The sequence below is a fragment of the Psychrobacter proteolyticus genome (assembly GCF_039762275.1).
GTDB classification, from domain to species: Bacteria; Pseudomonadota; Gammaproteobacteria; order Pseudomonadales; family Moraxellaceae; genus Psychrobacter; species Psychrobacter proteolyticus_C.
Genome location: NZ_JBDLOB010000004.1, coordinates 57,672 through 173,014, shown reverse-complemented (window position 1 = coordinate 173,014; position 115,343 = coordinate 57,672). Strand labels below are relative to the sequence as shown.

At 42.4% G+C, this 115,343-nt stretch carries 98 protein-coding genes and 1 pseudogene (1 of these 99 only partly in view); 51 read left to right on the top strand and 48 right to left on the bottom strand.

Going from position 1 to position 115,343, the window contains the following annotated elements:
- The first annotated feature begins 159 nt into the window (after window positions 1-159).
- From guaB to pdxH, 3 genes are all read left to right on the top strand, one after another.
- Window positions 160-1,632, top strand: coding sequence for an IMP dehydrogenase (gene guaB, locus ABFV72_RS08520; RefSeq protein WP_057760534.1), 1,473 nt, complete (start codon window positions 160-162; stop codon window positions 1,630-1,632).
- A gap of 212 nt (window positions 1,633-1,844) precedes the next feature.
- Complete coding sequence (gene glmM, locus ABFV72_RS08515; protein ID WP_347163167.1) at window positions 1,845-3,212, top strand: phosphoglucosamine mutase; 1,368 nt, start codon at window positions 1,845-1,847, stop codon at window positions 3,210-3,212.
- Between the two features lie 49 nt (window positions 3,213-3,261).
- On the top strand, window positions 3,262-3,933 hold the full coding sequence (gene pdxH / locus ABFV72_RS08510; RefSeq protein WP_347163253.1) for a pyridoxamine 5'-phosphate oxidase: 672 nt from the start codon (window positions 3,262-3,264) through the stop codon (window positions 3,931-3,933).
- Between the two features lie 142 nt (window positions 3,934-4,075).
- Here the strand turns inward: pdxH and ABFV72_RS08505 are convergent, their stop codons facing one another.
- The 7 genes from ABFV72_RS08505 to ABFV72_RS08475 all read right to left on the bottom strand — a co-directional run bounded on the left by ABFV72_RS08505 (window position 4,076) and on the right by ABFV72_RS08475 (window position 12,490).
- A complete protein-coding gene (locus tag ABFV72_RS08505) occupies window positions 4,076-5,338 on the bottom strand; it encodes an HlyD family secretion protein (protein WP_347163166.1) in 1,263 nt (420 codons plus the stop codon).
- 85 nt (window positions 5,339-5,423) lie between these two features.
- The gene (locus tag ABFV72_RS08500) at window positions 5,424-7,112 is read right to left on the bottom strand and encodes an MFS transporter (protein ID WP_347163165.1); all 1,689 of its coding nucleotides are present in this window, start codon (window positions 7,110-7,112) and stop codon (window positions 5,424-5,426) included.
- A gap of 402 nt (window positions 7,113-7,514) precedes the next feature.
- Window positions 7,515-8,144, bottom strand: a complete 630-nt coding sequence (locus ABFV72_RS08495) for a glutathione S-transferase family protein (RefSeq protein ID WP_160021176.1) — start codon at window positions 8,142-8,144, stop codon at window positions 7,515-7,517.
- Window positions 8,145-8,174: 30 nt separating this feature from the next.
- The gene (locus tag ABFV72_RS08490; RefSeq protein ID WP_160021175.1) at window positions 8,175-8,852 is read right to left on the bottom strand and encodes a type 1 glutamine amidotransferase domain-containing protein; all 678 of its coding nucleotides are present in this window, start codon (window positions 8,850-8,852) and stop codon (window positions 8,175-8,177) included.
- A 239-nt stretch (window positions 8,853-9,091) separates the two neighbouring features.
- Window positions 9,092-10,141 carry an NADP-dependent oxidoreductase gene (locus ABFV72_RS08485; RefSeq protein WP_347163164.1) on the bottom strand — a complete coding sequence of 350 codons (1,050 nt, stop codon included), beginning with the start codon at window positions 10,139-10,141 and terminating at the stop codon, window positions 9,092-9,094.
- A 167-nt stretch (window positions 10,142-10,308) separates the two neighbouring features.
- Window positions 10,309-11,520 (bottom strand): iron-containing alcohol dehydrogenase, encoded by a 1,212-nt coding sequence (locus tag ABFV72_RS08480; RefSeq protein WP_101205076.1) that lies wholly within the window; start codon window positions 11,518-11,520, stop codon window positions 10,309-10,311.
- A gap of 370 nt (window positions 11,521-11,890) precedes the next feature.
- On the bottom strand, window positions 11,891-12,490 hold the full coding sequence (locus ABFV72_RS08475; protein WP_057760518.1) for a TetR/AcrR family transcriptional regulator: 600 nt from the start codon (window positions 12,488-12,490) through the stop codon (window positions 11,891-11,893).
- A gap of 533 nt (window positions 12,491-13,023) precedes the next feature.
- Here ABFV72_RS08475 and ABFV72_RS08470 point away from each other — a divergent pair.
- Window positions 13,024-14,502, top strand: coding sequence for an aldehyde dehydrogenase family protein (locus ABFV72_RS08470; protein WP_347163163.1), 1,479 nt, complete (start codon window positions 13,024-13,026; stop codon window positions 14,500-14,502).
- A 111-nt stretch (window positions 14,503-14,613) separates the two neighbouring features.
- On the opposite strand, the gene ABFV72_RS08465 is transcribed toward ABFV72_RS08470, so the two are convergent.
- Window positions 14,614-14,862 carry a hypothetical protein gene (locus tag ABFV72_RS08465; protein WP_057760515.1) on the bottom strand — a complete coding sequence of 83 codons (249 nt, stop codon included), beginning with the start codon at window positions 14,860-14,862 and terminating at the stop codon, window positions 14,614-14,616.
- Window positions 14,863-15,075: 213 nt separating this feature from the next.
- Between ABFV72_RS08465 and ABFV72_RS08460 the strand changes: the two genes are divergently transcribed.
- The 3 genes from ABFV72_RS08460 to ABFV72_RS08450 all read left to right on the top strand — a co-directional run bounded on the left by ABFV72_RS08460 (window position 15,076) and on the right by ABFV72_RS08450 (window position 17,667).
- On the top strand, window positions 15,076-16,458 hold the full coding sequence (locus ABFV72_RS08460) for a DASH family cryptochrome (protein ID WP_347163162.1): 1,383 nt from the start codon (window positions 15,076-15,078) through the stop codon (window positions 16,456-16,458).
- 69 nt (window positions 16,459-16,527) lie between these two features.
- The gene (locus ABFV72_RS08455; RefSeq protein ID WP_347163161.1) at window positions 16,528-16,965 is read left to right on the top strand and encodes a DUF3429 domain-containing protein; all 438 of its coding nucleotides are present in this window, start codon (window positions 16,528-16,530) and stop codon (window positions 16,963-16,965) included.
- Between the two features lie 186 nt (window positions 16,966-17,151).
- Window positions 17,152-17,667: an Rrf2 family transcriptional regulator gene (locus ABFV72_RS08450; RefSeq protein ID WP_347163160.1), complete on the top strand. Its 516-nt coding sequence runs from the start codon at window positions 17,152-17,154 to the stop codon at window positions 17,665-17,667.
- Window positions 17,668-17,792: 125 nt separating this feature from the next.
- Here the strand turns inward: ABFV72_RS08450 and ABFV72_RS08445 are convergent, their stop codons facing one another.
- From ABFV72_RS08445 to ABFV72_RS08435, 3 genes are all read right to left on the bottom strand, one after another.
- Window positions 17,793-18,539, bottom strand: a complete 747-nt coding sequence (locus ABFV72_RS08445) for a hypothetical protein (protein ID WP_347163159.1) — start codon at window positions 18,537-18,539, stop codon at window positions 17,793-17,795.
- Window positions 18,540-18,659: 120 nt separating this feature from the next.
- The gene (locus ABFV72_RS08440; protein WP_347163158.1) at window positions 18,660-19,406 is read right to left on the bottom strand and encodes a hypothetical protein; all 747 of its coding nucleotides are present in this window, start codon (window positions 19,404-19,406) and stop codon (window positions 18,660-18,662) included.
- A 309-nt stretch (window positions 19,407-19,715) separates the two neighbouring features.
- Complete coding sequence (locus ABFV72_RS08435; RefSeq protein ID WP_347163157.1) at window positions 19,716-20,648, bottom strand: dienelactone hydrolase family protein; 933 nt, start codon at window positions 20,646-20,648, stop codon at window positions 19,716-19,718.
- Window positions 20,649-21,184: 536 nt separating this feature from the next.
- Between ABFV72_RS08435 and ABFV72_RS08430 the strand changes: the two genes are divergently transcribed.
- The 8 genes from ABFV72_RS08430 (at window position 21,185) to mmsB (ending at window position 33,076) form a co-directional block, all read left to right on the top strand.
- Window positions 21,185-22,375 (top strand): MFS transporter, encoded by a 1,191-nt coding sequence (locus tag ABFV72_RS08430; protein WP_201568044.1) that lies wholly within the window; start codon window positions 21,185-21,187, stop codon window positions 22,373-22,375.
- Window positions 22,376-22,590: 215 nt separating this feature from the next.
- On the top strand, window positions 22,591-24,261 hold the full coding sequence (locus tag ABFV72_RS08425; protein WP_347163156.1) for a fatty acid--CoA ligase: 1,671 nt from the start codon (window positions 22,591-22,593) through the stop codon (window positions 24,259-24,261).
- Between the two features lie 313 nt (window positions 24,262-24,574).
- Window positions 24,575-26,596: a propionate--CoA ligase gene (locus ABFV72_RS08420; RefSeq protein WP_347163155.1), complete on the top strand. Its 2,022-nt coding sequence runs from the start codon at window positions 24,575-24,577 to the stop codon at window positions 26,594-26,596.
- A 343-nt stretch (window positions 26,597-26,939) separates the two neighbouring features.
- Window positions 26,940-28,424 carry a CoA-acylating methylmalonate-semialdehyde dehydrogenase gene (locus ABFV72_RS08415; protein WP_347163154.1) on the top strand — a complete coding sequence of 495 codons (1,485 nt, stop codon included), beginning with the start codon at window positions 26,940-26,942 and terminating at the stop codon, window positions 28,422-28,424.
- Window positions 28,425-28,643: 219 nt separating this feature from the next.
- Window positions 28,644-29,804: an acyl-CoA dehydrogenase family protein gene (locus ABFV72_RS08410; protein WP_347163153.1), complete on the top strand. Its 1,161-nt coding sequence runs from the start codon at window positions 28,644-28,646 to the stop codon at window positions 29,802-29,804.
- Between the two features lie 32 nt (window positions 29,805-29,836).
- Window positions 29,837-30,619: an enoyl-CoA hydratase gene (locus ABFV72_RS08405; protein WP_347163152.1), complete on the top strand. Its 783-nt coding sequence runs from the start codon at window positions 29,837-29,839 to the stop codon at window positions 30,617-30,619.
- A gap of 55 nt (window positions 30,620-30,674) precedes the next feature.
- Window positions 30,675-31,958, top strand: a complete 1,284-nt coding sequence (locus tag ABFV72_RS08400; RefSeq protein WP_347163151.1) for an enoyl-CoA hydratase/isomerase family protein — start codon at window positions 30,675-30,677, stop codon at window positions 31,956-31,958.
- Window positions 31,959-32,158: 200 nt separating this feature from the next.
- Window positions 32,159-33,076: a 3-hydroxyisobutyrate dehydrogenase gene (gene mmsB / locus ABFV72_RS08395; protein WP_347163150.1), complete on the top strand. Its 918-nt coding sequence runs from the start codon at window positions 32,159-32,161 to the stop codon at window positions 33,074-33,076.
- A 206-nt stretch (window positions 33,077-33,282) separates the two neighbouring features.
- Here mmsB and ABFV72_RS08390 read toward each other — a convergent pair whose 3' ends face one another.
- Window positions 33,283-34,041 carry an IclR family transcriptional regulator gene (locus tag ABFV72_RS08390; protein WP_347163149.1) on the bottom strand — a complete coding sequence of 253 codons (759 nt, stop codon included), beginning with the start codon at window positions 34,039-34,041 and terminating at the stop codon, window positions 33,283-33,285.
- Between the two features lie 593 nt (window positions 34,042-34,634).
- Here ABFV72_RS08390 and ABFV72_RS08385 point away from each other — a divergent pair.
- On the top strand, window positions 34,635-35,513 hold the full coding sequence (locus ABFV72_RS08385) for a hypothetical protein (protein ID WP_347163148.1): 879 nt from the start codon (window positions 34,635-34,637) through the stop codon (window positions 35,511-35,513).
- 136 nt (window positions 35,514-35,649) lie between these two features.
- Here ABFV72_RS08385 and ABFV72_RS08380 read toward each other — a convergent pair whose 3' ends face one another.
- The 3 genes from ABFV72_RS08380 to ABFV72_RS08370 all read right to left on the bottom strand — a co-directional run bounded on the left by ABFV72_RS08380 (window position 35,650) and on the right by ABFV72_RS08370 (window position 37,950).
- Window positions 35,650-36,465, bottom strand: a complete 816-nt coding sequence (locus tag ABFV72_RS08380) for a 4'-phosphopantetheinyl transferase family protein (protein WP_347163147.1) — start codon at window positions 36,463-36,465, stop codon at window positions 35,650-35,652.
- Between the two features lie 216 nt (window positions 36,466-36,681).
- Window positions 36,682-37,200: a peptidoglycan-associated lipoprotein Pal gene (gene pal / locus ABFV72_RS08375; RefSeq protein WP_057760480.1), complete on the bottom strand. Its 519-nt coding sequence runs from the start codon at window positions 37,198-37,200 to the stop codon at window positions 36,682-36,684.
- Window positions 37,201-37,341: 141 nt separating this feature from the next.
- Window positions 37,342-37,950: a DUF6231 family protein gene (locus ABFV72_RS08370; protein ID WP_347163146.1), complete on the bottom strand. Its 609-nt coding sequence runs from the start codon at window positions 37,948-37,950 to the stop codon at window positions 37,342-37,344.
- A 462-nt stretch (window positions 37,951-38,412) separates the two neighbouring features.
- Here ABFV72_RS08370 and pepN point away from each other — a divergent pair, with 462 nt between their 5' ends.
- Entirely contained in the window at window positions 38,413-41,013 is a 2,601-nt protein-coding gene (gene pepN / locus ABFV72_RS08365) for an aminopeptidase N (protein ID WP_347163250.1), read from the top strand.
- Window positions 41,014-41,191: 178 nt separating this feature from the next.
- Here the strand turns inward: pepN and ABFV72_RS08360 are convergent, their stop codons facing one another.
- On the bottom strand, window positions 41,192-42,274 hold the full coding sequence (locus ABFV72_RS08360; RefSeq protein ID WP_102078467.1) for a 3-deoxy-7-phosphoheptulonate synthase: 1,083 nt from the start codon (window positions 42,272-42,274) through the stop codon (window positions 41,192-41,194).
- Between the two features lie 429 nt (window positions 42,275-42,703).
- On the opposite strand from ABFV72_RS08360, the gene lpxB reads away from it, so the two are divergent.
- From lpxB to ABFV72_RS08345, 3 genes are all read left to right on the top strand, one after another.
- Entirely contained in the window at window positions 42,704-44,020 is a 1,317-nt protein-coding gene (gene lpxB, locus ABFV72_RS08355; RefSeq protein ID WP_347163145.1) for a lipid-A-disaccharide synthase, read from the top strand.
- A 22-nt stretch (window positions 44,021-44,042) separates the two neighbouring features.
- Window positions 44,043-44,921: a ribonuclease HII gene (locus tag ABFV72_RS08350; RefSeq protein WP_347163144.1), complete on the top strand. Its 879-nt coding sequence runs from the start codon at window positions 44,043-44,045 to the stop codon at window positions 44,919-44,921.
- Window positions 44,922-45,242: 321 nt separating this feature from the next.
- A complete protein-coding gene (locus tag ABFV72_RS08345) occupies window positions 45,243-46,496 on the top strand; it encodes a CAP domain-containing protein (protein WP_347163143.1) in 1,254 nt (417 codons plus the stop codon).
- Between the two features lie 135 nt (window positions 46,497-46,631).
- On the opposite strand, the gene ABFV72_RS08340 is transcribed toward ABFV72_RS08345, so the two are convergent.
- The gene (locus tag ABFV72_RS08340) at window positions 46,632-47,297 is read right to left on the bottom strand and encodes a DUF924 family protein (protein WP_347163142.1); all 666 of its coding nucleotides are present in this window, start codon (window positions 47,295-47,297) and stop codon (window positions 46,632-46,634) included.
- A gap of 99 nt (window positions 47,298-47,396) precedes the next feature.
- On the opposite strand from ABFV72_RS08340, the gene ABFV72_RS08335 reads away from it, so the two are divergent.
- From ABFV72_RS08335 to ABFV72_RS08325, 3 genes are all read left to right on the top strand, one after another.
- Window positions 47,397-48,638 carry a carboxynorspermidine decarboxylase gene (locus ABFV72_RS08335; RefSeq protein ID WP_347163141.1) on the top strand — a complete coding sequence of 414 codons (1,242 nt, stop codon included), beginning with the start codon at window positions 47,397-47,399 and terminating at the stop codon, window positions 48,636-48,638.
- 297 nt (window positions 48,639-48,935) lie between these two features.
- Window positions 48,936-50,210, top strand: coding sequence for a saccharopine dehydrogenase family protein (locus ABFV72_RS08330; RefSeq protein ID WP_102091503.1), 1,275 nt, complete (start codon window positions 48,936-48,938; stop codon window positions 50,208-50,210).
- A 353-nt stretch (window positions 50,211-50,563) separates the two neighbouring features.
- A complete protein-coding gene (locus tag ABFV72_RS08325) occupies window positions 50,564-51,358 on the top strand; it encodes a hypothetical protein (protein ID WP_347163140.1) in 795 nt (264 codons plus the stop codon).
- A gap of 119 nt (window positions 51,359-51,477) precedes the next feature.
- Here ABFV72_RS08325 and htpX read toward each other — a convergent pair whose 3' ends face one another.
- Entirely contained in the window at window positions 51,478-52,392 is a 915-nt protein-coding gene (gene htpX / locus ABFV72_RS08320; protein ID WP_347163139.1) for a protease HtpX, read from the bottom strand.
- Window positions 52,393-52,613: 221 nt separating this feature from the next.
- Here htpX and ABFV72_RS08315 point away from each other — a divergent pair, with 221 nt between their 5' ends.
- Window positions 52,614-52,946, top strand: a complete 333-nt coding sequence (locus ABFV72_RS08315) for a YnfA family protein (RefSeq protein ID WP_347163138.1) — start codon at window positions 52,614-52,616, stop codon at window positions 52,944-52,946.
- Between the two features lie 108 nt (window positions 52,947-53,054).
- Here ABFV72_RS08315 and ABFV72_RS08310 read toward each other — a convergent pair whose 3' ends face one another.
- The gene (locus ABFV72_RS08310) at window positions 53,055-53,177 is read right to left on the bottom strand and encodes a hypothetical protein (RefSeq protein WP_021815223.1); all 123 of its coding nucleotides are present in this window, start codon (window positions 53,175-53,177) and stop codon (window positions 53,055-53,057) included.
- A 393-nt stretch (window positions 53,178-53,570) separates the two neighbouring features.
- Between ABFV72_RS08310 and ABFV72_RS08305 the strand changes: the two genes are divergently transcribed.
- The 11 genes from ABFV72_RS08305 (at window position 53,571) to radA (ending at window position 64,428) form a co-directional block, all read left to right on the top strand.
- Window positions 53,571-54,191 carry a 6-pyruvoyl trahydropterin synthase family protein gene (locus ABFV72_RS08305; protein WP_347163137.1) on the top strand — a complete coding sequence of 207 codons (621 nt, stop codon included), beginning with the start codon at window positions 53,571-53,573 and terminating at the stop codon, window positions 54,189-54,191.
- Complete coding sequence (gene tsaE / locus ABFV72_RS08300) at window positions 54,191-54,721, top strand: tRNA (adenosine(37)-N6)-threonylcarbamoyltransferase complex ATPase subunit type 1 TsaE (RefSeq protein ID WP_347163136.1); 531 nt, start codon at window positions 54,191-54,193, stop codon at window positions 54,719-54,721. The genes ABFV72_RS08305 and tsaE overlap by 1 nt, the downstream gene beginning before the upstream one ends.
- Window positions 54,722-54,774: 53 nt before the next feature.
- Window positions 54,775-56,571 carry a DNA mismatch repair endonuclease MutL gene (gene mutL, locus ABFV72_RS08295; protein WP_347163135.1) on the top strand — a complete coding sequence of 599 codons (1,797 nt, stop codon included), beginning with the start codon at window positions 54,775-54,777 and terminating at the stop codon, window positions 56,569-56,571.
- Window positions 56,572-56,653: 82 nt separating this feature from the next.
- Window positions 56,654-57,820: a tRNA (adenosine(37)-N6)-dimethylallyltransferase MiaA gene (miaA, locus tag ABFV72_RS08290; RefSeq protein ID WP_347163134.1), complete on the top strand. Its 1,167-nt coding sequence runs from the start codon at window positions 56,654-56,656 to the stop codon at window positions 57,818-57,820.
- 327 nt (window positions 57,821-58,147) lie between these two features.
- Window positions 58,148-58,675 (top strand): RNA chaperone Hfq, encoded by a 528-nt coding sequence (hfq, locus tag ABFV72_RS08285; protein ID WP_160022674.1) that lies wholly within the window; start codon window positions 58,148-58,150, stop codon window positions 58,673-58,675.
- Window positions 58,676-58,894: 219 nt separating this feature from the next.
- Window positions 58,895-59,887, top strand: coding sequence for a KpsF/GutQ family sugar-phosphate isomerase (locus ABFV72_RS08280; protein WP_102094538.1), 993 nt, complete (start codon window positions 58,895-58,897; stop codon window positions 59,885-59,887).
- 77 nt (window positions 59,888-59,964) lie between these two features.
- On the top strand, window positions 59,965-60,531 hold the full coding sequence (locus tag ABFV72_RS08275; protein WP_191113695.1) for a KdsC family phosphatase: 567 nt from the start codon (window positions 59,965-59,967) through the stop codon (window positions 60,529-60,531).
- Complete coding sequence (gene lptC, locus ABFV72_RS08270; RefSeq protein WP_347163133.1) at window positions 60,528-61,112, top strand: LPS export ABC transporter periplasmic protein LptC; 585 nt, start codon at window positions 60,528-60,530, stop codon at window positions 61,110-61,112. Before ABFV72_RS08275 ends, lptC begins: the two co-directional genes overlap by 4 nt.
- Window positions 61,113-61,270: 158 nt before the next feature.
- Window positions 61,271-61,759, top strand: a complete 489-nt coding sequence (gene lptA / locus ABFV72_RS08265) for a lipopolysaccharide transport periplasmic protein LptA (protein ID WP_179799007.1) — start codon at window positions 61,271-61,273, stop codon at window positions 61,757-61,759.
- Window positions 61,760-61,902: 143 nt separating this feature from the next.
- Entirely contained in the window at window positions 61,903-62,613 is a 711-nt protein-coding gene (gene lptB, locus ABFV72_RS08260; protein ID WP_379544987.1) for an LPS export ABC transporter ATP-binding protein, read from the top strand.
- A gap of 378 nt (window positions 62,614-62,991) precedes the next feature.
- Window positions 62,992-64,428, top strand: coding sequence for a DNA repair protein RadA (radA, locus tag ABFV72_RS08255; protein WP_102094543.1), 1,437 nt, complete (start codon window positions 62,992-62,994; stop codon window positions 64,426-64,428).
- Window positions 64,429-64,589: 161 nt separating this feature from the next.
- Here radA and ABFV72_RS13100 read toward each other — a convergent pair.
- Together ABFV72_RS13100 and rodA are read right to left on the bottom strand one after the other, a co-directional pair.
- Window positions 64,590-64,931: pseudogene (locus tag ABFV72_RS13100) on the bottom strand (septal ring lytic transglycosylase RlpA family protein); the annotation flags it as partial.
- Between the two features lie 1,106 nt (window positions 64,932-66,037).
- Window positions 66,038-67,180: a rod shape-determining protein RodA gene (rodA, locus tag ABFV72_RS08245; RefSeq protein WP_057760433.1), complete on the bottom strand. Its 1,143-nt coding sequence runs from the start codon at window positions 67,178-67,180 to the stop codon at window positions 66,038-66,040.
- A gap of 284 nt (window positions 67,181-67,464) precedes the next feature.
- On the opposite strand from rodA, the gene ABFV72_RS08240 reads away from it, so the two are divergent.
- Window positions 67,465-68,412: a D-Ala-D-Ala carboxypeptidase family metallohydrolase gene (locus tag ABFV72_RS08240; protein ID WP_347163132.1), complete on the top strand. Its 948-nt coding sequence runs from the start codon at window positions 67,465-67,467 to the stop codon at window positions 68,410-68,412.
- Window positions 68,413-68,680: 268 nt separating this feature from the next.
- Complete coding sequence (locus tag ABFV72_RS08235) at window positions 68,681-69,256, top strand: hypothetical protein (RefSeq protein ID WP_347163131.1); 576 nt, start codon at window positions 68,681-68,683, stop codon at window positions 69,254-69,256.
- A gap of 150 nt (window positions 69,257-69,406) precedes the next feature.
- On the opposite strand, the gene ABFV72_RS08230 is transcribed toward ABFV72_RS08235, so the two are convergent.
- The 3 genes from ABFV72_RS08230 to ABFV72_RS08220 form a co-directional block, all read right to left on the bottom strand.
- A complete protein-coding gene (locus tag ABFV72_RS08230) occupies window positions 69,407-70,984 on the bottom strand; it encodes a M16 family metallopeptidase (RefSeq protein WP_347163130.1) in 1,578 nt (525 codons plus the stop codon).
- A 67-nt stretch (window positions 70,985-71,051) separates the two neighbouring features.
- A complete protein-coding gene (locus tag ABFV72_RS08225) occupies window positions 71,052-72,548 on the bottom strand; it encodes a M16 family metallopeptidase (RefSeq protein WP_347163129.1) in 1,497 nt (498 codons plus the stop codon).
- Window positions 72,549-72,613: 65 nt separating this feature from the next.
- Window positions 72,614-72,760: a hypothetical protein gene (locus tag ABFV72_RS08220; RefSeq protein WP_191113690.1), complete on the bottom strand. Its 147-nt coding sequence runs from the start codon at window positions 72,758-72,760 to the stop codon at window positions 72,614-72,616.
- Between the two features lie 762 nt (window positions 72,761-73,522).
- Here ABFV72_RS08220 and ftsY point away from each other — a divergent pair.
- Both ftsY and ABFV72_RS08210 read left to right on the top strand, forming a co-directional pair.
- Window positions 73,523-74,434, top strand: a complete 912-nt coding sequence (ftsY, locus tag ABFV72_RS08215; protein ID WP_431192092.1) for a signal recognition particle-docking protein FtsY — start codon at window positions 73,523-73,525, stop codon at window positions 74,432-74,434.
- Between the two features lie 54 nt (window positions 74,435-74,488).
- Entirely contained in the window at window positions 74,489-75,055 is a 567-nt protein-coding gene (locus ABFV72_RS08210; protein ID WP_347163128.1) for a methylated-DNA--[protein]-cysteine S-methyltransferase, read from the top strand.
- A gap of 80 nt (window positions 75,056-75,135) precedes the next feature.
- Here ABFV72_RS08210 and ABFV72_RS08205 read toward each other — a convergent pair whose 3' ends face one another.
- Entirely contained in the window at window positions 75,136-75,885 is a 750-nt protein-coding gene (locus tag ABFV72_RS08205; protein WP_102091781.1) for a YebC/PmpR family DNA-binding transcriptional regulator, read from the bottom strand.
- A 317-nt stretch (window positions 75,886-76,202) separates the two neighbouring features.
- Between ABFV72_RS08205 and ABFV72_RS08200 the strand changes: the two genes are divergently transcribed.
- A complete protein-coding gene (locus tag ABFV72_RS08200; RefSeq protein ID WP_057760421.1) occupies window positions 76,203-77,033 on the top strand; it encodes an ion transporter in 831 nt (276 codons plus the stop codon).
- A gap of 33 nt (window positions 77,034-77,066) precedes the next feature.
- Here the strand turns inward: ABFV72_RS08200 and ABFV72_RS08195 are convergent, their stop codons facing one another.
- Window positions 77,067-78,368, bottom strand: coding sequence for an ABC1 kinase family protein (locus tag ABFV72_RS08195; protein ID WP_347163127.1), 1,302 nt, complete (start codon window positions 78,366-78,368; stop codon window positions 77,067-77,069).
- A gap of 123 nt (window positions 78,369-78,491) precedes the next feature.
- On the bottom strand, window positions 78,492-79,028 hold the full coding sequence (gene aroQ / locus ABFV72_RS08190; protein WP_347163126.1) for a type II 3-dehydroquinate dehydratase: 537 nt from the start codon (window positions 79,026-79,028) through the stop codon (window positions 78,492-78,494).
- Window positions 79,029-79,473: 445 nt separating this feature from the next.
- Here aroQ and ABFV72_RS08185 point away from each other — a divergent pair, with 445 nt between their 5' ends.
- Both ABFV72_RS08185 and ABFV72_RS08180 read left to right on the top strand, forming a co-directional pair.
- Entirely contained in the window at window positions 79,474-79,689 is a 216-nt protein-coding gene (locus tag ABFV72_RS08185; protein ID WP_057760416.1) for a cold-shock protein, read from the top strand.
- Window positions 79,690-79,979: 290 nt separating this feature from the next.
- Window positions 79,980-81,134 (top strand): DEAD/DEAH box helicase, encoded by a 1,155-nt coding sequence (locus ABFV72_RS08180; protein ID WP_102091784.1) that lies wholly within the window; start codon window positions 79,980-79,982, stop codon window positions 81,132-81,134.
- Between the two features lie 106 nt (window positions 81,135-81,240).
- On the opposite strand, the gene ABFV72_RS08175 is transcribed toward ABFV72_RS08180, so the two are convergent.
- The 7 genes from ABFV72_RS08175 to ABFV72_RS08145 form a co-directional block, all read right to left on the bottom strand.
- Window positions 81,241-82,140 (bottom strand): sulfite exporter TauE/SafE family protein, encoded by a 900-nt coding sequence (locus tag ABFV72_RS08175; protein ID WP_347163125.1) that lies wholly within the window; start codon window positions 82,138-82,140, stop codon window positions 81,241-81,243.
- 98 nt (window positions 82,141-82,238) lie between these two features.
- Window positions 82,239-82,499 (bottom strand): cbb3-type cytochrome oxidase assembly protein CcoS, encoded by a 261-nt coding sequence (gene ccoS, locus ABFV72_RS08170; protein WP_347163124.1) that lies wholly within the window; start codon window positions 82,497-82,499, stop codon window positions 82,239-82,241.
- Window positions 82,500-82,614: 115 nt separating this feature from the next.
- On the bottom strand, window positions 82,615-83,343 hold the full coding sequence (locus ABFV72_RS08165) for a YdcF family protein (RefSeq protein WP_347163123.1): 729 nt from the start codon (window positions 83,341-83,343) through the stop codon (window positions 82,615-82,617).
- A gap of 49 nt (window positions 83,344-83,392) precedes the next feature.
- Entirely contained in the window at window positions 83,393-84,433 is a 1,041-nt protein-coding gene (murB, locus tag ABFV72_RS08160) for a UDP-N-acetylmuramate dehydrogenase (protein WP_347163247.1), read from the bottom strand.
- A gap of 315 nt (window positions 84,434-84,748) precedes the next feature.
- The gene (locus ABFV72_RS08155; RefSeq protein WP_201549084.1) at window positions 84,749-85,246 is read right to left on the bottom strand and encodes a low molecular weight protein-tyrosine-phosphatase; all 498 of its coding nucleotides are present in this window, start codon (window positions 85,244-85,246) and stop codon (window positions 84,749-84,751) included.
- A gap of 206 nt (window positions 85,247-85,452) precedes the next feature.
- The gene (locus tag ABFV72_RS08150; RefSeq protein WP_057760405.1) at window positions 85,453-85,881 is read right to left on the bottom strand and encodes an RNA-binding S4 domain-containing protein; all 429 of its coding nucleotides are present in this window, start codon (window positions 85,879-85,881) and stop codon (window positions 85,453-85,455) included.
- Between the two features lie 97 nt (window positions 85,882-85,978).
- On the bottom strand, window positions 85,979-86,182 hold the full coding sequence (locus tag ABFV72_RS08145) for an excalibur calcium-binding domain-containing protein (RefSeq protein ID WP_347163246.1): 204 nt from the start codon (window positions 86,180-86,182) through the stop codon (window positions 85,979-85,981).
- Between ABFV72_RS08145 and ABFV72_RS08140 the strand changes: the two genes are divergently transcribed.
- The gene (locus ABFV72_RS08140; RefSeq protein WP_347163257.1) at window positions 86,133-86,282 is read left to right on the top strand and encodes a hypothetical protein; all 150 of its coding nucleotides are present in this window, start codon (window positions 86,133-86,135) and stop codon (window positions 86,280-86,282) included. The genes ABFV72_RS08145 and ABFV72_RS08140 overlap by 50 nt on opposite strands.
- Window positions 86,283-86,470: 188 nt before the next feature.
- On the opposite strand, the gene ilvA is transcribed toward ABFV72_RS08140, so the two are convergent.
- Entirely contained in the window at window positions 86,471-88,024 is a 1,554-nt protein-coding gene (gene ilvA / locus ABFV72_RS08135) for a threonine ammonia-lyase, biosynthetic (RefSeq protein ID WP_347163122.1), read from the bottom strand.
- 306 nt (window positions 88,025-88,330) lie between these two features.
- On the opposite strand from ilvA, the gene rpiA reads away from it, so the two are divergent.
- Window positions 88,331-88,990: a ribose-5-phosphate isomerase RpiA gene (rpiA, locus tag ABFV72_RS08130; RefSeq protein ID WP_057760400.1), complete on the top strand. Its 660-nt coding sequence runs from the start codon at window positions 88,331-88,333 to the stop codon at window positions 88,988-88,990.
- Between the two features lie 136 nt (window positions 88,991-89,126).
- Here rpiA and argF read toward each other — a convergent pair whose 3' ends face one another.
- From argF to dnaB, 3 genes are all read right to left on the bottom strand, one after another.
- Window positions 89,127-90,050 carry an ornithine carbamoyltransferase gene (argF, locus tag ABFV72_RS08125; protein ID WP_057760398.1) on the bottom strand — a complete coding sequence of 308 codons (924 nt, stop codon included), beginning with the start codon at window positions 90,048-90,050 and terminating at the stop codon, window positions 89,127-89,129.
- Between the two features lie 217 nt (window positions 90,051-90,267).
- Complete coding sequence (gene alr / locus ABFV72_RS08120; protein ID WP_347163121.1) at window positions 90,268-91,374, bottom strand: alanine racemase; 1,107 nt, start codon at window positions 91,372-91,374, stop codon at window positions 90,268-90,270.
- A gap of 173 nt (window positions 91,375-91,547) precedes the next feature.
- Window positions 91,548-92,951: a replicative DNA helicase gene (dnaB, locus tag ABFV72_RS08115; protein ID WP_057760393.1), complete on the bottom strand. Its 1,404-nt coding sequence runs from the start codon at window positions 92,949-92,951 to the stop codon at window positions 91,548-91,550.
- 296 nt (window positions 92,952-93,247) lie between these two features.
- Between dnaB and pdxA the strand changes: the two genes are divergently transcribed.
- Both pdxA and ABFV72_RS08105 read left to right on the top strand, forming a co-directional pair.
- Window positions 93,248-94,336 (top strand): 4-hydroxythreonine-4-phosphate dehydrogenase PdxA, encoded by a 1,089-nt coding sequence (gene pdxA / locus ABFV72_RS08110; protein WP_347163120.1) that lies wholly within the window; start codon window positions 93,248-93,250, stop codon window positions 94,334-94,336.
- A gap of 210 nt (window positions 94,337-94,546) precedes the next feature.
- Window positions 94,547-95,107, top strand: coding sequence for a hypothetical protein (locus ABFV72_RS08105; RefSeq protein WP_347163119.1), 561 nt, complete (start codon window positions 94,547-94,549; stop codon window positions 95,105-95,107).
- A gap of 442 nt (window positions 95,108-95,549) precedes the next feature.
- Here ABFV72_RS08105 and ABFV72_RS08100 read toward each other — a convergent pair whose 3' ends face one another.
- Window positions 95,550-96,329: a transglutaminase-like domain-containing protein gene (locus ABFV72_RS08100; protein WP_347163118.1), complete on the bottom strand. Its 780-nt coding sequence runs from the start codon at window positions 96,327-96,329 to the stop codon at window positions 95,550-95,552.
- A gap of 515 nt (window positions 96,330-96,844) precedes the next feature.
- Here ABFV72_RS08100 and rsmA point away from each other — a divergent pair.
- Together rsmA and ABFV72_RS08090 are read left to right on the top strand one after the other, a co-directional pair.
- Window positions 96,845-97,708, top strand: a complete 864-nt coding sequence (gene rsmA, locus ABFV72_RS08095) for a 16S rRNA (adenine(1518)-N(6)/adenine(1519)-N(6))-dimethyltransferase RsmA (protein ID WP_057760387.1) — start codon at window positions 96,845-96,847, stop codon at window positions 97,706-97,708.
- A 141-nt stretch (window positions 97,709-97,849) separates the two neighbouring features.
- Window positions 97,850-98,686: a symmetrical bis(5'-nucleosyl)-tetraphosphatase gene (locus ABFV72_RS08090; RefSeq protein WP_347163117.1), complete on the top strand. Its 837-nt coding sequence runs from the start codon at window positions 97,850-97,852 to the stop codon at window positions 98,684-98,686.
- Between the two features lie 257 nt (window positions 98,687-98,943).
- On the opposite strand, the gene ABFV72_RS08085 is transcribed toward ABFV72_RS08090, so the two are convergent.
- Complete coding sequence (locus ABFV72_RS08085) at window positions 98,944-99,315, bottom strand: hypothetical protein (protein ID WP_347163116.1); 372 nt, start codon at window positions 99,313-99,315, stop codon at window positions 98,944-98,946.
- A gap of 313 nt (window positions 99,316-99,628) precedes the next feature.
- Between ABFV72_RS08085 and ABFV72_RS08080 the strand changes: the two genes are divergently transcribed.
- From ABFV72_RS08080 to ABFV72_RS08070, 3 genes are read left to right on the top strand one after another with little or no spacing between them, the layout of a single operon-like run.
- Window positions 99,629-100,558, top strand: a complete 930-nt coding sequence (locus tag ABFV72_RS08080; RefSeq protein WP_347163115.1) for a hypothetical protein — start codon at window positions 99,629-99,631, stop codon at window positions 100,556-100,558.
- Between the two features lie 13 nt (window positions 100,559-100,571).
- Window positions 100,572-101,534 carry a hypothetical protein gene (locus ABFV72_RS08075; RefSeq protein WP_347163114.1) on the top strand — a complete coding sequence of 321 codons (963 nt, stop codon included), beginning with the start codon at window positions 100,572-100,574 and terminating at the stop codon, window positions 101,532-101,534.
- Window positions 101,531-102,052, top strand: coding sequence for an endonuclease V (locus tag ABFV72_RS08070; RefSeq protein ID WP_347163113.1), 522 nt, complete (start codon window positions 101,531-101,533; stop codon window positions 102,050-102,052). Before ABFV72_RS08075 ends, ABFV72_RS08070 begins: the two co-directional genes overlap by 4 nt.
- Window positions 102,053-102,191: 139 nt before the next feature.
- On the opposite strand, the gene ABFV72_RS08065 is transcribed toward ABFV72_RS08070, so the two are convergent.
- The 8 genes from ABFV72_RS08065 to ABFV72_RS08030 form a co-directional block, all read right to left on the bottom strand.
- Window positions 102,192-104,636: a site-specific recombinase gene (locus tag ABFV72_RS08065; RefSeq protein ID WP_347163112.1), complete on the bottom strand. Its 2,445-nt coding sequence runs from the start codon at window positions 104,634-104,636 to the stop codon at window positions 102,192-102,194.
- A 237-nt stretch (window positions 104,637-104,873) separates the two neighbouring features.
- Entirely contained in the window at window positions 104,874-106,658 is a 1,785-nt protein-coding gene (locus ABFV72_RS08060; protein WP_102092994.1) for an acyl-CoA dehydrogenase C-terminal domain-containing protein, read from the bottom strand.
- A gap of 348 nt (window positions 106,659-107,006) precedes the next feature.
- Window positions 107,007-108,800, bottom strand: coding sequence for an acyl-CoA dehydrogenase C-terminal domain-containing protein (locus ABFV72_RS08055; RefSeq protein ID WP_101204980.1), 1,794 nt, complete (start codon window positions 108,798-108,800; stop codon window positions 107,007-107,009).
- A 604-nt stretch (window positions 108,801-109,404) separates the two neighbouring features.
- Complete coding sequence (locus ABFV72_RS08050) at window positions 109,405-111,117, bottom strand: putative bifunctional diguanylate cyclase/phosphodiesterase (RefSeq protein ID WP_347163111.1); 1,713 nt, start codon at window positions 111,115-111,117, stop codon at window positions 109,405-109,407.
- 173 nt (window positions 111,118-111,290) lie between these two features.
- A complete protein-coding gene (locus tag ABFV72_RS08045) occupies window positions 111,291-112,187 on the bottom strand; it encodes a 16S rRNA (uracil(1498)-N(3))-methyltransferase (RefSeq protein ID WP_347163110.1) in 897 nt (298 codons plus the stop codon).
- Window positions 112,188-112,487: 300 nt separating this feature from the next.
- Complete coding sequence (metF, locus tag ABFV72_RS08040; RefSeq protein ID WP_057760372.1) at window positions 112,488-113,336, bottom strand: methylenetetrahydrofolate reductase [NAD(P)H]; 849 nt, start codon at window positions 113,334-113,336, stop codon at window positions 112,488-112,490.
- A gap of 13 nt (window positions 113,337-113,349) precedes the next feature.
- On the bottom strand, window positions 113,350-114,774 hold the full coding sequence (gene ahcY, locus ABFV72_RS08035; protein WP_347163109.1) for an adenosylhomocysteinase: 1,425 nt from the start codon (window positions 114,772-114,774) through the stop codon (window positions 113,350-113,352).
- A gap of 352 nt (window positions 114,775-115,126) precedes the next feature.
- Window positions 115,127-115,343 carry the 3' end of a TonB-dependent receptor plug domain-containing protein gene (locus tag ABFV72_RS08030; protein ID WP_347163108.1) on the bottom strand. It continues 1,706 nt past the right edge of the window, so 217 of the gene's 1,923 nt are visible here — the last part of the coding sequence; the start codon falls outside the window, past its right edge; its stop codon occupies window positions 115,127-115,129.

Below are 115,343 nucleotides of genomic sequence, written 5' to 3'. Positions count from 1 at the left end.
TAGTGTGTCAGCGAGGCGCTTATTTGTTATAATGTGGCGTTATTTTTATAGGATAACTGAGTGGTTAGCTATGAGTCAGCACTGTATATGCAGCTGCAATGATTGATACGCTTAACCCTGAGCTCCTACCCATCAAAATAACCACCACTAGGGGTCTGTATGTTGCGAATTGTCGATGAAGCCTTAACCTTTGATGACGTTTTATTATTACCAGCCTATTCTGAAGTTCTGCCAAAAACTGCTGATCTGTCTACTCGTTTGACCAAAAACATCACACTTAATCTTCCGCTAATCTCTGCGGCGATGGATACTGTGACTGAGTCTGAAATGGCTATCACTATGGCACAGCTTGGTGGCATGGGTATTTTACATAAGAGCATGGACATCGAAAAGCAGGCTACACAAGTACGCCGTGTCAAAAAATTTGAAGCGGGTACCGTCGTTGACCCTATCACTGTGCATCCAGAGATGACCATCGGTGAATTGCTGCGTTTGACTCAAGATAATAATATCTCAGGTGTGCCTGTGGTCGAAAAAGGCACAGATAACGTTGTGGGTATTGTTACTCATAGAGATTGGCGTTTTGAGACCAATTTGTCATTGCCAGTTAGTCAGATTATGACACCTAAAGAGCAGCTAGTAACTGTGCATGAAGGTGAAAGCAACGAAAATATCAAAAGATTGTTGCATGAGCACCGCATCGAAAAAGTCATCGTTATTGACGATAACTTCCGTCTGCGTGGTTTAATTACTGTTAATGATTTTGCTAAAGCTGAAAACAATCCAAATGCTTGTAAAGACGAGCAAGGTAGATTACGTGTTGGCGCAGCTGTTGGTACAGGCGCAGACACGCAAGCACGCGTTGAAGCATTAATCGCCGCTGACGTTGACGTTATCGTCGTTGATACTGCGCATGGTCACTCAAAGGGCGTGATCGATAAAGTCTCTTGGATCAAGAAAAACTACCCGCATGTACAAGTAATCGGTGGCAACATCGCTACAGGTGAAGCTGCAATCGCTTTACGTGACGCAGGTGCTGATGCAGTAAAAGTAGGTATCGGCCCTGGTTCTATCTGTACCACGCGTATTATCGCAGGTATCGGTGTACCACAAATCTCAGCCATTGATAATGTTGCTAGTGCTTTAAAAGACAGCATTCCATTGATTGCTGACGGTGGTATCCGCTACTCAGGTGATATGGCAAAAGCAATCGCTGCTGGTGCATCGTGTATCATGGTTGGTTCACTCATGGCTGGTACCGAAGAAGCACCAGGTGAAGTTGAGCTGTTCCAAGGTCGCTACTATAAAGCTTATCGCGGTATGGGTAGTTTGGGTGCGATGTCAGGATCAAATGGTTCTTCAGATCGCTACTTCCAAGATGCAAAAGATGGCGTAGAGAAGCTAGTACCAGAAGGTATCGAAGGCCGTGTTCCTTATAAAGGACCAGTTGCGGGTATCGTTAATCAGTTGGTTGGTGGCTTACGTTCATCAATGGGTTATACTGGTTCTGCCACTATCGAAGATATGCGTACCAATCCGCAGTTTATCAAAGTAACTTCAGCGGGTATGAAAGAGTCGCATGTGCATGATGTGCAAATCACTAAAGAAGCACCGAACTATCGAGTAAACTAAATCGTTCCGTGAAATACTTCTCTTTTATAGATTTAAATCGTATTAATGTTAGCTGAGACGTAAGGCTGCAGCGAGCTTAGGATACAAACAGCCAACAATGCTCTGTTATTGTTGGCTGTTTTTTTTGTAAAATACAGAAACAGATTATTACAACAATAGCATTGCCTGCGTATACGTTTGGCCTTTTATTTTTTTGACTTGAGGAACACATAATGAGCTATTTTGGCACTGATGGAATTCGCGGAAAATTTGGTGAATTACCAATTACACCGGACTTTATCTTAAAATTAGGCTATGTCACTGGGCTTGTACTCATAGAAAAAAATGAAAATCCTACGCGTAAGCCAAGTGTGGTGATTGGTAAAGATACGCGTCTGTCAGGCTATGTGATAGAGGGAGCATTACAAGCAGGTTTTAATGCGGCTGGTGTTGATGTTTATATGCTTGGTCCATTGCCGACTCCAGCGATTGCGCATTTAACCCGTAGTTTTAATGCAGATGCTGGTGTGGTTATTTCAGCCTCGCACAACCCTTATTATGATAATGGCATCAAGTTTTTCTCAGGTGACGGCAAAAAGATAAGTGATGAGATGCAGACTGCAATCAATGATAAATTGACGGCAATTATGAACGACGTTGGTAGTGATGTTGCCATAATGCCTATTCTTGATCCTGCACATTTGGGCAAAAACAACCGAATTGATGATGCAAAAGGTCGCTATATTGAATTTTGCAAAGGCAGCTTCCCTTATCAATATGACCTCAGTCATCTGACGGTAGTAGTGGATTGTGCCAATGGTGCAGGCTATAGCGTAGCACCTAGAGTGATGCGCGAGTTGGGGGCCAACGTGATTGCCATCAATAATACGCCAGATGGTATCAATATCAATGCTGAATGTGGTTCTACCCATCCTGAAAGCTTACAAAAGGCTGTGCTTGAGCATGACGCAGATGTTGGTATTGCACTAGATGGTGATGGTGACCGTATCGTAATGGTTGATGAGACGGGTAAGCTAGTCGACGGCGACGGTATCTTATATGTACTTGCTACTCAAGGTAAAACCAAAGCTAAAGGCGTAGTGGGCACGCTCATGAGTAATATGGGATTAGAGCTGGCGCTAAAAGATGCAGACATTCAATTTACTCGCGCAAAAGTGGGTGATCGCTATGTGATGCAGGACTTAGAAGCTAATGGTTGGATATTGGGCGGTGAGCCATCTGGTCATATCTTATGCTTGGACAAAAGTCGCACAGGGGATGCTATCATTGCTGGTTTGCAAGTACTGGCAGTGATGCAAGCTAGAGAACGTGCGCTAAGTGAGCTTGTTGAAGGTTTTGAAGTGTTGCCGCAAAAACTAGTCAATGTACGCTTATCTCAAATGCAAGACCCATTCAAACATGAGGAGTTGGTTGCTGCTTTTGATAAAGCACAGGCAACGCTAGAGGGTCGTGGTCGTCTGTTGATACGTCAGTCAGGCACAGAGCCTATGATTCGCGTGATGGTTGAGTCAGATGATGAGATAGAATGCGATGTAATGGCTAATGACTTAGCTGATCTTATAAAATCAGTACTAGGCTAATAGTATTTAAGACAACATTATAGTTTTCAAATAAGGAACTGCTATGAGCATGGACTTTACCGACCAACGCCTCTCATATGAGAAAGGTGAGCTTGACCAACAGTTAGTACCAACGTCACCATTCGAGCTTTTTAAAGCTTGGATAAATGAAGCGCTAGCGCAAAAGGTGCAAGAGCCTTATGCAATGAGTTTGGCAACATGTGGCGCAGACAATAAGCCTAGCGTTCGTATTGTGTTACTGCGCGAGATTACTGAGACAGGTATCGTTTTTTATACCAATTATGAAAGCGCAAAAGGGCAGGATATTGCAGAAAACCCTAACGCTGAAGCGCTATTCTTTTGGCATGAGCTGGAGCGTCAAGTCCGTGTCAGCGGTAGTATCGCTAAAATTAATGCTGATAAATCGGCTGCTTACTTCCAAAAGCGTCCCCATGATAGCCAAGTAGGCGCTTGGGTCAGTCAACCGCAAAGCGGTGAAGTGGCCAATCGTGAAGTCATGGAGCAAACGTTTGAACAGCTGCAAGCAGAACACTCTGACAATACTACCGTACCAACGCCAGAGTTTTGGGGTGGGTATGAGATTACGATTGAAAGTATCGAGTTTTGGCAAGGTCGCGCCAATCGTATGCATGATCGAATTGTGTATACGCAGAGTAGTGGCGACAACAGTGAAGTCAATGAAGGCAATACAAGCTGGACAACCAAGCGTTTATTACCATAGTTGTTGTAGCCTCAAGCTATAAATTATAGAAAACTAAAAAAGCCACTCTAAACCCAGTTTTTCTGGTATCTAGAGTGGCTTTTTTACGTTAACTATTTACCTTATTTGACATTATTTTTTATTTATCTTTTTATTCAACCTTTCATTTAATATTGGTATCGACATCCACTGAGACTGACATGCCAGGGCGTAAGCGCGCAAGCTCAGGCTGGTTTTGGTCTAGGTCGATACGTACAGGAATACGTTGAGCAATTTTTATGTAGTTACCTGTCGCAGGGTTGGCAGCAGCAGCACTGAACTCGCTACCAGTCGCTGGCGAGATATTACTCACACGACCCGTAAATTTGGCACCGCCAAGCGCATCGACATGAATGGTCGCAGGCTCGCCGATTGCCATATTGGCTATTTGAGTTTCCTTAAAGTTTGCAATAATCCAAATGCCCTTTGGCACGATATACATGAGCTGCGTACCAGCGCTGACGTATTGGCCTTCTTTGACACTAACTTGGCTTAGCTGGCCAGATTCAGGTGCAGTGATGATAGTATTGTCTAGATTGATTTGCGCTTGCTTGACGCCTGCTTCAGCATTTTTGATATTTGCGTCCAGCGATGAGCGACTGCCACTGGTCTTTTCACGGTTTTCTTGAGCCGCCTGTAAATTAGCTTCTGCTTGCTGTACCCCTGCTTGTGCTTGAGCCAATTGTGCCTTGATATGAGCAACTTCTGCCTTTGATACCGCACCAATAGCATCTAAACCTTGATAACGGTTGACATCTTCACGCGCGCTTTCTACATTGATTTTGGCACTATACAAATCAGCTCTACGTGCTTCGATTTGTGCTTGGCTGGTTTGCGTATCCTGGTCATTGGTAGAGCGGTTAGTAAGAGCTACCTCAGTATTTGCTTGTGCCTGATCGAGCTGCTGCTGAAAGGTTCGATCGTCAATCTTTATGAGTAAGTCGCCAGCTTTTACATTAGCGAAATCTTGCACTGCTACCTTAGTCACATAGCCAGAAACTTGCGGGCTAATAATAGTCGTCTGACCTTTAACAAAAGCATTATTGGTTTGCTGTACGGTTGGAGTGAACGGTGGGAGCTTCCATGCATACAAAATCAATGCCACGCCAATGACAATCAATAAAATTAATAAGCCTAAGTTTAGATAGGATTTTTTCTTAGGCGACCAACCAGTAGTATCAGGTATTGGCTCTTTTGGCGGCATCGGCGGTTCATTGCTGTCTGAACTGTTTTCTACATCACCTTCTGCTGTCTTAGTTGCTGATGGCGAAGAGGTTGCAGCAGCCTCTTCTTTACTTATATCGGACGCTATAGGTGTGTCTGTTGCTGGAGCGCCAGTGGACGTCTGAGGTATTTGATTAAGCTCATTTGGTTTTTCTTGGCTCATGACGTGCTCCTAAACTTTCAATAAATATTAAAATAGACTGGCTATAAATGAATGAGGTGAAACATGATTAATATAATAAGCTGAGTTATTTTGACTCACGCATTTTTGCAATAACGGCAAGCTCTTTAGCAAGGGGATTGCGTTTGTGGTAACGGTTATAAAAATAATTGATTAATAAAATAGCTGTAACGAAAGTAGCAAAACTGGCCATCAAAAAGAACAGATCGCTATAAGCGGAGACAGTTGCTTGGCGCTGAATCCCTTGCAACACTTGACTCATTGCAGCCACATTCGCTTGCGCTGCGTCCGTCGTTTGGTTTGACAATACACTACGAGTACCGACAATTTGAGCGCTGAACGTAGGATCACCCAAGTTCAGTGAGCTGACCATATCTGCATAATGGGCCTGTGTACGAATGGTCGTAAATGCCTGAATAGCCGCTGCACCTGCCAACCCACCAACCGTTTGGGAAATACCAAAGATAACCGAAAAACTAATGATATAAGCAGGCCCACTGGCAATAGCACGCAGAAATCCTTCGAAAACCAAAGGTCCCATAAAATATACCGCGGCAAATGCAATCAAAAACTGACTAATATAAAACATATAAGGAGCGGAGTTGATAGACACCCCAACGTCCATCCAAGAACCCAAAGCAATCAATGCCACTGCAAAAATAACAGGACGGCGCAAGTCCATTGGATTGGTACTAAAAATACTAATCACCAAAGCCAACACACTGGCAGCCATTATGACAGCATAAAAAGTAACTAACTGATCGTTACCATAACCCAAATTAGCAAGTAGGCCTGCAGCACCGACATTTTGCTCAGATAGCAAAATTCGCATGACCGCGCCGGTAATCATAAAAGCAATAATATTGCGGCTACGCATCCAGCGCACTTGTAGCATCGGGTTTTTGCGATGTGTCTCAATCCATAGAGCGACGCCAATTCCAACGATAGCAATCATCAGTGGATAGACGAGCCAAGGTGTCGTCCACCATAAAATCCTACCTTGCACCAAAATTACAGCCAGTGCAGCTAGACCGCTCGTAAAAAAAGCAAAGCTGAGAAAATCGAGTTTCTCAAACACTTTTTCTGTATTGCCTGGTGGTAGCTCCAATATATTAATCAGTCCAAAACAAATCAGTGCCAAACCAAATTGAAATAAAAATAAATTCTCAAGCTGACCGTCGATGGCGAGATAGGGCGAGATGATTCGTGATAATGGAATACCAAACTGCACCAAGCCAAAACCCAATATCAAGCCACTGGTACGCTTGACGGTTGGCATACCTTGCAAACAATAGAATAAACCTAAAATGGTCATGCCACTTGCGACCATACCACTAAGTCCTCTGGCGACAATTTCTAGATAATAAGGCTCAATTCTTATATTAGGCGTATCTAATAAGTGACTACTGATTAGCCACTGTAGACTCGTGGCAGCTAACAAAAAGAACAGAGTGATTTTGCTAAACAGTGACATGCCAAACTGTTGGCGGATCTTGTACAGCAGAACGGTGATACAGGCGTTGGTCATATTATAGCTAACAGATATCCAACCGCCTTCAGCTGGCGTTAAGCCTAGTTGACCTTGAATTTGAGTAAGATTTGCGACGAGCAGACCGTTTTGGAAACTGGCTGTGAGACCAACGAAAATTCCGATCAGTAAGTAAAATAATTTGCGGCGTGCAGGATGATCAGGATTGGCAGGAGAGCCTACCATTATCGGTTGTTCGTGGGGCTTAAACTGATATTCGTTACTCATGGACGTACCATAATCTGTATAAGGAAATAGAATGGCATAGAACAGATTCCAGACGCAAAATCAGGTCAGTACGATGAATGTTCATAGCTTAAAACGCAGTGGGGTAGTTGATATAAATGCTGGTCAAACTGGAAAGATAGCCCAAGAAATGCAGGGCATATTTTATCATAACTTCTACAACGCTTTTGTCATCACCGCGTAACTCATCAGCGCTGCTGAATAAAGATATACCAGTATTTCGTGCAATTTAACGAACATTAAAACAAACGATGCAACAAGTAAAAAATGCTATAGGCATAAAAAAAAGCTCTATACAGAGCTGTTTTTGTGTATCGAAAAATTAGGTGGTCAATTACTACGTAGCATTTTGACTAACACCATAGTATCAATTAATACCAAATACTAAATCGATTCATCATATTTTGCTTCTAGCTGCATCGCACGCTGATAGCTATCAAGACCGGCCAGCTTTTCAGCATACTGTTTGATATGCGGATAAGCATCAAGTTTCTGACGCTTAGCAAGAATAATCAAATCGAATGACAGCATAAAGTCGGCACCACTTAGCTTGTCACCCACGATAAACGACTTACCTTCAACCGAAGTATCCAGATATTTAAATAGTCTGGTTTTCTCTGTTTCGATATAGCCATTTAAAAACTCATTGTCATTAATGCCCGCTTTGTTAGTAAATAATTCAAGCATTAATGGCAACATGAGCGAGCTTTCTGCAAAATCAATCCACTGTAGATAGTAGCCGTAGTCTGAGCTTCCTGTAGCAGGGCGCAGACGCTCTGGCGCAAACCGTTCAATTAACAGCTCAGTGATAGCACCTGACTCAGCATAAATCTGTCCATCCATTTCGATAACCGGAGACTTACCGAGTGGATGTACAGCTTTTAGAGAATCTGGTGCTAAATGAGTTTTGGCATCGCGCTGATGGCTGACTACTTCATAAGGTACGCCTAGCTCTTCTAAAAGCCATAGCGTACGTAATGAGCGTGATTGATTGAGATGATGTAAGCGAATCATGGTATCGACCTTATTGCGTAGTGAATTTGACTAACCTTGCAGCTTCGCCATTAGACGCTTAGCAGCTTCTTCTGATGATGCAGGGTTTTGACCTGTGATTAGCAGACCATCTTCAACAACAAATGATTCCCAATCAGCCGCTTTTTCGTAGTTACCGCCATTGGCTTTCAATGCGTCTTCTACTAAGAACGGTACTACGTCTGTTAAGCCAACTGCGTCTTCTTCAGAGTTAGTGAAACCAGTCACTGTTTTGCCTTTTACTAAGTACTCGCCATCGACTTTAACGTTTTTAAGCGCTGCAGGAGAATGACAAACAAAAGCAACAGGCTTATCTTGCTTAACAAAAGTCTCGATCAGATTGATAGAGTTTTCATCTACTGCCAAATCCCACAACGGGCCATGACCACCAGGGTAGAATACTGAATCGAAATCTTCAGCGTTCATATCAGCAAGTTTTTTAGTGTTAGCCAGATGCTCCTGAGCGTCTTTATCCTCTTTAAAACGAGTGGTGTCTTTGGTTTGCGTGTCTTCTGTGTCACTACTAGGATCTAGTGGTGGTTGACCGCCAGCTGGAGAGGCTAGAGTTACATTTACGCCAGCGTCAAGAAATGCGTAGTAAGGAGCAGCAAATTCTTCTAGCCAAAAGCCAGTTTTCTTGCCAGTATCGCCTAAACGGTCATGAGAAGTTAGTACCATTAAAATGTTCATAATTATCCTTGTTTATTATTTATGTGTTAGTAACGATATAGCCAACAGTCATAAGTTTTCCGTTGCATCACTAGCTGTTTTTACTTAATTAGCCTAAATGCAAATAATGACTGTTAGCATTATTCCTGCTTTGTAATCAATTTTCAGTAGTGATATTAGCAATTTATGTTGTTAAGTAGTTATTCACAACGATTGCTAACTGTCAGTGGCTACTTAACTAGCGAATGTTTAACCAGTAACTATTTGACGTCAGATACTTTGATTACAGTCTTACCAAAGTTATCACCGTTTAACATACTGACAAATGCATCTGGGGCATTATCTAGACCGTCAATAATGTGCTCTTTGGTTTTTACTTCGCCTGACTCTACCCATTTGCTCATGGTTTCTAAGAACTCTGGGAAGTGATCGCCGTACTCTTCAAAGATAATGAAGCCTCTGACAGTTAGGCGTTGGCTTAAGATAAGACCCATTAACATACCTAGGCGATCTTTGCCATCCGGTAAATCAGTTGCGTTGTACTGTGATACCAGACCACATACTGGAATACGTGCGTGGTCGTTAAGTAATGGCATTGCCGCATCAAATACTTTACCGCCAACGTTTTCATAGTAGATGTCGATACCATCTGGACATGCTGCTTTTAATTGCTCAGTGAAGTCATCGGCTTTGTGATCGATACAGACATCAAAGCCAAGCTCATTGACCGCAAAGTCGCATTTCTCTTTACCGCCTGCCACACCGACAGTGCGCAGACCATATTGATTACCCACTTGACCAACAGTGGCACCGACCGGTCCAGTTGCTGCTGCCACAACTAAAGTCTCGCCTTTCTGTGGTTTACCGATATCAGTCAGACCCATGTAACCGGTGAACCCTGGCATACCTAACACGCCTAAACCATAAGAAGGGTTTGACATGTTTTTGTCCAGTTTTAGGACGCCTTCGCCATCACTGACACTGTAGTCTTGCCAGCCTGAGTTTGATACGACTAAGTCGCCTACCGAGAAGTTGTCAATATTTGACTCGACCACTTGCGCTACGGTACCACCCATGATGACGTCACCGACTTCTAATGGGTCTGCATAGCTTTTTGCATCGCTCATACGTCCACGCATATATGGATCTAGTGACAGATATACCGTGCGTAGTAGCATCTCGTTATCTTTTGGCGTAGGAATGTCGCTAGTCGCCATGTCAAAGTTGTCAGCAGTTGGCTCGCCATTAGGACGGCTAGCCAATTTGATTTGACGGTTTGTTTGTTGATTCTGTTGTTTGTCGAAGCTCATTGTAGGACTCCTTTATATTTATTAATTGTCATTATTATAGTGGTATTAAATGTAGTAGCTACTCAGCATGGAATAGCTACTACTATAAATAGCATAACGATATGTACTTATTATTACTGTCGCGATTTTTCTTATAATTGTTCTGACAGTTCTTGCTATAGCGCTTATTAAGACGCTTTACTAGTGACAGCGCGCTGCAAGATACGACGTGATACTTCTAAGTCGTTGGTACCATGTTCACCAAGCTTGACCATGTTATGCACTTCAAGCTGCTTGATAATTGGATCAATCGCTGATTCCGTCAAGTCAACATCTTCTAGGCTAACTGGCAAGCCAAGCTCGCGGAAGAAGTTTTCAGTGTAAACAATAGCCGTTTCGATGATGGCATCGTCATCTAGGTCAGTATCGGTAATGTTCCATACGTTACGTGCATACTGAAGCAGTTTTTCTTTTTTGCTTTCTTTTAGCTCACGCATGACTGATGGTAATACGATGGTTAGCGTACGTGCATGATCGATAGCGTGTAATGATGTTAGCTCATGACCAACCATGTGAGTTGTCCAGTCTTGTGGTACACCAGTACCGATCAGACCGTTCAATGCCATGGTCGCTGTCCACATAATGTTCTTACGTGTTTCTAGGTTTTCTGGATCTTGCTTAACAACTAGACCTTCATCAATAAGGATTTTAAGCAAGCTTTCAGCAAAGGCATCTTGTACTTTAGCGTTTACTGGGTAAGTCAGATATTGTTCCATTACATGAACAAATGCATCAGCCACACCATTCATCACCTGACGCTCAGGCAAGGTAAGTGTTTTGATTGGATCTAGAATCGAGAATTTAGGGAAGGCAAGTGGGTTACCAAATGGTAGTTTTGCTTGACGCTCACTATAGTTAATCACGCCGCCTGAGTTCATCTCAGAACCTGTGGCTGGGATAGTCAATACAGCACCCAAGTCGACAGCAGAGTCGATGTTTTTGCAATAACCAGTTAAGGCATCCCAAGCTTGGTCACGTGAGACAGTGCCGTCTTCTTCAGTCAACGAAGAAACGAGTGCGACAAATTTACTGCCGTCAATCACAGAACCACCGCCAACTGCTAATAAGAAGTCGATGTTGTGCTCATTAACCATATCAGCGGCTTTTAATAACGTAGTGAATTCTGGGTTGGCTTCGATGCCACCAAATTCAAATACAGTACGGTTACCGCTTGCCGCTAATGCTGTTTTCACTTCGTCTAAAGTACCAGTACGCTGTGCTGAACCACCACCATAAGTAATGAGTACACGCGCATCAGTAGGGACTAGATCTGATAATTGCTCGATTTGACCTTCACCAAAAACGATACGGACTGGGTTGTAGTATTGGAAGTTATTCATAAGATTCCTAATTAGTAATAAAAAGTTTTTAATAAAAACGGTTCAATTAAATGGTTTTGACATGGGATATTGTCTGATATCAATCAATGAATGATAAGTAATGTTCGTATAGACATTCATTGATTGATATTTATGCGCATTGTACACCAATTAGACCAGTCGTCTAGTTATATTTACAAAACTCTCGTATAACTGTCTAAGCCGTATTCAAATGTCTTTAAGAAATTCGTTTAAAAAAGAGAAGGCAATGAAGCACACTGAATAATCAAGCATAGTACTGACAGCTACTATCTATGAGCGTTATGAATATTCAATGTGCCTTAATGGTTACGTTAGAAGTGCAGTCGCTAGAAATCCGAACAGTTGACGATTAGCGTCCCATTTGGGTCGTGGTCATCTGCCAAATTTCTGCTAAAGGGGTATTGGTTTGGCTAATCTTTGCAATCAAGCTTGCGCCAAGCCATGCAAAATACCAACGCTTGGCCATACTCTCAGCCGAGATGTTATCGTGACGAGGGACAGATTCATCGAGCCAGCCAGCTTTGATCTGCTTAGCGAGCCACATGGTCGTCTGCTGATAGCCAGTATCGAGTGCTTTACGCATGGTTTCTGACATGTCGGCTACCTCTGCGCTGAGCTTTACTACCAAGCATTTCTCATGGTCACAGCCGTTCTGCTGAGTGTCATACCAGTTTTGAAAATAATCATATAGCTTTTGCTGCGCACTGACATCTTGTGCATCGATGACATCTAATCGAGTCTTATATAAACTAAAATAATGATTAATGATGGCTTCACCAAAGGCTTCTTTAGAAGCAAAATAATGGTAAAAGGAACCTTTTGGCACACCTGCTGTATCTAAAATTTGCTTTAAACCAACAGCGGTAAAACCTTTTTTAGCAATTAATTGGTAGCCAGTAGCAAGTAAATGAGCTTTGGTATCTGGGGTAGTTGCGTCTGTATTAGACATAAACAGGATTGTCTCCCTTAGTAGTCGCTTGTATTAGCGTATGTATTAAATAGTCAGTTGAAACAGTTAGCGTTCATTTGAACGTCACGTTGATGGCGTATTGTAATAGGATATAGTTATATGTGTTACGTTTCATCAACAATATTCACTGACAAAGTAGTCTTGTTTTATTAGTAGCTATGGTAGCATTAGACCAGTCGTCTAGCAAGGTGGGTTTTGTTGTTATCCGTTACCGTTAGTATTTATTGCTAAAGATCATTTTTCATTAGAGCTTTTTTTAATTGATGACTATTGATTGATCTAGTCGATGCAATTTAAGAGTAGTACAAGGCAACCGAGTGCAGATGTATATTTGATACCTCAAGCAAGGTTAACGCTGTAATACTTTTATAGTGTGATGACTATAGATCGGTAACGATTTTAGACTTACTACTTGCCAGATATTTTCTCATTAAGATATCGCCGACTTAATAATTTTATTTAAATAATCGCAAACCAATACTTAACATAACAAACTAAAAATAAGGATGATTATGTCAACCAATACTACGAGTACATATAGTGATTTCCATTTGCAATTCATCTCTGGTGAATGGCAAACCGGTAAAGACGATAGCACCAACACCAATACCAATCCATACAACGGTGATACGCTTGTAGAGATTCAACAAGCCACCAAAGATCAGTTAAACGAAGCCTATGATGCTGCGACCCAAGCTCAAGAAGCGTGGGCCAAGCAGACACCAGCAGAGCGCGCCGCAGTGTTGTATAAAGTGGTCAACATACTCGATCAGCGCAAAGAGGAAATCGTTGATTGGCTAATCAAAGAGTCGGGCAGTACCCGTATCAAAGCCATGGTCGAGTTCGGTGCGACGCGCGCGATTACCCTTGAAGCAGCGACATTCCCTAATCGTGTTCATGGTGAGATTCGTCCATCAAATACCCCTGGTAAAGAAAACTTCATTTATCGTGAGCCAATCGGCATTGTCGCTGTTATTAGTCCATGGAACTTTCCGCTGCATTTAACTCAGCGCTCTATCGCGCCTGCCTTAGCACTTGGTAACGCGGTGGTACTCAAGCCTGCTAGCGATACGCCAGTGACAGGTGGTTTGCTATTGGCCAAAGTGTTTGAAGAGGCAGGTCTACCAAAAGGTCTATTAAACGTCGTGGTCGGCTCAGGTAGTGAGATAGGCGATGCAATCGTTGAACACAAAGCGCCAAGTCTAGTGTCGTTCACAGGTTCGACTTCAGTGGGCAAACATATTGGTGAGTTGGCCAATGGTGGTGAATACATCAAACAAGTGGCGCTTGAGCTAGGTGGCAACAGTCCATTTGTGGTACTAAAAGATGCTGATATTGAGCAAGCAGTAAAAGCGGCTGCCTTTGGTAAATTCTTGCATCAAGGTCAAATCTGTATCGCGATTAACAGAGTCATCGTAGAAGACGAGATATATGATGATTTCGTGGAGCGTTTCTTAGCACACGTCAAAACATTGAACGTCGGTGATCCTAATAAGCAAGATACCGCTGTTGGTCCAATCATCAACGAAAAACAAGTTAAATCGCTCAAAGAAAAAATCGCTAAAGCGCAGGAAGAAGGCGCAAAAATGATACTCAGTGGCGAGATTGAAGGCCAAGTCGTACCGCCGCACATCTTTACCGAAGTGACTCGCGAAATGGATCTATCACGCAATGAAGTGTTTGGACCATTGGTTGGTATCATCCGTGCTAAAGACGAAGACGATGCGCTATCGATTGCCAATGATTCTATGTATGGTTTGTCTAGTGCCGTGTTCACTGCTGATATGCAAAAAGGTCTGCGTTTCGCTCGCGGTATCAGAGCTGGCATGACCCACATTAATGACATCTCAGTTAATGATGAAAGCAATACGCCGTTTGGTGGTGAGAAAAACTCAGGTATCGGTCGCTTCAACGGGGAGTGGGTACTAGAAGAGTTCACTAGAACACATTGGATCTCAATGCAAAATGAGCCACGTGAATATCCATTCTAATTGTCCTAAATTAAAATCTAGCTAAAAAAAAAGACCGCTTTGATAGCGGTCTTTTTTTGTGTGTCATTTGGCAACTTACTGATAATGACGTATTTGAAGTTGGTCAGTCTCTTATCTGGCATGAAAGCCAAGTAACCCTTCAATTTCTTCCATCGTCATCCGTCTTACCAGTGCTTGCTCTTCTACTGACAGGCGATTGGTGTGTTCTTTTATCATCGTATGAATACTTCGCGATATCTCAGAGGTAGTCGCGTAATACATTTGAGGCTGTTCTTTTGTCAATCTCATCAAAAATCGATTGATAAGTTTACGCTTTTCATCTGATTTATTTTCTTCAGTCGTAGTATTATTTTGAGTCATGGTGTTCTCCTAGAGGTAAGCCATTTAAGCAGTCAGACATATGAGAGTCAATGCTTATAAATGGTTTCTGGGGCTGAACGCATTGCCTTACAAGTATTAGGCTAGCATCATGGTTGGATGCTAAGGATTTTGTACACTGTATATGATATTTCAAGATTAAAGAATAAATATTAAAAATAATAGATAAGCGCTAAACAGTCAGAAGGATAGGGTATGTCAAATCAAGCAGCGAACAACTCAGATAACAGAAATGTCACATTGGTGCTATTCCATAATGACTTGCGGGTAGCGGACAATGCCACTCTATCAAAAGCATCTGAAATTTCCACTGATGGAAAGCTGCTATTGGTTTATGCCTCATCGTTGACAGATATATTAGACGATAAAGACCATTACGACGCCTATTGTTATGAGGCTATGGGTCAAGCTCGTCAGCAGTTTTTGCATGAGAGCCTAGCTGATTTAAATACGTCATTGATGCAGCGGGGTAATAGGTTGCTGTATTTACAGAAAGGCGATAAAGCATTGGACGTCTTTACTCAGTTGAGTGATCTAATAGCGCAGCAACGAGTGACAGATATCTGCATCAGCCAGACGGCAGATTATAATCAAAACAAAGTATATGAGCTTCTACAGGCGAAATATCCAGAGATACAGTGGCACATTCAAACAACAGCGACTTTGTTTGACGAGTTACCGCTAGAGAGCTTACCCAAAAGCTTTACGCAATTTCGTAAACAAATTGAGACTGATTATGATTTGCTGCATGCAGAAAAAGATATAGCCATTTCTCCAACGCCAGAATCACTTGCTCCATTGCCTGAAAGTGTGCAGAGTAGGGACGAGTACTTTTTTGAATCGCAGTTGTCTGATCATGCAGGGCTTGATAAGCCATCACAGCAGCTATCCAGTTTTACAGGTGGTGAGTTAAATGGCCTCAAGCACTTAGATAGCTATTTTGATTCCGATGCGCCGAGCACTTATAAAACAACCCGAAACGCGCTTGATGACTGGACACATTCTACGAAGCTTTCCGCTTGGCTGGCAAACGGCTCACTGTCTGTAAACACAGTATTGAATCGTCTGCGTCGCTATGAGCGCGATATTATCGCAAATGACTCTACCTACTGGATATGGTTCGAGCTGCTGTGGCGTGAGTATTTTTATTGGTATGCTGTCACCCATCGGCAAAAGTTGTTTTGGTTTAAAGGCATCGCTCAGCACGCGCCTTCAACTCAATTAGACGAAAATCTGTTAGCGCAATGGAAGAGTGGTACAACACAATATCCTATCGTCAACGCATGCATGAACCAATTGCGGACGACAGGTTATATGTCGAATCGCGGACGACAACTGGTTGCCAGTTGCTTTATCCATGAGCTAGGCCTTGATTGGCGGTATGGTGCAGCTTACTTTGAGCAACATCTTGTTGATTATGATGTCGGCAGCAATTGGGGCAATTGGCAATATCTGGCAGGCGTCGGCGCTGACCCAAGAGGATGCAGACAGTTTAATCTCGACAAGCAAACCCAGCAATACGATCCAAACGGTGATTTTATTCGTCAGTGGCAAGGTAACACTCAAAAGAGCGATTAATGTATGTGGAAAATTTCCACTCAACAGGTGACAACTATTATTAGATTAATCATAAGATAGGTTTAAACAATGAAAAAGCCCAGTCCTTATCTCACTTTTGCAGGTACGATTCCATTTATAGCCTGTGCATTTTTATTGATGGTAGACGTTGTTACCGTGCCTATGCTTGGTTCAGTAGGCGATGTATTAAGTGCTTATGGGCTAGTGATTGCATCATTTATGGCAGGCGCGCATTGGGGTAATCATTTGGATTTAGCTGACGACAATAAGTGGGCTGTTAGGCTTCCACTGTATAGCAATGTCATTGCACTTGGCCTTTGGCTTGGTTTTTTAATCTTATCAGATATTGATTTTATTTGGCTATTAGTGATTGGGTTTATAAGTTTGTTGGTTATTGATTATAGTCTGCATCGAGCGCAGATTATCAGTCACACATATTTTAAAGTTAGGCAGTATGTCACGGTGATAGTGGTCATATCGTTAGTCATCGCGGCATTACAGTTGTAAATGGTATTAACTAAGTCATGGCCAAATAACAGCTAAAGAACAGCCAGCCTGATTTCTCTATTTTTATAATTGGGACATTGATTTTAGAGATTTCCGTAAATGCTATCTCTAAATGTTATTACCAAAAATGCGACTTACTTTGTCGAGCTTAATATATAAAATTTATAAAAATAGGAACGCAAGTACATGCGACTGACCAATTATAGTGACTACGCGCTACGCTCATTGATTTATTTAGCCGTGCGACCAGATCCATCACTATTGGCTAATATTAGCGATATTGCTGACAGCTATGGTATTTCCAAAAGTCATTTGACCAAAATTATTCATCAGCTGGGTCAGCTTGGTTATATAGAAAGTGTACGTGGCAAAAACGGTGGCATACGCTTGGCACGTGCGCCTAAAGATATTAATTTGGGCGTATTGATCAAACAGATAGAGCCTGATTTTAATTTGGTAGAGTGCTTTGCCGTACCAGCGTCTCATAAGGATAGTGAGCAGGGCGCTCATCAGGCGGATTTGCCAGTGACATTCATTGAGGAAGAAAAGAATAAATCACTAGGCTGCGTGATTAGTCCAGCCTGTCAGCTAAAAAGCGTGTTTTTTGAAGCACTCACCGCATTTATCAATGTGCTTGAACGTTATACATTAGCAGATATTCTTAATAATGAAGATGAGTTGACTACTTTGCTGTTTCGGTAACAGCTTCGATAATAGTGGCGATATGATTATAACCAGCTCACAAAAATGGGTCGCTACACTAGTAAATCCAGTAATAGCGACCCATTTTTATGTTTAGCAAAGATGTTTTCCTAGGGTGTGAGAAATTAGGCGTTTTCTAGTTTTGGACGAGCTTTCTTAATGGCTTTCACCAGTGCTTTCTCAAACCCACCTTCTTTGAACCGAACAAGATAAGAATGCGCTGCACAGAAATTGCGTACGTCACGCCATTCATGAGCCAAATTAGTCGCCCAGTCGCAGTATTGCGCGCCAGCGTTTGGCTCGTTTTTCAGAGCTTTTTTGGTCGTAGGATGCAATATCAGTTCAGGTAATACAGCTTCTAATAGCTTTGTTGGTGGGCTCATAAACGTATCATCTACGTGCAAGCTTTGGCTGGCAGGATGATAAGCCAATAAAGAACCTGCATGAATCATTTCATTAGGCGAGATATAGTAAATGCCCTCTGACATTGAGAACTTGAGCTCAGGATAGCGTGCAGCGACTGCGTCACTTTCTACCAAGTCATCTGCCCAATCGATTTCTGGTACTTTTTTATGGTGACGGCTACTGCCATAAAATGTCGCTTGCGGAAAGTCTTTGGCCATTTTAGCACAGCTGACTGTATGAAACGGATGTACGTTAAGGACGGCTTCAACATCTTGACCATTGTCAGTGAGTGCCATAATCTCGTCTCGAACATCACCCGTTAGAGCGTAACTGTCCAAAAAGATAAATTTCCCTGATGGTAGCTTGACTAGCGAGCATTGAGTGCCGATATTTAACACGCCACCGAGACGGAATGTTCCGCGTATGTTCCAAAATCCTGCACCTAAATCATGAATGTGATCAGTCATTTATAATTTTCCTCGTCTAGTAAATGAAATAAAATATGTAAATAAAACAAAGCTACTTTTTCATTGTAAACTTTGTTTTTCGAGTTGTTTTAATAATATATTTTCTAAAGGTTCACGCTTTTATGCTTTTTCAAGCTCAGGGCGAGCCAAATCAATCGCTGAGATAAGTGCTGTCTCAAACTGACTTTCCTCAAATATCACCAATCCCGAATGCGCACCGCAAAAATGACGACCATCACGCCACTCACTTGCCAGCTCTACTGCCCAATCACAATAGTGCTTAGCTGCGTTTGGCTCATCTTTGAGCGCTTTTTTGGTAGTAGGGTGTAAGCCCAGATTAGGCTGCACGGCATTTATTAACTTGGAAGGGGGTATCTCAAAGGTATCATCGACATAAATGCTCTGGCTAGCAGGATGATAGACCAATAAGGAGCTGGCATGAACCGTCTCGTCAGGTGAGATGTAATGGATGCCTTGAGGTATAGAGAATTGGAGTTCAGGGTAGCGCGCAGCAACGGCATCGCTTTCGACCAAATCATTTACCCAATTGACTTCAGGTACCTGCTCTGGATGTCGGCTACTCCCATAGAATATTGCTTGCGGAAAATCTTCTGCCATTTGAGCACAGTGTACTGTATGAAACGGATGAACATTGAGGACGGCTTCGACATTTTGACCATCATTGGTCAATGCCATGACTTGCTGACGCACATCACCAGTTAATGTATAGCTATCTAAAAAGATAAATCGCTCTGATGATAGTCTTATGAGCGAACATTGGACACCGATATCAAGGATACCGTTTTTGATAAATGATCCTCGAATACTCCAAAATCCTGCACCTAAATCATACATTTCATCAGTCATCAACATTGCTCCTTAATCGTTCATTTATTCAATCATTTTACTTGTTTGTAGCACCCTACAGTCGGTCCAATATAATTTGGATACAAGGAAGGCGAGTGAAAGTACTACAAGTAGTAGACTAAGCGAGCCTGACACCGAATCCAATTTATAGAGGATTGACTATATGATTATTAATTTTTATGGCAGTAATGTCTGTAAGAAAAAAGATAGCAGCAATGTAGATGTGTAAAAATAAAAAAGAGTTGTTATTCAAATGTCATCATCAGCAGTGAAAGCTGTTCTTCCTTTCGTAAGTAGGTTAAAAATAGCTTATAAACAGTCTTCGTAATCATAGGCAGATATACGAGGATTATCCTTGTAGCTTTCATTGCCACATAAGAATTTATCGAAACGGGTATCACCGTTAATATAACGCTGCATCCATGCGATAGCAGGCTTACTTAATAGTTTCTCGTTAAAACGATGACTGGCACAGAAATGACTGCCGTTGTTAATCTCGACCTTCATTTTTGGACCGTCAGCTTTTTGATAAAAGGTATTGGTATATTTTTTATTCGGGGCGATACGGTCATTTTCACAAGCGATGAATAGAGTAGGCGTATCCATCGCACTATAGCTCGTATCGTGATAGGGCGTTTGTGCAATAATGGCTTGCACCGTACTGCGCTCAGTTGCCAGTCGTAGCGCACCGCCGCCGCCCATTGACCAACCAATTGCGCCCAAACGATTTGGATCTATCATATGCCCCACTGTTTTATCAGCGATGAGATGATCGAGAGCCGCGCTCAATTGTTCAGCACGGCTATCTGGGTTATCGTAAATGGAGCTAGTATTAATAGTAATAACGACAAATCCCCAAGAGGCCAAACGCGGTCCCCACCATTTGATAGAAGACTCATACGACACGTAACCTGGCACCACCGCGATACCACCTAGCAGACCACAATTAGCAGCATCCGTTGGATAATGTATGGTACCGCCACCAAAGCCATTGGCTGATTGGCGACTCACATGCTTGGTACTGACAGAAAACGGACCGTTATCACGTGTTTTTGTGAGCTCAGTAGCAGTAATAGCGTCATTCTTTATACGGTCTACTGCCGCTAGTGAGTTTGTAGCGTCGATTGTTGATCCAACTGGACTGAGACCTTTAACCCTAGTCTTGGATACAGTTATTTCTGCTACAGCCATCGTAGAGAAAACCAATATACTCATCGCGATAATAATTTTTGAAAGCACCATATTTTTCGTCATTGTAAACCGTACTCTCAAAGATTGTGTGGTCGTGCACGTCTCTAGGTTAGAAAAAATAGACGTAGGTAGTGATTGTTAACTGTCAACGTCATCAATCGTTAAAGTAGTTAAGTACTTAACAATTGCACAAATAGCATCTAACCATACTATCCTGTATATACGATAAACGTAACGTTGATTTTGACCTCGTAAGTCGAAAACTGTCTTCACCGTCTCAAGTCGAAATGTGATTCCTAGTCAAGTTTTTCTACGATAATCTCGAACCCAAATAAAGAATTTATCAAGCGGCAATAACACTTTTAAACCTGAGTATATTAGTGAATGTGCTACCATAATTTGCTTGTCATTATGATGAGCATTTATCGTTTAATCACGGTGCTTTTGTTTATACATTTAGCAAAAATCACCGTTATTCCTCTCTACCATCCACGCCAGTGACGGTTATTATTTGCAGTCATGGTATAACCAATATAGTCAGATTCCCTGTGAATAATTCTAAAGATCAGATCCAAGATATAACAGCTGTGCCACCAGTCACCTCCAATCATTCAACGTCGTGGATATTGAAGCTCACAATTGGCCTAATAGGTATGTTTGCTTTTTTGCAAGTGTACTCTATTCAAGCGGTGCTACCAGTCATGATGGTGGACTTTGCTGCGACCGAAGTACAGGCTGGCATGATCGTTGGTGCCACTGTGTTAGCCATTGCGATTATGTCACCATTTCTGGGTATGCTCTCAGATGCAGTCGGGCGCAAATCATTTATCGTTGGTGCTTTATTGTTTTTAGCGATACCGACAGCGCTCATTGCCCAGAGCTCGAGCATTGAATGGGTCGGCATTTGGCGCTTCATGCAAGGATTGTCCGTACCGGGTATTACGGTGGTGACAATTGCCTATATCGGTGAGGAGTTTGAGGGCCGGGCAATGACTGAGCTGATGTCCTTTTATGTGTCAGGATGTGTGCTTGGCGGCTTTATGGGTCGGTTCTTGTTGGGGCATTTGCATGAGCTGATAGGCTGGCGTCATGGTTACTATGTGATGACGGCAATGACCTTGCTAGGCGCGATATGGGTCGGCAAGATGCTACCTTCGTCTCGTCACTTTGTGGCCAATCCTAATTTCCGCTCAGCGATACAGACGCTGGGTGAGCATGTCACCAATCGCTATGTGGTAACAGCATGTCTGCTTGGCGCTTGCGTGCTGTTCTCCCTTGTAGGCTGCTTCACTTTTATCAATTTACATTTGGCAGATAAGCCTTATGAGCTTGGTACTGGTGCGCTCGCCAATATTTTTGCAGTATATTTGCTTGGTGTTATTATCACGCCATTATCGACGACATTGCTACGCCGATTTGGATCGGCGCGTACCGTACGGGTGGCTATTGTCGTGTCTATGGTTGGGGTGTTATTGACTCTAGTCACGCCATTATGGGGGGTGATTATAGGACTGGCTATTATGTCATCAGGTGTATTTATTACGCAGTCAGCGACCATCAGCTATATCGCGGTCAATGTGAAAAAAGGCCGATCATTAGCTTCGGGTCTATATTATATGGGCTATTACACAGGCGGTACGCTAGGGGCATGGCTAGGTGGCATAGCTTATGCGCGAGGGCAGTGGTCTCTTACCGTATGGTTGTTATTGTTTGTGCAGGTACTGGCGTTATTAATAGCCAGTTTTGGAATGATTAAAACCACAGTACGGGCAAAGTGATTAGCTGTCTTATGTAGCATAGGTGTGGTCGGCCATCTTATGATACTTAATGTAAGACCGCTTTACACAGCGCCGCTTTTTTCTTACTATCAATAACGATGTTATTATAAAAATTAAAATGGTTAGCGCAGTAGATTTTATGCTGCTACTAACTTGATTGTTATTATTATTGTTATTTACCCCTTATCAGTACAACAAACAAGGAAGTCAGATATATGTCAAACATTTACCACAGTGCACCATCTGCCTACGATTATCCATTACTGGTCAAGCAGCTATTAAGCCGTGCAAAAACGGTATCGCAAGATCAAGAGATTGTGTATGCGGACAAAAAGCGCCTGACTTATAAAGAGTTGTTTGAGCGTATCAATCGTTTGGCCAATGTATTGGCAGACTTAAAGCTTGATGCAGGTGATGTGGTTGCCGTGATGGATTGGGACAGTCATCGCTATCTTGAGTCTTATTTTGCCGTACCAATGTCAGAGTACGTTTTACAGACCGTTAATATCCGTTTATCTCCTGAAAAAATCCTCTATACCATCAACCATGCCAAGCCTAAAGTGCTCATGCTCAATTCTGAGTTTGCGCCATTGGTTAAAGACTATCAGTTCGAGAATTCAAGTATTGAGCATATTATCTGGCTTGATGACAACGGTGTCACTGCTGAAGGTATCTTTGGTAGCAACCAAAGCCGTGTCACAGGCGAGTATGAAGCGCTATTAGAAGCTGCCAATAGTGAATTTGATTTCCCAGATTTTGATGAGAATACTATCGCGACGACTTTTTATACGTCAGGCACGACAGGTGATCCAAAAGGGGTCTTCTTTAGCCATCGTCAGCTAGTGCTACATACCCTAGCAGAAGCGGCAACTTTGGGTATGTTGCCTGATAAGCAAGGCGTAAGCTATGGTGATGTCTATATGCCGATGACGCCAATGTTCCATGTGCATGCATGGGGTTTTCCGTTTACAGCAACGATGGTAGGTCTAAAGCAAGTCTACCCAGGTCGCTATGCGCCTGATACGTTGATGGATTTGATCGTCAATGAAGAGGTCAGTATCACCCATTGTGTACCAACGATTTTGCAAATGGTGCTCAAAGAAGCACAAGACCGTGACGCTAGCTTTAATGGTCTAAAAATGATTATTGGTGGCTCAAGATTGACCGAAGGTCTAGCCAAAACGGCGATGGCCCAAGGCATTGAGGTTTATACAGGTTATGGAATGTCAGAGACCGCCCCGCTTATTAGCTTAACGGGTTTTAGTCTCGATGAGCCTGAAATGACTGAAGAAGAAGACATTGCTCGTCGTTGTATGACAGGTAAGCCAGTGCTTATGGTCGATGCCCAAGTATGGGGCGAGGGCAACAAATCCGTAGGTACAGGACCAGAAAATACAGGCGAGCTTGTATTGCGTGCGCCTTGGTTGACCCAAAGTTACCTTAAAAATGACGACGCTGGCAAAGAGCTATGGGAAAATGGTTATATGCATACCCAAGATATTGCATACATACGTCCTGATGGCTATATCAAAATCACCGATCGCTTAAAGGATGTAATCAAATCAGGTGGTGAGTGGATTTCATCACTAGAGATTGAGACTATTTTATCATTACATCCGTCAGTGGCTGATGTGTCAGTGATTGGGGTGCGTGATAAGCAATGGGGTGAGCGTCCGTTGGCTTTGGTGGTATTAAAGCCTGATGCTAAGGATACCAGTGCTGATGATATCAAAGCGATTGCAGAAAAAGCGGTAGAGCGCGGTATCATTCCTAAGTATGGCGTGCCAAGCCAGTTTAAGTTCGTTGATGAGCTACCGAAGACCTCCGTTGGCAAACATGATAAAAAAGTCATGCGTGAGATGTATGCCAATCAAACTGAGATTTAATTAGTATCAGATAGATTTTCAAGTATTTGTATTCGTCAAAATGTAGTGCGTATTACACGCTTAATAGTTGACCTTTCCGATAGGCTCTGCTACATTTTAAACCGATACGATATGTATCGGTTTTTTAATTCTGGCAAGGATGACCAGTATTTACTAAGACATGGTTCTTTATAGTTGAAGCATTTTAGAGTTGGTATCAGCCAGTTGCACGCAGACAGTGCGCCGCGCGAGGTGAGTACCGTTATAACTTATTGAGTGCCTTAACTATAAAATACTATTGCCTCATTTCTCGTTTATGCTAAGGACAGCTACTATGAGCGACCATTCCCAATCCCCAGTTTCTACCCAAATGACAGACACGCCAAACTTCGCTGATATTTATCATGAGTCTATTACGGATCGAGAGCAGTTTTGGGCTGAGCAGGCGAAGCGTATATATTGGCATAAAGAGCCTGAGCAAATTCTAGATGACAGCAATCTGCCTTTTGCCAAATGGTTTGTCGGTGGTGAGACCAATCTTTGTTATAACTGCGTCGATCGTCATCTGGCAGACCGGGCAGAGCAAGATGCTTTTGTGTGGGTGTCATCAGAGATTAATCAAGAATTGATAGAAACCTTTCCAGCAGTCGTTGATTCGTTTAAGGATCTAGGCAATAACGTTGAATTTTATACAGACTATACCAAGCGTCGCCTAACTTATAATGACTTATATAAAGAAGTTAATTATTTTGCCGATGTGCTACAGCGGCACGGTATTGGCAAGGGTGACCGTGTCATTATCTATATGCCGATGATATTAGAAGCGGCTTACGCTATGCTGGCTTGTGCTCGTATTGGTGCCGTCCATTCAGTCGTATTTGGTGGGTTTGCTGCCCATAACTTGGCTATCCGTATGGACGATGCCGAGGCAAAAATGGTCATTACGGTAGATGCAGGGCTACGCGGTGGTAAGGTCGTCAATTATAAAAACCTAGTTAATCAAGGCGTTGAGCAAGCGACTGTCAAACCAGAGCATGTGCTGGTGGTCAATCGCGGTATATTGCCATTTGCAACAAAAGACATCGATGTTGATTATGCGACCGAGCGTCGTCATAGCTGTGAGGCCAATGCAGTCATAGAGCCGGTTTGGCTTGAGTCCAATACCCCGTCTTATCTACTTTATACTTCTGGTACTACTGGCACACCTAAAGGGGTGCAGCGCGATACAGGTGGTCATGCCGTCGCGCTGACGACGTCGATAGATTATGTCTATGATGGTAAGGCTGGCGAGACGTTCTGGGCGATATCTGATATTGGTTGGGCCGTCGGGCACTCTTATACGATCTATGCGCCGTTACTGGCGGGTATGACCAGCATTATGTATGAGGGTTTACCGCATATGCCAAACCCAGGTATCTGGTGGCGTATCGTTGAAGCTAACAAAGTTAATATTTTATTCACCGCACCCACAGGTGTGCGTATGCTCAAAAAACAAGACGAAAGCTGGATGACGCGTTATGATGTGTCTAGTGTGAAGTCGTTCTTTCTCGCAGGCGAGCCGCTTGATGAATCGACGGCTAGTTGGTTGACTCAGCATCTAGGCGTACCAATTTTAGATCACTATTGGCAAACAGAATCTGGTTGGCCAATCTTGAGCCATACGCCAAAGTTCAATCATAAGCCGCACAAGCAAGGGTCACCTGGTTACCCGATGTATGGCTATGAAGCGCATGTCATCAATGAGGAAACAGGCGATCCTTGTCAGGCTGGTGAAAAAGGATTGCTTGCAATTAAAGCACCATTACCGCCTGGCTGTCTTACCACGGTATGGCGTAACGACGAGCGCTTTATCAGCAGCTACTTTGGTCTGTTTGATGGTCAGCAGTACTCAACCTCGGACTATGCAGTGACAGATGAAGAGGGTTATTTCTACATCTTAGGGCGTACCGATGATGTGATTAACGTCGCAGGACATCGTATAGGCACACAAGAGATTGAAGAGGCAATCAGTACGCATCCAGAGATGGCAGAGTGTGCCGTAGTGGGTATTCAAGACGAGCTAAAAGGTGAGCTACCTATTGCGTTCTGCGTCCTAAAAGATCAGACGCAAATTGAAACCACCGAAAACCGTTTCCGTATCGAGCAGCAAGTGATAGGCGCTGTCGTCAAATCTTTGGGCGGTATTGCGCGACCAGCCGCTATCTACTTTCCGCAGGCACTGCCAAAAACTCGCTCTGGAAAAATCTTACGTCGCTCAATTCGTGCTCTGGCGGAAAACCAACCGACAGGAGATATGTCAACGCTTGATAACCCAACTGCTATCGATGCGATCAAGCAGGCGATGAAAGATTATTGATTGGTATAAATTAACCTTATACAAAAATAGTGATGTTGTTCATCGCGTATGAAAGTCAGGTTAACTTTAAAAAGCTCATGAGTCATCATGGGCTTTTTCGTTTTTTTTATTTAAGCAATTTTTATAGGAACACGTGCTATTAAAATAAACTTAGATATAATTTCGATAAAGCGCTTGACCGTAAAAATGGTTTATTGTTATAGTCAATAACGATACAAAATAAATCATTTTAAAATTCAGTTTTTAATAATGTTTTATAGATAAATACCCATCGCTTTTATTTTTCTAATAAATATCTAGGTGCCGTCACACGGTAGTCTCGCAAAAAAGATAAGGATATCTTATGCACCACGTTCAACAGCTCATCAATGGTCAGTTCGTACAATCTAACACCGACGAATGGATTGATATCACTGATCCAGCGACGCAAGAAGTCATCGCAAAAGTTCCGCAAACCACCAATGATGAGATTAACCAAGCTGTCGCCGCTGCACAGACTGCGTTTGAGACATGGCGCAAAACGCCAATTACCACGCGTGCGCGTATCTTTTTAAAGTATCAATCTCTTATTCGCGATCACATGGATGAGTTGGCAGAAATCTTGACCGCAGAGCAAGGCAAGACGATTGCTGATGCACGCGGTGATGTGTTCCGCGGTTTAGAAGTAGTAGAGCATGCCGCTGGTATTGCCAATCTGCAAATCGGCGACTTTGTAGAAAACGTTGCGTCAGGTGTCGATACTTATAGTATTTGGCAGCCACTCGGTGTTTGCGCTGGTATCACACCATTTAACTTTCCAGCGATGATTCCGCTATGGATGTTCCCAATGGCGATTGCTACAGGCAACACATTCATCCTAAAACCTTCTGAACAAGATCCGATGGTGACTATGCGTTTGGTAGAGCTAGCGATTGAAGCTGGCGTACCAGAAGGCGTTCTTAACGTCGTACATGGTGGCAAAGCAACCGTCGATGCTATCTGCGACCATCCAGATATTAAAGCGGTTTCTTTCGTCGGTTCTACTCATGTAGGCAAACATGTCTATGAGCGTGCCAGCCAATCAGGTAAACGTGCACAGTGCATGATGGGCGCAAAAAACCATGGCGTTATCCTGCCTGATGCTAACAAAGAACAAACGCTCAATCAGTTAGCAGGCGCAGCATTTGGTGCAGCTGGTCAACGCTGTATGGCGCTATCGGTCGTCGTACTAGTAGGCGCAGCTGGTGAGTGGATTGATGAGATTAAAGCAAAAGCAGAAAGCTTAGTCGTCTCAGCTGGCAAAAATGATAAGGATTTGGGACCACTGATTTCGCCTGCTGCAAAGGCCCGTGTCGAGCATTTGATTGGAACTGGGGTGGAAGAAGGCGCGAGCTTGATTTTAGATGGTCGTGGCATTACCGTTGAAGGGTTCGAGAAAGGTAACTTTGTAGGCCCGACGATCTTTGATAATGTCACAAGCGATATGCAAATTTATCAACAAGAAATCTTTGGTCCTGTACTGTGTATTATGCGTGCTAATAGCTTAGATGAAGCGATTGAACTACTGAATGCCAACCCACATGGCAATGGCACAGCGATATTTACTCAGTCAGGGGCGGCTGCACATAAATTCCAGCAAGACATTCAAGTTGGTCAAATCGGTATTAACTTGCCAATCCCTGTGCCACTACCTATGTTCTCCTTCTCAGGGTCACGTGGCAGCAAGCTCGGTGACCTAGGTCCTTATGGCAAGCAAGCCGTCCAATTCTATACTCAGACGAAGACCGTGACTGCGCGTTGGTTTGATGATGAAGCAAGCCGTGGTGTGAATACGACCATTTCAATTTAATCGTCAGCTCACTGTTTTTTCAGTATGACATTTTGTGTTTTCGGTATGACGATAATGCGACTTGCGATACTATTAAACGCAGTTTTATTATCGTTATGCCGCTATCATGTCGCACTAATGTCTTATAAAATCTCTGACCAACATTTTTACTAGCGCTTTTATTAACGTTTATCTGAGATTTAAGCCCTCTATTTGATCTATAAGAACAAGGATGACCCTATGGATTTTTCATTGACCGATGACCAAGTCGCCTTTCGCCAAACGGCTCGTCAGTTTGCACAAAAAGAGCTAAAGCCAAACGCTGCCGAATGGGATCGCAACTCGCACTTCCCAATAGATGTAATCAAAAAATCTGGTGAGCTTGGCTTTTTGGGACTGTACACCAATCCAGAATATGACGGCTTGGGCTTACCAAGACTCGATTCAGCGATGGTATTCGAAGAGCTTGCATGGGGCGATACGGCTGTGGCCGCCTATATGAGTATTCATAACATGGCCGCATGGATGATTGGTGAATATGGCAGCGATACGCTATGCAAAAAATATCTACCTAACATGGTTAGCGGCGAGTGGCTTGGCAGCTATTGCCTAACAGAACCAAATGCAGGGTCTGATGCAGCCTCCTTACGTACCAAAGCGGAGAAGCAAGGCGAACATTACGTACTGAACGGTGAAAAAACCTTTATTTCTGGCGCAGGCTCAACCGATGTATTGGTAGTAATGGCACGTACGGGCGCGGCAGGGCCAAAAGGCGTGTCAGCGTTCGTCGTAGACGCCAATAGTTCTGGTATCGAATATGGCAAAAACGAGCATAAAATGGGCTGGAAAGCACAGCCAACACGCACGATTAGTTTTAAAGATGTTAAAGTCCCAGTAGAAAACCTTATAGGTGAGGAAGGTCAAGGCTTTCGTATCGCGATGAAAGGTCTAGACGGTGGTCGTATCAATATTGGTATTTGCGCGGTAGGAACGGCACAATCTGCATTAGAAACTGCAACCAGTTATGTCCAAGAGCGTAGCCAATTTGGCAGTCCAATTGCTAGCTTGCAGTCTGTCCAGTTTAAACTTGCTGATATGTTGACTCAGACCATCGCAGCGCGCCAGATGCTCTATCTTGCGGCGAGTAAAGTCGATAACAATGATGGGCAAGCGTCTACCTACTGCGCAATGGCAAAACGTCTGTCTACGGATCTTTGTTTCGATGTTGTCAATGAAGCCCTGCAGTTGCACGGCGGCTATGGTTATCTAAACGAGTATCCGCTTGAGCGCCATGTGCGAGACTTGCGTGTTCATCAAATCTTAGAAGGCACCAATGAGATCATGCGCGTGATTATTTCACGTCAAGTCTTGCAAGATGAAGGGTTAAGTCAGCTCCGCTAATTTATCTCGTTTTACTGAAACAAGGATGTTTTATGACAGACTATACAAATCTAAAGCTATCAATTGATGGTCATACCGCAACATTGACGTTGAATAACCCACCGGCACATACATGGACGATGGACAGTCTGCACGCGCTTAAGCAGCTCATCACAGACCTCAATGCCAATGACGATGTCTACGCATTAATCGTGCATGGTGATGGCGAAAAGTTCTTCTCAGCAGGTGCAGACCTAAACAATTTCTCAGACGGTGATAAAGGCCGCGCAATAAGCATGGCGATTGCATTTGGTGAAGCGTTCGAAGCATTGTCTGCCTATCGCGGTGTCAGTATTGCAGTTATCAATGGCTATGCGATGGGCGGAGGACTAGAGTGTGCACTCGCATGTGATATCCGTATCGCAGAAGCGCACGCCCAGATGGCACTGCCAGAGACAGGCGTAGGATTATTGCCATGTGCTGGCGGCACGCAAAATCTAGCTATGTTAGTAGGAGAGGGTTGGGCAAAGCGTATGATACTGTGCGGTGAACGCGTTGATGCAGAGACTGCATTACGTATTGGCTTGGTTGAGGAGGTCAAGGCAAAAGGCTCGGGACTACAAGCCGCTCAAGATTTGGCAAAGAAAGTAGCGAAACAATCGCCTGTCGCCGTCAGTTATTCTAAAGCACTTATTCAGGCGGCTAGAGAAACGCCGCCTGCACAAAATCTTATCCATGAGCGTGAAGCTTTCGTTAAGCTATTTGACACAATGGATCAGCGCGAAGGGGTGCAAGCCTTTTTAGAAAAGCGTCAACCCAATTGGCAAAACAAATAAACAGCGGTCAAAACCCTTGAGCCATTTTTATTATTTAATTTTGTAGGTCACTTTTATGACAGCAGCTACGACATCGACTAACGACACCAACAGCACTAACGCGCAAACATCAGCCAATAATACAGCACAAGAAGCGTCTGTATTGTTCAATACTGAACCGACAGATTGTGGACGCTTGATTGGAGTCATGACACTTAACACCCCAAAATCACTTAATGCACTCAGCGTTGATATGTGTCAATTGCTCTCAGCGCAGTTAGAGCAGTGGCAAGCGGACGAGCAAGTGGTAGCGCTTGTGTTAAAAGGTGCGGGCGACAAAGCGTTCTGTGCGGGCGGCGATATTCGTAAGCTCTATGACAGCATGTCTACCAGTGCACCAATGCCAAACCCGTATGCTACTGAGTTTTTTAGTCACGAGTATCGTCTCTATCGTAAAATGCACTTTTATCCGAAACCACTGATACTTTGGGGTGACGGTATCATCATGGGCGGCGGTATGGGACTGATGGCAGGATGTAGTCATCGTCTGGTCACTGAGCGCACACGTTTTGCCATGCCTGAAGTCACTATTGGACTGTTCCCTGATGCTTCTGGCAGTTGGTTTTTACAGCGTATGCCTGCTAAGACGGGTTTGTTTTTAGGTCTAACTGGCGCGATGTGCAATGGTAGCGATGCGCTATTGGCTAATCTGGCAGAGTATGCCGTTACCAGTCATGATTATGATGCCGTCATACAGCGTCTTAAACAGAGCGACTGGCAGGCAGTCGATAACACGAGCGGTGCAGATAAGTGCCATAGCAATAGCGCACATAGTATTGTCAGCGGAGCACTTGCTGAACTACCTATTGCCGAACTACCTGATAGTAAGCTTGCAACATACTGGCAGCCTATTCAGCAACTGATGAATAGTGGCGGTCTGGCTGATATCGATGCATTGCTACAAAGTGATGAAGCACTCATGCAGCTAAACCAAGACTTTGCAGAAGACAGTTGGACTCAGCGCGCAGTTGCAACCTATCGGCATGGCTGCCCAGTCACGGCTGCATTAACCTATGCGTTATATCACAAAGTCGCTGACCTATCGATCGAACAAGTACTGTATTTAGAGACCAATGTCGCAGTACATTGCGCGGCCAATCCTGATTTTAAAGAAGGCGTGCGGGCATTATTAATTGATAAAGATAGAAATCCCAAATGGTCGCGTTCATTGGCAGACTGTCTAAGTGTAGAAGGGCAGGCATATATCGATCAGCATTTTGGCAATCCTTATCCAAAAGGTGAGCATCCTTTGAGTGATTGGCTGGGTGATAACGCTTTGAGTAGTCAGTATGTCCGCTAACTGCCTAAAAGAAATTTATAACATAAGAACAATCAGCGATTTTATAAAGTTTTAAAGAATGATGCTAAGACATAAGATGGCAGCATTCATTAATAAGCAATATTCACTAATAAATACTGTTAAATAGTATGTAGCAATGGCTACATCATAATCATAAATCATCAAGGAGTGATGAGATGGGTACAAAGGATATAAGTACAATGAATAATAACTCTAAACCAAATATTGCTTTTATTGGGCTTGGTAATATGGGTGCGCCTATGGCAGAGAACTTAGTAAAGGCAGGTTACGAGCTATCTGTTTTTGATTTGTCTGAGGCTGCTACTAAGCGCTTGAAGCAAGCAGGGGCTAGTGTCGCAAAAAGTCCTAAAGATGCTGCCAGTAATGCTCAAGTTGTGATTAGTATGTTACCTGCAGGTCAGCATGTACATTCTGTATATTTAGGTGATAGTGGCTCTGATGGATTGCTCGCAGAGTTACCAAAAGGCACGCTTGTTATTGACAGTAGTACGATTGCGGCAGCTGATGCAAGGAAAGTAGCAGAGGCGGCAAGTAAGCTTGGCATCGACTTTTTAGATGCGCCAGTCTCTGGTGGCACAGGTGGGGCAGTTGCTGGTAGCTTGACCTTTATCGTCGGTGGCGATGCTGCTGCTTTTGCTAAGGCTGAGCCAATACTTGCTGTGATGGGGAAAAACATCTTTCATGCTGGCGAGCACGGCGCAGGACAAGTCGCAAAAATCTGCAACAATATGCTGTTAGGTATTCTGATGGCAGGCACGGCAGAAGCGATTAATCTAGGTGTCAAGAACGGCTTAGACCCCAAGGTGCTATCAGACATTATGCTACAGAGCTCAGGGCGTAATTGGACACTAGAAGTTTATAATCCTTATCCAAAAGTCATGGAAAATGTGCCTTCTAGCAATGGCTATCAAGGTGGCTTTATGAGCAAATTGATGCAAAAAGATCTAAACCTTGCGATGCAGACTGCTCAAGACACTGAAGTAGACACGCCAATGGGTGCTAAAGCAACAGAATTATATGCCTCACATACTGTAGAGAATGGTGATAAAGACTTTTCTAGTATTATCGGACGTCATGATGTCTCATTATTGTCTTAAACATGACTCTCTTAACTGTGTTTCTTTTGGGTGTAACCTTCTTAGACATATCAATTTTTAGACATGCCAACTCTTAAAAATACTAATATTAAGAATTTTTCGTATCACTAGTAGATGGCATTAATTAAGAGAATGCATTTGCTAAAAAGAAAAAGGTCTACGCTAAAATCATAGCGTAGACCTTTTTTGATGGCTAATAGATAGTATTAGCTCTGCAGATCATAGACGAGCGTCTGAACGTCTTGTGCGGCTTCTTGCAGTCTTGGTACGTGCGTCAGCAAATCATCTAAGGAGACGCGTATGGTGGGCGCATGCAGATAGAGAGAAGCCAGATAGCGTTGCTTTTTATCCAAGATAGGTACAGCCACTGCCACCATCTCAGAGATAAACTCCTCATTATCAATGCCGATACCAGTATCAGCGATACGATCAAGCTCGGCATTTAATGCATCGATATCAGTAATCGTATTCTTAGTAAACTTATCTAATGGCAACCCTTGTAGAATTTTCATACGGCTAGTTGTAGATAGTTGGCTTAGATATAGCTTGCCAGTTGCTGTACACCACATAGGTGACTTTGCCCCAACAGGAAGATAAATCTGTAGTGGCAAGGTCGTCTGAGCTCGATTGGTATAGATCATATCCATATGATAGGGGATGCCAATACCGCAAGTTTCCTTTAGCTCATCAACCAGTTTTTGCAAAATCATCTGTCGCTCGTTAAAGAACAGTCTTTGTTGCCATAGCTCAACGCTCAAATTGCGTACGCGCTTACCAGGGATAATGCCACCACCAATATCAACAGTTAAGAAACCATCATCAACCAAGTTTTGAATCAATCTATGAATGGTCGGTTTAGGGATGTCTAGCTCCTGTGAGAGCTCAAGTGGAGAAAGCGGTTTTGAAGCATATGACACCGCTTCGATGATTTCTAGAACACGGGTAATTGACGATACTTTAGGCATATATATAACTCAGTAGGAGTAAAGAAATAGAGCAGACAGCATCACAAGATTTTCATAAATAAGACAAATAGTGACAATACTGACGTTCTATAACAAATCTATTATAACAACTAATTTAGCATAATATTCGCTTGAGGCAAGCGTTAGTCGCGTTATATGAGATCATTTATATCGTTTTATTTGTTGGTGTAGATTTTCTTATACAAGTAACAATAGATACGTCAACTCACAAGGCAAACTATTCTGTAAGGTTAAGCCATATAACTGTCATTGATTCAAAGTGCGTTCTAGATAATTATGTGGACATGTTTTGCAATACCCTTACATAAACATTAAGCAAGCGAAGTCTCATGTTTACGCTGTTTGGTTACTTTAAGGACGTTATGTAACATAAAAGCGAATTTTTGCAGATTGGTGTAGCAATTATTACAGTACCTATGCAATCTTTACATAATGGCAAATAAAAACAGCATCAGTAGGGGTGACTTTCCAAGTCAAAATTGTTTTAATCACCTCAACAAAATGATGGTTTAAAAAAAGCACAATCATCGTTTTTTATGGGCGGGTTTATTTCACACTTTAGGAGAATAATTATGAAATTGATTAAATTGACGGCAATCTCTGCTGCTGTTCTAGCATCAACTGCTGCATTAGCTGCTGATCCAGTTATCGTTGTTGATGACAACGCTGCAGTTGCATATGAAGCTGAGCCAGTTGCAGTTGCCTATCAAGCAGAACCTGCTTCTTATGCATACGATGCTAACGCTGGTGTAGTAAGCAACACTACTGGCGCTGTTGTTGGTGGCACTAAAGGCTTCTTCAATAAAGTAGTAAACCCAGCATCAGTTAGCGCTGAAGTTGGTACTCTAGGTTATGGTGCGAACATCGGTTGGTCACTTAACGAAAAAACCGAATTGCAAGCTGGTTGGGCAGGTGGCGATGTAGCTGACCTTTTCGGCGGTGATTTTGACGCAGACGACGTAAACTATGATGTAGACTCTGACTTTAGCAACCCGTACCTAGGCGTACAATTACGTCCTACTGGTAACTGGTTTACAGTTGGTGCTGGTATCATCGTTCCTGACAACGATTTTGATGTAACTGCTAACTCTGAAGGCGGTACTTACAAAATCAATGATGTGTCATACAACGCAGATGATGTAGGTACTTTACAAGGTACTATGGAGCATCGTAATAAGCTAGCTCCTTACGCTACTATCGGTTTCCGTCCGAACATCACGAATAACTTCGGTCTATTTGGTGAAATTGGCGCAGCTTACATGGGCAAAACAGATGCTACAGTAAATGCAACTGACCCAGATAGCCTTGTAAGTATTTCTAATGGTGTTACTGATGTACCTTCTGGTCTGACTGCTGGTGATGTTGCTAATTTAGCTGAGCAAGAGCTAGAAGATAAAGACTGGTTAGAGTGGTTGCCAATCGTTAAAGTTGGTGCAACTTACCGTTTCTAATCTAAATACAGTTTAAATACTGTCATTAGTAGAAAATAAAAAAACGATCCTTTTTAGGGTCGTTTTTTTATGCTTAAAATAAAGTATTGAAAGATATACTAAAACTCAAGTTTGAACCTTACTGAGAAAACCTTGCTCAAAAAACGATGACAGTTTGCTGAGATTGTAACGCGGCAATACGGTAAACAGATTGGCGCTTCGTATCCTCAATATTACTGAATAGAGAAGAAGCGTTAATCTCTTTATTATTTTCAATCAAGCTAGGAATAAGGTGAGAGTAATCCATACCCAAGCCTTGAGCTAATGTATATTGGTTGACTTTAATAAAGCTTTCTTTTATTTGCCATAACAGTTTGGCAGTGCGTTCTCGCTGATCTGTAGAGAGCTCCTGTAAAATAGCCAACTCGCTCTTTGAGTAGAAACGCTTGACTACATGCCACGCAATATTATTGGCCTCTATATCGATACCAGCAGGACGCTGATGACTGATAACAACCGCTATTTTGCTGTGTAAATGCGTAAAATTTGTCTGATTTGATTTTGTGGTTTGCTTTGAACTACCAGCTCCTGTATGGCTAAAGCATACGTAATGCTGACTGTTGACGAGTCGATAGGGAAAGCTTGACTCATCCAAGGTGTCATCTATTTCTAACTTCTTGAGCAGCTCTTGCAATAGTTGCCTGACGCCATGCCGCTGCTGCTGACGCTGTTTACGTGCTAGAGCAGGTATTGAGTGTTTAGGAACTGCTAGCGCCACCTGATAGTGCCAGTTTAGGCTGTTAAGCTTGATGATGTCTTTACACGACGTATTATAGGATGATAACCATAATGACTTTTTCCACAAGCTTTCAGTGACTAAATGACTAATTGACTCGCTCACTTGAGCCGTCACACACCATGTTGTGGTGTCGAGTTGAGTGTACTGTAACTGGGTAAGGTTAGAAGTCGGCATATATTACTAGTCGTCAAAAACGATTATTTTGGAATTGAGTATATAATACTATGTAAGTCTGAACGCTATGTATTTGATACATAGATAGTCATACAATAGCTATATTTAAATAGTTTATATCTAATTAACCTACTAAAAATCCAAAAAGCCCAGCAATATACTTTTGCTGAGCTTTTATTTAATCATCGAACGCTATAAATAACGCTAAATCACAATTTAGTAAGACAGCTCAGCACGACGGTTTTGTGCATACGCGTCTTCTGTGTTACCAGCTGCTGCAGGGCGCTCTTCGCCATAGCTAATCACACGGATGTTGTTTGCAGTGACACCTTGAGCAGCAAGGTAGTTACGTGCAGCTTGTGCGCGTCGCTCACCTAGTGCCATGTTATATTCACGGCTACCGCGCTCATCAGTGTGACCTGCGATAACGACAGTCGCTGCTGGGTTTGAATTTAGCAGGCTTACGTGTTGGTTAAGGACGCTCGCTGATTGAGCAGTAATTTCGCTGCTATCAAAGGCAAAGTAGACCACTGCTTGGATATTCTCAGCGCCAGTAATGACAGCGTTTGAGTTATCAACGATAACCGCACCATTATAGCCAACTTGTCCACCTGGAATACCTAGCGGAGCAACAACAACTTCTGAGGTAGAACGCTTGGTCGCACAACCAGTGGTTAGTGCAACGGCGCTTGATAGCACAGCAAGAACAGCGATCTTAGAAAAACTGATTGACATGACGAGCTCCTAAAATTTTAATTAAATTTGTTTTTTTAAACTGCTTCCGATAAAACTTAGGCAATCTCTATCTATAATATACTAAATGTTAATTTATGTAAGTATTTTTACTGTAAATTACGATAGATAAAATTGAGCGTATTACCAGCGGTGTTTGCCCCAGTTTTCAGGGTTGGCCCAGTAATCAGCATTGAGCCAATTTGGTAGTTGTTTGTAGTCATATAAATTAAATTGCCAAAGCGTCGCAGTAATGGTTGATGAGGTAATAGATTGAATGTCATCAATATTTAGAGATGGTTCATTCAATATATCAAATGGCGTGAAGCCATAAGGTTTCAAATCTATCGAGCTGTCCAATGCGATAAGTAAATGCGCGGCATACAGGTCACGGTAGCGCATGAGTAGCGGTACATAGTGCTGAGTTAGCTCTTCTGACAAGGTAGGCAGCCAAAAGCAAGCAAGCTCATAACGATCAGGTACATGCTGTTTAGCAAGATCTGATAACGTTGATAAGTGTCGTGCGTTCAGCTTCGCTTCAGTGTTCTCATTAATAGATGTAGTATCGTCAAGTTGTGCTTGTAGTGCCAATAAATCCGCATTGTTATGTGTTACCCATAATGCTTCACTATTATCTTTGTTATGCTCAGGTGACTGTTCTGTCTGAGCCGTCAATGAGGGTAGTAGCGCGTCAACATACTCTATAAGCAAAGGTAGGGTAATGTTTGCGCGTTTCACCGTATTTTTTGTCATATAATAAGCCGTTAGTTAAATGATTGGTCATCAGTATGACTATTAAATCATTTTCAACGACATTATCCAATTGATAACGTATGTTTCATATTTAAATCATCTTGAACCGACGATATCTTACTTTACATACTTGAAATTTAGCGATTTAGGTCAATCTAGCTATAAGCTTGATGAGAAAATCAATTTAGTATAAAAGTTAGCTTAATCATTGCAAAGCTTGCCTATGTGCTTAGTTTATTAAGTGCTTAGCTGATTAGTTAGCCTAAAGATAAAGTCTTTCTTGACACTAGTGCCTTTTGCAAATAGCGAAATGATACTACTCATTATTATATTACTCATTATTATATTACTCATTATTATATTGCTCATCCCTAGTAAAAATAACTTATAACCAAATCACCGATAATAATAGGACACCATATGTCTACTGCTGAAACTGATGCACAAATCATCAATCCTGAAATGCCAGATGTGCCGCCCCATGCGCCAAGTAAGATTAACTTAAAAGACTATACCAAACCAAGTTTTGATGTCGATACGGTACATTTAGATATCAAGCTGTTTGAAGACTATGCGCAGGTAGATAGTACGCTTGAGATGGTGCGTCAGACAGCAGGGGATATTGTCTTATTTGGTGAATCATTAGAGCTGCTAACGATTACGATGAATGGTAAGGTGTTGACTACTGAGGATTATCAGCAGGAAGCGGGTAAGCTGACGATTTATAATGTTCCTGAGAGAGCTACTTTAGATATTCAAGTGCGTATCTGCCCACAGACCAATACGGCGCTTGAAGGCTTATATATGGCCGGTAGTGGTGACGATACGATGTTTGTGACTCAGTGCGAGCCAGAAGGTTTCCGTAAGATTACTTTCTATCCAGACCGCCCTGATGTGCTAGCGATATTTACCACGCGACTCGAAGCAGATAAGCGCTATCCGACGTTATTGGCCAATGGTAACTTAGTCGAAGCAGGCGAAGTGGCCGATGCGCCAGACCGTCATTACGCTATTTGGCATGATCCAACCAATAAGCCAAGCTATCTATTTGCCTGTGTGGTTGCCGATCTAGATGTATTGACAGATTCTTATACGACCAGCGAAGGTCGAGAAGTATTGCTTGAGTTGTATGCCAAGTCTGCTGATATTGATAAATGCGATGTTGGTATGCAAGCCCTAAAAGATGCCATGAAGTGGGATGAGGTCAATTACGGTCGAGCCTACGATCTAGATCGCTATATGATTGTGGCGGTCAGCCAATTCAATATGGGTGCAATGGAAAATAAGGGTTTGAATATTTTTAACACCGCTTGTGTGTTATCTAGCCCTGAAACAACCACCGATGCCCGTAGTTTCAGCGTAAAAGCCATTATTGCTCATGAGTACTTTCATAATTGGACTGGTAACCGAATTACCTGCCGTGATTGGTTTCAGCTGTGCTTGAAAGAAGGCTTTACCGTTTACCGTGATCAGTCATTTTCAGCAGATCAGCAGTCAAGTGCGGTGCAGCGTATTGATGATGTAGCGACTCTACGTGCCCATCAATTCAGCGAAGATGCAGGTCCATTAGCGCATCCAGTACGTCCAGAGAGCTTTGTTGAGATTAATAATTTTTATACGACGACTGTCTATGAGAAAGGCGCTGAAATTGTACGGATGATTGCCAATACGTTAGGGCCAGATGACTTCCGTAAAGGAACAGATGAGTATTTCCGTCGCTATGATGGACAAGCGGTAACGGTTGAGGACTTTTTATCAGCACTGAGTATCACTGATGACAAAATCGAGAATTTCATTGATTGGTATCGTCAACCTGGTACGCCAGTGGTATCGGGTTCTCAAACTTACGATAGCACCGCACAGACACTGACTATTACTTTGAATCAGCAGACACGACATGTCAAAGGCTTTGATGCACCAAAACCATTGCCGATACCTGTAGCAACGGCATTGTTTGATAAAGACTCAGGCGCTATTGTTGCTGAGCGTATGTTATTGCTTGACGAAGCGACGCAAACGTTTGTCTTTGAAAATGTCGCAAGCGAGCCTGTCGTGTCATTACTGCGTGATTTTAGTGCGCCAGTACAGCTCAACTATGACTATCAGGATGCAGATTTAGCGTTTTTGCTTAAGCATGAAACCAATGGGTTTAACCGCTGGCAGGTTACTCAAATGCTGGTAAATCGTATTTTGTTGCAAGGACAAGGTGTGAAGAGCAGCCCTGATGTATACCTAGAAGCATTGGCGCAGACGCTGCCTGTCTTATCGGCTGACGATGCGATGCTAGCGGCACGGTTACTTGATATTCCATCAGCGCAAGAGTTGGCTTCTGCTATTTCTAAAGACTACGATCCAGTTTTGGTTAAAGAGCAGCGCGATGGGCTGTACAAGCAAGTGGCTGATAAGTTAAAAGACCAATGGGCTGAGCTTTACAACAACTTGCCAATGCAGTCTTATGAAGATAGCGCTGAAGCTCGAGGCATTCGTGCGCTGCGTAATGTCGTGCTCGATATGGCGTTGACTGCCAATGTAGATGATGCAGCAGACTGGGCAAAGCAGCAGTATGATAATGCGAGCTGTATGACTGAGCGCTTCGGTGCATTGAAGACCATGGTCAATCATCAATTGGCAGGTGCAGATAAGTACTTGGCTGACTTTTATGAGCGTTTCCAAGCAAACGATCTGGTTATCGATTTGTGGTTCAGTGTACAAGCTGCGGCTGACGACGTGACGCCTGATATGGTCAAGTCGCTACTGACGCACACGGACTTTGATTGGAATACGCCTAATCGTGTCCGTTCAGTTGTCAGCGCTTTTAGCTCGCAACCGACGGTACTCTGGACGGCAGAAGGTCTAGAGATGTATACAGGCGTGATTCAAAAATTAGATGATGCCAATCCTGTATTAGCCTCACGCTTACTGCAAGTACTAGCCCGCTGGAATACGTTGGCTGAGCCGCGCCGTCAAATGGCGCACGAGCAGCTGGTAGATTTACAAAAGAATGTCTCATCTAAGCATGTGCTCGAAAGCTTAGAGAGCGTGCTAGATGCTGCAAATAGTTAATTGAGAGCAGGGTTAGCTCTGACCAATTAATGAAACACGTATCGTTGATGGTCATTGCTAATCGAGTTTTAGAATACATTATTTCTTATAGAATGTTCATAAATAAAAAGCCCCTTTCACATCAGTGCGAAAGGGGCTTTTTATTATTTGCTCGACGATAATTTATCGCGGATAGCGATTAGCGATTTGGTAGTACATCTTTTACCATATCACGTAAGTCACGTAATGCTGTGACGGTGCTATCCCAATCTAGGCAACCATCGGTGATCGATTTGCCGTACTCAAGCTGGCTTAAATCAGCAGTCAATTTTTGATTGCCGCCTTTTAAGTGACTCTCGATCATCATACCGATAATCGATTTATTGCCATTTTGAATTTGTTCGGCAACGTTTTTGATAACCATCGGTTGTAAATAAGGGTCTTTACCTGAATTGGCATGACTTGAGTCAATCATAATCTTGCTATTGGTTTTGCCTTTTGCCAGCTCGTTTTCAACTTGAGCTACCGCAGTTTCATCATAGTTAGGTTTACCGTTACCACCGCGAAGTACCACGTGCGCGTAAGGATTACCTTTAGATTTGATGATAGAGACTTTACCATCTGATGATAGACCTAAGAAGCTATGACCTTCTTTAACCGCTTGCATGGCGTTTACAGCAACCGTCATACCACCATCAGTACCGTTCTTAAAGCCAACTGGGCATGATAAGCCAGAGCTCATTTCGCGATGCGTTTGGCTTTCAGTGGTACGTGCACCAATGGCTGACCAACTGATTAGATCCTGGATGTACTGCGGTGTATTTGGATCAAGTGCTTCGGTCGCGCAAGGTAGACCCTTTTCATTCAAATCAAGTAGCAATTTACGAGCCGTGCGCAAGCCTTTTTCTATATCAAAGCTATCATTCATGTCAGGGTCGTTGATCATGCCTTTCCAGCCAACCGTTGTACGAGGTTTTTCGAAATAAACACGCATGACCACAAATACACTGTCTTCGATTTCTTTTGCCAATACGGCTAAACGATCGGCATATTCGTGAGCGGCTTTGATATCGTGAATAGAGCAAGGGCCAATGACCACAAACAAACGCTTGTCTTTACCATCCAAGATATCTTGAATAGTATTACGACCTTTTAGTACGGTGTTATACGCGTCGTCTGACAGAGGCAGCTCGGCTTTTAGCTCGGCGGGGGTAATCAAAGGAATAAATTTTTCAATATTCACGTCGTCAATATCTGCATTATGGGTAACTGATGTTGTCATGGTTATATATCGTCTAGCTGATTTATAGGAACATTCATTATGCGGACAAAAGTGTTGGTTGACAAGGGTAGTCGAGCAGTTAATTGACTGATAACTGGAATGAGAAAACTAAAACTTAGTTATACTTATAGAGACTTAGCATGATATTTGACATTCTAAATGCACGTTTAGCATTTGGTTTTTCTATCTATTAATAAGAGTTGATTGAGTTTTTGGTGCATAACGCTCAGATTTTATGCGTGAATTTCGCTATTTGTATCATCGTCAAGTATGATAGCAACATTAGCGATGGGTGACCCAAACTGTGTCATTAAAACAGTACGGATGAGTGTGCACATTATCCGTGAGGTCGTATCGCTGATTTATTACGTTATATTTTATAATAACGGTTTATTTTATTTTGTGTATTTCTAATATCGAGAGCTTGTCATGACAGATTCTGCTACGTCTCATCACCATACTGACCTTATTCATCAAGCTGAGACGGATTCTCAAGTAGCAAATATAAATGCTACGCCGCTAGTGATAGGCATCGTCGCAGGTGAGGTATCTGGTGACAGCTTAGGCGCAGATTTTATGCGGCAAATGAATAATCTACGTGATGACATTGTCTGGGTAGGCGTAGGCGGTACGAAAATGCAAGCGCAAGGGCTACAGAGTATTTTTCCGTTAGAGCGCTTGGCAGTGATGGGTCTGGTCGAAGTCATGTCGCAGCTACCAGATTTGCTTAAAGCGCGCCGTGAGCTACTGAGTGCATTTAAGGCGGCCAATATTGATTGGTTCGTCGGTATTGATGCGCCTGACTTTAATTTGCGAGTATCCAAAAAGCTAAAGCCCCAAGGCGTATTCTGTGTGCAGTACGTCAGTCCTTCTATCTGGGCGTGGCGCGAGTCGCGTATCCATAATATTAAAGCGGCGACCAATTTGGTGCTATGCCTATTCCCGTTTGAGTTGCCAGTTTATGAGCGACATAACCATCCAGCGATCTGTGTGGGTCATCCCTTATTACGAACCATTGATCAGAACCTAATCGATACACCAATCAATCAACGTCGCAGTGAGTTGGTCTGGGACAATGATGGGTTGCAGCAGTTTTTTATTGAACGCTTTGATGATGTGAGTCAGCTTATTTGTGTGATGCCAGGATCTAGACGCGGTGAAATTACGGCTATTCTGCCATTGATGCTTGATGGTATCCAAAAGTTAATCCTGTTAGATCCTAAGCTGTGCTTTATTATTCCAACGGTCGATCAAAACCATCAATATATCGTGCAAGAAGTGATCGACCAACGCTCAGAGCAGCTGCGTGCAGCAATTGTGGTGGTCTACGATGATACCCAGCCAGAATTTAGCCAACATGCCATGGCGGCGTCAGATATCGTGATGCTGGCATCTGGGACAGCAACGCTGGAGGCAATGCTGCTTGAACGGCCGATGGTAGTAGTCTATCAATTAAATCAGCTGACTTACCAAATAGCCAAGCGTCTGGTAAAAGTGCCATATGTGGCATTGCCTAATATATTGGCTAATGCGCCAATCGTACCTGAGCTTATTCAAGAGCAAGCGAGCGGTGACAATATTTGCCGCACCGTAATGCGATTGCTGCAACCACGCGCTTATGCCGAGCAATTACACGACTTACTAGTGACAAAGCAGTCGCTACAACAGCAAAGTAACCATGAGCCTGCAAACAGCGTGATTGAGCAGTGGTTTATTCAAAATACCGATACCGTCAATCCTAATTAAACAAGAAAGATCTTCTAATATTATGCATATCAACCAACATACAGAAAGCTCAGTTCAAATAATTGACATCAATATTGAGCATATTGATGTTAAAGGACAATATATTCAGTTAGCAGCGCCCATACACTTATATGGGCAAATGAATGCCGCTGAGTTGCTCACTCAATATCTGATTAATGATAACCAAGATACGGAGCAGTCAATACTACGAATCGGCGTTGATGAAGCAGGACGAGGGCCGTTACTAGGTAGCGTCAATGTGGCGGCGGCAATATTACCTGCGACTTGGTCAGGTCTAATTGAAGAACAACCGCTTAAAGACACGCCGTTGTCGATACTGACAGACTCCAAACAACTGAGTGAAAAAAAGCGCGATATTCTTTATCCATTGGTTCAGCAGCATGCTATCGGTTATATCATCGCCGATATACCGGCAGCAGTAATCGACCAGGTGAACATCTTGCAGGCAACAATGCTTGGTATGCGCTTATGTACTGAATCATTGCTAGCAGTAATTTTTGAAAAATTTTCGACTACTGGAAATGATAAAAGCACGTCGCTCAATCAATTAAAAATCGAAGTACTGTTTGATGGAAATCGTTGCCCGGATTTGAACTATGATAGTTTTAAAAAGTTAGAGGTAGCGCCATTTGCAATTGATTGCCAAGCGTGGGTAAAAGGTGATGCGCGTCATACTAGTATTGCAGCGGCCAGTATATTGGCAAAAGTAAGTCGTGATGAATCAATGTATGCACTGGATGCTCAATATCCGGAATATGGTATTGCCAAACACAAAGGCTATCCGACGCGCGCACACATGGAAGCAATCGAAAAACATGGTGTCTTGCCAACGCATAGACGTAGTTTTGCACCAGTGAGAAAAGCGCTAGAAATACAGTAGCTATAAAACAGTGTTTATGACAAAGTGAATATGAAAAAGTGACTGTATAGCGGAGACAAAAGAATCGTACTTTATAGATGATATCTTTTCCTCGAAAATAGCCTAAGCTTAGTGTTGATTTATAGTCCTAAAAAGAAACCTGTTACTTGCAACCGCGAGTAGCAGGTTTTTTTACAAAATAATGAGCAAAAGTTCATAATTTGTAATACAATAGATATGATATTGAAATAAAACACTGTTAAATCAATAACTAACTACCCTGTAGCTGATTTTTATTTTCACTGCTTTTCACAAGCAGGTTATTATTTTATAGGATGAGCGATGACTTCTTATACTTCTCAGAAAAATCTTGCGGCAGTGCTATTTTTAACCATATTTCTCAGCGCGTGCGGAGGGGGCGGTGATTCTGACAGCAGTTCTACATCTGCTAATACACCAGATAACTCACAAAATGATGAAACTGCCGAGCCAACCACGTCAGAACCTATTATTTCTGCTCCGATTATAGCGACACCTACTAGTCAGGGTGACGAGCCAAGCGATGGTATTCCTAACGCTGGTGGCAATGGGTCAGCTGAAAACAATGTACAAGCAGCATTAAGTGCGAACAATCAGTTCAGTCTAGCAAGAACCAGTTGTGGTCTAAATGGTCTATCTGTTGATACAGAACTAGATGATATTGCTATTCAGCACGCAAATTACATTAAACATGTATTTGCTAATAGCTCACCAACCAGCTTTAACGCGCATTTCGAAAATGAAATCAGCGATATTGCTAGTGTGACAGGTTCTAACAATCCTTTTTTCAGTGGATTAGATCTGGCAGATCGATTGATCAATGCAGACTATGGCAACTCTCAATATGGTGTCACTGAAAATATTGCCCAGTCTGTCTATTACAGTTCGGCAGGCAATTTTTTAAGTACAGAAGCCGTGGCAAGTTCTATGGCAAAATCGTTGTTGTCAGCGCCTTATCATTTACGCTCTTTAATGTTGCCAACCTCAGGAGTAGTAGGAACAGGAGTGGTTACCTATACGCCTAGTAGTAAAAATGCTGCTAACAACAAAGGCTATGTTTTGGTAAGCAATGCTGCAGGGACAAAAACCACGGCAAATAAAACGCTTGAAGGTGTTTTTACGTACCCATGTCAAGATGTGATGGGGACAGTCACTGCACTTTATAACGAAACCCCAAATCCAGTCAGAGGCTCTGGGCGCAATTTGCGTACTGATCCTATCGGACAGCCAGTTTATATCAACATGCCATCCGCTGATAAAGTTAAAGTGAGTAACGTTAAATTCCGAGATGTGCAGCGCAATATAGATGTGCCGATTCAATTGCTTGATTCTGACAATGATCCGTACAAAGGTACGAATTATGCGCTACCAACGAATGAAGCATTTATTTTGCCATTAACGGATGCGCTCAAAAGCTGTGAATCAGGTAGTAATAAAGGTGGTAATTGTGGACTTTATGGTAATAGCGAATATAAGGTCAGCTTTGATATTTTGGTTGACGATAAAGTATTAGAGCAGCAATCATTTACGTTTACTACTGGTAAGGTAAATTACTAATAAGTATTTAATACTCTCTAAATATTTGTCGTAAAAAAGAAGGTCTGAACCAGTGATATGATTCAGACCTTTTTTTATATAATAATTCTTTGTGTAACAACTTTGAGTATCTTCAGGCAGTACTAGGAATCTCGCTTAAAACGATGAATTAGGCTGTTTTAAAAAGTTCTTTTCATCTTCGGTTGAGTCGCGATTTAGTACCTCGTTGCGATGTGGATATCGCCCGAATTGATCGATAATTTGTTTGTGACGATGTTCAAAGTCTAATGTGTTTGCATCATCTAGTTGTTCAAATAGCGGTAGATAACGCTTATGAATCATGGCCGACTCAGAGTGCATAAACGGTATAATAATAAATCTACGCCATTGCATTGGTAGAGTATCAAAATAAGGCTGTTGAATGGCTTCTTGGGCGAGTGCTAACGCCATACCGTCTTGCGCAAATGCACTTGCTTGTCCGCGACATAAATTGCGTGAAAACTGATCCAGCACAATAATTTCTGCCAAGCGTCCTGCCAACGCCGTTATCGAACTATTACCATCTAACGAAGACTCTGCGATACGCCAAGTGACACATTCGCCTTGTTTTGCTGCATGCCAAATGTCGCCAAACTTATCCTGTATCTGCTTATCAAAACGATCGTTTTGTTCAAACCAGTACGCTTCATTGTTTTTATCAAACCAAAAATCCAACACGGCGCGCGCATTAGGATCTAGATAAGTCAAATCTATGTTTTTCGGATCCAATTGTGATGAATGGGATCGACTGGCTGAGGTGGAATAATCGGTTGAGAGTGCCATAAGATATTCTAATTATGATGAATTTAGTCTACTATAGCGCAAATATTTATATCTGTCTGTCAAGATAGCAACAGCAGAGTGTCTATTAGGTAATCTATTATGAATGCAAAAAATCTAGAGAATTCTATCAACGCGGCATTGCCACCAACGCCTTACTACGTGCTTGATGAAGCGGCCATCGTTGCCAATATGAAAATCATCGCTAGGCTATGTGAGCTGTCTGGTGCAAAAGCATTGTTAGCACTAAAATGCTTTGCCACATGGGGCGTGTTTGATGTGATGCAGCCTTATCTGCATGGCACGACTTCGTCTTCACTTAACGAAGTCAGATTGGGCTATGAAACCTTTGGTAATAACGATGATGCCAGTAGTAGCGATAAAAAAGAAACGCATGCTTATAGCGTCGCCTATAGTGCAGATGAAATCCCTGAAGTGCTGAACTATGCGGATAAAATTATCTTCAACTCAATCTCACAGCTCAACGCTTTTAAAGCGCAAGCCGCCGCACAAAATATACCTGTAGGTCTACGACTCAATCCAAAAACCAGTAACTCGTCGTTTTTAATTGCTGATCCTGCACGTCCATTTAGCCGTCTTGGTGAGCACGATAAAGAGAAAATCGCAGCGGTACTTAGTGATATTACTGGCGTCATGATTCATAACAATTGCGAGAATGACAGCTTTGAAGCCTTTAGTGAAAGCTTGGCAGATATCGAATCTAGATTTGGTGATATTTTAGCGCAACTTGAGTGGGTGAGTTTGGGCGGCGGCATTCACTTTATCGCGCCTGACTATCCGCTCGAAAAGCTCGCCGACAGACTAAAAGTGTTTAGCGAAACTTATGGTGTACAAGTCTATCTTGAGCCAGGCGAAGCGAGTATTCACGGCGCAGGTACTTTGGTGACGACGGTGTTAGACACCATGCACAATCAAAAAAACCTAGCCGTCGTTGATGCTTCTATTGAAGCACACATGCTTGATCTACTAATTTACCGTGAGTCAGCACCGATTGCTGCGATTAACCATACAGCTGCCGATATTGCACCTATTGGTAATCCTGCAGAAGCTGCACCGTCTAAAGCTAATGCTGAGTCGGCAGACCATACCATTATCTATGGTCGTTCTTGCTTAGCAGGTGATATCTTTGGTGAATATGCATTACCGAGTAATCTTCAGATAGGTGATCAGATTGCCTTTGGCAATGCTGCTGGTTATACAATGGTTAAGAAAAACTGGTTCAACGGTGTCAACATGCCAGCGATAGTCATCCGCCGATTAGATGGCAGTATCGATATCCAGCGTGAGTTTGATTATCAAGATTATAAAGCTAGCCTATCTTAAGCCTTAGCTTTTAAGACTATGCTATTGTCGGGTATTTGTATTTTAATTATTAAAAAACAAATACTTAACCTGTATTAGTAGATATTTTGATATCTCTACTTTTTATACATATTTTTTACCGATAAGGGAATAAAAATTGTTATAATCGCGTCGGGCAAATAATGGAGTATTATTTGCCCGACGGGTGCGTGGGTTTTCCTCGGTCTTCCTTTTTAATTCACGCATATCATTCACTCGTTTCTGTTTTGCATAGCCGCTATCAATGGTATCGACAGGGACACAAAGGAGGATTGTTCATTGAACACAAACCAACAAGCTAAGCCTAACAAAAAAGACGTACTGATCATCGGAGCAGGCGGTGTCGCTCAAGTGGTCGCGCATAAATGTGCGATGCACAATGATGTACTTGGTGAGATTCATATCGCCTCACGTACAAAAGACAAATGCGATGCCATCGCTCAAAGTGTAAAAGAAAAAGACAGCTTTAAGCAGGCTGCGGTCTTGCATACGCATCAAGTCGATGCGATGGACAGCCAAGCACTCGTGCAGCTGATACAAGACACTGGAATACAAATAGTCATCAATGTTGGTTCGGCATTTATCAATATGACCGTACTAGAAGCCTGCATTGAGACAGGTACTGCCTACATAGATACGGCTATTCATGAAGACCCGCGTAAGATTTGTGAGACACCGCCGTGGTACAACAACTACGAGTGGCAACGTAAAGAGCGCTGTGCAGACAACAATGTCACTGCCATTTTAGGTGCAGGGTTTGATCCTGGTATGGTCAACGCTTATGCGCGTCTGGGCTATGACATGATGGATGCAGGATCTGTGACGGATATCGATATCATTGATATCAATGCGGGCAGCCATGGCAAATACTTTGCGACCAACTTTGACCCAGAGATCAACTTCCGTGAGTTCACCGGTACGGTTTACTCGTGGCAAGACAGCAAGTGGCAGTCTAACAAAATGTTTGAAGTCAAACGTACTGACGATTTGCCAGTTGTGGGTGTGCAAAACAGCTATCTGAGTGGTCATGATGAAGTACATTCATTGTCAGCCAATCTAGATGTACCAAATATTCGCTTTTGGATGGGTTTTGGTGAGCACTATATCAACGTCTTCACTGTCCTACAGAGCCTAGGGTTGTTGTCTGAGCAGCCAGTAATGACTGCTGAAGGCCAAGAAGTGGTACCACTAAAAGTCGTTAAAGCGGTACTACCAGATCCAAGCTCACTTGCACCGAACTATACAGGCAAGACCTGCATCGGTGACAAAGTTAAAGGCAAGATCAATGGCGTTGAGACTGAAGTGTTTATCTATAACGTTTCAGATCATAAAGATGCTTACAATGAAGTTGGTAGCCAAGGTATCTCTTATACCGCAGGCGTGCCACCTGTTGCTGCTGCGATACTAGTTGCGACTGGCGAATGGGATGCAGGCAAGATGGTCAATGTCGAAGAGCTAGATGCTAAGCCATTTATCAATCTACTGAATAAGATTGGTCTGCCAACGCGTATCAAAGATAGCGAAGGTGATAGAGCGCTTGAGTTTGATATTTAATTAGCAAACGTTATTTAGAAAAGCCTGTCTACTAGAGACAGGCTTTTTTATGTCTGGGTTTTTAATTTAATTTGATGAAGAAGTAGGAGGGGTTCTGCTAACCATTATTGTCTACCAGTTTGCTAGGGCAGCAGCTAATGTCGAGACAGATTGCTGCTATCATGCCACCTTTACAACCTAGCCGCTACTGTCAGGGCTAGCGGTGATATCTCATTCTTGCTACTATTTATCGTGGTTAGATATATTTAAATAAGTTTTGACTTGCATGCTTACAAGCGAGCTCATAAATTTACAACTATATATGATTTCTCGGTGCTCTGGGAGCAACCTAAGGCTAATATCTAAGGAAAAAAATGGAAGTTTATAAAGGAGTATCAGAAGAAAGTGATGCTAGATATCTTCTTTCTTATATAAATGACGTGCTGATTCCAGCGTCTGAAGAATTCTTTACGTTATTGAATCAAAACCAAGTCTTACTTCACCACGCTTTTTCTTTTAATACGATATTATCTCATGCGATAGACTACATGGTTTTTATTGCCAAGAAAGTTAATAAATCCTCAGGCAATTCAAGTGTCATCAAAAGAAAGGATTTTATATCTAAATTTGATGAAAAATATCATGTAGACGGATGTTCTCATATAAATAATAAGTTTAAATTGTTAGATGCTGTTAACAACTCGTTCAAGCATGTTGAATTAGAACAAAAAAGATATGCTGATTTAATAAAAATGTATGGTGATTTGAATTTCCATAACTTATCTGCTGACGATGGAAAGGTGTTTTTTAAGTCTCAACTATATAGCTTTGATTATTGCCGAGTAGTTATGAGGCCTATTGCAAAAATTTTCGATTGTAATATAAAAACGCATAACGACGTAGATGATTTTATCAATGGTAGGATACATGGTAGTTTTGGTTATGGTAATTTTCTCTATGAATATGAACCATACGATGCTATTGATAGAATGATTGATTTCTGTGACTCTGAATGTATTGATTGTGGTGAAATAGATGATAGATGTGATTGTGTTAGCTATATTTATGATCAAAAATCAGGTGAACGCTCACCCAATATAGATCCCAATTTTGATTTTAATGATGTAATGTCCAATATTAGTGGAACGCGTGTGTGGAGAAAGAAATAGGTTCAAAGAGTAGGATACACTTATGCACTAGATAAACGTTATAGCAGGCATAACTTATAGGCCATTAAATCGAACTATAGATTATGCCCAGAGTACATCATAGAACAGTAACCCAAAAGTTAGTCTTGATTAGGATTATATTTTCTCAACGCTGCAATACGGTCATCAAGCGTGGGGTGTGAGCGGAATAAATTTGCAATACTAAAGCCTTGAGATTGTCCAGACGAGATTGCAAATGCTTTCATACTCTCAGGCATTTGATCTGGTCTCTGTGCAGAAGGACGCAACGCATCAAGCGCACTGATCATTTTTTTGCGGCTTGCAAGTTTTGCGCCCATTTGATCCGCACGGAATTCACGTAAGCGTGAGAACCACATCACGATGGCAGACGCCAAAAACCCAAGCAGAATATCCATTACAATGCTGGTAACAAAGTAACCAACACCCGGCCTATCACTGGTATTTTTAAACACAGTACGGTCAACGAAACTACCAACAATACGTGCAAAGAACATTACAAACGCATTGACCACGCCTTGAATGAGGGCGAGGGTTACCATATCACCGTTCGCCACATGGCCAATCTCATGCGCCAGTACCGCTTCGACTTCGTCCTGGTTCATATTTTGTAGTAGACCAGAAGAAACCGCCACTAGCGCTTTATTTTTATTCCAGCCAGTCGCAAAGGCATTTGGCTGCGAATTATTAAAAATACCAACCTCAGGCATACCGATATTTACGGCTCGTGCTTGTTTGGCTACGGTATCGACTAGCCATTGCTCAGTAGCGGTGCGTGGAGATTCTATAACTACCGTACCAGTAGATCTTTTAGCCATCCATTTTGATATAAATAGCGACACCATCGAGCCGACCATACCGTAGATACCACACATAACGGCAAGGCTAATGTAGTTAAGACCACCTGCGCTGTGCACGCCGCCAATCCCAAAAAACCTCGATAAAATACCAAACACAATGCTAAATACCACAATCACTGCTAAGTTGGTTAATAAAAATAATCCAATACGCATCATGATGCTAACTTCCTATTTACAATGTCGGTATGGCCTCGATAGACGGTTATCTAAGAGGTTTGTTTGTTATGATAGATTTTACTGTGATTTTAACTGTCATGTCAGAAAAAATAGCTTTTTATAAGTGGTGACAGAGATAGGGTGATTATTTTGGGGAATGCCGTACAATACCTGGCTGGTCTTAGCAGATTAGAACAGTAGTAGACAAGGAGTAGTGATTTTTGACAGAATTAAGGACGGTTGGGCTATTTGCGCTTACTGCATTGGCTGAGATTGCGGGATGTTATCTGCCTTATCTTTGGCTGCGAGAAGGCAAGTCAATCTGGCTACTGATACCTAGTGCGCTGAGTTTGGTCGCATTTGTTTGGCTGCTGTCATTACATCCGACTGCTGCGGGCAGGGTCTATGCGGCATATGGTGGCGTTTATATATGTATAGCGATTTTATGGTTGTGGACGGTCAATGGTATACGACCAACCATGTGGGACATAGTGGGATCGATAGTGGCGCTATTAGGAATGGCGATTATTATGTTTGCACCGCGCGGAGCTTAATCAAAACCTAAGCTTAATTAAAGGCAGTGCTTAGCTAAAGGCCAATGACGAACCAAAAAAATACCAATCAAACGGTTAGGTTAGATTGGCATATTGATGTATAGATTATTAATGTTTGCCTAAAATACTACCATTGTCGTCTTTCTTGGCTTGTTTGGCAGCTTTCTTCTCTTTAGCAGTCAAAAGGGGCTTTTTCTTAACATTTTTCTTACTATCTTGACCTTTGCTCATAATCGTTTCCTTTTTTAGAGCACACTACTCTTGACGCCAAGTTAAGCGAATCTAAGACAGTGTGAATACAGCTAACATAGCTGTTTACTGAATAGAGTATAGGCTTAAGCTTTAGTAATAGATAGCGCTCGCACAATTCGTCTACGATTCAAGTAAGATTCAAATCGTTTATGGTTTTCGCTAAGTGTTCTTTGCGCAGAATGACGAGCAACCCCAATACGGTTAGTCCTAGTTCATCAATTGATTCGTTCAATCAATCATTGTATTAATAAGTGCTTACTTACGGATACATGGCGATTTGCTATAATGCGTCATAAACCGATTCATAAACGCGGCAAACTCTTATTTATTAACATTTAGCACCATAGTGCTTACTGTTTTGGTCAAATTATTATGCGTATTCGTAAACTATTCAAATTTGAAAATGCTCACATCGTTCGTAACTGTAGTTCTGAGCGTTGCAAGCACTCGATTCATGGTCACAGCTATCAGATCGAGCTGATCCTTGAAGCCACTCGTTTAGACCATGGGCAAATGGTCTATGATTTTGGTTTGCTAAAATCTTCCATCAAAGACATTATTGATAGCTTTGATCATGCCATTTGTTTTTGGAATAAAGATGATCCTGAGTATATCGCAGCGTGTAAGAAATTTAGCGCACGTTGGATAAGCTTGCCGGTATCACCGTCAGCAGAACAGTTTTCACGAGTGATATTCTTTTGGGCACAAGAAATACTACGTCAGACACAAATGCAAAATGGTGAAGCAGATGTCAGCGTTTACTCAGTGATTGCCCATGAAACCGCGACGGGTTACGCGCAGTGTTTTGCTGATGATGTTGCAAACGATCAAATGGGTAAGCTGGTTTTAGAGGACTTTGAATTCAGTGAGCAGGTTCGTGCTGAGTGGACTGACTCTGAGCTGTATGCCAAGCTGATACGCGGTGAAAGCTTTAACAATCCAACTGTGACCATGCAGGTACAGACAGAGCAAGTACAGGCAGGTTCAGTCTAATGTGGGATGGTCAATCTATAGAAAATGACAAATACTTAAAGACTCTGATACTAAACTCTGAGCAAGATACTCAATCATTGGCTGAGCAATTAGCGACATTGCCGCTAACAGGCAGCGTGTGGCTGGCTGGGGATTTGGGTGCTGGTAAAACGACACTAACGCGTTATTGGTTACAAGCGCTTGGTCATACAGGTGCGGTAAAAAGTCCAACCTATACCTTGGTTGAGCCTTATAGTATTCATCGAAAAGATGGTTCGACCAAGCCAGTCTATCATGCAGACTTATATCGTTTGCAAGATCCAGAAGAGTTGTCTTTTATTGGATTTGACGAGTATCTGGATGAGCCTGAGGCGTTAGTCATCATCGAATGGGCTAGCCGCGCTGATAGCTATCTGCCACCGCCTACGTTATTCATTGATATGACTCAAAGTGTAAGCGATGTTAACAACATTGAAGCTCGCCAAGTGCAGTTGAGAGTGTCAAAGGCAGGTCAAGCGCAGGGTTTGGATTTATCACAACTTATCATCTGAATGAATATCTAAATTATACCAATCGCTACTTTCCAAAAATATGACATCTATCAATGCCAGATAATTATCCTAATACCCGCATTAAAAAACTATCGCCGTTGCTGATCAATCAATTAGCAGCAGGTGAAGTGGTGACACGTCCAGCAGCAGTGGTCAAAGAACTGCTGGAAAATGCCATCGATGCTGGCGCGACCAATATTGAAGTGCGCATCACTCAAGGCGGTATGGGCCTGATTGAAGTGGTAGATAATGGGGTCGGCATTTATCCTGACGACATGGTCATGGCCATCACTCGTCATGCGACCAGTAAAGTTGCTGACGTTGCTAATTTGCATGGTATTACGACGTTGGGTTTTCGCGGTGAGGCGTTAGCGGCGATGGCTGCTGTCTCGCGTTTAACCTTAACCAGTAGTCATGATGAAAGCGGTATCGGTCGTCAATTACAGGTCGCTGGCGTATTAGATGACACACCGAAACTGTTACCAGTTGTCCATAACCGTGGTACAACGATCATCGTAAAAGACTTATATTTCAATGTGCCTGCCCGCCGTGGCAATTTGAAATCTATTGCTACTGAGTTCGGTCATATCGAGACCATCGTCCGAGAAGTCGCACTGGCGCGTGCCGATGTTGCTTTGACACTTTTTCATGACAACAAACAGCGGCTATCATTATCTGCAAGTGCTACGAGTATTAGTGGTAACAATGATAATAATAACATTCGCCTGCCACTGCCGCGGTTGGAACAAGCGACTGGTATGGCATTGACAGATAATGCATTAGCAATATCGATAGATTTGTCGAGTTTGGTACAGTCGTCTGTAGCGTACGATGATAGCAATGTTAATCAGGCAGCGATTAGTGGTTGGTTATGGCCATTGCATCATGAAAAATCTGACTTACCAAAGCTGATTTATGTAAATGGCAGACTGGTAAAAGAAGCATTGATTAGCAATCAGATACGTCAACTGGCACAAGGTGCGCAGCTAGCAGGTATGGGGTATGCACTGTATTTTGATTTACCAACTCAATGGTTAAATATCAATGTGCATCCATCTAAACAACGTATCAAAATCAGTCCGTTGAATAATATTATGGCGCACTTAGGCCATACAGTTCGTGCGCAGTTGAAAACGATCGATGTAGCTAAGTTTGGGTCTGCATCTGCATCTGCGTCCGTAGCGACGACCGAAACTGACAGTCAATACAAATCTACGGAACGGGTAAATAACAATGCTTCTGAAGGTCGTTCGTCTGAAACGCCCATCTCAAGTAGTCAGTCTAGCAATAACCAAAGGCAGAATAATCAAGTAGAATCTAATAAGCAGTCTTATCAGACTACTGCAAACCAATCATCTTCAAATAATCCTTCATTGCAAGAGTCAGTGCGATCTTATATCAATGAGCGATCAGACCAAAGTAACAACAGTAACAACAGTAACAACAGCACGTCATATTATTCTGATAGAGCAGCTACCTCTGCATCTTTACCAATTTGCTTAGATATTATTGAAAACGTAGAGACTATTGGTATTGACTTAAGCACAGATGATAAAAAGCTACCTTGGCTGTTATTTTATCACCAAGGGCAGTGTGTATTGATAAGTGCTAAAGATTGGCAGTTTAAAGTAAGCCAGTTATTTGAGTCACTTGCCTCTAGTCAGCAAGTATTCAAAAAAGATAGATTACCAAACAAGGCTACTGATTTTAATCAGCAACTTATAATGGTCAATGCGCAAATGTCTGCGCAAGATTCAATGGTTTTAGTGAATGATCTTACTGAAATAATCATGAACAATGCTATCAAGACGATAGATAGCTATCGCTTAGTGAATCTAATGCTATCCTGAATATCTGAAAATAATTACAACATCTTAAAGCAGTTAAACCAATTGATATCTGAGTTATCCATATATTATGAAAGGCCACTTTATGCAAAATTCGTCTGATAGCATCTCTCACAAGCTGGCGGATAATAGCGTGGTTTGTCTTATGGCACCAACTGCTAGCGGCAAGACGTCACTGGCGTACGAGCTATACGATACAGGTCGTTTTGAATTAATCTCAGTGGACTCAGCGCTGATATATCGTGACATGAACATTGGCACAGCCAAGCCAACAGCGGCTGAGCTGGCGCGTTATCCACATCATTTGGTCGATATCATTAATCCTATGCAAAGCTATAGCGTGGCTGAGTTTGTCAGTGATGTTGCTCGTCTCATTGACGAATGTCATAGAAATGGCAAGATACCACTATTAGTAGGTGGTACCATGATGTATTACATGGCGCTACTCGATGGATTGTCTCCTGTGCCCGATAGCGATGACAGCGTACGGGCGCGCGTAGAGCAGTGGCGTCAAGAGGAAGGTATTAGCGCTCTATATGATTATTTGGGGAGTATAGATTCTATAAGTCACGAGCGATTGAATGCTACTGATACTCAGCGTATCACGCGAGCAGTTGAGGTCTACCTACAAACACATATTCCAATAAGTGACTGGCAGCGCAAGCCAAAGCAAGCATTGGCACATAATCCGAATCAGCAGTGGCACGCGCTATCGGTAATGCCAGATCGTCTATGGCTACATGATCGTATCGAACAACGCCTAGATATCATGTGGAATGAAGGGCTGGTGACTGAAGTCATAGACTTACTAAAAAAGTATCCGCTCACGCCTAATATGCCTTCGATGCGATGTGTGGGTTACAGGCAAGTACTAGAATACTTGGTGCATATTGATCATCCGATATTTGATGAGACTCATCTGGATAAAGCTCAATTTTATGAAGCTTTTGGAAAGCATACAGCTGTCAACGGAAAAAAAGAAATCACAGATAACGTTGCTCAGTTAGTTGCTCAACCAAACATGGCTAGCCAAGAGACCGAGGCGCTTGCTTGTCAGGAAATGCAAAATAAGGCATTATATGCTACAAGACAGCTAGCAAAACGTCAGTACACATGGCTAAGAAAGGTAATGCAGTTGCCCAGTGCGTCATCAAATGGAATAGCAGAATCTGAGAACAAGGCTGATACTAGCAGTCGTATGATATTACAAACGTTTGAAACCATGGTCGAAGCACAAGAGTACTTGTCTTAAAGTGTAATAATAGCTAACACAATTAGTTTCAAAAATTGACATAGATAGCTGTTATAATTTGGCTCAGTGCTTTGAGCATTGTTATGATGTCTGGTCTATAAACTTTTGTAGACAGAAAGTATTAACGAAACAACTAGTTACTTAATTATTTACAATAATAACGTATTCGCGATAAAGTGGAATCACTTAAGAGCAACGAATATTTATTTAGATACGTTTTATAAAGAAAACACCTTATTGTATCTACCTTTTAGCCATTATAATTAAATTAACACTTAAAATAATTGGCACTCAAAACATAACTATATAATATTTAGGAGAGATTTCATGTCAAAAGGACAAACTTTACAAGATCCGTTCTTGAACTCGCTGCGCAAAGATCGCATTCCTGTCTCTATTTTTTTGGTAAATGGTATTAAATTACAAGGCCAAATTGAATCATTTGATCAATATGTCGTTCTCTTAAAAAACACAGTGAGCCAAATGGTATATAAACATGCCATCTCAACAGTAGTGCCAGCGCGTAACCCGCGTAGTAGTACGACGACAGGTACAAGTGCTCAGCCTCAGAGCGCAGCACCGACTGGATATCAAGGCGGTGGCTTTGAACGTGGTAGCAACCCTGCTGCTGGCGGCTTTGAAGAACGTGGTTTTGCATCGAGTCGCAGTGGATTCAATCGTGGTGGTTTTAGCCAAGGTCAGGATCGCGGCTTTGAACGCGGTAGCTTCGGTCAAGGTCAAGAGCGCGGATTTGAGCGTGGTGGTTTTGGTCAAGATCGTGGGTTTGATGCCACAGCAGATAATACAGGCTTTGAAGATAAGCCAAACGATGGTTCTAATGATAGCAATAGCTAACGTATTGCCCTAATCGAGCGTGTTGTCTGAAAAAAATATTAAGACATGATTTATTCGTTTAAAACCTGCTGATATAGTGGGTTTTTTTTGTATAGATAGCAGCAAGCTCTTTATTCAGTATGAAGCACTATATTAGTGTAGATTTTGTAGACCATTACTAATATGAAACATAGTGTAGTAAAATAGAGTATTGATTCATTATAAAAATAGAGCGGATTCATGAGTGATACCAAAAACAACTTAACCCATGAGCAATTTATTACCACTGCTATTGAGGCCATTAATACAGAGATATCTGCGTTAGCACTGCTAACAGAGCAGATTGACGACAGATTTGCACAAGCATGTGACATCATTTTGACTTGCAAGGGTCGAGTGGTAGTCACGGGCATGGGTAAGTCAGGTCTAATTGGACGCAAGATTGCAGCGACTTTTGCCTCAACTGGTACGCCTGCTTTTTTTATGCATCCTGGTGAAGCGGGACATGGCGATTTGGGTATGCTTGTGAAAGGTGATGTGCTGCTTGCTATTTCAAACTCAGGTGAGTCAGATGAAATCAAGATGCTACTGCCAGTTGTTAAGCATCTAAATATTCCTCTTATCAGTATCAGTCGTGATAAGCGCGGTATGTTGCCACGAGCAGCTGACATTGTATTGACGCTCGGTCAGTCGCAAGAGGCTTGTCCACTTAATCTAGCGCCTACCTCCAGTACGACGGCTACTTTAGCGCTCGGAGATGCGTTAGCGGTTGCTTTAGTGCATGCACGTAATTTTACTTCTGAAGATTTTGCATTATCGCATCCTGCTGGTGCCTTGGGTCGTCAGCTATTGACGCGTGTCGAAGATTTGATGCATACCAATTCAGAAAACTTGCCTTTGATTCATCAGCAAGCCCCATTGCAACAAGCTTTATTTACTATGTCTGCCGGACGATTGGGCATGACAGTAGTGACTGATGATAACAATAAGGTCGTCGGTGTGTTCACAGATGGTGACTTGCGCCGAGGGTTAGAGAAAGGCATCGATCTACAAACGCCAATGCATGAAGTAATGGTCAGTAATCCACGCCATATCAGTAAAACGATGCGTGCGTCAGATGCGCTAAGTGTTATGAATGAGAGTGGTATTAGCCAGTTATTAATTATTGATGATGAAGATCGTTTAGAAGCTATTATTACTGTGCATGATTTGCTGCAAGCTGGGGTCAAATAAGGTTTGTGAGTTGCCGTTGAAATAGTTAAGCTATATAGAATAACGCTTCGAAAATAAATATTAAAAAGAGACAAATAATGCAGGACTTGATACAGAAAGCCGGACAAGTAAAACTATTGGTCATGGATGTTGATGGTATTTTATCCAATGGTCAAATTATCTATGATGCCAATGGTGTTGAGACCAAAGCATTCTCCGTACAGGATGGTGTGGGTGTTAAGTCGTTAGCGCGTTACGGTATTTTGACAGCCATTATTACTGGCCGTAGTAGTGCGATGGTAAACAAGCGCGCAGCAGAAATGGGCGTCAACCATGTAGTGCAAGGACGTGATGATAAATTAATTGCGCTAAACGAGCTGCTGTCCTCTCTAGATCCTGCCCTGAATATCACTGCTGCCGACTGTGCCTATATGGGTGATGATTTACCAGACATTAAGGCGATGCAAACAGTAGGGTTTGCGGCCACCGTACCTAACGCGCATGCTGAAGTTATCAAGCGCAGTGACATGGTAACGACTCGTACTGGCGGTACTGGAGCGGTGCGCGAGATATGTGACCTTATTTTAAAAGGTCATGGACATTATCAAGACTTTATCGCGCATTACACGCTTGATGAGGCGCAAACTCAGGATAACCAGTCGTGAATACACGTGTCTTAATTGTATTAGCCTTAATTATTGCCAGTATCGCGGGTTGGTTTTTTCAGCAGCAAGGCGACGTAACGCCGCCAGTCAATATTGAAACGACAGATGTCGATTATGAAGCCACTGATATCAAAGCCGTGCAGACGAATGAGCAAGGCGAAACCGAATACGAGCTTACCGCTGAGTCTTTGACGCATAATCCTGAGACCAATCAGGATGAAATGTCAGGCATTACCATGAATTGGGAGCCATCTGCAGAGCAACGTTATCGTATTCAAGCGGGCAGTGCAGCCATCAGTCAACAGACAGGGGAGCTTAGTTTATCAGGTGGATTTACACTGGTGAGCGAAGGCAATAAGAGTACCCCTGATATCGAACCGATAAAAGTGACTGGTAGTACGCTAAAAGGTAATACGAAATCAGGCAAAGTATACAGTGATGCGCCTGTAAAAATCGAACAAGGCATGAATCGATTTGAAGCCTCTAGTATGACTGCCAATCTTGAGACGGGTGAGTATGAATTTGGCCAAGTGGCTGTTGCCTTTTCTCCATCTGAACGCCAAGATAAAGCATTGTTTTAATCAAAGTATTTCTTATTTACTGTGTCAAAAAATAGCAGCTAGCATAAAGTTTGCAAATCCTACCACCTATTATGAAATGAGTTATTTATATGAAACTTAAATTTTTGCCTACTTTACGCGCATCATTACTCTGCTTGCACAAATTGCGCGCACTGCCAATGGTGATGTTATTGGCGCTACCGTTATATAGTCACGCGTTGCCATCAGATTCTAATCAGCAGATTAAACTGCTAGCGGACAAAGCCACTTATAGTGAGCGTACAGGCGTGACCAGTTATGCAGGTAATGTCATTATTACTCAAGGTACTTTTAAGATGACGGCCGATAATATTACGGTCAATCTTTCTCAGCAGCGTAGCATTAACTCAGCGGTAGCAACTGGCCGTCCAGCGACTATGCAGCAAGTAGTCACGCAAGAGAAAGGCTTGGCAAAAGGGCAGGCTAATAAGATTGATTACAACGCAGTGTCTGGGATTATTACGCTAACTGGCAATGCAAAACTGGTTCAAAATGGTGCAAGCTTTGCTGGTAACGTCATTCGTTATAGCCTAAAAGCAGGTGATGTTGAAGCAACCGCTGGTGGTAATCAGCGCGTTGAATTGGTATTCCCGCCTAACAATGGTACAAACCAAAGTGGCGTACGTTAATCCAAATAAACAGGCTATGAGTAAATAAGTCTGCCTTTAGCAATGCTTAAATTTTGTGAAAGTAAGAGTAAGTTATGAGCGATGATAAAAATCTAGACCTATCGGCATCAAATACCAATACGGCGCCTGTCGCTCGATTGACTATGCAAAATTTAGGCAAGCGCTATGGAAAGCGTTGGGTAGTCAAAGACGTTTCATTTTCTGTTGAGCAAGGTCAAGTCGTTGGATTGTTAGGCCCTAACGGTGCTGGTAAAACAACTAGCTTCTATATGGTGGTGGGGCTGGTCAATATGGATAAGGGCCGCGTTACGCTAGGTAAAATGGATTTATCTAAATACGCAATGCACGAGCGTGCGCGTGCGGGTATCGGCTATCTACCGCAAGAGGCATCAATCTTTCGTAAACTGTCTATCGAAGATAATATCTTAGCTATCCTACAGACTCGTACAGAATTAAGTAAAGCTGAACAGCAGCAAGAGCTTGAAAAGTTGATTGGTGAGTTCCATTTAGAACATGTGCGCAAGTCTCAGGGTATGAGCGTGTCAGGCGGTGAGCGTCGACGCTGTGAGATTGCGCGAGCATTAGCCGCTGATCCTAAGTTTATCTTATTGGATGAGCCTTTTGCAGGGGTAGATCCTATCTCTGTTGGTGATATTAAAGACGTTATTTTGACATTGAAAAATCGTGGCATTGGCGTTTTAATTACTGATCACAATGTCCGAGATACATTGGCTATTTGTGAAAAGGCTTATATCGTATCAGAAGGCGCTATCATTGCAGAAGGTACTTCAGCTGAAGTGTTAGAAAATGATTTAGTAAAATCTGTTTATCTAGGTAAAGACTTTCAAGTATAAGTGAGAGCGTTAAATCCCTTATCTCATACTCTATTTTATATAGTGCGCTCAAAACAAAAAGGTGCCGTTAAAGTAGAGTTATGCTGGTATGGATTTTCCTTACTTCCTATGCATTCTGCGTTCCAAACGCTACGTAAAATTCATACCAACAATTTTGTATTTTCTGATTAACTAATAGAGCTGGCTAAAACTATTTTATATAGAGCTTATAAGCCAGTTACTACTTATATCTACAATTAACACCATCCTCTTTCAAGTACAGCTTGCAAAACCAATGGCTGACTTATCATAATAAATATTTTTGAATCAGCGCCTATAAAGCGTGACAGTACTTTCTTCATTATTCTCGATTGATCCTCTGAATAAGGCTTATAAGCTATGGCAAAAAATAAAAGCAGCTATGTCTGTCAGCATTGCGGTGCGCATTTTGGTAAGTGGGCTGGGCAGTGTACGGATTGCGGGGAATGGAATAGCTTGGTCGAAGCTCCAAATGTCAGCATGCCACATCACAATAAAAGCACCGCGAAGCCTAATAACGCACGAGCTGCTACTCGTGGTACCAGTGCACCAGCTGGTAACTATTCTGGCACTCACAGTGCTGTCATGCCGCTTAATGCAGTAAGTGTGACGCTCGACACGCGCCTACCAACCGGTATCAGTGAGTTTGATCGCGTACTCGGCGGTGGACTAGTGGCAGGTTCTGTGGTGTTAATCGGTGGTGATCCGGGTATTGGTAAATCAACTATCTTGCTGCAAACGGCGACCAATATGGCACGGGCGGATTCACTGGCAGGTAGTGCACTATATGTGACGGGTGAAGAGTCACTTGCACAGGTGGCTATGCGAGCCAAACGTTTAGACTTGCCTGCTGATAGACTGCGTGTACTGGCCGAAACTAACGTAGAAACTATCTGTGCTGCATTAACGCAAGAGCAGCCAGCCATTGCTATTATTGATTCTATTCAGACTATTTATACGGATGCTATTAACTCTGCACCAGGTGGTGTCAGTCAGATTAGAGAGTCTGCAGCGATTTTGACGCGTTATGCTAAGCAAACGGGAACAGCGCTATTTTTAGTAGGACATGTAACCAAAGAAGGTACACTAGCAGGTCCGCGAGTATTAGAGCATATGGTTGATACCGTACTTTATTTTGAAGGTCAGTCTGACTCGCGTTTTCGTATGATTCGTGCGGTCAAAAATCGCTTTGGTGCGGTTAATGAACTGGGTATCTTTGGCATGACTGATATGGGGCTCAAAGAAGTCGCCAATCCATCAGCGATATTTTTAAGTCGTTATGACAAACCTGTTGCGGGCTCTGTAGTAATGGTCAGCCGTGAAGGTACAAGGCCGTTACTAGTAGAAGTGCAGGCCTTGGTAGATGACTCACAAGGTTCGCCTAGAAGGATGGCGCTGGGTCTAGATTTTCAGCGTTTATCCATGCTATTAGCAGTGATGCATCGTCACGGCGGGATCCATACCAGTGGACAAGATGTCTATGTCAACGTCGTTGGTGGCGTCAAAGTCATAGAGACAGGATCTGATTTGGCCGTACTGTTGGCCTGTGCTTCAAGTATTAAAGAGAGAGCGTTACCATCTTCATTAGCAGTATTCGGCGAAGTCGGTCTATCTGGTGAGATACGCCCAGTACCTAATGGACAAGAGCGCCTGAAGGAAGCGATGAAACATGGGTTTAAGCATGCCATCATTCCAAAGGCCAATGCACCTGCCAAGGATGCGCCTCAGTTTAAGGGTATCAATGTGATTGCTGTTGAGCGACTCGATGACGCTATTGAAAGCGCATTTGAGTTATAAAGTACATAGGACTAATAGCACTTTGTTTTGAGTAGTTCAGTCGCCAATATTAGCCTAGAGCGATAAATATGAACCATCAAAAAAGCCTAACTAATGATTAGTTAGGCTTTTTTGCTATATGGGCTAGTAATATTATTGGTCTTTAAAACTGATACCTAAAATTAAGGTCCTGCAACGCGCTCGATAGCAACGTTGCCCACGCCTTTGCTCGTAATACCGAGTTTTTTGGCGGCACCATAAGATAGGTCTAATACACGGTTACCATGGAACGGGCCACGATCGTTCACTTTTACCACTACACTTTTGCCATTGGTCTTGTTAGTGACTTTGACATAGCAGTTCAATGGCAATGAGCGATGCGCTGCAGTTAAACCGTTCATGTCAAAAGTTTCGCCACTGGCAGTCTTGCGACCATGAAACTTACGACCATACCAAGACGCGAGGCCCGTTTGCTTAAATTTGCTGACAGAGTTAGAGGCAACAGCTGTTAGACGCTCTAATACATCTTCATCATTGGTAACTTGTGTCGTATCGTTGGCTAACAATGAGCTGCTAAGTGCCAATGAAGTCGGCTGACGGGCTGACTTTACCAAACTTGATGCACCATCATGTTGACGGCTTAATTCACCAAGTACACGGTCAATGTGGGAGGCGTTATCTTGCGAAATCATAGCAAGTGTGGTCTTTGCTTCTACAGCATTTGCATTGGTCGCGACTGCAGAGCCAGCAAATAACATTGCTGACATTGTAAGTAAACCAGATAAACGCTTGTTCATAAATACCTCTATAACTTATACATCAAAACCTAACTCTAAATATTTTAGATTAAGCATGGCATTAATCTATTATTTTCATATTGATTAATGAGTGGCTCTTATAGATATTAATATATGGTAATTTTTCATTTCATTATCATCAGTGTTCAGCAGAAATAGAGCTAAAGTGACTGACGATACGCTTAAATGATAGTTAGCGATAAGCATTGAATACAAAGTCCAAAATCAGGACTAAGTGACAATGTCACTATATGTCGTATTTACATGATGTGCGATATACAAACTTCATTAGAATGCTACTTTAATAAAAGGTTCAGAGGACATCGCGTATCGCTTTGTTATCAAACCGTTAATTAAGTAGTGTATTTGAAAGTCTGGAATCTACAAGATGCTAACTATACGGCTACGCTACAACCTAAATATATTTAAATGCAAAGTTTATTAGTAGCTATGTACGGGTTATGTATCAGAGTACAGTAAAACGAGGTTAACGCAATTTTTTGTAAAAAACAAGGAATAAAATCTTTCTGAACTTATAGGTGGTTAACTTATATTGGAAATTCTGCCTATTTACTATTAGAAATAAGAGGCGCTAAAACGAATAATTATTTCGGATTTGTAACTATTATAGTGATTGATACGAACATAAATTATATGAAGATCATTAAAATAAAAGAGCCATAGCGCTAAGAATAAAACTCTTCTTCGCGCCATGGCTCATTGTCTTTTATCAAATCATTAGTAGTACAAAACAATTTATCTTAATGGTACTACCATAATTATTACAACGACTTACTTTAAAGTTGGTTTGTATAAAAAGTATCTGATACAGATTAGCCGGATTTATGTGTATGGATAGACATGAGTAGGCCAAATCCTGCCATCAAAGTCACGATAGCCGTACCCCCATAACTAATGAATGGTAGTGGAACACCTACGACAGGCAAAATGCCGCCAACCATACCGACATTGACGAATATATAAACAAAGAAAGACATAGCGATAGCACCAGCCAACAATCTGCTGTAAACGTCAGGATGGGTGAAAGCGATATATAAGGCGCGTGATAAAAGGCAGAAATAAATGAACATCAGTAGCATCACACCGAGTAAACCAAACTCCTCGGAGAAGGCGGCAATGATAAAGTCAGTATGGCCTTCTGGTAGGAAATGTAGGTGTGATTGGGTGCCTTCTAGATAACCTTTTCCAGTGAGGCCACCAGAACCAATGGCTGTCTTCGATTGAATGATGTTCCACCCAGCGCCTTGTACATCTGCTTCAGGATTAAGGAGTGTCAATACTCGCGTACGCTGATAGTCGTGGAGTAAAAAGTTCCAAGCAAAAGCAATAAATGGTACAGCTAAAATTACAGCAGCAGAAATCAATCGCCACGAAAGGCCCGCTAAGAAAAGCACAAATATGCCACTAGCAGCGACCAGTAGTGATGTACCAAGATCGGGCTCTTTAGCAATCAATAGCACCGGTACAATGATTAATGCCAAGGTAATAGCAATGCTAGACGCTGACGGTGGCAAATCACGCTTAGATAAAAACCAAGCACACATCATTGGCATACCCAGCTTCATAAACTCTGAAGGCTGCACACTACCGAACCCAGGCAAATTGATCCAGCGCTGAGCACCCATACGTACTTCACCGATAATATCTACCAATACCAATAATATAAGCCCTAAGACATAAAATATGGGCGTAAAAGTACGATAGAGACTGGGCGGTATCTGCGCCATGGTAAACATTACGGCAAATGCCACCCCATAGCTGACCATTTGGCGAATGACCATACCAATATCTTGGCTTGCGGCGCTGTATAGAATCGTCAGACCAATGCAACAAACCGTCAATAACAGTAAAGTTAACCATGGGTCGATATGAATGCGTTGCCATAGTGTCGGTGCATGACCTTGACCCAAATGATGGCTCTGACGTGAAAAACGATATTGCGGGTTAGAAGACATAGGCAGAATTTGGCTAACAATTGGTGTAGGAGGGAAGTACTAACTAAATTATCTCATTATAAATAATGATGAGAAGCGTACTAAAAAGTACCGACTTTAATAAAAGTATGCGAGCAGGCAATGGCTATATAATTCACAAATAATAATAAAGTCACTCAATTATAAAAGTTGTAAGGATAAGTGTTAATTATCAATATTGGACTTCAAATTAGAAGCGATAGTTTAGCCTGCTTGTTGAAAATTTGATAGTATCGATAAAACGTTTTTAGCGGTAGTTTCTTGCAATGATAAAATCAAAAATCCATGCGTATAGGCAAATTTGCCAACCTATTATTACTCTTATCCTATGTGCTGGCAGTGTCAGTGCTCATGCCGTTATTATCAGCGACGATAGTGAACGCCGTATTCAAATACGTCAAAGTAGCAGTACAAGCAATAACAATAATGCGTATATAACACCTTCTACTAACAGCTCAAATCAGCGTCCTGGTGTCACCATGTTGAGTGGTGCGAATACATCAAGTGGCGACAGTATGCAAAACTTGATTGTGCAAAAGCAGCGTGATTTCGAGATTGATGCTAGGCTGTCCATTGAAGAAAATAAACGTGTGAATGTAGTGAGACGCGGTACTACTTATAGTACAGCAAACAACACCTATAATGGTGCTTATAACGATTCTATGAATATGGACTTTAATGCATGGTTAAATAGCAATAGTTATCGTGCCAGACAAGTAGCAGAGTATGAGCGTTATCTTAGCGCAAGAGTTGGATCACAGAATGTACCGCCATTGTCGCAACTGCTGACAACTGCCCGTAGCTGGAGTAAATGTGGGTATGAGCCGTATCAACTGCCACCTCAAGAGTTATGGTCTAACATTGTACCAACATTGCGCCTTTATAGTGAGTTGAAAAACCAAGGGATTTTACCACTCAGCAGTGAGATACGTTCGGTATATCGTAACCCAGGTTTGAATGATTGTGCAGGCGGTGCAGACGGTAGTAAGCATATGAATGCAAGTGCTATGGATATCTGGGTGCCTGAGTATGAGGACAACCTATGGCGCTTGAGTACTATGCATGATGGGTTATGTCAGTTTTGGCAGTATCAAGGGCAGCCTTATAATTTTGGCTTAGGATTATATGCGACAGGGGCTATTCATTTAGATACGGATGGTTATCGCAAATGGGGATTCAATCACGCTAGTAGTTCCTCTTCTTGCCGCTATTAATTGACTTATCAAGAGTTGAGAATTCAAATAATTATAAAGCTAGCCGAGATAACGCTAGATATATATTCATTTTTATATATACTATTCCGGTGTTTACTAAAAATAATAATTTTGTAATTATTTGGTAGGATTCATAGGGTAGACGCATGAGTTCATTAAAAATTTGTTTAGTCTTTAAAAAATATGCTCTAATAATATATGTTATCAATCGCCTTTATATTTTCATGGCTTATAAAGAAAACCACCAAATTTACTTTAAGCGAAAACTATGAAAAATCAGCGCTCGACAATGAAAAGCTATCATAAATTAAATACCGAGAAGCAAAGTTTTTTGCACTCTAACTATAAGTATGGTGCTTTATTTACTTCTGCATTTATGTCGGTATTGCTGATTAGTGCGTGTAGTACAGAGATGTCCTCTGAGAACAATATGATAGTGACGGATAAGGCTGATAGACATATACAAAGCTCCAAAGAGATAGAAGATAGTATCAAAAACTCTTATGCTCGTTTGGCCTCTAAGCGCTCTGATGTCTGTCCAAAATTAATTCAAGAAGAAACAGGTAATCAGGTTATTGAACGTATATCAGAGGTCATGGTAAATGACTACTGTGATTATTTCTTATATCCGCGAGAGGGTCAGCGCCTCAATGTTAAAGTAGATAACCGTCAAATAGAAGCGCTATTAATTGTGCCAACGCTACATAACTTTGCCAATGGTAATTATAAAGTGACGTCTTATGACAAGCACGTTATCCGTTTGAGCTATAACGGGGCTACCCATAAGCCCGAGCATTTTGTCTATGATGTTGCGCTAAAAATTTCTGACGCCAAGCATTCCTAATGCCAAGCATTAAGAATGTTCTGCTTCTTATTAATGCATCATAGTAATTCAAATATTTAAATGGACATATTATAAGCAGTATTCTTTACCACTTATAATACGTTCACAAAATTAATGAGCCTTATCTTTTCTAAACTACTTCCTAGCGATTTATTTCTTACTGGTTTTTTTTGCCGCTTTCGTTTCTTTCCACGGATCTTCTTGCCCAACCGTCACTATCAAAAAGTTATCAGGCTTTAGCGTATCTCGCATGGTTTGATTGACCTCTGAAAGTGTGACTTGATCAATGCGATTGGTATAGTCAGCTAAGTAATTATTCGGTAATTGGTAAAAGTTCATCATTCCGAGTAAGCTATTAATACCAGCATTGCTCGCAAATCCCATCGGAAAGCTATTTTTCAAATTATCTGTAGTTAAGTGCATCTCCTCATTGGTGATACCCTTGTCCAGTGTTTCGTTGATAACCGCTAAGCTTGCATCAATAGCCGCACGCGCCTTGTCATTACGTGTCGAAAAACCAATCTGGTAGGGACCTCGAGAGAGCATTGGGTTCATCGATCCTGAGATTCCATAAGTATAGCCAAGGTTTTGTCTTACCTCAGTCATTAGCCGCGCATTAAAGTCACTGCCTGCCATGACTTCGTTTCCAACAGCAAAGTTGGTCTGCTGCTGCTGTGCTATTGGGTCGGTAGCTCGTTTACTACCCAGCTGTCCCATGAGTACAGTGGTTTGAGTGCTTGGAAATGGAATATGAACGTGCTGCGCTTGAGTAAGCGGTTTTGGATCAGGTAAATCAGTGGCAGCTTGGCCAGTAGGCAATTTAGCAGTGATGTCTTCTGCCAGTTTTTTGGCTTGTTCTAATGTGAGGTTACCTGTCATAGCAACAGATGCGTTTGCTGCTACCAGATATTTGTTTTTAAAGTCTATCAGTTGTTGTTTCTCAATCGTAGGAACGCTTTCTAGCGTGCCGACTGATGGATGCGCGTAAGGGTGAGTACCATATAGAGCCTTGTTGAAAGCGACACTTGCTAGGCTATTGGGATCTTGTTTTTGTTGCTGCAGGCCTACCAACAGTCTTGCTTTATTACGAGCTAGAGCTTGCTCGTCAAACGTAGGCTCACTCACCATTTGTGTCATTAAATCAATGGCTGGCAAGAGATGCTTATCATCAGATAAGCTACGTAGTGAAACGATAAACATATCCTTATACGCGCTACTGCTTAGATTGATACCCAACGTTTCCACTGCACGTGTAAATGCGTTTTCATCTAGACTTTTGGATCCCTGTTCGAGCATCGTCGCTGTCATATTAGCAATACCAAAACCATCATTTTTGATACTACCATCACGCGCGCTACCCGCATTAAAACGCAAATCAACATCAACAATTGGTAAGGTGGTCGTTTGTACAAACATAACAGGTACGCCTGACTTGGTCTTAAACTGTTGAATGGTTGGTACGGTGACTTTTAAAGGTTTGTCATCGTCTAAGCTAGTCAGCTTAGATAGAGCAGCAATTGGTGCACTTGCATCGACTGCAGCAGGTGAGCGGTAATCTTCAGCAGCTGTTGCATCTGCCTGCGCGGTAGTAGCCAAGACGCTAAAAGCAAAAATTATGCTAGCACTGAGGTAAGATCGCTTTTTAGTTGTGATAGTGCTTCTTACAGAAAGTGAAGCAGCCTTAAAAGATTTTGGTTTTGCTTGATAGTCGTATTTATTCTGAATCATGAGTTTCTTCTTATTAAGAATACGGTGTTATGGCCATTTTTATGAGACGTTTGATAATAGACAGCGACTACTTCGCTAGGGTTTTATTGTCTTTAGGTGGCACGACATGCATCACTGTTAAATTGTCCTTGACCAAATATTTTTTACTAGCAGCCTGAATATCAGCCACACTGATACCATCGAGCTTAGTTGGCAGTTTAGCAAGTAATCTATCATCTAGACCGATAGATTGTAACGAGCCAATCATACGTGCTTGTCCTTCCATGCTGTCTTGTGCATAGATCAAACCAGTCACCGTATTGGTCTTGGCGCGACTGATTTCATCATCGGCAATAGGATCGGTTTTTAACTTTTCTATTTCTGAGGTTATGGCTTGTTGTGCTTGCTCTAAGCTGACGCCTTCACGAGGAGTTGCTTGTATTAAAAATAGCCCATCTCCGCGATCTAACAAGTCGTAAGAAGTACCAACCGTGGTAAGCAGACCTTGCTCACGTATCAGTCGACTCTCTAAGCGTGCAGATAAGCCGCCATCGAGCACATCTTGAGCGAGTGACAGGGCATAAGCTTGTTTTTCATTGTTGGTGCCTGCTGTTGCAAGGCTTGGCACGTTGTAACCCATCAGTAGAACGGGCACTTGTACGGCTTGCTCAGAGTCTACCTTTTGATAACCACGGAAGCCTTTTTGAGTCACAAAAGTACGTTTGGGTAGGTTGCTTTTTTCTAAATCACCAAAGTAACGTTTGACTTGAGTGAGTACTTCCTGTGGTTGCACGTCACCGACGATGACTAACGTTGCATTATTTGGTGCATACCACGTCTTATACCAGTCTTTTAAATCTGAAAGTTTAATCGATTCTAGCTCGTTCATAGGTCCAATGACAGACTCACCCTTTGGGCTGTCAGGTAAGGCCAGCAGACGAAATGATTCATAAGCTTTGGCAAGTGGATTGTCATCAGTACGTTGGCGGCGCTCTTCCATGACCACTTGATGCTCTTTGGTAAATTCTTTGTCATCGAATATAAGGTTTTTCATGCGATCTGCTTCAAGCTCTAGCGCTAATGGCATGCGATTGGCAGGGAATAGCTCGTAGTACCCCGTATAGTCATAGCTGGTAAAGGCATTGTTGACGCCGCCAAACTTAGCAATTAGCCGCTCATAATCATCACTAGAAACATTGGTCGTGCCTTTAAACATCATATGCTCGAGTAAGTGAGAGATACCACCTTTATCAAGAGGCTCATCTGCCGAGCCCACTCGGTACCAGATTTGTGTCATAGCGACTGGGGCACGGTGGTCTTCTTTTATAACGACTTTTAGACCATTTTCTAACTGATATTCATGTCGACCTGACATGTCCATTGTCAACTCAGACGGCTGTGTGTCTTTGCTCGTTTTATTTTCATCTGATATGTTTTGAGCCGAGCTCTCGGTTGCGATTGAGCTTATTGCAGCTGCAGAGTTAGTAGGCATCGTATTGGTTTGACACGCAGCAAGTGACGTTGCTACTGCTAAGGCACAAGCCATGCGTAATGGCGCAGCTGCTAGAGGTAAAGACAATGGCATGGTATGGTCTACTTATATAAAATAATAATAGAAGAATTAAATGCTAATCATAGTGATAGAAGGCATTACAAAGAGGTTTGAGCACCAACCATAACGCTAGCAGTCGGTCTAAACTCTTGCGTCGTGGTGCAACCGGTCACCAATATAGTCGTCGTTAATAAAACAGCCACACTGATGCTGATTTTTTTATAGTGCTTAGAGAATAATGACATAACGGATTCCTAATAAGTATTTATCGAATAAGTCTTGGTAGAGTAGGCGAAGTCTGACAAGTAACAGGTCAGAATTTTGTGTCCAAACCTTAAGCAAAACTTTCTCAAATTATCGAGTGATTTTTTAAACAGATAAATTTTGACGATAGTCTAATAGGGTAAGGGCTGAGCATGACTTGAATTATGCTAAAATAGGTCAAAATTAAGCGTCATGTCGCTCATAGCCAGATGACAACCTATAAATCCATTAACAATAAACAAATAATTAATCGTGATAACTTTTAGGGCAAACTTATGAACAACCCAAACAATAGCAACCGCGTAGTCATTAACCTTGATGCTGGTCTTGACGACTTAGATGACGATGATATTACCTTACCCAGTCTACCGGTGCAATCTGTGCCCATCATTGATAAAACAGAGAGTGTTGCTCCACAAAAGGACAGTACGATAAACCAAGACGTCTCTAGCAATGATGCTGCAGACAATATTGCTTTGGCGACGCCAATTGTCATGACAGAAGAGCATAATGTCCCTAAAGGTAATTCTGAAAGCTTTTCAAGTGCTACAGAGACAGCCGCTACAAGTCAAACTAATACTGCGTCAACTATTCCTGCTATGCCATTGCAAGAGCAATTGGGTGATACGCCAAGTGTAAACCCGGTGGCTGACAGCGACACACAGGCAGCTACTAGCAAAGAGCCTGCTACAGAGTCACAAGAGACTAAAGAAAATAAGAAAAAGGGCAGCTGGTTTAACCGTATGAAAACGGGCCTCAGTAAGTCACGCAAAAACTTAGCTGAAGGCATGGTCAGTATCTTAATCGGTGGTAAAGAGATTGATGACGAGCTATTAGAAGAAGTCGAAGATCAGCTATTGGTAGCCGATATTGGCGTCAACGCGACGAACCGTATCATCAAGAGCCTCACCGAGCAGACAGATCGTGGTGACTTGATCTATGCTCATTCTTTATATAGAGCATTGCAAAGTGAATTGGTCGATATCCTTACACCAAAGGTTGAGCCATTGGTGATTGATACTAGCAAAAAGCCGTTTGTTATATTGGTAGTAGGTGTCAATGGCGTAGGGAAAACTACAACGATTGGTAAGCTTGCCAAGCGTCTACAAGGTGAAGGCAAATCAGTCATGTTGGCAGCGGGTGATACGTTCCGTGCGGCAGCTACTGAGCAGCTACAGATTTGGGGCGAGCGCAATCATATTCCAGTGGTAGCGCAAGGTCATGGTTCTGACAGCGCTTCTGTCATTTTTGATGCGATGCAGTCAGCCAAAGCAAAAAATATCGATGTGCTTATCGCCGATACTGCGGGACGTCTGCAAAACAAGACACATTTGATGGCAGAGTTAGAGAAGGTCGTACGTGTCATGCGTAAAGCGGATCCAAGTGCTCCGCATGAAGGTATGATTGTGCTGGATGCTGGCACGGGTCAAAATGCTATCAACCAAGTCGAATTGTTTAATAAAGTTGTGCCGCTGACAGGCATCACTATTACTAAGCTAGATGGTACAGCTAAAGGTGGCGTGGTGTTTAATATTGCCGAAACGACAGATGTGCCTATCCGCTATATCGGTGTGGGTGAGTCGATTGATGACTTGCGTTCTTTTAGTCCGAAGCAATTTGTCGCCGCTTTGTTCGAGACCGACGATAAAGAATAAGAGAGCCAGTTTTAGCTGGTAAATCATTTTTGAGATAATATGGAAGTAGACGCTATGATAGTTACCACAGCAGCCTTTGGGTCACATCGATTAACACTGATTGCTCGTGTCAATGAGCATGGTCAGCCTATGCTTGTTGAAGCCAACTGGCTGCTGGCAGGTAACTCATGGCATAGCTCAAAATCTGTACCCAAACTTAAAAAGTATTATGGCCTGACAGACGAAGATTTTACTTTTATAGACAAAAATAGCCTAAGCATGAATGAACCTGCTCAAGCATTATTGATAGAAACGATTTTCCAACTCAAAGACTATGCTGATGGTAAACGTAAGACATTGGATTTGCCTTTAGACTTCTCTATGGGTACTGAGTTCCAGCAAAGAGTATGGCAGGCACTACAAGGTATTGAGTATGGCGAAACCATCAGCTATGCCACACTCGCGCAGCGTGTCAACAGTCCAAAGGGATTCCGTGCGGTTGCGCAGGCCAATGGCAAAAATCCTTTTAGCATTATCGTGCCTTGTCATCGAGTGATTGCGAGCGACGGTAAGCTCGGTGGCTATACAGGCGGGTTAGATAAAAAAGAGTATTTACTAGCACTAGAAGGAAGTTGGACGTAAAACTGAGTCCAAATCTGTCTTAATAAAAAAGGGCCAAATACTTTTAGTATCTGGCCCTTTTTACTGAACAATTAATAATTTTAGGCTTCAAGCTGAGCCATGACGTCAGCAGAGAAATTCACGTTAGTATAAACTTCTTGCACATCATCCGCATCTTCTAGCATATCAATCATCTTCATGATCTTTTCAGCATCATCGACATTGTCGATCTCAGCCGTGGTAGATGGTGACATAGTGACCTCGGCGTTGTCAGAAATAAGACCAGCCGCATTAAGGGCATCTTGGACTTGACCGAAACTTTCCCATTCAGTGATAACGAGTAAGCTTTCGCCATCATTTTCGATATCAACGGCGCCCGCATCTAGTGCAACGAGCATGACCTCATCTTCTAAACTAACATCGTTAAAAGTGATTTCGCCACGTTTAGTGAATAGATACGCCACTGAGCCTGATGTGCCAAGATTACCATCATTCTTGGTAAAAGCATGACGTACTTCGCTGACAGTACGGTTAAGGTTATCAGTCATGGTTTCGACCAATACAGCCACACCACCGACACCATAACCCTCATAACTGACTTCTTCCATATTCTCGTTATCGCCGCCACCTGTACCACGGTCCACAGCACGATTAATCGTGTCGCGCGTCATATTGACTGATAGGGCTTTTTCGATAACGGCACGTAAGCGTGGGTTTTTGTCAGGATCGGGATCGCCTTGTTTGGCAGCTGAAACGATTTCACGAATAATCTTGGTAAATATCTTACCCCTTACTGCATCCTGACGGGCTTTACGGTGTTTAATATTTGCCCATTTTGAATGGCCTGCCATATAACATCCTTAAGTTCTACGTACTATTTTTATGGGTAAAAAGAGTGATCAACAACAACCTTCGGTATCTGATTGCCTGATTTTATACTATCATTACTTTGTCTATTTGAGGTAGTAGCGCTACTGGCACGTTAACGATTTGTATGTTGTTGAGAGTGCTTTTTTGCTACACTGTGGCAACTTATAGATTGTATTCACTGTGATAGGTGAGCGATATTATAAACCAGTTTTAGCTATTTTGACCAACTTGCCCTTATCCATCACATTTTAAGTCATTGTGTGCTATCAAGCCATTGATTTTATAAAGTACTGATTCTATGAAGCAACCAACCGCCGAAGCTCTTACACACTTGCGTAACCGTACACATATCATTATTGAAGGCACAGATACTCGTCTGGGTAAGCTCTTTGATATTGTATTGCTGATTGCAATTTTAGCCAGTGTGGCCGTCGTCATGCTTGATAGTGTGCTATATATGCGTTTGCAGTATGGCACGTTGTTCTTTTATGCAGAGTGGTTTTTTACCATTTTGTTTACTATTGAGTATGCGTTAAGACTGTTTTCAGCACCCAACCGCTTACGCTATGCTTTTAGTTTCTTTGGGATAGTAGACTTACTGTCTGTGTTGCCAAGTTATTTGAGCCTAATGTTTGTAGGCGTACAGTATCTACTCGTGATACGGGTATTACGTATTTTACGTGTGTTCCGCGTTCTTAAGCTCAAGGCCTATATGCAGCAGGCTGGGTTTTTGGCGTCTGCATTAAAAACCAGTCAGCAGAAAATTACGGTATTTTTCTTATCGCTTGTATTGTTAGTAACCATCTTTGGTTCAATTATTTATGTCGTAGAAGGGCCGGAAAATGGATTTACCAGTATTCCATTGTCTATCTACTGGGCCGTTGTCACCATGACGACGGTTGGCTATGGTGATATGTCACCCAAGACCCCCCTCGGCCAAGCAATTGCAACCATGGTCATGATCACGGGTTATTCGATTATTGCGGTACCAACAGGTATTTTTACGTCAGAGTTAGCACGTAACATGCGTCCGCAGTTGAACCCAGTGACTTGTCCAAACTGTGGTAAATTCGGCCATGCAGTAGGGGCAGACTTTTGCGATCGTTGTGGGCACGCGCTACATATCTAGGGATAGATTTAATCGTGGCAGTCAATATACCTACTACGCATCGATATAGTCATCAACCAGTGGTGACAGGTCAATCTCGACGCCTAGATTGACCAGATTCCAGTATTGCCCAGATACAGTACGATCTAGCATCATAGTGGTGGCTGAGGGTTGAAACTGACCAAAGTACTTCAAAGACGTACGCATCTGGGCGATGGCCTCATGATGGACTTGGCTACTGCCAAAATCAAAGTCGCCTTCTTGATACGGGCTAATGGATAAAGGTTTTAGACCAATCGATAGCCACTTTTCATAAAACTCACCAGGGATGTTCTTATCATCTTCGCGGCGAATATCTAGGGCAATCAGATCTTGCTCAAGTGCAGTGACGTCACCTTTTAGTGCATGTTTGACAAAGCGTTTAAATAGCTGCACTTCGCTATCACTATAACTGCGGATACCCCCAAAATCATATGCCACGACACTACCGTCATGACGGAACGCGAAGTTACCTGGATGAGGGTCACAGTGCATACGGTATAAGCCAAATAGCTGACCTGCGGTAAAGTGAAACAGACGCTCTGCTATTTTTTGTTTGATGTCATTGTCCCATGTCGCAGCGACAGTCAATGTCTCTCCCATTTCTTCGGTCAGCGTTAAAATCCGTCTAGAAGAATGGCTGCTAATCACTTTGGGAATAATAAGGCCTTCATCTTCTGCATGAAAAGCACCGAATACTCGTAAGTTATGAGCTTCTTTGACATAGTCCAATTCATCGTGCAGACTCTGGCGAATCTCATTAAAAAGCTGCTCTTGTAGTTGCTTACTCATATTGAGCACGCCAGCGATTTTTAATGCCATACGTACTTGTTTGAGATCGCTATCGCAGTTTTCATCAACATCAGGATACTGGACTTTGACCACCACCTTTTGACCCGATGGCAAAGTCGCTTTGTGCACTTGTCCAATGGATGCTGCGGCAAAAGGTGTCTCTTCAAACTCGCTGAATAATTCTAAGATAGGCGCTTTCAATTCACGTTCAACTTGGGCTCGTATCTGCGCATATGGCATTGGCGGCGCATCTTTCTGTAGCTTTTCGAGTGCTGACGCAACCTCAGGCGGGAACACATCCTTATATTGTGAAGCAATCTGTCCGACCTTCATCACTGCGCCTTTCATCTCACCTAACGTCTCGGCAATTTGAACGCCCACGTCTTGCATCAGATCTGAGCGAGCTTGCAGACGTTTTTCTTCGTCACTTGAGAGATGCTTAAATGAGTTTTTAGCGGCTTTGCCAGCAATACTCGCTGTCATGCCAGCGAGTTTCATAAAGCGTTTTCCGGACGATTTTGCCATTCATGTCACCGTATAATGGGTTGTTTGCTCAGTCGTAATTCTATTATTTTAATTGCAAGATTACTGTTTGACTAATGTGTGAAGACGCGAGCAATTATTTATAAAAAAGTAAGCACAGTCATATCATTTGTTTGTGTCAACTGCATACATATTGCTCAACCAGTAATCAAGCGCTATTTGATAACCCAATTGTCCCAAGCCGCAAATGACTCCGACCGCAACGTCACTTAGATATGAATGATGACGGAAAGGCTCACGGGCATGAACATTGGATAAATGTACTTCTATAAATGGCTTTTGGGTAGCCAATAGCGCGTCGCGTAGAGCCACTGAAGTATGCGTAAATGCAGCTGGATTGATGATGATAGCATCGACTTGAGCAGATTTATCCGCCAATAATCCATGATGTTGAATGTCGTCTACTAGCTTACCTTCATGGTTGGACTGTATACATATTAACTCTACACCGTGGCGAGCGGCGTGCTCAACTAGTTGCTTTTCTATATCAGCAAGTGTCGTATGACCATAAATGTGCGGTTCTCGCTTGCCTAATAAATTTAGATTTACGCCATTTACCAGTAGTAATTTATGAGTCAATATTTGATTTGAATTTTCGTTAGTCGATTGTTCGGCTGTTTTTGATGGAGTAGAAGAGGTCATAATGGTCTCGGTAACTATTGAGCAATGTTAATAATTTATTATAGTATACGAATAATCTAAGGTGCGCGGCGTTAAGCTAAAATGGCTTCAATGCATTTTGCTCTTTATCATAACAGCTTGCTAGCTAGGTTATAAAAATTTGTCTAAAAAATTATTTAGATATCAAAAAGCATATTAAAAGTCTTTATGTTGCTAAAAACCCGTGCTATGATATTTTTTATGCAATAAATATTGCAAGTTTGTTGCTATCATCAAATTTCATGACGATAAGGGCGTTTAGCGAATTCGTTATGGAAGCACTATGTAGGTAATTAAAGCACTATATAGATGATGGTAAGTAGAGTAGTAATACTCTTAATTTTTGATTTCATAATCTTAGACCCTGTTTATATGCAATGTCGCAAAGGAAGCTAGGGCTAAGCGGACTTTTTTAGGAAGTAATATTATGTCAGCTCGTGAGCAAGGTATCGTTAAGTGGTTTAATGACTCAAAAGGCTTTGGTTTCATTCAACGTGACAGCGGAGAAGATATTTTTGTCCATTTCCGCGCGATTCAGGGTGATGGCTATCGTTCTCTAAAAGATGGCGAAAAAGTTGAGTTCAGCGTAGTAGAAGGTGACAAAGGTCTGCAAGCTGAAGAAGTCAGAAAGATAGAAGAGTAATTTACTCAGACATTAAAGCGGTTTAGTTATAATGTCTGTACAAACTACTGATATACTACTGAGTCAAGCCCATCTTATCTTACCTATGTTGAGTGAACTGCAGCATATTTGGTAGGATTGGATTTGGGCTTGGCTTTTTTTATGCCTATATGTCTGATGGTTTTCCGCAGACTCGATAAGGCTACTTTTACTGATTATGGTTTAAACGCTACATTTGACACTATAAAGGTTCATTGTGAGCCTATTTATAATTAATAAAATACAAGCAATTCATTTAAAAGGATATTTTTTTGAGCAATTTTACAACGTTTACTGATTTGCCACTTTCAACAGCGACCCTGCGTGCAGTAAGTGATCTAGGCTTTACTGAATTGACGCCCATTCAAGCAAAGATACTACCGCATACATTGGCACATCAAGATGCTATCGGACAAGCACAAACGGGCACAGGGAAAACAGCGACTTTTCTACTGACTATTATGGAAGCCTTACTTAAGCGTCCATTTACCAATGACGAAGAGCGCTATCTTGGTGAGCCGCGCGCTGTGGTCATGGCGCCAACTCGCGAATTGGCTCAGCAAATATTTGATGACTGTATTGCATTAACCAAATATACCTCGCTACATAGCGTCTGTATTATGGGTGGTACTAACTATGAAACTCAGCAGCATGAGCTTGAACGTCAATATGTTGATATCTTGGTAGCGACGCCTGGTCGTCTAATTGATCTTGCTAACAAAGGCATGGTATATCTAGATAGAGTAGAGGTATTGGTACTTGATGAAGCCGATCGTATGCTAGATATGGGATTCATTCCTGATATCAAACGCCTAGTTGGTCGAATGCCGGCCAATACTGATCGTCAAAGCTTGCTGTTTTCTGCTACCTTTAACCAAGATGTGATGAATTTAGCTTACCGCTGGTTACATGAGCCTCAGTTTGTTGAAATTGAGCCTGAACACAAGACCAGCGAGTTAGTAGATCAGCATTTTTATTTGCTGACAGAAGATCAAAAGCTAGACGCCTTGCAGCGTATTATCAGTGATGAAGCAGTAGAGAAGGTCATCGTCTTTGCCAATCGTAAAGACCAAGTAAAGCGTCTGTATCACAAACTGCGTCAAGCGCATAATATTGTGATGCTCTCAGGTGATGTCATTCAGCAAAAACGTGAGAAGTATTTACAGCGCTTTAAAGATGGTCACGCGTCTATTTTGGTGGCGACAGATGTAGCAGGGCGCGGTATCCATGTCGATGATATCAGCCATGTGGTCAATTTTACTTTGCCTGATCAGCCAGATGATTATGTACATCGCATTGGTCGTACGGGCCGTGCAGGCCAGACAGGTATTAGTATCAGCTTTGTGAGTGAGGATGATGCCTTTAATATACCGGCATTAGAGAAGCATTTAGAAACCAAGTTCACGCTTGAGCAGTGGCAGGAATAATTGCTATAAACTGAGCACTATTTAACAAGCAAAAGCCCTCAATATCGCAAATGGTATTGAGGGCTTTTTTATATGCTAAGTGTTAATAGTATCTGTTTAGATGACTTTATTGAGCGTGTTCCATCATTTCAGTATGCTCATTGTGACTCATGTCCATTGATTCATCGCTCATGTCATGCATACTATGATCCATATGGTTGTCCATATCCTGCATGTTGTGACCCATGTCTGTTGTCATATCCATATCATGATTCATTTGGCTCATGTCGTGAGAGTCCATATCAGACATCATCGCAGCGTGGCTACCATGGTTCATCTCACCATGGCCGCTATGCATATTTGCCATGACCATCGGCACGACCGCTACTGCCAAACCTGATATTACCATAACTGCACCATTCAACTGCCTTAAGCGAAAACGTCCGATCTTATCACGTAACCAACCGACTGTTTCATGCGTCGCAACCAACATCGGTATGGTCCCTAGACCAAAGACAAACATCAACGCAGCACCGCTTAATGGATTATGAGCAACGACCGCAATCAGTAGAGCGCCGTATACCAAGCCACAAGGCAGAAAGCCCCAAAGCAAGCCTGCTGTTAGTGCACGCGGAAAAGTATTGAGTGGAAATACCTTTTGACGCAATGGACTAAGATACTGCCAAAAGCGCATACCAAAACGTTCGAGCTTAGTCAAAAACGGTGCACCAAGCATCGTTACACCGACGAATACCAGTACCAATCCTAATAGAATACGCGGTGTACTATTACCCATCATCAATGGCTTTAATACAGTAATACCGATAAGCCCTGCGATTAAACCCAATAATGCGTAACTCGTTAAACGCCCAAGATGGTAAGTAGCCACCAAAGCACGGCGTTTGGCGGGGCTGACATCTTTCATAGACAGACCAAACGCGGTCACAAGACCGCCACACATACCTAAGCAATGCGGTGAACCAAAGAATCCCATTAGTAATGCCGTCACAAGTAAAGCGATGGTCATGAATGCGTCTCCTAAGAATCGTAAAGGGCGAACTTACTAGTGCTGAATTATTTAATAAAACGGCACCAATAAATTACGCATATATAAGGTAGATAAGATTAGATTTCTGAGTTTTTATCTATCTCAGAATTATCGTTATTTCCATCAGTTGCCGCTGTTTTATCTTTTTGCTGGGCAGGCGCTGCGCGTTCGTGAGCCTGCATGGTTTGGCGGCGTTCTTGACGGTCATCTAATATAATACGCTGTGATGCATTATCCAGATCTTCGAATTGATTTGACTTGACCGCATAACGCACTGCCCAAATAGCAACCACAAACAGCATGAGACTTAATGGTATTAATAAAAATATACTGAGCATGGCAAATCTCTTAAATAGCAGTGTCTTTTATTATTATACACCCATCACAAATGTAGTGGATGATCGGTAGCATTTACAGTGAGTCTCTTAATAGTATCGTATACATCTTTAACGTTTATTCGTCAGAGTTTTTTGCGGCATTGCCTCTTGGGGTCAATAGCTGCTGTGAGGTTACATCATTGGCATGGCGGCAGTCCATCTGGGGGCGTATCAAATCACGCAAGTAGGCTGCGACTTCATAGACAGCGCGCCTTGAGTGACTTAAGTTGTGGGCAGGCTTCATCCAGTCGCGTCTCACTGGCAATGGCGCAGGAAGTGGTGTGCTATTGATACCATTTAAGGCAAACTGTCTGCGTGCACGTGCCATATGATAGCTATCAGTAATCAGATATACATGGCGTAGCGGAATGCGTTTGGCTGTAAAACGGGCGTTTTCACATGTATTCATGCTGGCATTTTCACTTATCAGTCCGTCGATACCGTGTTCCATCAACCATTGACCGAGCCATGGAGCTTCAGCACCACTCAGTACAATCGGTAGGGGTAAGTCATGGTAAGCACCTGCAGCGGTACGGGCACGATTGAGACTATAGCGATTCAAGATAATTTGGTTGTTGTGGTCGTTGGTCAGACCGCCGCCTAGGACTACATAGGCGGTAGGCGGCGAGCTCATGGCAGCAGCAGGCATATCAGGTAGCGGTAATAGAGAAAAGATATAAACGATTGCTTGCGAAAACAGCGGGGTAAATAGGCTAATAATCACTAAAATGACAGACGTTGAGCCTAGTATAAAAGTAATATTGATAATGCGGAATAGTGTCACCATGCGTTCAGAAAACCGCAAGTAATATCGCCATAATCGTTTAGATAATAGCCGCTTAGACCATGATTTTTTAGGCCACATGCTCAGCATATCCAATTGAGCCATCAGCATTTACCCAGACTGGCTCACGTGACAATTGAATGGCAAACTTTTCATAGACAGTAGCAGCGATATATTTCTGTGCTACGGCTACATCCTCTTGCGTGGCTTGCTGAGGCGTATGGTTGGTTAGTACTAGTGCTTGCTGTTTATGCGTAAAAATAGGTGCAATGCCGTCGCCTTTTAATCCTGCTTGTTCAATGAGCCAACCTGCAGCAACCTTTACCATTGCATCAGGCATCGCGTAACCAACGATAGCTGGATAAGTTGCTTGCAGCGCTGTGAACCGATCCTGAGCGATAATAGGATTTTGAAAAAAACTGCCACAGTTAGGTAGCTGTTTTGGGTCTGGCAGCTTTTGTTGTCTAATATCTATAATAGCTTGCATAACGTCAGCAGGAGTTGCTTGCTCGCGTCCTTGTTGCTCCGCATAGCGCTGCGCCATAGTCTGTACATCGCCATAACTGGCTAGAATATTGGCAGGATCAGTATGTAATCTGAAACCTACACGGCTAATAAGCCATGTGTTTGGTGTGCGCTTAAAGATACTGTCACGATAGCCAAATTGGCAATCAGCAGCTGATAAATGATGCCAAGTTTGTGTCGGTAAATGATAGGCACGTACATACTGTAAGCGGTCTTCTAATTGTACACCATATGCACCTATATTTTGTATGGGTGCTGCGCCCGTCAGACCTGGTATTAGAGCAAGGTTTTCCAATCCATACCAACCTTGATCGACCGTATGTAGGACCAAATCATGCCAGTTCTCGCCAGCCATTACTTCGATATCAACATAATCGTCGGTTTGATTGGTCAGATGAATACCACGCATCTTTGGCTGCAATACTATGGCTTTTAACGCGGCAGGCAATAAAACATTGCTACCGCCAGACAGTACAAACAGTGGCAATTTGTCTGCTGTATCTCCTATATAAGCTGCCATAAAATCATCAAGCTGCGCCTCATTCTCTAACGTCACGACAGAATCAGCAACACAGGCCAATGCCATAGTATTGTCATGTGACAAGTCGATTGAATCATTGACTACGGTAGTCGATGAAACATTCGAAACATCAGAGCTGATGGTAGACTGAGTACTGTGGTCAAGGCGTGAAGCTTGGGTCATAACATAGCCTATGTGGCAAAATGATAATAAATGATAAGGTAGCTATAGTTGATTCAATTTAAAAGAGATACAAGGCAACTGAGTGCAGATGTAACTGTGATACTTCAAGCGAGGTTAACGCTGTAGCTCTTTTATAGAGGATTAACTATATTATAGAGGATACCGGATGCAAGAGTAGCAGAAATATAGACAGTATGGCTAGCAGGCTTTCCAGCTTTCTATCCAAGCTTGGGCGCTTGATTCGATACGCTCGATCACTTCTTCAAAATCATCGTTATCGCCCTTATATGGATCTGGCACATCGCTACCGCAATAGGTAGGGTCTTCTTCACTGAATAGTGCTAATGTTGCCAAATTATCCTCTGACTCTGCAATGCTGTCTTTGATAGCTTGTAGATCAGCTAGATTCTGTGAATCCATGGCTAAGATTAAATCAAAATCACGAAAGTCATTGGCACTGACTTGACGAGCGACCAGCTTATTAATTTTATAGCCGTGTGACTTAGCATGACGTTGTGAGCGAGCATCAGGCGCACTGCCAACGTGCCAATCACTGGTGCCTGCTGAGTCTACTTTTATAGATAGTCCAGCAATCGCTGCTTGCTGACGAAAAACTTCTTCAGCAGTAGGGGAGCGGCAGATATTTCCCAAACATACCAATAATACAGACGAGGGAGTACAGGCTTTCATCAGCATAATATGACCTTCTATAACAAAAAAACATGCTATAAGAGACCAGCATTTTTAATGCGGCTTTTATTAGCATGCAATCGATTGAATCAGCTGCTAGCGTAACGCTTAATGCTTGGAATGGCAAGGATAGAGACTAAACAATAGCGTCATTTAACAATGAAAATTTGGCCATATGATGCATGGCCAAAAGGTGAGATAGTGAAACGTTTTTAATCTTGATTACTTTTAAAGCGCTGTAGATCGCGTCGCTCTTTTTTGTTGGGCTTGTTGTCAGGACGAGCAAGGTTGGCCAGTTTGCGCTGTTCGGCATAGTAAGCACGGCGCGTCTCGCTCTCTTTGGTCTCTGAATATAGTACCTCAGCGGCTGTCGCATTGCCACGCTGTGCAGATAGCGCCTCAACAACGACCGTCTTTTCGGTCATCGCGGTCGCTGAGCCTTGGCGAATGGTTAGCTCATCTCCGACTGAAATCTCTTTACTGGTTTTTACCCGGCTACCAGCATAGTGCACGCGTCCACTCTCGATCGCTTGCTTGGCTAGGGTGCGTGTACGATAAAACCTAGCTGCCCATAGCCATTTATCGAGACGGATTTTCACTAAACCTTGGTTATTATCATCAGCATTAGCATTTTTCTTCATAAGAGTCACTCTGCATTCGTTTTTGTATTAAATCATAGTTTTATATAAACAATATTAGGGCAACTTTGTTATTTGCAAATAGATTTGATGACTGTGGTTAGTTGCACCATTGTTGTTCACAAGGCACACCATCGTGGTTACCATCCATTTTGGTATTATGACAGTAGTTTGTGAAATAAGTGGCTTCTGCACAGGATGTCATTTGTGAGCAATGTGTTCTGCCGTCACATGAAAAGTTTGAGGCCGATTGTGTGGATAAGACTGGAGTTGCAGTTGGCGCTGATATTGAAGTGGTACCCAAATCAACGTATGTCGGCGGTATGTCATCAATATTATCAACGTCAGTAGAGGTAAGAGTAGGTTGCGTTACGATATCTGCCGCTGCATTGGTTGTAGGTTGATGTATCGTATTTTTAGGTTGAAGGACTCTATAACCTATAAGCACGAAAATCAGACAGGTCAATATCACTAATACTTTGTTTATCACTGTGCCATATCTGCCAGCTCATAATTATTATTAATATGAAAATGGCAGCTTTTAATCGACTTAAAAACTGCCATTAGGTAAGAAATATGATATCTATTTTTACTATCTCAAAAATAACTGATAGCCAATGTTGTCATTGACCGTGGCACAGTCATAACCAATATCTAAAAGCGCGTCTTGTAGCTGACGAGAGTTGCCTTCAGAGGCTTGTAGGCCAACCAGTACACGACCTTCAGCAGCACCATGGTTGCGGTAATGGAATAGGGTAATATTGAAGTCATCACCCAATTTCTCTAAGAACGTTAGCAATGCGCCTGGACGTTCTGGGAATACCACTTGTAGCAATTGCTCGTTTTCGACATGAGCATGACCACCAATCAAATGACGGATATGCGATTTGGCGATATCATCATCAGTCAGGTCATGAGCGGTATAGCCATCGTTTGACAATTGGTTACTGATGGTTTGACGCTCTTTTTCGCCTTCTTTTAAAGCGATACCTACGAAGATTGAGGCAGGCTCCATTGAGTCTGGTGACTTTTTGCTATCGGCACGGTAGTTAAACTCAGTAATATTACGACCGTGTAGACTGCGACAGAAGTTCAAAAAAGCGCCTGTTTGCTCGGGGATAGTAACCCCAAAGATGGCTTCTTTTTTCTCACCAATTTCGGTACGCTCAGCGATATAACGCAAGCGGTCAAAATTCATATTGGCACCGCAAATGATACCGACGCAGTTTTTGTCTTGGATATTGTTGGCTTCGATATATTTTTTCATACCAGCGACTGACAACGCGCCAGCAGGCTCAACGATACTGCGGTTTTCTTCAAAGATGTCTTTAACAGCCGCACACACTTCATCATTGGTACAAGTGATCACTTCAGGCTCAACGATAGGACCTGAGTTATCGCTCTTTTGTGTACGGACGACGTCAAAAGGTAATTCACCAATCTGCGCGACTGCCACGCCATCAACGAACAATCCTACCTGCTCGAGCTTGACACGTTCACCTGTTTCAAGCGCTGCTTTTAGACAAGCTGATTGCTCGGCTTCTACCGCAATTACTTTTACATGCGGTGCCACTTCGCCTAAGAATGCGGCCACACCAGAGATTAGGCCACCACCACCAACGGCAACGAATACGTAGTCCATGTTGCGCCACTGCTGGGTCAGCTCAAGACCGATGGTACCTTGTCCTGCGATGACTAGCTCATCGTCATAAGGTGGTATAAAGGTAAGTCCTTCGCGTTCAGCACGATCGATCGCATAGCGGTTCGCTTGATCAAAACTATCACCATGCAGATCTACATTGCCACCAAGTGCTCTTACCGCATCCACTTTGATGTCAGGAGTCGTGGTTGGCATGACGATGATATTGTTTAATGATAATTTGCGTGCAGAGTACGCCACGCCTTGTGCATGATTACCTGCTGAAGCGCAAATCACGCCGCGCGCTTTTTGCTCGTCGCTCAATTGACTGATACGGTTATAGGCACCGCGCAATTTAAATGATTTGACCGGTTGTAAGTCTTCACGCTTAAATCGAATGTCATTGGCAAAACGTTGGGTCAGCTTGGGCGCCGTTTCAAGTGGTGTTTGAATAGCAACGTCATAGACGGTGGCTTGTAAGATGGCTCGTACCCAGTGTGACAGCATAGTAATCCCTAAACAGAGTGAATATAAAAAGTGTAGATGAATATAAAAACGAAATAGATTAGCCTATGCCGATTTTTAGTATCTTGCAAGACTCAATTGCAATTTTCTTAGGATTTCGTGCTTGAATTGACATGAAGTGCAAGTATTTGCCGAAGTTAAGTCTTAGCTAGGCACGATAGGACTCACAAATTAGCGTCATGATGCGCTAACATCCATTAATATCATCGGTTATAATAGCCGCGCATTTTATCTGTTTTAGCCTTTTACTTTTTTTAAGACCATACGTTTATTTTCCAAGGATTTATGATGAGTGATCAGCAAGCACAAAAGCAAGCCGCGGCCAAAGCTGCTCTAAGCTATATCGAAGACGATATGATACTTGGGGTAGGGACAGGTAGTACGGTCAACTGTTTGATTGAGTTGTTGCCACAATTGAAGCTTGCTGGCGCTGTCGCTAGCTCACAGGTGACAGAAGACAAACTTCGTGCGCTTGGTATCGAAATAGTCGATTTGAACTTTGCTGGCACGTTAGATGTTTATATCGATGGTGCTGATGAAGTTAACGAGCACTTGCAACTTATCAAAGGCGGCGGCGGTGCATTGACTCGCGAAAAGATTGTGGCAGCAGCTTCAAACAAGTTCGTCTGTATGGTCGATGATAGTAAAAGCGTTGATATATTAGGTCGCGCGTTTCCAGTACCGATTGAAGTATTACCACAAGCACGCTCGTATGTGGCTCGCCAATTGGCTAAATTGGGCGGTGAACCAGTATATCGTGAAGACTTTGTCACTGATTATGGTAATGTCATTCTAGATACTTATGATTTGGATGTGAGTAATCCAATCGCGCTTGAAAAAGAGCTAAATAATATCGTAGGTGTGGTCTGTAATGGTATCTTTGCAGCAAACCAAGCAGACGTTCTGCTAAAAGCAGGTGCTAATGGTGTGACAACGCTCACGCGTTAATCTATGATCAAATCATTTTTATAAACAAAAAAGCCATCCAGATCTGGATGGCTTTTTTATTTGGGAACTTATTTAGGAGTGTGTTAGCAAGTTACCTTACTATTTATCCCACTGTCTTTTTATAGAATAGCCTAAGTTATGCAGGTAACTTGATTTTGTCTTTAAGTAAAAACTCCATCAATGCTTTTTGTGCATGTAAGCGGTTTTCAGCTTCGTCCCATACCACAGAGCGTGGGTCATTAAGCATATCATGAGAGATTTCCTCGCCGCGATGGGCTGGCAAGCAGTGCATAAACACCACTTCAGGATCAGCTTTGTCTAGTAGAGATGGCGTCACTTGATAAGGCGCAAAACGACGTGCACGCGTGTTTTGCTCTGATTCTTGACCCATACTTGCCCACACATCGGTGACAATTAAGTTAGAATCTTTTGCCGCATCTTGTACGTTTTCTACCAGACTGACGCAATGTGAGAAGCGTTCCATAAGTTTCGGATCAGGCTCAAACCCATAAGGCGCTGCGACACGTAGTTCAAAACCAAACTGATTGGCAGCTTGCATAAATGACGAGCACATATTGTTGCCATCACCGACCCACGTGACGATTTTATTTTCAATACTACCGCGATGCTCATAATAGGTCTGCATATCAGCGAGCAGCTGGCATGGATGATAGTCATCGGTTAAGGCATTGATAATCGGTACACTGGAATATTCAGCAAAGGTTTCAACTTTTTCGTGCCCAAAGGTGCGAATCATGATGATATCAACCATGCTAGAAATCACGCGTGCTGAGTCTTCTAGTGGCTCGCCGCGGCCGAGCTGCGTATCGTTTGGTGATAAAAATATGGCGTTACCACCAAATTGACCCATGCCCGTCTCAAATGAGATACGAGTACGCGTTGAAGATTTTTCAAATATCATGCCAAGCGTACGACCAACAAAAGGCTGGTATATCTCGCCTGCGTGTTGCATCTTACGCAATTCGCTTGCGCGTTTGATTAAGTTTTCTAGTTCTTGTTTGGTTAAATCAGATAAGGTTAAAAAATGGCGCAAACTCATAGTAATCCTAGCAGTCGATCGCAGTCAGTGAAACGTCATCAGTCTTCAATAGCATCGCGTCAGTGCGTATACTGGGTTGACAACAAACTTTTAGTATAGCGTATTTACTTTCAATGTAAACGTTCATTTTTATCAAGATCAAATGGCTTGCTAAATAGACCGAAATCACATTAGCAAGCCACGATATCTTGTACGCTAATGACTATGCCGCTAATGATTATGCCTGTGTACGGTTTGGACGTATGCTTAGGCGACATAATAACTCATAGCTAATCGTCCCAGCATGACCTGCAACTTCGTCGACACGAGGCGCATCGCCCCAGAGCATGACCTTGCTATCTATAGCAAGACTCTCAGGTGCGCTACTGATATCAATAACAATCATATCCATAGCTACGCGCCCAATCACTGGGCAGCAGTAGCTTTGGCTGTCGTTAGCATCCATGACAGTGACATATGCATCATCCGTGACCACACGTGGGTAGCCATCGCCATATCCAACGCTGACCAAAGCAGTTCTGGTATCTTGTTTGGCACGCCAGCGGCTACCATAGCCGATCGCATCATTTGCGCTAACGGTTTGTAGAGCAATGATTTGAGCACTAAATTCCATCGCGGGCTGCAAGTCTAATTCTTGTGCGCTCTGATCGACGACAGGCGAGCTACCGTATAAAATAATACCTGGACGTACCCAATCATAATGATGTTCTGGGAAGTTGACGATACCAGCAGAGTTGCATAATGAGCCTTGGATATCTGGGCTAATGGTATCTTTCAAAGTCGTTAGTACGCTTGAGAAACGTTCAATCTGCATCGCATTTAATGGGTGATCGTGGTCGTCAGCATTGGCAAAATGCGTGGCTAGGATCAGCTGATAACCTGCTTTATGCAAACGCTTAGCTGCTGATAGCACACCCTCAGCGTTAAAACCTAAACGGTTCATACCCGTATTGTATTTGAGCCAAGCCACTCTAGTTGCACTACCAGCTGGCGGGACATTTTGTAGTGCCCACTCTAGCTGTGGTCCGTGGTGAATCACGCAGCTAATCTCATGATCAATCGCTTGCTGCCACTCATCAGCGGTAAACGCACCTTCTACTAGGCCGATGGTTTTCTCCCAACCTAGCTGTCTGGCTTCTAATGCTTCGGTTAAAGTCGCGACCCCAATACCATCTGCTTGCTGCAGGGCTGGCAAGACTGCCGCCACGCCATGCCCGTAAGCATTGGATTTAACCATAGCCAACACTTTAGATTGGGGTGCTCGTTGTTTGACTTGATTTAGGTTATGAGTAAGGGCTTTTGATTTTATAGTAATTGTGCGCATAATCGCCTTCTATATGAGTAGAATTATGAAGTGATAAAGCCAGTACTGCATCGATTGAGTTGATGCGGTACTGGCTATTGTATTAAAACTGGTTATGTAAAATTATTTATTGACCTATAATTAGACCTAATTTTGAGGCTTAGTATTGATCAGGCTTAAATTTATAAGGTTGGTTACTCATCATTCTCGAAACTCACGCCTTGGTAATACTCTGGCGTTAGGTTAATAAAGCGAGTAAATTGACCTTCAAAGCCTAGACGAATAGTACCGATAGGGCCGTTACGCTGTTTGCCAATAATGATTTCCGCCACGCCTTTATGGTCCGAGTTTTCATTATAAACCTCATCACGATAGATGAACATAATCAAATCGGCATCCTGCTCAATCGCACCAGACTCACGTAGATCCGACATAATAGGGCGTTTATTTGGACGGTTTTCTAGACTACGGTTAAGCTGTGATAACGCAATCACTGGACATTCAAGCTCACGTGCTAGTGCCTTCAGACTACGAGAAATCTCAGAAATCTCGCCAACACGGTTACCATCTAGACTTGGCACTTTCATCAGCTGAAGATAATCGACCACGATAGCACCCAGGCGACCGTCATGGTTTTTGGCGATACGGCGACAGCGAGAGCGCATCTCAGAGGGCGGTAGGGCGGTACTGTCATCAATATATAAATGCTTCGATTGCAAGTGTTGAATGGCGTTCATCATCTTTGCCCATTCATCTTCATTCATTTGCCCAGAACGCAGATGCGTCTGGTTAATTGCGCCCCATGAGGACAGCAGACGCATTACGATAGATTCGGCAGGCATCTCCATTGAAAACACCACGACGGGCAAATCTTCATTAAACAAAATCCCTTCTGCCAAATTCATCGCAAAAGTGGTTTTACCCATCGAAGGACGTGCAGCGACAATAATCAGATCACCCGCTTGTAGACCTTGGGTTTTGTTATTCAATTCAGCAAATGGTGTCTGCAAACCAATCATGCCGTCAGGGTTGGATTTTAGCTCTTGAATCTTATCGATAACATTGGTTAAGACCGAAGTAATACCGACAGGGCCGCGCTGTTCCGCGCGTTTGTTATGCTGCTCATTGATACTAAATATCTTGCCCTCGACATTGTCCAAAATATCACTAACGCTTTGGTCTTTTGGATTATAGGCCAGTGTCAGCATGTCATTACCAGTGGTAATTAGTTGACGCAGCGTTGAGAGCTCACGCACACGCTGGGCATAGGCTGTCAGGTTAAACAAGGTCGCAGGACTTTGGCTCAAAATATCAGCCAAATAACTGTCACCACCTGCACCTTTAAGTAGCTTTTGCGCTTCTAACCAGTCGTGTACCATGACCGTATCATAAGGCTCATTCACTGCCGCCAAATGGGCAATGGCATCAAAAATGTATTGATGTCGCCCAGCATAAAAGTCATCTTTGGTGACAATATCGGCAATCTTGTCGTACGCCTCTTCGATACTCATCAAAGACGCGAGCAATGCCTTTTCAATATCGATATTGTGTGGCGGTGTCTGATTGAGTAAGTCGTCGGTTTTGTCGTTTTCTGCCATGAGTGCCTAATGAGTTAAAATGGGTATGAAAAAAGATGTCAATGATAGAGCAATACAAACGTAGCGCGCCTCTACGATAGAAGTACCAAAACGCGGTCTCAGGTTTGTCTGTAAATGCTACAATCAGATGCGAAAGTTTAACACATAATGTGGTTTTTTAGACTTGATAAAGAACTAAATCTGAAGTGATTGTTTTTCATGAACTAAGAAATACCATAAGTTATCTAAGTATAAAAACTTAGAATAATAATTATAAATATAATAAAATCAGTAATTTAAATAAAAAGGCTATTGTTATGACAGAAGAAAAGCGCCCGCTATTAATCACTACAGGTGAGCCTGCAGGTATTGGCATGGACGTAGCACTAGGACTAGCAGCAGAGGGTAAGTTACAAGACTTTGCTCGACCAATTTGGGTGACTGCTGATGCTAAAGCCATGCAAACTCGCGCGGAGGAATTGATTGCAGCTGGCGTGCTCAAAAGTACACCTAGTTGGCATACTATCAATACAGATATAAATGCCGATAACTTCGATGTTAACTTGGTAGCGCAAATATCACAGCAGAGTATAGAAGCTGATAGAGCTTTTATCCTACTGAATATTCCTTGTGCCGCACCCGTTGTCTGCGGGCAAATCAATATCGCTAACTCAGCGATGGTGGCTCAGCAGTTAGATATTGCTCATAAACTGGCAATAAATAATACAGTCGCTGCCATCGTCACCGGACCATTGCAAAAATCAGCGTTGATAGATGCTGGTATCAAGCTGCTAGATGGCACCATGTTTAGTGGTCATACTGAGTTTTTTATGCAGCAAAGCGGCTGTGAGAAAGTCGTCATGATGCTTGCCAATCAAGCGATGAAAGTAGCGCTTGTCACTACACATTTGCCATTGAAGGACATCCCTGCTGCGATTACTGCGGACAATGTACGCCAAACGGTACAAATCGTCATCGATGACATGAGAGAAAAGTTTGGTCTCGCGCAGCCTCGTATCTTGGTTTGCGGCCTCAATCCACATGCAGGCGAGGGCGGCCATTTGGGTATGGAAGAAATTGAAATTATCAATCCAGTACTCAACGAGTTTATCAATATGGGCGTCAATATTTCAGAGGCAATGCCAGCGGATACGTTGTTTACTACCAGACATTTAGCAAACTGTGATGCGGTCATTGCCATGTATCACGATCAAGGATTGCCAGTATTAAAATCGCACGGTTTTGGTGATACGGTTAATCTAACCTTAGGCTTGCCTTATATTCGTACTTCTGTCGATCATGGTACGGCACTAGACTTGGCAGGAAACGGCGGTGCGAGTGCGACTAGCTTATACCAAGCACTAAATATGGCTAATGAGATGGCGGATAAGTCGCTTACCCATTGATATACCTCTGTTATGACTCATCGCCTAATAGGTATTGTTCACATCGTACTTGATGGTTTTAGTGTGAGTAATACCTACTTATGAATAATTAAACGTAATGTAAGTGGTTCTATTGATACATATAATCATCTATATCGCTTAAAAAAGTATTTAACTTTTGAAATAGGCTTGCTAGATTAAGGTTTCTTGATAAAAATAGGAGTGTAAGCTATGTCTGATATTGAAATCAAACTAGTACGATCTCGAGTGGAAGAAATCCTTGCACGTTATAAGCATCTGATTGATAAGGACTTCCCAGGCTATCGTAACCATGTTTATCGTGCCATTACTTATGCCATGCATTTTTTGGACAATGAACCTGAGTATGAGGCTTTAATTGAAACAATATTTGCCTATCATGACATAGGATTATGGACAGATCATAAACTGGCTTATTTGGAACCCTCTGAAGCAGTTGCACTTGCAGATAATGAAAAATATGACTGGGGATTTGATCCTCAACTACTTCGTAATGCAATTCACTGGCATCACAAAATCACCCCTTATTCTGGTAAAAATGAGGCAGTTATTGAGGCTTGTCGAAAAGCAGACTGGGTTGACATATCAAAAGGCCATATTCGTAAGGGCATGAGTAAAGCTGTTATTAAAAAGGTCGAAGCAGCCTTTCCCAATTTGGGTTTTCAAAGCACATTGCTACGATTAACTAAAGATTATGAAGGTTCAACGCTTGTTGGCAGTATCAAGGTGACACGAGGTATTATGAAATGGTGATTAACTCACTGTGCCATCAGTGAATAATCTTCTTAAAATAAAGCAGGATAATCCCCGATTTTATGTTATCGCTTATAAAGAGTACGACGACTATCCAGAGCACTCGAACCATAACCACCATTAGCCTACAGTCAAAGACCTAAGTCCTCACTAGGGAGCCACTGTTGCTTCCCTAGAAAGACTTTCATGTTAAATGATACGAGAGCAAAGAGCTGCTATGTTGGTTGCGCTACATTTGAGATAGTTTGTAGATAAAATATCTGAAAAACACAGCCTGAGATGTTCTCCTACCATGACCTTGATCCGTTGAACGAAAACTTTCATCTGCACGGTGAAGAATGGAAGAGCGAGAAGCCGATGGACCAAAACCGCTGCCACCTCCTTCATATTATGGCGGCGGTTATGGTCTTAAACGCAGGCTCGAAAGCCTAGGATCAGGACTCTAAGGTTGTCTGGTTACGGATACCGATTGATTGACCAGCTCCATGGATCCGAACGAAGTTAAAAACGCGACGCTGGATGCGTCGGACCCAACACCAATGCGAGCCATCGTGTCTGCACTTGCCATACCGGTCGGATCAATGAGGTGCCAGCTCCCTTCAAGATAGACCTCGGCCACGGCATGAAAGTCTTGTGGTGTCACGTCGGGCGCATATACGCTCACAAACCTAGCTGGTATCGACGACGCGCGCGCTAGTGTTACGAGAACATGCGCAAAGTCGCGGCATACGCCCTGACGTTGAGCAAAGCTGTCGAGCGCGGTGGTTTGTGCATGGCTCGATCCGGGTACATAGCTAAATGCCGACTCGATCCAGTCGCGCATCGCGGCAATCCGTGCGCCGCCAGCGAGATTGCCAAACTCGGCGTCCACGAAGGCATGGAACTGTTCTGAAGGGCAATAGTGAGACGGCATTAAATGCCTGATCGTCTCTCCGGGCAAAAGATGCAGGGGCGTTTGGGACAGTGCCGATATGTCTAAGGCAGGACGGTCAACGGCGATTTCTGCGAGGTAAGTGCAGCTAAAATCCCCTTCGGCGTGAATCCAAATCCGCTCTCCTATGCCATCATCGGCGGTAACCCGTGAAAAATGCGCAACGTCTGATGTCCAAATCTCGGTCGAACGCACTCGCTGATCCGCAAGATCGGCGGCTTCGATCTGAAGTAAAAGATCCATTGGCTCTGAGAGTCGATAATGAAGTGTGACGTTAAGTTTCAGGATCATATGTGAATTCCCTAAGGGTATTTATCTGGCGGGCTGACGATTGCGTAGGGCTGAACCGCCCCGACTATATCAAAGACTGGTTTACTGGAGTCAGGCAGCAATACCTGACAGGGTTAAATTATCATAATACCGCTTTTCAAACTCAAAAGGTGAAACATAACCAATTGTGTCATGCAGTCGGGCTTTATTAAGTATAAAAATCTTTAAAAATCAATTAATTATCGATTTAGTTTTACGCCGCAATCGTTATGATGACTCCATCTTTGGACTGGTTTCTGTCTACTAGCGCTTGTTTTGACGCTGCCATTTAGCATAATCAGAGTTTATATTAAATGGATGTAGAGGTAAAAAATTACTGGGTCGGTTACTCGAAAGCATAGCTCGTCTATCGATAATAATTATTCAAAAACACAGCCTAATTATGAGCTGTGGTATAATTTATCATTATAAAGTCAGCGTATCGCTGCCATTACATTATCATCGCCCATTTATCTTTTATACATTAAGACTCTTTTATGTCCAAAACTTCATTTGATGCTCAAACTATTTCTAACAGCTTACGTGCTGCCAAACATCAGCCGCGTAAGCGCTTTGGCCAAAACTTCTTGCATGATACTAGCGTCATTCGCGAAATCGTCGAAAGTATTCGTCTAGAGCGCGATGACAATTTGATCGAGATTGGGCCTGGTATGGGCGCATTGACCGAGCCGTTATTGGCAGAAGTAGATGCAATGACAGTCGTGGAGCTGGATCGCGATTTGGCAGATAGCTTGCGTATTCGTATCGGTGCCAATAGCCATCCAAACTTTGAGATTATCAAAGACAACGCGATGCATGTGGACTACCGTGAGCTATATAGTGAAGAGCGCGGTAAGCTGCGCGTAGTGGGTAACCTGCCGTATAACATCTCAACGCCTATCTTATTTCATCTGCTTAGCTATGCCGATGTGATTCAAGACATGCATTTTATGTTGCAAAAAGAAGTGGTTGAGCGTATTACAGCCGATGTGGGTAGCAAGACCTATGGCCGTTTATCGGTCATCATGCAGTACCATTGTGATACAGATTATTTGCTGACCGTTCCTCGCGGTGCGTTTAATCCACCACCAAAGGTGACTAGTGCCGTGTTCCGCCTGACGCCGCATATCAACAAACCAGTAGTCGCAAATGATGAAGAGCATTTTGCTATTGTCGTGCGTGAGACTTTTAACCATCGTCGCAAGACGCTACGGGCTATCTTTAAAAAATCAACGTTGCTGCCGACATTGAGCGAAGACGATTTTGCGGCTTGTGGTATCGATCCGCAGGCACGACCTGAGACATTAAGCGTCACAGATTTTGTGAACCTAAGCAATCATTCACAACAGCTAGACGTATAATGTATTTTCAATGAATAATAGCATGCTACTAACCGTCAATTATAATGGCGGTTTTTTATGCTTTATTTTTATGATTAGTGCTTAGATATTTATTTCTTATCGAGCTGTCTTTAACTATCGGGTTTAAATCGTTGAGGTATTATGAGTTTTCGCCATCAGTATGTTATCGGTGACTTACAAGGTTGCTATGCTGCGTATCTACAATTGCTAAAAACACTGGATTTCGATCCTGCCCAAGACAAATTATGGTTTGCTGGTGATTTGGTAGCACGCGGTGAAGATTCATTGAACACGCTGCGTCATGTCAAAGCGTTGTGTGAGCAGGGCGCAGCGGCAACGGTATTGGGCAATCATGATCTTAATTTGATAGCAGTCTGGCGCGGGGCAGCCAAGCTTAAAAATAAAGACAAAACCGCATCTATCTTTGCTGCGGATGATTGTGATGAATTACTCGAATGGTTACGCAGGCAGCCGATATTGGCGTATCCTGATGAGCACACGGTGCTGGTACATGCGGGTATTCCACCGCATTGGAGTATTGAAACTGCCGCAGGATATGCACAGCAATTAGAAGCTCAGCTGCAAAGTAATTTGGTGCAGCTCGACCAATTGCTGCCGAATCTATATAGCAAAGAAGCGGATGACTGGCATGCAGGTATTGAAGGATTTACTAAGATGCGGGCGATTGCTAATTACTTTACGCGTATGCGCTTGTGTAAGCAGGATGGGTCGCTTGAGTTTAGCTTTTCAGCAGGCTTAGATGAAGCTATGCCAACCGATTTTTTGCCTTGGTTTGAGTGGCAAGTACCGCGCACTCGTAAGATACTATTTGGACATTGGGCTGCGCTAAAAGGAGAGATTGATTTGCTACATGCGCGCGCACTCGACGGTGGCTGCGTGTGGGGTAATTATCTATTGGCTTATAGATTGGGTGACGGCAAGGTAATGACCTCAAGCGCACAGTGCCCGAGTCCATAAAGAGGATTATAAGCGTCTACAAGGCTAAATAAATAGTCTGTTATAAGTAGTTCCATTATAGCAGTCTGTTTTAAGTAGTCTGTTTTAAGTAGTCTGTTTTAAGTGGTCTGTTTTAAGTAGTCTGTTTTAAGTAGTCTGTTTTAAGTGGTCTGTTTTAAGTCGTCTGTTTTAAGTGGTCTGTTAATAGGTTTGAAGGGTAAGACAATTGGTTCCGCTGGGATATACCTTTTGAGAGAAAATAATTTATTTGTAAAAATTTATACTTGATACCCATTTATTATAGCTCGATCATTTAATAGGCTATAGACTTTTTCAAATAGCTCATCAGCTTTCTCATGACCATCATGATAGTCATGCCAAAAATTTCCATGGAACTCGATTGGTTGTAATCGATAATAGCCCTTAAAACCACTATTCAATTCATACCACTCCCAGTTTTGAGGTATTTGAGAGTCAGTCACATCAAAGAGCGCTAAGCTGAAAACACAAGGTGTTCCATCATCATTTCTTCGGATAGTAATTAAAGGTTGTTTTTCATCTGGTCTTATACTAATAGAAATAACGATATAGTTCTTTCCCAGCGTTAAAGAGCTATTATTATCATCCAACTTTGTGTATTTAACGATCATGGTGTGATAGTTCCTTTAATTTTATAGTGATTAAAGTATTCTCGAATACTAGCAGCTCGATGCCTGTATAGCGCACCGATCATAGATAGATAGAGTATGTATGGTAAGTACACCATAAAGTACACTGTGGCTATCTCAGTAATTCAAAACCTCGATATCATTAGCCTACAGTCAAAGATTCAAGTCCTCACTAGGGTACCGAACTGGCGAAAGCACCTAATTGGTTCGGCATATATATATCTTAAAGTGAATTATTCTAACATTACCGCTTCTACTAGCACGATTAATGACTCCTCTTTCAGAGAAGATTAACATGAGTAATATGCAACGATTGAAATCAACATTGTTAAATAAAAGTAACGGTAAATGGTATCAGAAGGGTAAATGGTATCAGCGCGATAAGCTATACACAGGCATTATCTTCTTTGATAAACCTGACCATCAACTTGAAGCTTATGAGGTCAAAAACGGAGAGATTAGTAAACCGTATGTCTCACCGTGTCAGATAGGGCTATCTTCACCTATTCAAATAGACTCTTCAGGGTTTTGTAATGAAGATGAAGACGAGTATGGTTGTGGAACAATACCGCAACTTTATCAAGATAAGTTATATCAAGGTATGTCATATACCTTTGATGAAGGTATCTGCGATAGAGAGATCTATACCATTGAAAATGGCGAAACAGAAAATCAGATCATGTGGAAGACCCAAACCTATGAACCATTCATGTTTGAGCTTCGATATGAGGATAAGCAGTCAGGTTTCAATTATTCGAACACTAGTAAAGAATATGTAACTTTTGGGTATGGTAAAACTTGTAAAGAAACCAATCAACTTGAGGAGATTTCTATCAAGTATATATGGAAGGAAAATACAATAGGTAAATTAACAATCATAGGCAACATTCTTACCTCAAGAAACTACCTTGACTGCCCAATTCCTTTACCAAAAATGTACGAGTTAATCGAGAACTATCGGTATTTTATATTTGATAAGTTTGTATCTCTACATATAAATGAAGATATGATAGTTAAATTATTCTATATATGGGTAGCAAACAATAGCTTGAAAAATGTAGAAAAAATACACATCAGTGGTCTGGACGGTTTAAACGATTTAGATATTTTTAGTAATAAACAGATTTTTGGCTCCCTGCGAAAAATATTCCTAAATAAAAAAACATCCTTAAAGCAAGTAGAGAGACTTAAGGCCATTGCACCTGATATTGATGTCATATACTAATATGGATAAAGCAATGAAACGACTCAAATCAACGCTATTGACTGAACTAGATGGCCGATGGTATTACCAGCATCAACTTTACACTGGAATTTTATTTTTTGATAAAGAAAATTATTTAATAGAAGTTTTCGAGGTCGCAGATGGTGTAATAACCAAACTTTATACGCCTATTTGCCAATATAAGCCTATTTCATATCCACAAATAGACTGTAGTGATTTCTGGAATATAGATGAAGACGACTATGGTTGTGGGATGATTCCGCAACGTTACATGGGTGAACCATATCATGGTATATCTTATACTTTCTTCAATGGTATATGTAAAAGTGAAACATACACAGATGAAAAAGGACAAACTTTTAATTCAATATTATGGTATGAAAATAAAGAAGACCCTTATGAATTTGAATTAAATTATGCTGATTATGAGAGTGGGAGCTACGTATATACGGAATGTTTTTCCTTAGAAGAAAGCACAGACTCTGGAAGCTTTTCTTATAGGAAGTATGACGAGAGAGATAGTAATAAAAGACTGAAGCATATTTTCGTAAGTAATAACTTTAGAACCGATAGAGTGACAGGGTTTGGTGCTGCTGGTAATGAAATCCAAGAAAAAGACTATCTTAAATGTCCTTTTTCTCTACCTAAATATTTTGAATTGCTAGAGAACTACAAGACATTGAAAATGAATAGCAATTGGTTCAGAATTTGGCTTAGCGATGATATTAATGAGTCATTAGTTAGAGAATGGATATTGAATAAATCTCTTGCTGAGACAGAGTCTATCTTGGTATTAGATATTGAACATCTTGATACCTTAATTTCTTTCAATGATAAAATTAACCTCCCATACTTGAAGAGGTTAGAATTGAAAAATAGCCAGCTTGCTGGAAAAGATACTTTTGATCAAAAAGAAATGGATAAAGTTAACGCATTAAAAGCAACTCATCCACATTTTGAGGTAGTAATAAATTGATTTTCCTAATTCTAGACGTACATTATAAAGAAAGCCAAGAAATCGATGCAATTACAGCAACTGTTGCAGGTATTCGCTTTGAAGGCATTGAGCAATCCCGTGTTCTAAGCGAGCATATTGTAGAAGTTAATGACATTGCGCCTTATGAGCCAGGTCAGTTCTATAAACGAGAAATGCCTTGCTTACTGGCCTTGATCAACCAAATCAAAGAGCCTTTTGATGTGATTATCATAGACGGCTATGTATTTTTGGATGGTGTTAGTAAAGCAGGATTGGGTAAGTATTTATACGATAATCTTGCTAATAAAAAGCCTATCATCGGTATTGCTAAAAACCATTTCTATGACATTACTAAAGACTATGCTGTTTGGCGAGGGATAAGTAAGCGCCCTCTATATGTCACCAGTATTGGTATAAACATTACAATGGCGAAAGAGATGGTCAGTGAAATGGAAGGTGAACATCGAATACCTAAAATGGCCGCTGATGTAGATAAACTCGGGCGTGTCATAAATTAGAACATCTATACCTATTGAAAGAATTTGGACTACAGCCCAACACTCACTAGGGAACCGCACTTCTTCCCATAACGGGCGTTATGACAAATAATTCTAACATCAACAGACGATCGAGCAAAAACCCACCGCAACTACCTATTTAACTAGGCAGCTTTGGTGGTTTTTTAGGTTTTGGTAAAGGTGTTTTTGCGTCACCAGTTTGCTTATCATCAGAGTCAGTATGGTGTGGCTCATCACTAACAACATCGTTATCAATCGTACTTATCGTTTTGGTGGTCTTGTCGTATTGGATATCATCGGTATAAGGAACACTGTTTAGTTCGTCATCGACTAAACCATCGTCCAAATCCATGATCTTTTCAGGAGAGCTGTACGGCTGCGTATGCTCATCTGTCGGCTGCTTTTCATAGTTGATGTCGGTGTTGGTCTGGGAATGTTGAGCATCAGCATGTTTAGATTCAGGCAATATCCTGACATCAGACAGACGCCTTACTACATAATTACTTGGTATAGATTTGCCATTTTTTTGTGCTGAAGTATCATCAAATATCATGTGACCCTGACTATCGATGCGCGCATATTTCATTGGCTTATCACGTGGCCAGAAAAAGTCAGACGGATGGCTAATAATATGGCCAAATACCAGTTTTGTGAGGCGACTCCATTCAAAAAATCGAACTTCTTTAGAACGTAGGGCGACAAACAGTGCCAGTGAAAAGCTAACGATTAAGTTGACCAGACCAATAAGTGCCACACCAAGTATAGAAATTAGAATGAGGCTCCAGCTGATGTCATCAGCAGATATGTTGAATAGTCCGTGTGCCAAGTTTGCTGAAGCAAAGGCAATGTGACGAATATCAATTGGTAAGCCGAAGATATAGCCGATAGTCGCGGTACTACCTAAGAACACCCCGAACAAGAAGTTACCCATGATAGCGCCCAAATTGGCTTCTATAAAGCCGCCTAAACGCTGAAGCCATGAGCTAGGCAATATGTATTTCAACAATCTGTGACGTTGTATACGTGCGCCTACGTTGTTATAAACTGCCAAGTTGTCGTAGTAACCGGCAATCAAACCAGATAAGAACAGATAAACCCCAGCAATGGCAGCATGGGGAAGTGCTAATGAGTGAAAGGGGTCAAGATCATGTAGCAGGTGTCCTGCTTTCTCAGTGTCAATCATTGGCGCGCCAGTATATTGCAACCAAGCAAAAGATATGATCAAGGCGACGGGTACGGCCAACATGACATTACCCATGATAGCGATAAACTGGGTACGCAAGATATCGACGACCAATTCTGATAGCTTAGTCAACTGATGTGATTTTTTACCAGAGCCTTCAGAAATAGTAGAAGCGATTGCAGCAGCGGTCATGGCTGGCTGCTTGGTCGCGACTGTGCCGCGAATAACATGAATAAATACGAAGCCCAAACCATAGATCATACTGTTGATGAACGCGCGTCCCATGGGTGCGAGCGCTAAGTGGTACGCCAGTATTTTTATAGTTGCCATAAATGCAATGATAAAGCCACCAATAGAGGCTTTTTTAAGCATCTTTTGATAACCAGCTTTATCGGTACTAATATAATGCTCACCGACGCGGCTGGCATTTTCTGTGACTTTGCGAGAGAGCAGTTTGGTATTGTTATCAATCAAATAACCAATACTATAGCGCTGATTGGCCGTAGTAATGAGCGCCTGTATCAGTTCAATAACAGCGCGATCTCGTTTCTGATTATCGTCTGTGACCAACTCAGTCAAAATCCGCATACGCTGCAAGCTTTGATCTAAACGCAGCATCATATTGGTCAAACGGATAGAAATACCAGTTTTATAAATTCGCTTGCGTACGGTAGCGACGATATCTTCGCACTGTTCAAGCATAACCAATAGAGGTGCGGGATCGACTGCTTGCTCAGGCGTAATATCTGTCAAGGTATCAAGCTCATGTGCTTGACGATATTGATTAACGAAGAGTACGGCTTCTTGATTTTGTGCAACAAAAGACGCGGAATAATTCAGTATCTGCGGATACGACTCCATCAAATCAGGATGCAAGCCGATACCGCTGATGCGATAAGATAAAATGATAATGGCGTTTAAAATACTGTTTTTTGCGGTAGCGACTAGGTTTAAATGTTTCTCTTCTACGCGAACTAGCTCAACCAGTTTGTCCCATTTTTCCTTTTCGATATTGGCCAGCCAGCGTTCATCAGAGCGTTTATTAAATAAGTAGCCCACCAGTTCAACGACAGAGTCATCTTGTGGTAATAATGGTAGAAACCGATGGCCTATTAAACGGCGTAAACTGTTAAAAAACCCTTGATCGGACATAATGCCAGTATCGGTATACAGCGCAATTTGTCGATATTGGATAATCAGTTTTAGCACAAAACTAGACAGCCCATCTCCATATTCTGGATGCTGATGTATGATATCAATAAGGGATTGAATTTTTTCGTTGGCCAATGCAGGTTCTTTATCACTGACTCGCAGCTCATCAATCAAGCGTTTGAGTACCGCAGGATCTGGCACGTCGCTCAAGGCAGTAATCTGTTGTAAAATGCGTTTTAATTCTGACACGTCGCACCCTTTATCATGGTTGTTTCAATCGTTTTTATTATTTAAGTCGGTATAAGTGGTTGAGTAATGTTTACCAATCGTTCAATTGTAGTCGAGCGACATCTTGTCTTGCGTTATTTTAATCGGAACTGCCAATTGATATTGAATTATTTTGTTAGCAGTTATTTTGACAAAAAAAAGGACAGTAACACGACTGTCCTTTTAATCAAGGTATTTTAGGTTAGTTTTAAAGCTAACTTAGCTTGCAGGAACGTCGAAATAAGCAAGATCAAAGTTCATCATTGGGTCACTACCAGCTTTGACCATTTGTGCATGAGCATCGATACGTGGTAAGACACGACCGACGAAATAGTCAGCAAGCTTGGCTTTATTAGTATAAAACTCGCCTTCTTTGCCATTAGCGGCTTCTACCATCAACGCAAACATGTACGAGTAGGCGAGGTAGCCAAACGCATGCATGTAGTCAACCGCACAGCCATTGATTTCGTTTTTGCGTTCGCCGATATTGTTAAGCACAGTGGTGGTTAGCTCTTCGATGGTATCTGCTGCATTTAACGTAGCTTGTTTGATAGCGTGGTCTGCTTGCATGTTGTTAACAAAGTCACGAATCTCACCTAAGAAATGAGTGACGTACTTGCCGTTGTTACGAGCAACTTTACGACCTAACAAGTCAAGCGCTTGAATACCGTTGGTGCCTTCATAAATCTGTGCAATACGTGTATCACGAACGATCTGCTCCATACCCCATTCGCGGATATAGCCATGACCACCAAAGACTTGCTGACAATCAACAGTTGCTTCTAGTGCTTTATCAGTCAGGAACGCTTTAGCAACCGGTGTCAGTAGGGCAACACGAGCTGCCGCCGCTTTGGCTGACTCAGGATCGGTACTAAACTTCTCTTCATCAAGATTTTTGGCAACGTACATCGCAAAACAGCGCGACGCTTCAGTATTTACTTTAGCATTCAATAGCATACGACGGACGTCAGCATGGTGAATAATAGCATCAGCAGGTTTTTCTGGGCTTTGTAGCTGGGTATCGCTACGGCCTTGACCGCGGTCATTGGCATATAACGCTGCATTTTGATAGGCAAGCTCAGAACCACCAAGGCCTTGCAAGCCCATAGTGACACGCTCGTAGTTCATCATGATGAACATTGATGATAGACCAGTGTTTTCCGCGCCAACCATCCAGCCTTTAGCGTTATCAAAGTTCATGACACAAGTCGCAGAGGCTTTGATACCCATTTTGTGTTCGATAGAACCGACAGCTAACGTATTGCGCTCGCCTAAGCTACCATCTGCATTGACCAAGAATTTTGGTACGACAAATAGTGAGATACCTTTTGAACCTTCTGGTGCATTAGGTGTTTTTGCCAATACCAAATGAATGATATTGTCAGTAAGGTCATGCTCACCACCAGTGATAAAGATTTTGGTACCAGAAATATCATAGCTACCGTCATCATTAGGCACGGCTTTGGTTTTGATAATACCCAAATCAGTACCAGCATGCGGCTCTGTCAAGCACATAGTGCCCGCCCATTCGCCGTTGTACATTTTTTCTAGATAAGTTTGCTTTTGCTCTTCAGAGCCAGCTGCATTTAAACAAAGCGTCGCACCGACTGTTAGGTTTGGATATAGGGCAAATGATTGGTTGGCAGTGAAAACCATCTCTTCGGTGAGCATGGTAACCATTTTAGGGAAGCCCTGACCGCCGTATTCAGCATTACCGCTTAAGCCAACCCAGCCTGATTCAGCATATTGCTTATAGGCTTCTTTGAATCCTGTCGGCGTAGTGACAACGCCATCACCTTCGAAAGTTGCGCCTTCTTCATCACCGCTACGGTTAATAGGAAGTAGAATGTTTTTTGACAGTTTTCCCATTTCTTCTAAAATCATATCGACAGTTTCCATGTCGACATGAGCCAAGTTTTCGTTGTTTTGCCAAAACTCTGGCGCTTTGAATACGTCATTTAAGATAAAGCGCATGTCATTAAGAGGGGCATTATAAACAGCCATAAACATTCCTTTGGTTCAAATAATTAAAATTGAAGTTGTTAAGATTATCAACTGTTCTTTTGGTATAACCTTAGCGATTAATAATCAAAGTTTAACAAATAAGCTTGTGAGCGAGTGTATTTCTTCGTGAATTGTGCGTACACCAAAAGTTAGCAGCTGCTATTGAAGTGCTTATAGACACCTCACTGATAACTATAATGTGAGAAGGTAGACAGGTCGGTACTTATAGACAGTTGCTATAGTCAAAACTATGTTGATAGTCGTCATAAGCATCTGAAAAACAAAGCGGCAACACACCGAAGTATGTTGCCGCTCAGGACTATACGATTACGAAGTTTAGCGCTTTAATTAAAAGGCAAACTGATCAACGTCCATGCTCATGTATGGCTCCACACCAGTGCTGATACGCTGTACGTGCGTAGTAGTACGTGGCAATAGCTTAGCAAAGTAGAACTGAGCCGTTTTAACTTTAGCGTCATAGAATGCTTTTTCGCCAGTACCGTTTGCGATAGCAGTCTGAGCAACCAGTGCCATACGCGCCCATAAGTAGGCTAGGGTCACATAACCGCTGAAATACATATAGTCTACTGCAGCGCCGCCGACAGCATCTGGCGTTTCAGTTGCTTGCATGCCAATGCGTGCAGTCAAATCGCCCCATTCTTTGAGATGTTTCGCAAGTGGGCGAATAAACTGACCCATTTCATCGTTTTCTTTGTTTTCTTCACAGAATTCTTGGATAACGTTTACAAAGTTAGCAAGTAGCTTACCTTGTGAACCCAAGACTTTACGACCTAACAAGTCAAGCGCTTGAATCTCTGTGGTACCTTCGTATAAGCAAGAAATGCGTGTATCACGTACGTTCTGCTCCATACCCCATTCGCTAACGAAACCATGACCACCATAAACCTGAATACCATGGTTGGCAGCTTCTAGACCTGTTTCAGTCAAGAACGCTTTAGCAATTGGTGTCAGTAGTGACAACATTTGATCAGCAAACTTCAACTCTTCGCCTTCGCCTTTTGCGACGGTATCTGCAAAATGTGAGAGATAATAAACTAGCGCACGACCGCCTTCAGCAAAGGCTTTTTCCGTCAATAGCATGTTACGAACAGCTGGATGTACGATGATAGGATCAGCCGCTTTCTCTGGTGCTTTCGTACCTGATAACGAGCGCATCGCTAAGCGGTCTTTTGCATAAGTCAATGAGCCTTGGAATGCATACTCTGCTGCAGTCAAACCTTGCACAGCAGTACCGATACGTGCCACGTTCATAAAGGTGAACATACACTGTAGGCCGCGGTTTTCAGGTCCAATCAAGTAGCCCGTTGCGCCATCGAAGTTCATGACACAAGTTGCAGAGGCTTTGATACCCATTTTGTGTTCGATAGAGCCACAAACGACATTGTTGCTTTCGCCAACGCTACCATCTGCGTTGACCGTCATTTTAGGAACGATAAACAGGGAGATACCTTTGGTACCAGCAGGCGCGCCTGGTAGACGAGCCAATACAATGTGGATGATGTTACCGGTTAGGTCATGCTCACCAGCAGAGATGAAAATCTTTTGCCCCGTGATGCTATAGCTACCATCTTCTTTAGGCTCAGCTTTGGTACGGATAATACCCAAGTCAGAACCCGCATGCGCTTCAGTAAGACACATGGTGCCTGACCATTCGCCAGTGACCATTTTCTCTAAATAGGTTTGTTTTTGCTCGTCAGTACCATGATGCTCGATGGTTTGAATAGCACCATGTGATAGACCAGGGTACATAGAGAATGACCAGTTAGCCGTACCAACCATTTCATTGATGACAGTAGACAATGAGAACGGCATGTTTTGGCCGCCGAAATCTTCTTCAGCAGACAAAGCAGGGAAGCCAAGCTCACAATACGCGTCATAAGCTTCTTTAAAGCCTTTTGGCGTAGTGACCTTACCATTGTCAAACTTACAGCCTTCAGCATCACCGCTTTGGTTCAATGGCGACAGTTCGTTTTCAGCAAAGCTTGCAGCCATTTCAAATAGGCTGTCCATTAGCTCGCGGTCAGCTTCTTGGAACGCAGGCAAAGTTTTGTAGTGGCTTTCACTATCGAGTAGTTCATGCATAACGAATTGGATATCACGTAAGGGCGCTTTGTATTGCATAACTTCCTGTCCTTTTTGGAATGTAACCGATCATAGCCAATAATGAGTATATGGTCGCACTATCCTCTAGTGCGTTATTCTTACCTAGCCAATCTGAAAATCTAAATAAAGGATAAACAGTAAAGCAGGTCAACCATGCTATCGATTACATAAAATAGTGTTGAAAAGAGTGGTGATTGTCAGAGTCAATGAGAGATTAAATGTGCTCTAACAAATTCACTATAAAAGATAGGCTTTCATAGGTGATTATACAAGTTTGGTGACAGGACTGATAAGTCATGAACCTATCTTGCATCGGTTATGCAATCGACGTTAGGCACTAGGAAACAGTAGCATTAAGCATATGAAAACTCTAACGTTACTAAGACAGATAGTCCTTTATACGACCAGTATTAACATGAAAAAATGACAGCCAAAAAAATAGCGTTCGCCATAAAGACAAACGCATCGGTATAAATTACAACACTATTTGGTAGAACCGAGCCTGTAAGTTATTTCACAGATATAAACGCGATAAACCGTGATAAACATTAAACATGATCGTATGCTAGGAGTCTGAACATAGTAGCTTATGGTTAATAAGTTATAGCGAATAGCTTAGCGTTTACTCAGAACAGTTTTGTTTAATCAGCATCGCAGTGGCAACATCAGCAGCCACGGGTTTGCTAAACCAATAGCCCTGACCAATTTTGCAACCCATATCTAACAACACATCACGCTGCTGCTCAGTTTCGATACCTTCAGCAACGACTTGCATGTCTAAAGCGACTGCTAAGTCTAAAATGGCTTTTACAATCGCGTGCTGGGTACGATCGGTTTCAATATTGGAGATAAAGCTCTTATCAATCTTGATAAAATCAAATGGGTATTCTTGTAAGTAGCTCAATGATGCATAACCAGTACCGAAATCATCGAGCGCTAGACGTACGCCAAGCTCTCTGAGCGAGTTAAGCTGTTTTTTTACATTGTCATGACGCTGAATCAAAGACGACTCGGTCACTTCGATATGCAACTGATGGGCAGCAACGTCATTCTCTGTAAGTAGTGTGCTGACCATATCAAAGAAGTCAGGGTGGCTAAATTCTGCGGCATCAGCGTTGATACAGACGTGTTGATGAAACCCTTGCTGTTGCCAAACGGAGAGTTGTTTGACGATTTTAATAGCCAGTTGCGAAAATAAATCAAAGGAGAGCTTGTGCGCGATAATGGCATTGATAAAATGAACAGGTTTGAGCAATCCGCGAGTAGGGTGTTGCCAACGTACCAATGCTTCAAAACCTGTGATAGCCCCAGTCTCTAATGAGAACTTTGGCTGATAATAAGGAACGAATTGACCTTCAGTGGTAGCCGTTCTAAGCTCAGACTCTAGCTCTAAACTACCAGCGGTGGCGCTTTCAATAGTCTCATCGTACCAGCGAATATCATCGCCACCGTGCTGCTTGACATAGTCCAATGCTTTTTCTGCTTTGGTCAATAAACCGGTTACTTCGTTATCATCTTTTGGAAAACAGCTGACACCCACAGAAATATGGTAATAGATATTTGCATCTGTCGCATGGCTCTTATCAGTAGAGAAGGGGCGTTCACACATTTGCATAAGTGTGTCTAATTGATGACGTACCATATTGGCATCTTTAACCTCAAACAGTAGCGCAAAATCATCACCACCAAAGTGAGAAAAAGAGCGTAAATTATGCAGCTTGAGCTTCTCGACTTCTTCTACAAAGTTTTTTATTAAGTCATTGGCACCATCAGGCCCTAGTAGGCTGGCAAGATTACGATAGCGATCAATGTTTAAGCGTACAAGGACAACCTCTTGGTAACTATCTAATAGCATGTCACTTGTCTGACTTAAAAATACCTTACGGTTAGGAAGCCCCGTAAGCTGATCATAGTTGAGTAAATGCGCGACCTGTTTTTGGTCTTTGATAACGGATGACATGTCACGTAACATACCCACATGGTAGGCTGTTTGCTCGACATAAATCTTGCGATAAGTGACATGACAATCAATAGGTTCGCCATAACGATTGATCATCGAAAAATCAAGTTCGTAAAATCCATGACTGTCTAGGTTTTTACTGATGTCTTTTAAGATCAGCTGCTCTGCTTCTGATAAAAACTCAGCAGCATAAATACCAAGTGGCCGACCAACCAAGAACTCTTCTTTGTAGCCAATCATAAGCTCATAACTGGCATTGACCGCTAAATAACGTAAATTATCATCTAATACAAATATGGCGTCTTCAAGCTGTTCACATAGCGTACTCATCAACTGCTGCTTGATTGATACTGGAATAGTGTCAAAATTGCTCATAATAGTGGCTCACAAAAGATAAGGGCTTATAAAAATAAGAACTGTATTATCAATTTATTAACATTGAGTTGGCATCGCGTTTTACTATGCACGATACAGAACAGACATTATTTTTGACTATAAGCATAAAAGATAAAAACTACGATAGTCATACTAGTACTTATCAGTTTTTACTAGGTGCTTAAGGCATGTAAAGTAGCTAACGCTACCACTGGTGCAGTCTCGGTACGCAAGACTCTTGTGCCGATTTGCCAAGGCTTAAAGCCAACACTCTCCGCTTGCTGACATTCATCTTGACTCAGACCACCCTCAGGCCCGATCAACAGTTTGATATAAGGGGTCTGTTGTTTGAGAGTATCAGATAGAGCGTTAGGCATGGCAGGCTGTCCTGCTGCTGGTACGCTCATCTGCACACACAGATCTGCAGCGTTTGCTAATACTTGGTAGTAAGGATCATGACTAAGCACAGAAACGATAGAACTGACGGCCATTTGCGCCTTCGTAATGTCAGTAGTCTTAGCCTCATTAGTCTTAGTATCAGAATTGGTATTGCTTAGCCATTCGTTGATAGATTGTGGCGCAAGAATAAGAGGTGGACGATTAAGACCGCATTGTTCACAAGCGGCTATTGCTACTTGTTGCCAATGCGCCAGTTTCTTTTCAACTTGAGCAGGTTTTAATGTGACTTCACCATGGTGGCTGCTGAGCAACTGAATGGCAGTCACCCCAAGCTCAGTTGCTTTTTGAATAGCATAATCCATACGCTCACCGCGGCTCATTACTAAGCCAATCTGAGTGATAGTAGGCGGCGTACGATCGTCGTCTATATGTGTAAGCAAAGTAGCAGTGGCATTTTTTTTACTGATTGCCTGTAGCTCTACTGTATATTCGCCGCCAAATCCATCGAACAAAATTCCTTGATCACCAATATTGGCTCGTAGTACACGGCACCAGTGATGGACAACACTATCGGGTAATTCGACATTGCTACCTAGCGGTAGCTCATTCAATTTAGGTAGTGATGAGGCATCAGCATTGTCGTTGTTAACGGCATAAAAAAAACGTCGCACGTGGTCTTATTCCTATTATTTGATTGAGTATAGTTATTATTAGATCTATAGAATATCACTTGAGACAATTAATGACATTTGTTTTATGAGAATTTTTCTTAATAAAGGAAATTATTTTTAGAGCAGCATTATTACATAGTGAAGAAATTTTTAAAAATCAAATAAGATAAAGTGTATGAATAAAACTGTAAAGAGTTATTGGTCAAAATTTTGACAATAAAAAACTGGCGCTCCTAGAAGCGCCAGTCATTGATAATGTATTCAGGAATGATGAAGGGATATTTTAGAATGCTTACAAATTTAAGCAGTCAATCCCAATGCTTCTACTAAGCGTTTGTTTGGCTCAACTTTGTTCATGCTATAAAAATGCATGGCAGGTACGCCCTCGGCAATCAAACGTTCACACAAGCGATAAACCACATCAAAGCCAAACTCACGAATAGCTTTACGATCATCACCAAAATCCGTCAACTGCTTACGTACATAGCGCGGAATATCAGCACCACAACTATCAGCAAAACGCAAGAGATTGCTCGAATTGGTAATTGGCATGATACCAGCGACCAAAGGCTGAGCTACTGTATCAATACCGCGTTTCTCTAACTTATCACGCAAGTACAGATAGCTGTCAGCGTTGTAGAAAAACTGGGTAATCGACGCATTGGCACCAGCTTGGTATTTATTTACCAGATTATCGATATCAAACTCAAAGCTACGCGCTTGTGGGTGCATTTCAGGGTAGGAGGCCACTTCGATATGGAAGTGATCACCTGAATGCTCACGAATGTACTTTACCAAATCTACCGCAAATGGTAGTTCACCCATGCCCACCTGACCTGATGGCAAGTCGCCGCGTAGCGCTACTAAACGTCTAATACCTAAAGTCTTATAATACTCGAGCAATTCAGCGATTTCACTTTTATCATCACCAATACAAGACATGTGCGGCGCGATTTCAGTGGTACCACGCGTACTTAGTGCCTGTACGATATCTAAGGTGCGGCTACGGGTTGAACCGCCCGCACCATAAGTTACCGAAAAATAAGCTGGTGACAACTTATTAAGCTCATCATAAGTGCTGAGAAGCTTTTCGTGACCTTGCTCGGTCTTTGCAGGAAAGAACTCAAAGGAGAAAGCAGGCTTACTCACAGTCAGGCTCCTTTTAGTATTTATAAGCGTCAGGCTTGAATGGACCTTCAACTGGCACACCCAAATACTCAGCTTGCTTTTGGGTCAGCTTAGTTAGCGTACCGTTAAAGCCTGCAACCATCGCAGCGGCCACTTCTTCGTCTAACTTCTTAGGCAATACTTTTACGTATAGGTTGTCAGTACGTTGGTCAGCTGGCAGGTCAGCGAATTTTTCTTCGAACAGATACATTTGAGCCAATACTTGGTTGGCAAATGAGCCGTCCATAACGCGTGATGGGTGACCAGTTGCGTTACCTAGGTTTACTAGGCGACCTTCAGCAAGCAAGATCAAATAATCGTTCTCATCGTCTGAGCGGAAGATTTGATGAACTTGTGGCTTGATCTCAACCCAGCGCCAGTTATCACGCATAAACTGAGTGTCGATTTCGGTATCAAAGTGACCGATGTTACATACCACAGCACCAGGCTTAAGAGCTGCTAGCATATGTCTATCACAAACATGGTAGTTACCAGTGGTCGTGACGATCATGTCAGTGTCTTCAAGCAAGCGTTTGTTGATGTTGTCTGCGCCGCCAGTGTTGTCACCATCGATGTATGGTGATAAGACTTCAAAACCGTCCATACATGCTTGCATAGCACAAATAGGGTCAACTTCTGAAACACGTACAATCATGCCTTCTTGGCGTAAGCTTTGTGTAGAACCTTTACCTACATCGCCATAACCGATAACCAAAGCGCGGCGACCAGCAAGGAACATATCGGTGGCGCGTTTAATAGCATCGTTTAAGCTATGACGACAGCCATATTTGTTATCGTTTTTAGACTTGGTAACCGCATCGTTGACGTTGATAGCTGGTACTTTAAGCGTACCTTTACCAAGCATTTCAACCAAGCGATGAACGCCAGTGGTGGTCTCTTCTGAGATACCATGGATGTTATCAAGAAGCTCTGCATAATCGCTGTGAATCAAAGCAGTTAAGTCACCGCCGTCATCCAAGATTAAGTTAGCATCCCAAAGTTGGCCTGACGCTTCGCCGCCAACATGTACTTGCTGACGTAGGCACCATTCATACTCTTCTTCTGTTTCGCCTTTCCAAGCATAAACAGAGATACCAGCAGCAGCAATTGCAGCAGCAGCATGGTCTTGAGTTGAGAAGATGTTACATGATGTCCAGCGTACTTCAGCACCTAGCGCGACTAGTGTCTCGATAAGTACGGCAGTCTGAATGGTCATGTGGATACAGCCAGCGATTTTCGCGCCTTTAAGCGGCTGGTCTGCTTCGTAGCGGCGACGCAAGCCCATTAGGGCAGGCATTTCGGCTTCAGCAAGGGTGATTTCACGGCGGCCGTAATCAGCAAGGCTGATATCAGCGACTTTATAGTCAGTGAAAGAGGGGTCGATCGTATGGGCAGATGGTGTAGTAGACACTGCGTCCATAATATGCTCCTATCAGTGGTTAACGAATGATAAAAAGAATAAAAACGCAGGTGCCGTTGTTTGCGCTGTGAGCGACCAAAAACATGGTCTTTCGACAGTTAACCGAGCCTAACATAACCTGTGATTGCATAACTATAGAATGTTAATGCAGTAAATCACTGTTATGGCGCAACACCTCTCGGAGGTCGTTATTGTAATAGATGAGTGGTTAATTGTCACCTATTGACTGAGATAAATGATAAGCAATCATGGCATAAGCACCTGTATATTTTTCATAGGTATAAAAAAAGGCCACCTGTAGATGACCTTTTATATTTAAACAAGCGCTAGAGTTTTATAGTGCTAAGTCAGCTTAGTACCAGTTGTAAGTTAGAGAGGTAAAGTAGTTAGTGCCGTCAGTGCTGTATTCTGTGCCGAACTGATTAGATAACGTGTAATCTTCGTCAGTGAGATTGTCAACGCGCAAGTTAGCACGAAGATTAGGTGTAATGTAAACAGAGCCACTTAAGTTTAGTAAGGTGTAATCATCTAACTTAGTCGTATTCGCCGCGTCGGAAAATCTTTCGTCG

Coding starts and splice junctions, on each gene's coding strand:
- guaB (WP_057760534.1), top strand. CDS start 160: ATGTTGCGAATTGTCGATGAAGCCTTAACCTTTGATGACGTTTTATTA.
- glmM (WP_347163167.1), top strand. CDS start 1,845: ATGAGCTATTTTGGCACTGATGGAATTCGCGGAAAATTTGGTGAATTA.
- pdxH (WP_347163253.1), top strand. CDS start 3,262: ATGGACTTTACCGACCAACGCCTCTCATATGAGAAAGGTGAGCTTGAC.
- ABFV72_RS08505 (WP_347163166.1), bottom strand. CDS start 5,338: ATGAGCCAAGAAAAACCAAATGAGCTTAATCAAATACCTCAGACGTCC.
- ABFV72_RS08500 (WP_347163165.1), bottom strand. CDS start 7,112: ATGAGTAACGAATATCAGTTTAAGCCCCACGAACAACCGATAATGGTA.
- ABFV72_RS08495 (WP_160021176.1), bottom strand. CDS start 8,144: ATGATTCGCTTACATCATCTCAATCAATCACGCTCATTACGTACGCTA.
- ABFV72_RS08490 (WP_160021175.1), bottom strand. CDS start 8,852: ATGAACATTTTAATGGTACTAACTTCTCATGACCGTTTAGGCGATACT.
- ABFV72_RS08485 (WP_347163164.1), bottom strand. CDS start 10,141: ATGAGCTTCGACAAACAACAGAATCAACAAACAAACCGTCAAATCAAA.
- ABFV72_RS08480 (WP_101205076.1), bottom strand. CDS start 11,520: ATGAATAACTTCCAATACTACAACCCAGTCCGTATCGTTTTTGGTGAA.
- ABFV72_RS08475 (WP_057760518.1), bottom strand. CDS start 12,490: ATGTCTAATACAGACGCAACTACCCCAGATACCAAAGCTCATTTACTT.
- ABFV72_RS08470 (WP_347163163.1), top strand. CDS start 13,024: ATGTCAACCAATACTACGAGTACATATAGTGATTTCCATTTGCAATTC.
- ABFV72_RS08465 (WP_057760515.1), bottom strand. CDS start 14,862: ATGACTCAAAATAATACTACGACTGAAGAAAATAAATCAGATGAAAAG.
- ABFV72_RS08460 (WP_347163162.1), top strand. CDS start 15,076: ATGTCAAATCAAGCAGCGAACAACTCAGATAACAGAAATGTCACATTG.
- ABFV72_RS08455 (WP_347163161.1), top strand. CDS start 16,528: ATGAAAAAGCCCAGTCCTTATCTCACTTTTGCAGGTACGATTCCATTT.
- ABFV72_RS08450 (WP_347163160.1), top strand. CDS start 17,152: ATGCGACTGACCAATTATAGTGACTACGCGCTACGCTCATTGATTTAT.
- ABFV72_RS08445 (WP_347163159.1), bottom strand. CDS start 18,539: ATGACTGATCACATTCATGATTTAGGTGCAGGATTTTGGAACATACGC.
- ABFV72_RS08440 (WP_347163158.1), bottom strand. CDS start 19,406: ATGACTGATGAAATGTATGATTTAGGTGCAGGATTTTGGAGTATTCGA.
- ABFV72_RS08435 (WP_347163157.1), bottom strand. CDS start 20,648: ATGGTGCTTTCAAAAATTATTATCGCGATGAGTATATTGGTTTTCTCT.
- ABFV72_RS08425 (WP_347163156.1), top strand. CDS start 22,591: ATGTCAAACATTTACCACAGTGCACCATCTGCCTACGATTATCCATTA.
- ABFV72_RS08420 (WP_347163155.1), top strand. CDS start 24,575: ATGAGCGACCATTCCCAATCCCCAGTTTCTACCCAAATGACAGACACG.
- ABFV72_RS08415 (WP_347163154.1), top strand. CDS start 26,940: ATGCACCACGTTCAACAGCTCATCAATGGTCAGTTCGTACAATCTAAC.
- ABFV72_RS08410 (WP_347163153.1), top strand. CDS start 28,644: ATGGATTTTTCATTGACCGATGACCAAGTCGCCTTTCGCCAAACGGCT.
- ABFV72_RS08405 (WP_347163152.1), top strand. CDS start 29,837: ATGACAGACTATACAAATCTAAAGCTATCAATTGATGGTCATACCGCA.
- ABFV72_RS08400 (WP_347163151.1), top strand. CDS start 30,675: ATGACAGCAGCTACGACATCGACTAACGACACCAACAGCACTAACGCG.
- mmsB (WP_347163150.1), top strand. CDS start 32,159: ATGAATAATAACTCTAAACCAAATATTGCTTTTATTGGGCTTGGTAAT.
- ABFV72_RS08390 (WP_347163149.1), bottom strand. CDS start 34,041: ATGCCTAAAGTATCGTCAATTACCCGTGTTCTAGAAATCATCGAAGCG.
- ABFV72_RS08385 (WP_347163148.1), top strand. CDS start 34,635: ATGAAATTGATTAAATTGACGGCAATCTCTGCTGCTGTTCTAGCATCA.
- ABFV72_RS08380 (WP_347163147.1), bottom strand. CDS start 36,465: ATGCCGACTTCTAACCTTACCCAGTTACAGTACACTCAACTCGACACC.
- pal (WP_057760480.1), bottom strand. CDS start 37,200: ATGTCAATCAGTTTTTCTAAGATCGCTGTTCTTGCTGTGCTATCAAGC.
- ABFV72_RS08370 (WP_347163146.1), bottom strand. CDS start 37,950: ATGACAAAAAATACGGTGAAACGCGCAAACATTACCCTACCTTTGCTT.
- pepN (WP_347163250.1), top strand. CDS start 38,413: ATGCCAGATGTGCCGCCCCATGCGCCAAGTAAGATTAACTTAAAAGAC.
- ABFV72_RS08360 (WP_102078467.1), bottom strand. CDS start 42,274: ATGACAACATCAGTTACCCATAATGCAGATATTGACGACGTGAATATT.
- lpxB (WP_347163145.1), top strand. CDS start 42,704: ATGACAGATTCTGCTACGTCTCATCACCATACTGACCTTATTCATCAA.
- ABFV72_RS08350 (WP_347163144.1), top strand. CDS start 44,043: ATGCATATCAACCAACATACAGAAAGCTCAGTTCAAATAATTGACATC.
- ABFV72_RS08345 (WP_347163143.1), top strand. CDS start 45,243: ATGACTTCTTATACTTCTCAGAAAAATCTTGCGGCAGTGCTATTTTTA.
- ABFV72_RS08340 (WP_347163142.1), bottom strand. CDS start 47,297: ATGGCACTCTCAACCGATTATTCCACCTCAGCCAGTCGATCCCATTCA.
- ABFV72_RS08335 (WP_347163141.1), top strand. CDS start 47,397: ATGAATGCAAAAAATCTAGAGAATTCTATCAACGCGGCATTGCCACCA.
- ABFV72_RS08325 (WP_347163140.1), top strand. CDS start 50,564: ATGGAAGTTTATAAAGGAGTATCAGAAGAAAGTGATGCTAGATATCTT.
- htpX (WP_347163139.1), bottom strand. CDS start 52,392: ATGATGCGTATTGGATTATTTTTATTAACCAACTTAGCAGTGATTGTG.
- ABFV72_RS08310 (WP_021815223.1), bottom strand. CDS start 53,177: ATGAGCAAAGGTCAAGATAGTAAGAAAAATGTTAAGAAAAAGCCCCTT.
- ABFV72_RS08305 (WP_347163137.1), top strand. CDS start 53,571: ATGCGTATTCGTAAACTATTCAAATTTGAAAATGCTCACATCGTTCGT.
- tsaE (WP_347163136.1), top strand. CDS start 54,191: ATGTGGGATGGTCAATCTATAGAAAATGACAAATACTTAAAGACTCTG.
- mutL (WP_347163135.1), top strand. CDS start 54,775: ATGCCAGATAATTATCCTAATACCCGCATTAAAAAACTATCGCCGTTG.
- miaA (WP_347163134.1), top strand. CDS start 56,654: ATGCAAAATTCGTCTGATAGCATCTCTCACAAGCTGGCGGATAATAGC.
- hfq (WP_160022674.1), top strand. CDS start 58,148: ATGTCAAAAGGACAAACTTTACAAGATCCGTTCTTGAACTCGCTGCGC.
- ABFV72_RS08280 (WP_102094538.1), top strand. CDS start 58,895: ATGAGTGATACCAAAAACAACTTAACCCATGAGCAATTTATTACCACT.
- ABFV72_RS08275 (WP_191113695.1), top strand. CDS start 59,965: ATGCAGGACTTGATACAGAAAGCCGGACAAGTAAAACTATTGGTCATG.
- lptA (WP_179799007.1), top strand. CDS start 61,271: ATGGTGATGTTATTGGCGCTACCGTTATATAGTCACGCGTTGCCATCA.
- lptB (WP_379544987.1), top strand. CDS start 61,903: ATGCAAAATTTAGGCAAGCGCTATGGAAAGCGTTGGGTAGTCAAAGAC.
- radA (WP_102094543.1), top strand. CDS start 62,992: ATGGCAAAAAATAAAAGCAGCTATGTCTGTCAGCATTGCGGTGCGCAT.
- rodA (WP_057760433.1), bottom strand. CDS start 67,180: ATGTCTTCTAACCCGCAATATCGTTTTTCACGTCAGAGCCATCATTTG.
- ABFV72_RS08240 (WP_347163132.1), top strand. CDS start 67,465: ATGATAAAATCAAAAATCCATGCGTATAGGCAAATTTGCCAACCTATT.
- ABFV72_RS08235 (WP_347163131.1), top strand. CDS start 68,681: ATGAAAAATCAGCGCTCGACAATGAAAAGCTATCATAAATTAAATACC.
- ABFV72_RS08230 (WP_347163130.1), bottom strand. CDS start 70,984: ATGATTCAGAATAAATACGACTATCAAGCAAAACCAAAATCTTTTAAG.
- ABFV72_RS08225 (WP_347163129.1), bottom strand. CDS start 72,548: ATGCCATTGTCTTTACCTCTAGCAGCTGCGCCATTACGCATGGCTTGT.
- ABFV72_RS08220 (WP_191113690.1), bottom strand. CDS start 72,760: ATGTCATTATTCTCTAAGCACTATAAAAAAATCAGCATCAGTGTGGCT.
- ftsY (WP_431192092.1), top strand. CDS start 73,523: ATGAAAACGGGCCTCAGTAAGTCACGCAAAAACTTAGCTGAAGGCATG.
- ABFV72_RS08210 (WP_347163128.1), top strand. CDS start 74,489: ATGATAGTTACCACAGCAGCCTTTGGGTCACATCGATTAACACTGATT.
- ABFV72_RS08205 (WP_102091781.1), bottom strand. CDS start 75,885: ATGGCAGGCCATTCAAAATGGGCAAATATTAAACACCGTAAAGCCCGT.
- ABFV72_RS08200 (WP_057760421.1), top strand. CDS start 76,203: ATGAAGCAACCAACCGCCGAAGCTCTTACACACTTGCGTAACCGTACA.
- ABFV72_RS08195 (WP_347163127.1), bottom strand. CDS start 78,368: ATGGCAAAATCGTCCGGAAAACGCTTTATGAAACTCGCTGGCATGACA.
- aroQ (WP_347163126.1), bottom strand. CDS start 79,028: ATGACCTCTTCTACTCCATCAAAAACAGCCGAACAATCGACTAACGAA.
- ABFV72_RS08185 (WP_057760416.1), top strand. CDS start 79,474: ATGTCAGCTCGTGAGCAAGGTATCGTTAAGTGGTTTAATGACTCAAAA.
- ABFV72_RS08175 (WP_347163125.1), bottom strand. CDS start 82,140: ATGACCATCGCTTTACTTGTGACGGCATTACTAATGGGATTCTTTGGT.
- ccoS (WP_347163124.1), bottom strand. CDS start 82,499: ATGCTCAGTATATTTTTATTAATACCATTAAGTCTCATGCTGTTTGTG.
- murB (WP_347163247.1), bottom strand. CDS start 84,433: ATGGCATTGGCCTGTGTTGCTGATTCTGTCGTGACGTTAGAGAATGAG.
- ABFV72_RS08155 (WP_201549084.1), bottom strand. CDS start 85,246: ATGCTGATGAAAGCCTGTACTCCCTCGTCTGTATTATTGGTATGTTTG.
- ABFV72_RS08150 (WP_057760405.1), bottom strand. CDS start 85,881: ATGAAGAAAAATGCTAATGCTGATGATAATAACCAAGGTTTAGTGAAA.
- ilvA (WP_347163122.1), bottom strand. CDS start 88,024: ATGCTGTCACACTGGGTACGAGCCATCTTACAAGCCACCGTCTATGAC.
- rpiA (WP_057760400.1), top strand. CDS start 88,331: ATGAGTGATCAGCAAGCACAAAAGCAAGCCGCGGCCAAAGCTGCTCTA.
- argF (WP_057760398.1), bottom strand. CDS start 90,050: ATGAGTTTGCGCCATTTTTTAACCTTATCTGATTTAACCAAACAAGAA.
- alr (WP_347163121.1), bottom strand. CDS start 91,374: ATGCGCACAATTACTATAAAATCAAAAGCCCTTACTCATAACCTAAAT.
- dnaB (WP_057760393.1), bottom strand. CDS start 92,951: ATGGCAGAAAACGACAAAACCGACGACTTACTCAATCAGACACCGCCA.
- pdxA (WP_347163120.1), top strand. CDS start 93,248: ATGACAGAAGAAAAGCGCCCGCTATTAATCACTACAGGTGAGCCTGCA.
- ABFV72_RS08105 (WP_347163119.1), top strand. CDS start 94,547: ATGTCTGATATTGAAATCAAACTAGTACGATCTCGAGTGGAAGAAATC.
- ABFV72_RS08100 (WP_347163118.1), bottom strand. CDS start 96,329: ATGATCCTGAAACTTAACGTCACACTTCATTATCGACTCTCAGAGCCA.
- rsmA (WP_057760387.1), top strand. CDS start 96,845: ATGTCCAAAACTTCATTTGATGCTCAAACTATTTCTAACAGCTTACGT.
- ABFV72_RS08090 (WP_347163117.1), top strand. CDS start 97,850: ATGAGTTTTCGCCATCAGTATGTTATCGGTGACTTACAAGGTTGCTAT.
- ABFV72_RS08085 (WP_347163116.1), bottom strand. CDS start 99,315: ATGATCGTTAAATACACAAAGTTGGATGATAATAATAGCTCTTTAACG.
- ABFV72_RS08080 (WP_347163115.1), top strand. CDS start 99,629: ATGAGTAATATGCAACGATTGAAATCAACATTGTTAAATAAAAGTAAC.
- ABFV72_RS08075 (WP_347163114.1), top strand. CDS start 100,572: ATGAAACGACTCAAATCAACGCTATTGACTGAACTAGATGGCCGATGG.
- ABFV72_RS08060 (WP_102092994.1), bottom strand. CDS start 106,658: ATGGCTGTTTATAATGCCCCTCTTAATGACATGCGCTTTATCTTAAAT.
- ABFV72_RS08055 (WP_101204980.1), bottom strand. CDS start 108,800: ATGCAATACAAAGCGCCCTTACGTGATATCCAATTCGTTATGCATGAA.
- ABFV72_RS08050 (WP_347163111.1), bottom strand. CDS start 111,117: ATGAGCAATTTTGACACTATTCCAGTATCAATCAAGCAGCAGTTGATG.
- ahcY (WP_347163109.1), bottom strand. CDS start 114,774: ATGGACGCAGTGTCTACTACACCATCTGCCCATACGATCGACCCCTCT.